108 protein-coding genes, 2 tRNA genes and 3 pseudogenes (1 of these 113 cut by a window edge) are annotated in these 114,217 nt (G+C 49.6%); 75 read left to right on the plus strand and 38 right to left on the minus strand.

From position 1 onward, the window contains the following. Window positions 1-259: pseudogene (locus CFERDRAFT_RS00005) on the minus strand (co-chaperone GroES); the annotation flags it as partial. Window positions 260-438: 179 nt separating this feature from the next. Here CFERDRAFT_RS00005 and CFERDRAFT_RS00010 point away from each other — a divergent pair. Beyond that, window positions 439-747, plus strand: coding sequence for a hypothetical protein (locus CFERDRAFT_RS00010; RefSeq protein WP_006365134.1), 309 nt, complete (start codon window positions 439-441; stop codon window positions 745-747). A gap of 13 nt (window positions 748-760) precedes the next feature. On the opposite strand, the gene uvrA is transcribed toward CFERDRAFT_RS00010, so the two are convergent. Continuing rightward, window positions 761-3,607 carry an excinuclease ABC subunit UvrA gene (gene uvrA, locus CFERDRAFT_RS00015; protein ID WP_006365135.1) on the minus strand — a complete coding sequence of 949 codons (2,847 nt, stop codon included), beginning with the start codon at window positions 3,605-3,607 and terminating at the stop codon, window positions 761-763. Between the two features lie 120 nt (window positions 3,608-3,727). Then, on the minus strand, window positions 3,728-4,141 hold the full coding sequence (locus CFERDRAFT_RS00020; protein ID WP_006365136.1) for an Rrf2 family transcriptional regulator: 414 nt from the start codon (window positions 4,139-4,141) through the stop codon (window positions 3,728-3,730). 144 nt (window positions 4,142-4,285) lie between these two features. Here CFERDRAFT_RS00020 and CFERDRAFT_RS00025 point away from each other — a divergent pair, with 144 nt between their 5' ends. Further along, window positions 4,286-5,158 carry an alpha/beta fold hydrolase gene (locus CFERDRAFT_RS00025; protein WP_006365137.1) on the plus strand — a complete coding sequence of 291 codons (873 nt, stop codon included), beginning with the start codon at window positions 4,286-4,288 and terminating at the stop codon, window positions 5,156-5,158. Window positions 5,159-5,199: 41 nt separating this feature from the next. On the opposite strand, the gene CFERDRAFT_RS00030 is transcribed toward CFERDRAFT_RS00025, so the two are convergent. Further along, entirely contained in the window at window positions 5,200-7,773 is a 2,574-nt protein-coding gene (locus tag CFERDRAFT_RS00030; RefSeq protein ID WP_006365138.1) for a putative LPS assembly protein LptD, read from the minus strand. A gap of 148 nt (window positions 7,774-7,921) precedes the next feature. Here CFERDRAFT_RS00030 and trpB point away from each other — a divergent pair, with 148 nt between their 5' ends. Beyond that, window positions 7,922-9,121 (plus strand): tryptophan synthase subunit beta, encoded by a 1,200-nt coding sequence (gene trpB, locus CFERDRAFT_RS00035; RefSeq protein ID WP_040432789.1) that lies wholly within the window; start codon window positions 7,922-7,924, stop codon window positions 9,119-9,121. A 212-nt stretch (window positions 9,122-9,333) separates the two neighbouring features. Further along, window positions 9,334-9,406, plus strand: a tRNA-Gly gene (locus tag CFERDRAFT_RS00040). A 148-nt stretch (window positions 9,407-9,554) separates the two neighbouring features. On the opposite strand, the gene CFERDRAFT_RS00045 is transcribed toward CFERDRAFT_RS00040, so the two are convergent. From CFERDRAFT_RS00045 to CFERDRAFT_RS00065, 5 genes are all read right to left on the minus strand, one after another. Next, complete coding sequence (locus CFERDRAFT_RS00045; protein WP_040432852.1) at window positions 9,555-11,579, minus strand: carboxy terminal-processing peptidase; 2,025 nt, start codon at window positions 11,577-11,579, stop codon at window positions 9,555-9,557. Window positions 11,580-12,020: 441 nt separating this feature from the next. After that, a complete protein-coding gene (locus CFERDRAFT_RS00050) occupies window positions 12,021-12,326 on the minus strand; it encodes an H-NS histone family protein (RefSeq protein WP_006365141.1) in 306 nt (101 codons plus the stop codon). A 520-nt stretch (window positions 12,327-12,846) separates the two neighbouring features. Beyond that, a complete protein-coding gene (locus CFERDRAFT_RS00055) occupies window positions 12,847-13,320 on the minus strand; it encodes a helix-turn-helix transcriptional regulator (protein WP_006365142.1) in 474 nt (157 codons plus the stop codon). A 732-nt stretch (window positions 13,321-14,052) separates the two neighbouring features. Beyond that, window positions 14,053-14,445, minus strand: a complete 393-nt coding sequence (locus tag CFERDRAFT_RS00060) for an ankyrin repeat domain-containing protein (RefSeq protein ID WP_006365143.1) — start codon at window positions 14,443-14,445, stop codon at window positions 14,053-14,055. Between the two features lie 374 nt (window positions 14,446-14,819). Continuing rightward, a complete protein-coding gene (locus CFERDRAFT_RS00065) occupies window positions 14,820-15,515 on the minus strand; it encodes an SOS response-associated peptidase (protein ID WP_006365144.1) in 696 nt (231 codons plus the stop codon). 569 nt (window positions 15,516-16,084) lie between these two features. On the opposite strand from CFERDRAFT_RS00065, the gene CFERDRAFT_RS00070 reads away from it, so the two are divergent. The 3 genes from CFERDRAFT_RS00070 (at window position 16,085) to CFERDRAFT_RS00080 (ending at window position 17,695) form a co-directional block, all read left to right on the plus strand. Further along, window positions 16,085-16,522 carry an RNA polymerase sigma factor gene (locus tag CFERDRAFT_RS00070; RefSeq protein WP_040432790.1) on the plus strand — a complete coding sequence of 146 codons (438 nt, stop codon included), beginning with the start codon at window positions 16,085-16,087 and terminating at the stop codon, window positions 16,520-16,522. 141 nt (window positions 16,523-16,663) lie between these two features. Then, on the plus strand, window positions 16,664-16,885 hold the full coding sequence (locus CFERDRAFT_RS00075) for a hypothetical protein (protein WP_040432791.1): 222 nt from the start codon (window positions 16,664-16,666) through the stop codon (window positions 16,883-16,885). 189 nt (window positions 16,886-17,074) lie between these two features. Beyond that, on the plus strand, window positions 17,075-17,695 hold the full coding sequence (locus CFERDRAFT_RS00080) for a TMEM175 family protein (RefSeq protein ID WP_006365146.1): 621 nt from the start codon (window positions 17,075-17,077) through the stop codon (window positions 17,693-17,695). Between the two features lie 28 nt (window positions 17,696-17,723). Here CFERDRAFT_RS00080 and CFERDRAFT_RS00085 read toward each other — a convergent pair whose 3' ends face one another. Further along, a complete protein-coding gene (locus CFERDRAFT_RS00085; protein ID WP_006365147.1) occupies window positions 17,724-18,422 on the minus strand; it encodes a carbonic anhydrase in 699 nt (232 codons plus the stop codon). 252 nt (window positions 18,423-18,674) lie between these two features. Between CFERDRAFT_RS00085 and CFERDRAFT_RS00090 the strand changes: the two genes are divergently transcribed. Together CFERDRAFT_RS00090 and CFERDRAFT_RS00095 are read left to right on the plus strand one after the other, a co-directional pair. Then, complete coding sequence (locus CFERDRAFT_RS00090) at window positions 18,675-18,944, plus strand: CopG family ribbon-helix-helix protein (RefSeq protein WP_040432792.1); 270 nt, start codon at window positions 18,675-18,677, stop codon at window positions 18,942-18,944. A 23-nt stretch (window positions 18,945-18,967) separates the two neighbouring features. Next, window positions 18,968-19,222, plus strand: a pseudogene (locus tag CFERDRAFT_RS00095) (type II toxin-antitoxin system RelE/ParE family toxin); the annotation flags it as partial. Window positions 19,223-19,256: 34 nt separating this feature from the next. Here the strand turns inward: CFERDRAFT_RS00095 and CFERDRAFT_RS11795 are convergent. From CFERDRAFT_RS11795 to CFERDRAFT_RS00125, 5 genes are all read right to left on the minus strand, one after another. Then, a complete protein-coding gene (locus CFERDRAFT_RS11795) occupies window positions 19,257-19,799 on the minus strand; it encodes an energy transducer TonB (protein WP_006365148.1) in 543 nt (180 codons plus the stop codon). A 1,123-nt stretch (window positions 19,800-20,922) separates the two neighbouring features. After that, on the minus strand, window positions 20,923-24,291 hold the full coding sequence (locus CFERDRAFT_RS00110; protein ID WP_040432794.1) for a DEAD/DEAH box helicase: 3,369 nt from the start codon (window positions 24,289-24,291) through the stop codon (window positions 20,923-20,925). Beyond that, window positions 24,288-25,103, minus strand: coding sequence for a HamA C-terminal domain-containing protein (locus CFERDRAFT_RS12660; protein WP_006365408.1), 816 nt, complete (start codon window positions 25,101-25,103; stop codon window positions 24,288-24,290). Before CFERDRAFT_RS12660 ends, CFERDRAFT_RS00110 begins: the two co-directional genes overlap by 4 nt. Window positions 25,104-25,306: 203 nt before the next feature. Beyond that, window positions 25,307-27,838, minus strand: a complete 2,532-nt coding sequence (locus CFERDRAFT_RS00120; RefSeq protein WP_006365149.1) for an AAA family ATPase — start codon at window positions 27,836-27,838, stop codon at window positions 25,307-25,309. Window positions 27,839-27,945: 107 nt separating this feature from the next. Beyond that, on the minus strand, window positions 27,946-28,998 hold the full coding sequence (locus tag CFERDRAFT_RS00125) for a DUF2971 domain-containing protein (RefSeq protein WP_232209713.1): 1,053 nt from the start codon (window positions 28,996-28,998) through the stop codon (window positions 27,946-27,948). Between the two features lie 720 nt (window positions 28,999-29,718). Here CFERDRAFT_RS00125 and CFERDRAFT_RS00130 point away from each other — a divergent pair. Then, window positions 29,719-29,805: transfer RNA gene (locus CFERDRAFT_RS00130), tRNA-Ser, on the plus strand. 653 nt (window positions 29,806-30,458) lie between these two features. Here the strand turns inward: CFERDRAFT_RS00130 and CFERDRAFT_RS12240 are convergent. Next, window positions 30,459-30,629: a hypothetical protein gene (locus CFERDRAFT_RS12240; protein ID WP_006365150.1), complete on the minus strand. Its 171-nt coding sequence runs from the start codon at window positions 30,627-30,629 to the stop codon at window positions 30,459-30,461. Between the two features lie 131 nt (window positions 30,630-30,760). Here CFERDRAFT_RS12240 and CFERDRAFT_RS12245 point away from each other — a divergent pair, with 131 nt between their 5' ends. The 3 genes from CFERDRAFT_RS12245 to CFERDRAFT_RS00140 all read left to right on the plus strand — a co-directional run bounded on the left by CFERDRAFT_RS12245 (window position 30,761) and on the right by CFERDRAFT_RS00140 (window position 31,747). Further along, a complete protein-coding gene (locus tag CFERDRAFT_RS12245) occupies window positions 30,761-30,922 on the plus strand; it encodes a hypothetical protein (protein ID WP_156777945.1) in 162 nt (53 codons plus the stop codon). 92 nt (window positions 30,923-31,014) lie between these two features. Beyond that, entirely contained in the window at window positions 31,015-31,479 is a 465-nt protein-coding gene (locus CFERDRAFT_RS00135; RefSeq protein ID WP_006365155.1) for a zeta toxin family protein, read from the plus strand. Between the two features lie 46 nt (window positions 31,480-31,525). Continuing rightward, complete coding sequence (locus CFERDRAFT_RS00140; protein WP_040432795.1) at window positions 31,526-31,747, plus strand: hypothetical protein; 222 nt, start codon at window positions 31,526-31,528, stop codon at window positions 31,745-31,747. 193 nt (window positions 31,748-31,940) lie between these two features. Here the strand turns inward: CFERDRAFT_RS00140 and CFERDRAFT_RS11805 are convergent, their stop codons facing one another. The 8 genes from CFERDRAFT_RS11805 to CFERDRAFT_RS00175 form a co-directional block, all read right to left on the minus strand. Then, window positions 31,941-32,219 carry a BrnA antitoxin family protein gene (locus CFERDRAFT_RS11805; RefSeq protein WP_232209727.1) on the minus strand — a complete coding sequence of 93 codons (279 nt, stop codon included), beginning with the start codon at window positions 32,217-32,219 and terminating at the stop codon, window positions 31,941-31,943. Between the two features lie 129 nt (window positions 32,220-32,348). After that, complete coding sequence (htpX, locus tag CFERDRAFT_RS00145) at window positions 32,349-33,224, minus strand: protease HtpX (RefSeq protein WP_040432796.1); 876 nt, start codon at window positions 33,222-33,224, stop codon at window positions 32,349-32,351. Between the two features lie 13 nt (window positions 33,225-33,237). Next, window positions 33,238-34,077: a M48 family metallopeptidase gene (locus CFERDRAFT_RS00150; RefSeq protein ID WP_006365157.1), complete on the minus strand. Its 840-nt coding sequence runs from the start codon at window positions 34,075-34,077 to the stop codon at window positions 33,238-33,240. Window positions 34,078-34,208: 131 nt separating this feature from the next. Further along, complete coding sequence (locus CFERDRAFT_RS00155; RefSeq protein WP_006365158.1) at window positions 34,209-34,478, minus strand: hypothetical protein; 270 nt, start codon at window positions 34,476-34,478, stop codon at window positions 34,209-34,211. Between the two features lie 112 nt (window positions 34,479-34,590). Next, a complete protein-coding gene (locus CFERDRAFT_RS00160) occupies window positions 34,591-36,246 on the minus strand; it encodes an autotransporter outer membrane beta-barrel domain-containing protein (protein ID WP_156777946.1) in 1,656 nt (551 codons plus the stop codon). A gap of 71 nt (window positions 36,247-36,317) precedes the next feature. Beyond that, window positions 36,318-37,193 (minus strand): PstS family phosphate ABC transporter substrate-binding protein, encoded by an 876-nt coding sequence (locus tag CFERDRAFT_RS00165; protein ID WP_006365160.1) that lies wholly within the window; start codon window positions 37,191-37,193, stop codon window positions 36,318-36,320. Between the two features lie 74 nt (window positions 37,194-37,267). Further along, a complete protein-coding gene (locus tag CFERDRAFT_RS00170) occupies window positions 37,268-38,128 on the minus strand; it encodes a phosphate ABC transporter substrate-binding protein (RefSeq protein WP_006365161.1) in 861 nt (286 codons plus the stop codon). Window positions 38,129-38,357: 229 nt separating this feature from the next. Continuing rightward, complete coding sequence (locus CFERDRAFT_RS00175) at window positions 38,358-39,242, minus strand: PstS family phosphate ABC transporter substrate-binding protein (protein ID WP_006365162.1); 885 nt, start codon at window positions 39,240-39,242, stop codon at window positions 38,358-38,360. Between the two features lie 246 nt (window positions 39,243-39,488). On the opposite strand from CFERDRAFT_RS00175, the gene CFERDRAFT_RS00180 reads away from it, so the two are divergent. Both CFERDRAFT_RS00180 and CFERDRAFT_RS00185 read left to right on the plus strand, forming a co-directional pair. Beyond that, entirely contained in the window at window positions 39,489-40,205 is a 717-nt protein-coding gene (locus CFERDRAFT_RS00180) for a type 1 glutamine amidotransferase (protein ID WP_006365163.1), read from the plus strand. Further along, entirely contained in the window at window positions 40,202-41,554 is a 1,353-nt protein-coding gene (locus CFERDRAFT_RS00185; protein WP_006365164.1) for a deoxyribodipyrimidine photo-lyase, read from the plus strand. Before CFERDRAFT_RS00180 ends, CFERDRAFT_RS00185 begins: the two co-directional genes overlap by 4 nt. A 37-nt stretch (window positions 41,555-41,591) precedes the next feature. Here CFERDRAFT_RS00185 and rnr read toward each other — a convergent pair whose 3' ends face one another. Together rnr and corA are read right to left on the minus strand one after the other, a co-directional pair. After that, window positions 41,592-44,015 carry a ribonuclease R gene (gene rnr, locus CFERDRAFT_RS00190; RefSeq protein WP_006365165.1) on the minus strand — a complete coding sequence of 808 codons (2,424 nt, stop codon included), beginning with the start codon at window positions 44,013-44,015 and terminating at the stop codon, window positions 41,592-41,594. 437 nt (window positions 44,016-44,452) lie between these two features. Further along, the gene (gene corA, locus CFERDRAFT_RS00195; protein WP_040432858.1) at window positions 44,453-45,577 is read right to left on the minus strand and encodes a magnesium/cobalt transporter CorA; all 1,125 of its coding nucleotides are present in this window, start codon (window positions 45,575-45,577) and stop codon (window positions 44,453-44,455) included. A 118-nt stretch (window positions 45,578-45,695) separates the two neighbouring features. Here corA and CFERDRAFT_RS00200 point away from each other — a divergent pair, with 118 nt between their 5' ends. From CFERDRAFT_RS00200 to CFERDRAFT_RS00215, 4 genes are all read left to right on the plus strand, one after another. Next, on the plus strand, window positions 45,696-46,412 hold the full coding sequence (locus CFERDRAFT_RS00200; protein WP_006365167.1) for a DUF3592 domain-containing protein: 717 nt from the start codon (window positions 45,696-45,698) through the stop codon (window positions 46,410-46,412). A 307-nt stretch (window positions 46,413-46,719) separates the two neighbouring features. After that, window positions 46,720-47,877 carry a homocitrate synthase gene (gene nifV / locus CFERDRAFT_RS00205; RefSeq protein ID WP_006365168.1) on the plus strand — a complete coding sequence of 386 codons (1,158 nt, stop codon included), beginning with the start codon at window positions 46,720-46,722 and terminating at the stop codon, window positions 47,875-47,877. Window positions 47,878-47,897: 20 nt separating this feature from the next. Then, entirely contained in the window at window positions 47,898-49,529 is a 1,632-nt protein-coding gene (locus CFERDRAFT_RS00210; protein WP_006365169.1) for a sigma-54-dependent Fis family transcriptional regulator, read from the plus strand. Window positions 49,530-49,860: 331 nt separating this feature from the next. Continuing rightward, window positions 49,861-51,903, plus strand: a complete 2,043-nt coding sequence (locus CFERDRAFT_RS00215; protein ID WP_232209714.1) for an ATP-binding protein — start codon at window positions 49,861-49,863, stop codon at window positions 51,901-51,903. 17 nt (window positions 51,904-51,920) lie between these two features. On the opposite strand, the gene CFERDRAFT_RS00220 is transcribed toward CFERDRAFT_RS00215, so the two are convergent. Further along, a complete protein-coding gene (locus CFERDRAFT_RS00220; RefSeq protein ID WP_006365171.1) occupies window positions 51,921-52,880 on the minus strand; it encodes an aldo/keto reductase in 960 nt (319 codons plus the stop codon). A gap of 39 nt (window positions 52,881-52,919) precedes the next feature. Beyond that, window positions 52,920-53,222 (minus strand): hypothetical protein, encoded by a 303-nt coding sequence (locus CFERDRAFT_RS12425; protein ID WP_232209715.1) that lies wholly within the window; start codon window positions 53,220-53,222, stop codon window positions 52,920-52,922. A gap of 753 nt (window positions 53,223-53,975) precedes the next feature. Between CFERDRAFT_RS12425 and nifH the strand changes: the two genes are divergently transcribed. The 13 genes from nifH (at window position 53,976) to modD (ending at window position 66,737) form a co-directional block, all read left to right on the plus strand. After that, the gene (nifH, locus tag CFERDRAFT_RS00230; protein WP_006365172.1) at window positions 53,976-54,800 is read left to right on the plus strand and encodes a nitrogenase iron protein; all 825 of its coding nucleotides are present in this window, start codon (window positions 53,976-53,978) and stop codon (window positions 54,798-54,800) included. Between the two features lie 20 nt (window positions 54,801-54,820). Continuing rightward, the gene (locus tag CFERDRAFT_RS00235) at window positions 54,821-55,177 is read left to right on the plus strand and encodes a P-II family nitrogen regulator (RefSeq protein ID WP_006365173.1); all 357 of its coding nucleotides are present in this window, start codon (window positions 54,821-54,823) and stop codon (window positions 55,175-55,177) included. Continuing rightward, window positions 55,177-55,554 carry a P-II family nitrogen regulator gene (locus tag CFERDRAFT_RS00240; protein ID WP_006365174.1) on the plus strand — a complete coding sequence of 126 codons (378 nt, stop codon included), beginning with the start codon at window positions 55,177-55,179 and terminating at the stop codon, window positions 55,552-55,554. The genes CFERDRAFT_RS00235 and CFERDRAFT_RS00240 overlap by 1 nt, the downstream gene beginning before the upstream one ends. 37 nt (window positions 55,555-55,591) lie before the next feature. Next, window positions 55,592-57,226: a nitrogenase molybdenum-iron protein alpha chain gene (gene nifD / locus CFERDRAFT_RS00245; protein ID WP_006365175.1), complete on the plus strand. Its 1,635-nt coding sequence runs from the start codon at window positions 55,592-55,594 to the stop codon at window positions 57,224-57,226. 25 nt (window positions 57,227-57,251) lie between these two features. Continuing rightward, entirely contained in the window at window positions 57,252-58,634 is a 1,383-nt protein-coding gene (gene nifK, locus CFERDRAFT_RS00250) for a nitrogenase molybdenum-iron protein subunit beta (protein WP_006365176.1), read from the plus strand. A gap of 122 nt (window positions 58,635-58,756) precedes the next feature. Continuing rightward, window positions 58,757-60,118, plus strand: a complete 1,362-nt coding sequence (gene nifE, locus CFERDRAFT_RS00255) for a nitrogenase iron-molybdenum cofactor biosynthesis protein NifE (RefSeq protein ID WP_006365177.1) — start codon at window positions 58,757-58,759, stop codon at window positions 60,116-60,118. After that, a complete protein-coding gene (locus tag CFERDRAFT_RS00260) occupies window positions 60,115-61,467 on the plus strand; it encodes a nitrogenase component 1 (protein ID WP_006365178.1) in 1,353 nt (450 codons plus the stop codon). The genes nifE and CFERDRAFT_RS00260 overlap by 4 nt, the downstream gene beginning before the upstream one ends. A gap of 13 nt (window positions 61,468-61,480) precedes the next feature. After that, window positions 61,481-62,755, plus strand: a complete 1,275-nt coding sequence (gene nifB / locus CFERDRAFT_RS00265) for a nitrogenase cofactor biosynthesis protein NifB (protein ID WP_006365179.1) — start codon at window positions 61,481-61,483, stop codon at window positions 62,753-62,755. A gap of 39 nt (window positions 62,756-62,794) precedes the next feature. Beyond that, a complete protein-coding gene (locus tag CFERDRAFT_RS00270) occupies window positions 62,795-63,103 on the plus strand; it encodes a (2Fe-2S) ferredoxin domain-containing protein (RefSeq protein ID WP_006365180.1) in 309 nt (102 codons plus the stop codon). 116 nt (window positions 63,104-63,219) lie between these two features. Continuing rightward, window positions 63,220-63,972: a molybdate ABC transporter substrate-binding protein gene (modA, locus tag CFERDRAFT_RS00275; protein WP_198002375.1), complete on the plus strand. Its 753-nt coding sequence runs from the start codon at window positions 63,220-63,222 to the stop codon at window positions 63,970-63,972. Between the two features lie 54 nt (window positions 63,973-64,026). After that, window positions 64,027-64,713 carry a molybdate ABC transporter permease subunit gene (gene modB, locus CFERDRAFT_RS00280; protein WP_006365182.1) on the plus strand — a complete coding sequence of 229 codons (687 nt, stop codon included), beginning with the start codon at window positions 64,027-64,029 and terminating at the stop codon, window positions 64,711-64,713. Continuing rightward, window positions 64,710-65,765 carry a molybdenum ABC transporter ATP-binding protein gene (gene modC / locus CFERDRAFT_RS00285; RefSeq protein WP_006365183.1) on the plus strand — a complete coding sequence of 352 codons (1,056 nt, stop codon included), beginning with the start codon at window positions 64,710-64,712 and terminating at the stop codon, window positions 65,763-65,765. Before modB ends, modC begins: the two co-directional genes overlap by 4 nt. A 36-nt stretch (window positions 65,766-65,801) precedes the next feature. Then, entirely contained in the window at window positions 65,802-66,737 is a 936-nt protein-coding gene (gene modD / locus CFERDRAFT_RS00290) for a ModD protein (protein WP_006365184.1), read from the plus strand. Between the two features lie 5 nt (window positions 66,738-66,742). Here modD and CFERDRAFT_RS12520 read toward each other — a convergent pair. Beyond that, a pseudogene (locus tag CFERDRAFT_RS12520) lies at window positions 66,743-66,910 on the minus strand (DUF2442 domain-containing protein); the annotation flags it as partial. Window positions 66,911-66,999: 89 nt separating this feature from the next. Next, a complete protein-coding gene (locus CFERDRAFT_RS11815) occupies window positions 67,000-67,149 on the minus strand; it encodes an urease accessory protein UreH domain-containing protein (protein ID WP_232209716.1) in 150 nt (49 codons plus the stop codon). A gap of 303 nt (window positions 67,150-67,452) precedes the next feature. On the opposite strand from CFERDRAFT_RS11815, the gene CFERDRAFT_RS00295 reads away from it, so the two are divergent. From CFERDRAFT_RS00295 to CFERDRAFT_RS00365, 14 genes are all read left to right on the plus strand, one after another. Then, window positions 67,453-68,265: a TOBE domain-containing protein gene (locus tag CFERDRAFT_RS00295; RefSeq protein WP_006365185.1), complete on the plus strand. Its 813-nt coding sequence runs from the start codon at window positions 67,453-67,455 to the stop codon at window positions 68,263-68,265. A gap of 365 nt (window positions 68,266-68,630) precedes the next feature. Beyond that, a complete protein-coding gene (locus CFERDRAFT_RS00305; RefSeq protein WP_006365186.1) occupies window positions 68,631-69,098 on the plus strand; it encodes a DUF4395 domain-containing protein in 468 nt (155 codons plus the stop codon). A 69-nt stretch (window positions 69,099-69,167) separates the two neighbouring features. Continuing rightward, window positions 69,168-70,499, plus strand: a complete 1,332-nt coding sequence (locus CFERDRAFT_RS00310; protein ID WP_006365187.1) for an O-acetylhomoserine aminocarboxypropyltransferase/cysteine synthase family protein — start codon at window positions 69,168-69,170, stop codon at window positions 70,497-70,499. A gap of 176 nt (window positions 70,500-70,675) precedes the next feature. Beyond that, window positions 70,676-70,942: an HPr family phosphocarrier protein gene (locus tag CFERDRAFT_RS00315; protein WP_040432798.1), complete on the plus strand. Its 267-nt coding sequence runs from the start codon at window positions 70,676-70,678 to the stop codon at window positions 70,940-70,942. A 2-nt stretch (window positions 70,943-70,944) separates the two neighbouring features. Further along, entirely contained in the window at window positions 70,945-71,598 is a 654-nt protein-coding gene (locus CFERDRAFT_RS00320) for a LuxR C-terminal-related transcriptional regulator (RefSeq protein WP_006365188.1), read from the plus strand. Between the two features lie 110 nt (window positions 71,599-71,708). Further along, complete coding sequence (gene cysK / locus CFERDRAFT_RS00325; RefSeq protein WP_006365189.1) at window positions 71,709-72,662, plus strand: cysteine synthase A; 954 nt, start codon at window positions 71,709-71,711, stop codon at window positions 72,660-72,662. A 154-nt stretch (window positions 72,663-72,816) separates the two neighbouring features. Further along, the gene (gene epsC / locus CFERDRAFT_RS00330; protein WP_006365190.1) at window positions 72,817-73,728 is read left to right on the plus strand and encodes a serine O-acetyltransferase EpsC; all 912 of its coding nucleotides are present in this window, start codon (window positions 72,817-72,819) and stop codon (window positions 73,726-73,728) included. A 67-nt stretch (window positions 73,729-73,795) separates the two neighbouring features. Beyond that, complete coding sequence (locus tag CFERDRAFT_RS00335) at window positions 73,796-75,253, plus strand: family 2B encapsulin nanocompartment shell protein (protein ID WP_006365191.1); 1,458 nt, start codon at window positions 73,796-73,798, stop codon at window positions 75,251-75,253. 70 nt (window positions 75,254-75,323) lie between these two features. Next, the gene (locus CFERDRAFT_RS00340; RefSeq protein WP_006365192.1) at window positions 75,324-77,573 is read left to right on the plus strand and encodes a cysteine desulfurase; all 2,250 of its coding nucleotides are present in this window, start codon (window positions 75,324-75,326) and stop codon (window positions 77,571-77,573) included. A gap of 128 nt (window positions 77,574-77,701) precedes the next feature. Further along, window positions 77,702-78,853 (plus strand): trans-sulfuration enzyme family protein, encoded by a 1,152-nt coding sequence (locus CFERDRAFT_RS00345; RefSeq protein WP_006365193.1) that lies wholly within the window; start codon window positions 77,702-77,704, stop codon window positions 78,851-78,853. 11 nt (window positions 78,854-78,864) lie between these two features. Next, on the plus strand, window positions 78,865-79,077 hold the full coding sequence (thiS, locus tag CFERDRAFT_RS00350; RefSeq protein WP_332247997.1) for a sulfur carrier protein ThiS: 213 nt from the start codon (window positions 78,865-78,867) through the stop codon (window positions 79,075-79,077). 25 nt (window positions 79,078-79,102) lie between these two features. Next, the gene (locus tag CFERDRAFT_RS00355) at window positions 79,103-79,882 is read left to right on the plus strand and encodes a thiazole synthase (RefSeq protein ID WP_040432799.1); all 780 of its coding nucleotides are present in this window, start codon (window positions 79,103-79,105) and stop codon (window positions 79,880-79,882) included. Further along, a complete protein-coding gene (gene thiH / locus CFERDRAFT_RS00360) occupies window positions 79,879-80,982 on the plus strand; it encodes a 2-iminoacetate synthase ThiH (RefSeq protein WP_050770592.1) in 1,104 nt (367 codons plus the stop codon). Before CFERDRAFT_RS00355 ends, thiH begins: the two co-directional genes overlap by 4 nt. Beyond that, a complete protein-coding gene (locus tag CFERDRAFT_RS00365) occupies window positions 80,966-81,709 on the plus strand; it encodes a HesA/MoeB/ThiF family protein (protein WP_006365195.1) in 744 nt (247 codons plus the stop codon). Before thiH ends, CFERDRAFT_RS00365 begins: the two co-directional genes overlap by 17 nt. A gap of 67 nt (window positions 81,710-81,776) precedes the next feature. Here CFERDRAFT_RS00365 and CFERDRAFT_RS00370 read toward each other — a convergent pair whose 3' ends face one another. The 7 genes from CFERDRAFT_RS00370 to hypA form a co-directional block, all read right to left on the minus strand. After that, window positions 81,777-82,031: a GlsB/YeaQ/YmgE family stress response membrane protein gene (locus CFERDRAFT_RS00370; protein ID WP_006365196.1), complete on the minus strand. Its 255-nt coding sequence runs from the start codon at window positions 82,029-82,031 to the stop codon at window positions 81,777-81,779. 193 nt (window positions 82,032-82,224) lie between these two features. Then, window positions 82,225-83,268, minus strand: a complete 1,044-nt coding sequence (gene hypE, locus CFERDRAFT_RS00375; protein WP_006365197.1) for a hydrogenase expression/formation protein HypE — start codon at window positions 83,266-83,268, stop codon at window positions 82,225-82,227. Next, a complete protein-coding gene (hypD, locus tag CFERDRAFT_RS00380; RefSeq protein ID WP_006365198.1) occupies window positions 83,265-84,359 on the minus strand; it encodes a hydrogenase formation protein HypD in 1,095 nt (364 codons plus the stop codon). The genes hypE and hypD overlap by 4 nt, the downstream gene beginning before the upstream one ends. 11 nt (window positions 84,360-84,370) lie before the next feature. After that, complete coding sequence (locus CFERDRAFT_RS00385) at window positions 84,371-84,643, minus strand: HypC/HybG/HupF family hydrogenase formation chaperone (RefSeq protein WP_006365199.1); 273 nt, start codon at window positions 84,641-84,643, stop codon at window positions 84,371-84,373. A gap of 97 nt (window positions 84,644-84,740) precedes the next feature. Then, the gene (hypF, locus tag CFERDRAFT_RS00390) at window positions 84,741-87,071 is read right to left on the minus strand and encodes a carbamoyltransferase HypF (protein WP_006365200.1); all 2,331 of its coding nucleotides are present in this window, start codon (window positions 87,069-87,071) and stop codon (window positions 84,741-84,743) included. Next, window positions 87,032-87,856 (minus strand): hydrogenase nickel incorporation protein HypB, encoded by an 825-nt coding sequence (gene hypB, locus CFERDRAFT_RS00395; protein WP_006365201.1) that lies wholly within the window; start codon window positions 87,854-87,856, stop codon window positions 87,032-87,034. The genes hypF and hypB overlap by 40 nt, the downstream gene beginning before the upstream one ends. 5 nt (window positions 87,857-87,861) lie before the next feature. After that, window positions 87,862-88,215 (minus strand): hydrogenase maturation nickel metallochaperone HypA, encoded by a 354-nt coding sequence (gene hypA / locus CFERDRAFT_RS00400; RefSeq protein WP_006365202.1) that lies wholly within the window; start codon window positions 88,213-88,215, stop codon window positions 87,862-87,864. 156 nt (window positions 88,216-88,371) lie between these two features. Here hypA and CFERDRAFT_RS00405 point away from each other — a divergent pair, with 156 nt between their 5' ends. Together CFERDRAFT_RS00405 and CFERDRAFT_RS00410 are read left to right on the plus strand one after the other, a co-directional pair. Continuing rightward, window positions 88,372-89,301, plus strand: a complete 930-nt coding sequence (locus CFERDRAFT_RS00405) for an aspartate carbamoyltransferase catalytic subunit (RefSeq protein ID WP_040432865.1) — start codon at window positions 88,372-88,374, stop codon at window positions 89,299-89,301. A 51-nt stretch (window positions 89,302-89,352) separates the two neighbouring features. Then, complete coding sequence (locus tag CFERDRAFT_RS00410; protein WP_156777947.1) at window positions 89,353-90,231, plus strand: DUF1207 domain-containing protein; 879 nt, start codon at window positions 89,353-89,355, stop codon at window positions 90,229-90,231. 247 nt (window positions 90,232-90,478) lie between these two features. Here the strand turns inward: CFERDRAFT_RS00410 and CFERDRAFT_RS00415 are convergent, their stop codons facing one another. Beyond that, a complete protein-coding gene (locus CFERDRAFT_RS00415) occupies window positions 90,479-90,985 on the minus strand; it encodes an NUDIX domain-containing protein (protein WP_006365205.1) in 507 nt (168 codons plus the stop codon). Between the two features lie 305 nt (window positions 90,986-91,290). On the opposite strand from CFERDRAFT_RS00415, the gene CFERDRAFT_RS00420 reads away from it, so the two are divergent. The 27 genes from CFERDRAFT_RS00420 to CFERDRAFT_RS00545 form a co-directional block, all read left to right on the plus strand. Further along, window positions 91,291-92,388 (plus strand): porin, encoded by a 1,098-nt coding sequence (locus CFERDRAFT_RS00420; protein WP_006365206.1) that lies wholly within the window; start codon window positions 91,291-91,293, stop codon window positions 92,386-92,388. 398 nt (window positions 92,389-92,786) lie between these two features. Further along, a complete protein-coding gene (locus CFERDRAFT_RS00425) occupies window positions 92,787-93,224 on the plus strand; it encodes a universal stress protein (RefSeq protein ID WP_006365207.1) in 438 nt (145 codons plus the stop codon). 75 nt (window positions 93,225-93,299) lie between these two features. Further along, window positions 93,300-94,874 (plus strand): MFS transporter, encoded by a 1,575-nt coding sequence (locus tag CFERDRAFT_RS00430; protein WP_006365208.1) that lies wholly within the window; start codon window positions 93,300-93,302, stop codon window positions 94,872-94,874. Between the two features lie 26 nt (window positions 94,875-94,900). Continuing rightward, a complete protein-coding gene (locus CFERDRAFT_RS00435; protein ID WP_006365209.1) occupies window positions 94,901-95,125 on the plus strand; it encodes a DUF6814 family protein in 225 nt (74 codons plus the stop codon). Between the two features lie 132 nt (window positions 95,126-95,257). Next, on the plus strand, window positions 95,258-97,141 hold the full coding sequence (gene uvrC / locus CFERDRAFT_RS00440; protein ID WP_040432800.1) for an excinuclease ABC subunit UvrC: 1,884 nt from the start codon (window positions 95,258-95,260) through the stop codon (window positions 97,139-97,141). Between the two features lie 112 nt (window positions 97,142-97,253). Beyond that, entirely contained in the window at window positions 97,254-98,654 is a 1,401-nt protein-coding gene (locus tag CFERDRAFT_RS00445; protein ID WP_006365211.1) for a tetratricopeptide repeat protein, read from the plus strand. A gap of 24 nt (window positions 98,655-98,678) precedes the next feature. After that, entirely contained in the window at window positions 98,679-99,551 is an 873-nt protein-coding gene (locus CFERDRAFT_RS00450) for a shikimate dehydrogenase (RefSeq protein ID WP_006365212.1), read from the plus strand. Window positions 99,552-99,592: 41 nt separating this feature from the next. Continuing rightward, complete coding sequence (gene lspA, locus CFERDRAFT_RS00455) at window positions 99,593-100,102, plus strand: signal peptidase II (RefSeq protein ID WP_006365213.1); 510 nt, start codon at window positions 99,593-99,595, stop codon at window positions 100,100-100,102. Continuing rightward, complete coding sequence (locus CFERDRAFT_RS00460; RefSeq protein WP_006365214.1) at window positions 100,092-100,865, plus strand: TatD family hydrolase; 774 nt, start codon at window positions 100,092-100,094, stop codon at window positions 100,863-100,865. Before lspA ends, CFERDRAFT_RS00460 begins: the two co-directional genes overlap by 11 nt. 146 nt (window positions 100,866-101,011) lie before the next feature. Then, window positions 101,012-101,692 carry a tetratricopeptide repeat protein gene (locus CFERDRAFT_RS00465; protein WP_006365215.1) on the plus strand — a complete coding sequence of 227 codons (681 nt, stop codon included), beginning with the start codon at window positions 101,012-101,014 and terminating at the stop codon, window positions 101,690-101,692. Between the two features lie 28 nt (window positions 101,693-101,720). After that, window positions 101,721-102,212, plus strand: a complete 492-nt coding sequence (locus CFERDRAFT_RS00470) for a peptidylprolyl isomerase (RefSeq protein ID WP_006365216.1) — start codon at window positions 101,721-101,723, stop codon at window positions 102,210-102,212. A gap of 12 nt (window positions 102,213-102,224) precedes the next feature. Continuing rightward, window positions 102,225-102,914, plus strand: coding sequence for a YggS family pyridoxal phosphate-dependent enzyme (locus CFERDRAFT_RS00475; RefSeq protein ID WP_006365217.1), 690 nt, complete (start codon window positions 102,225-102,227; stop codon window positions 102,912-102,914). A 218-nt stretch (window positions 102,915-103,132) separates the two neighbouring features. Further along, the gene (locus CFERDRAFT_RS00480; RefSeq protein ID WP_006365218.1) at window positions 103,133-103,954 is read left to right on the plus strand and encodes a purine-nucleoside phosphorylase; all 822 of its coding nucleotides are present in this window, start codon (window positions 103,133-103,135) and stop codon (window positions 103,952-103,954) included. Window positions 103,955-103,969: 15 nt separating this feature from the next. Beyond that, entirely contained in the window at window positions 103,970-105,034 is a 1,065-nt protein-coding gene (gene mtnA / locus CFERDRAFT_RS00485; RefSeq protein ID WP_006365219.1) for an S-methyl-5-thioribose-1-phosphate isomerase, read from the plus strand. 252 nt (window positions 105,035-105,286) lie between these two features. Further along, window positions 105,287-106,681: a cbb3-type cytochrome c oxidase subunit I gene (locus CFERDRAFT_RS00490; RefSeq protein ID WP_006365220.1), complete on the plus strand. Its 1,395-nt coding sequence runs from the start codon at window positions 105,287-105,289 to the stop codon at window positions 106,679-106,681. A gap of 30 nt (window positions 106,682-106,711) precedes the next feature. Then, the gene (locus CFERDRAFT_RS00495; protein WP_006365222.1) at window positions 106,712-107,383 is read left to right on the plus strand and encodes a cbb3-type cytochrome c oxidase subunit II; all 672 of its coding nucleotides are present in this window, start codon (window positions 106,712-106,714) and stop codon (window positions 107,381-107,383) included. Next, window positions 107,380-107,523, plus strand: coding sequence for a cbb3-type cytochrome c oxidase subunit 3 (locus CFERDRAFT_RS11820; RefSeq protein ID WP_083791461.1), 144 nt, complete (start codon window positions 107,380-107,382; stop codon window positions 107,521-107,523). The genes CFERDRAFT_RS00495 and CFERDRAFT_RS11820 overlap by 4 nt, the downstream gene beginning before the upstream one ends. A 42-nt stretch (window positions 107,524-107,565) precedes the next feature. After that, on the plus strand, window positions 107,566-108,027 hold the full coding sequence (locus tag CFERDRAFT_RS00500) for a c-type cytochrome (protein ID WP_006365223.1): 462 nt from the start codon (window positions 107,566-107,568) through the stop codon (window positions 108,025-108,027). A 60-nt stretch (window positions 108,028-108,087) separates the two neighbouring features. Continuing rightward, window positions 108,088-109,155 (plus strand): 4Fe-4S dicluster domain-containing protein, encoded by a 1,068-nt coding sequence (locus CFERDRAFT_RS00505; RefSeq protein WP_232209728.1) that lies wholly within the window; start codon window positions 108,088-108,090, stop codon window positions 109,153-109,155. Beyond that, window positions 109,152-109,592, plus strand: coding sequence for a FixH family protein (locus tag CFERDRAFT_RS00510; protein ID WP_006365225.1), 441 nt, complete (start codon window positions 109,152-109,154; stop codon window positions 109,590-109,592). The genes CFERDRAFT_RS00505 and CFERDRAFT_RS00510 overlap by 4 nt, the downstream gene beginning before the upstream one ends. Before the next feature lie 5 nt (window positions 109,593-109,597). Continuing rightward, complete coding sequence (locus tag CFERDRAFT_RS00515; RefSeq protein WP_232209717.1) at window positions 109,598-109,999, plus strand: hypothetical protein; 402 nt, start codon at window positions 109,598-109,600, stop codon at window positions 109,997-109,999. Then, a complete protein-coding gene (locus CFERDRAFT_RS00520) occupies window positions 109,986-112,415 on the plus strand; it encodes a heavy metal translocating P-type ATPase (protein ID WP_006365227.1) in 2,430 nt (809 codons plus the stop codon). The genes CFERDRAFT_RS00515 and CFERDRAFT_RS00520 overlap by 14 nt, the downstream gene beginning before the upstream one ends. A gap of 10 nt (window positions 112,416-112,425) precedes the next feature. After that, entirely contained in the window at window positions 112,426-112,638 is a 213-nt protein-coding gene (gene ccoS, locus CFERDRAFT_RS00525) for a cbb3-type cytochrome oxidase assembly protein CcoS (RefSeq protein ID WP_006365228.1), read from the plus strand. Window positions 112,639-112,783: 145 nt separating this feature from the next. Next, window positions 112,784-113,461: a sulfite exporter TauE/SafE family protein gene (locus CFERDRAFT_RS00530; RefSeq protein WP_006365229.1), complete on the plus strand. Its 678-nt coding sequence runs from the start codon at window positions 112,784-112,786 to the stop codon at window positions 113,459-113,461. Between the two features lie 138 nt (window positions 113,462-113,599). Next, window positions 113,600-113,818, plus strand: a complete 219-nt coding sequence (locus tag CFERDRAFT_RS00535) for a hypothetical protein (RefSeq protein ID WP_040432801.1) — start codon at window positions 113,600-113,602, stop codon at window positions 113,816-113,818. Next, entirely contained in the window at window positions 113,818-114,078 is a 261-nt protein-coding gene (locus CFERDRAFT_RS00540) for a Txe/YoeB family addiction module toxin (protein ID WP_198002372.1), read from the plus strand. Before CFERDRAFT_RS00535 ends, CFERDRAFT_RS00540 begins: the two co-directional genes overlap by 1 nt. A 69-nt stretch (window positions 114,079-114,147) precedes the next feature. Then, window positions 114,148-114,217, plus strand: partial view of a hypothetical protein gene (locus CFERDRAFT_RS00545; protein WP_040432803.1) — the start only. Its footprint extends 410 nt past the window's final position; 70 of the gene's 480 nt are visible here — the first part of the coding sequence; it begins with the start codon at window positions 114,148-114,150; the stop codon falls past the right edge of the window.

Consider the following 114,217-nt stretch of genomic DNA (forward strand, 5'->3'; position numbering starts at 1 on the left):
TCACGCATGATGAGGTAGTCCTCACCTCAACGTTGACTTCAGTGCCGGAATATTTACCATAAAGCACTTTCTGACCTACTTTTACCTGCATTTCAAGCAACTGGCCGCTATCTGCAACCTTGCCTGCGCCAACGGCAACCACTTCACCATACTGTGGCTTCTCTTTCCCGGTATCAGGAATGTAAAGACCACCTTTGGTTTTTTCCTCTGCCGGTGCAGGTTTAACAATAACTCGATCAGCTAAGGGTTTCAAGTTCATTGTCTTCTCTCGTTTGTGTTTTAGATTAAGAGTACGATACTATTGGTTAGAATAGAGCGTTTTTTATCTTTTAGCACTCACGGTGTTCGAGTGCTAAAAGAACAACTAATGATAAGAAAAAAACTTTCCACTCCAAACAGTTTCTTTACTTTAGAAAGTATGTTGAACACCCTTTACCGATGACCATCATGGACGAAAAAACACGAACCTCATTAAATCCGGCACACTACAGCACCATCGGCAAAGTTGCTGTCGAAAAGCTGGAGAGTATCCGCTCGAAAATGCTTGACAACACCGCCACCGAAGAGGACCGCCTGCTTGGCAGGCTGCTTGAGGAGATTACTGCACTTGCCAAAAACCGCATCTCGGTTACAGCAAACGAGAGCGATTTCAGCAAAGGGAGCGACGTGTGGGTTGAACGCACCGAGGGGCACTTTCCGCATATCAGGCTGCACGGAGGGGCGCTTGAGGATGATCCGATCGGGTGAAAAAGAGCCCTCTTTATCGCTCAAAGACGGGCTTGAGATAGAGCCCGGTCAGGGAGTGCTCCATGGCAGCAATCTCCTCCGGCGTTCCTTCAGCCACAAGAGAGCCGCCCTTGTCGCCTGCACCCGGACCAAGATCGATTATCCAGTCGGCCTGCATGATGATATCGGGATTGTGCTCAATAATGACCAGGGTATTGTTCTGTTCGAGAAGTTTTTCAAAACAGAGAATCAACTTCTTGATATCCTCAAAGTGCAGTCCGGTGGTCGGTTCATCAAAAATAAAAAGCGTGTGCGCCGTATCGGCATGAGCGATGAAACTTGCCAGTTTCAGGCGCTGTGCCTCACCGCCGGAAAGCGTGCTTGAGGACTGGCCAAGGCGGATATAGCCGAGTCCAACCTCTTCAAGAACCATAAGCTTTCTTGCAACTGCCTTCTCATCCCTGAAAAAGGTTATCGCCTCTTCAACCGTCAGGTCGAGCACTGCGGCAATCGAAAGACCATGGTACTCTACCTCCAGGGTTTCAGGTTTGTAGCGCAAACCTCCGCAATCTTCACAGAGAGCCTCAATGTCCGCAAGGAACTGCATCTCGATATGGACACTCCCCTCTCCGGCACAGGTTTCACAGCGACCGCCGGGTATGTTGAATGAAAAATAACCGGCCTTCCACCCCCTTGCTTTGGCATCTCTCGTCTGGGAAAAGAGGTTGCGGATATCGTCAAATATCTTCAGGTAGGTGACCGGATTACTCCGGCTTGACTTGCCGATGGGCGACTGGTCAACATGCTCGACCCGGTCAACCATCCATGTGCCTGAAATCGAGCGGTGCGTTCCGACCTGCTCTTTAAGGCCGACCTTCTCCTTCATGATCCCCTTGTTGAGAATATCATTGACAAGGGTTGACTTGCCTGAACCGCTCACACCGGTAATACAGGTCATCACGTTGAGCGGAAAGCGCACATCGATGTTCTTGAGATTGTTCTGCATGGCACCGGTAATCTCAATGCATGCACTGAAATCAGGTTTTCTGCGAACCTTCGGCACCGGGATGCATTTTTTGCCGTTGAAATAGTCGGCAGTAAGGGAGGTTCCCGACCGCTTCATCTCGTCAACCGTACCGTGAAAAACCACCTCGCCGCCAAGACGTCCGGCATAGGGGCCAAGGTCGATCACTTCATCAGCGGCTTCGATAATTTCACGGTCATGCTCAACAACCACTACGGTATTGCCGAGGTCACGCAGGCGCCGTAAAAGCGTAATAAGTCGCGCGGAGTCACACTGGTGAAGGCCTATGCTCGGTTCATCAAGGATATAGATCGCTCCGACAAGCGGAGAGCCGAGTGAGGTGGAGAGATTGATTCGCTGAAATTCGCCGCCGCTCAACGTGTGGGTGAGGCGGTCAAGCGTAAGGTAGTTCAGACCCACATCGAGCAGATAGCCGAGCCGCTTGATAATCTCCTCCAGAACCGCTTCAGCAACCTTGCGGTCAAAGGGAGAGATCTCGAGATTGCGGAAAAACTCTGATGCCTCGGCAATATTCATGCGCGTAACCTCGCCGATATGACGTCCGGAAACCCTGACAAGGCGGGCATCCGGATTGAGACGGCTCCCTTCACAATCAGGGCATATCGCATAACCGCGGTAACGGCTTAAAAAGACCCGGAAGTGCATCTTGTAGCCCGACTCCTTCTCTATTTCAGCAAAAAATGGGCGGATTCCCTTCAACCGTTCATCACCGAGCCCCTTCCAGATGATATCCTTGTGCGCATGGGAGAGCTTTTCATAAGGCTCGTCAAGCGGTATGCCGAGCGAAGGGGCGACCGAAAGCAGCTGGCGAAGGTGCCAGCGGTACTTTTCAGAGTTCCAGCAGGCTATGGCCCCCTCCTTCAGCGAGAGCGACTTGTCGGGCACAACAATGTTCTCGTCAATCCCCGCAATTCGGCCGAAACCCTGACAGGTAGTACAGGCGCCGATCGGGGAGTTGAAGGCAAAAAGCTGGGGTGAGGGTTCCTGGTACTCAATCCCGTTCAGTTCGAGCCGGTCACTGAAAAGGTAGCTCTTGCCTCCGACCACCTTCAATGCAGCATATCCGCCCGACTCATTGAAACAGCTCTCCGCTGCCTGTGATATCCGGCTGAAAACCTTCTCATCGTTCCTGGCAACAAACCGGTCAACCAGCACAAGAACATTGGCACGTTCACCCTTCGGCATATCGAGCAGCCGTTTGCACTCCTGCTCGTGGTTGAGATCAAGTATTTCATCACCGGCAACCACCCTGAAAAAGCCCTTCTTCAAAAGATTGGCAATTTCGTCCTGCACAGAACAGAGATGGTGGGCGGCATCCTCGTGAGAGGGAAAAAGGAACCCGACATAAAACTTCGTGCCCTCCTCAAAAAAACCGGCCTGAAGGCTCACGTCGTCCGGAGTATGCTTCAGCACCAGTTCACTGGTATCACGCGAATAGATTTTACCGATCCTTGCGTAGAGCAGGCGGAGATAGTCATAAATTTCCGATACCGTACCAACCGTTGAACGGGGATTTTTCGGTATCGGTTTCTGCTCTATGGCGATAGCCGGTGCTATGCCTTCAACACTTTCAATATCCGGGCGCGGCATGCGTTCAAGAAACTGCCGCACATAGGCCGAAAGCGACTCAACATAGCGGCGGTGACCTTCGGCATAGAGCGTATCAAAAGCGAGGCTTGATTTGCCGGAGCCGCTGACTCCCGTCAGAACGACAAACCGGTTACGGGGAATACAGACCGAGATATTGGCAAGGTTGTGCGTATTGATCCCTTTCAGGACAATATCCGGCAGACTCGTTTCAGCAACGGCTGAACTGCTGAGCCTTTGAGTTGTCATGTTCAAATCAGTGTTGTCAATTTATGTCCGGACCGGAAAACCTTCAAAAAAGAGCAGTGGCAGATCCGGAGTTAATAAAGGGAGAATGAAGCTCATCAGGAATTTTCAGGTGCAGCATGCTCAATGCGGCTCCTTCCTCAAGAGCGATGCAATGGTTGTGGAGGCCATCAGATCCTGAATTTTATTCTGCAGGCTGTTCATATAGTCACGATGATGACATGATGAACTGATTTCACAACTGGCCAGTTTCTTGCCGCACCGCATAAGATGAGGAGCTCCCTCGATGGCAATAGCGATATCGGCAACCGTGATCTCTCCGGGTTTACGGCCAAGCGAATAACCACCCTTGACCCCCTGGACAGAACGGGCAATACCGGCTCGCTTCAGGCTTTGCATCGCTTTTGAAAGAAACTCCTGGGAAACACCGATATCATCAGCCATCTCCTTGACGGTGACAACCCTGTCAACCCCCTTTGTCGACAGATAGGTAACGGCGTGAAGCCCGTATTCAAATTTTCTCGAAACCTGAAGCATCGCTGTGTGAATTCTGTTAAACTGGATAGAATTAAACCTGATACCTATAGTAACCAATATCTTTATTATTGCCTCACAACCGATATATTACTCTATAATTTTATTCATTGAGACCTCCCTTGAGCGATCCCACTAATTTACATCATGAGCAGCACCGTAAAGGACCAACATTTTCTCTGGCAATTCGCTCCCGATCAGGAAGCAAAAATCCGCTATCAGGAGTACGGGCAGGATAACCCTGAAAAAACACCGATTCTCTTTATTCACGGCTACGGCGGCATGCTTGAACACTGGAACCTCAATATTCCGGAGTTCACGCATAACCGTAAACTCTACGCCATGGACCTGGTCGGGTTCGGCAAATCACAAAAACCCAACGTTCGGTACTCTCTTGAACTCTTTGCCACACAGATTGAGGCCTTTCTCTTTCTGAAAAAGCTTGATACGATCATTATTGTCGGCCACTCCATGGGTGCTGCAAGCGGTATCTATTTTGCCCATCATCAGCCTGAAAAAGTCAAAGCGCTCATCCTTGCAAATCCATCCGGTCTTTTTGGCGATATGATGGATGGAATGGCGAGCGTCTTCTTCGGCCTTATCGGATCTCCAATGATCGGCGATGTACTCTTTTCAGCTTTTGCCAATCCCCTGGGTGTCAGTCAGAGTCTTATGCCAACCTACTACAACCAGAAGATGGTTGATGCAAAACTGATCAACCAGTTCACCCTCCCCTTGCAGGACAAAGGAGCCCAGTGGTCCTATCTCTCCCCGTCAAGACGGCCGCTTGATTTCCGGCTCGACAACCTCAGGAAACCCTGCAACTTCAAAGGTCCGGCATATCTCGTCTGGGGTGCGGATGATATGGCGCTTCCTCCCCATAAAATCATCCCTGAATTCCAGCAGCTTCTGCCGCAGGCCGGAGCATTTATCATTCCGAAAGCGGCTCACTGCATCCACCATGATGCCCATGAAGCGTTCAATGAGCGACTGAAATTGATTCTTGACTCACTGGATTAATCTCACCTGACTCCTTGAAAAACGATCGGGATGCAACGGAGTTATAACGAGGTACTGCCGGAATGTTTCAGCCTGAGATCCCTTAACTGGGGAGTTTTCAGCCCGATCTGAATCGCGTAGCTCCGGAAACTTCCGCTCGGTACCCACTGAAAACCAACCTGCCAGCAGTGAAGATCGCGATAGAGCTGGAGCATGGGGAAAATCACTTCCCGATTCCGGAGATCATAGCCGGTATTGACTGATACCTGCCATGTTTTTGAGACCGAGAACGTTGAAGAGGCCGTAACCAGTGAGGTTGTTGTTGGCTCAAGAGGATTGCTCCGGTCTGACTGGAGATAGAGCGAGAGGCGAAACTGCCAGGGCAGCGTATAATCAATGTCGCTGTACTCACCATTATTAAGAATACGATCCCGCAGCAGTGATGATGGATTCATCTGGATTGCCGTGCCTGCTGCCGGTGCTGACGCTCCAGCCGCCCTTCGTCCCTGAAGGGTGAACCCCATGTTCAGGAACCCCCTTACAAAGCGTAAAAGCCCTCTGCCTTCATCCCGGTTGAAGCGGTTGACCCTCACGCCACTCAACGGGTCATAACTGTAAAAATCATACATCCCGCCCGCACTCAACAGAAAGTCCGGTGAGAGTGCATTGCTTTGGGCTGTGAGGGTAAGCGGTTCAAGCTTGAGCGACTCTGCCGCAAAATTATAGGAGGTAGCAACATTCAGTGCGAGCAATTGAACCGTGTGACCGTCATAAAATGAGTCCGCTTCTGCCTGCCCGGAGGAGCCCGTGAATTTGCCATGAAAGAGATTATTCAGGCTGATGCCAACTCTGCTCTGCCCTTCGGGAAGACCGCTGTACCAGCGATTTTCAAATCTGTTATAGAGCGTGCCATAGGTCCAGTCATAGAGATGGCGGTGGTAGTAATCACGTCCGATACCGCTGAACGCCGGATTCCAGGTGTAGGTAAGGGTAGGGATAAAGGTATGACGAACCGCCTTGAGCCCCGGTAATCCGGTTTGTACTGATCCGTAGAGCCGTGTCGAGGCATCAACCGAAAAAACAGTGGTTGAAAAATCCCTGTCGCTGAAAGCACTGCTCAGAAAACGGGTGAAAGTCAGAGACGGATTGACATTGAAATACCGAAAAAGGGTTGATTGCATGCGCAGTGGAAAAAGAACCCGCTTTGCACTGTATATATCTTCATCAAGCCCCGGTACCGGCTCTCTTGCAAGCAGGCTGATCCCCTGTGTAAAAAGCGCTTTGTACCCCTCGGAAAACTCCCTGTAGTAACCCATCTCAACATCAGCACTCGCCGAATAACCCGAAGAAGAGGGCCCATCCTGTGACGTGGCACTCCCCGACAATGCTGCAGCGGAGCTTACCGACAGAGCAGAGTTGAATGGATAGAAACGACTCCGGTAAAATGAAGCTCCAAATGTCTCCGTGGCCTTGTGGGTAGAGAGATCCTTGATTCTGTCAAAATAAAGTGCGCCAATTGTGCTCTCGTCATTGAAGGTTTTGCCGAGGGATCCCCTGGCATTTGCCTGCCCGGTCAGTATGGTTTCAGCATTGACTGAATGCAGCTCATAGATACGCTCACCGCCCTGAAAATCCAGATTGAGATCAAGCCGTGTGGAAGGGTCCATAAGCTGGTTATGCAGAACACTCAGATTCCAGTCACGATGGACACTTCCATCGGAATTGAGGATATTGCGTTTGAACTCCCCTGCAATACCTCCGGAAAAATCATGTTGTTTCGTGTAGCGAAAGCGGTTTCCAAGCCGCCAGCTTCCGTTCAAGGCAAGATCGCCATCAATCTTCAGATCCATATACTCATCAATAGCCCAGAAATAGCCCAGATTCGACACAAAGTAACCGCGATCGCTCGCACGGCTCGGTGTTGGTGTCAGAAAACCTGATGAGCGCGCCTCCTGGAGGGGAAAAACCATATAGGGCAGTGCAAGAATGGGCACTGCGGGCAGACGCCGGGAAAAAATCTCCGGTCGCACATACAGGACAAGCGGTCTGGCAACTACTTTTTTGCCCGGAATAATGGTCAGACTGGAAGAGGAGATCCAGTAATGCGGATCTTCATCATCACAGGTTGTGTAGGTTCCGTTACTGATCTGCAGCTCACCGCTGTCAAGACGCGAAACATGCTCTCCCTGAAAAATAAGATCACTGGAAGAGGAGGTGACATTGGAGGTCTCCCCCCTCTGTCTCCTGAAATCATAGGTTATTGTTTCAGCATTGAAACTCCCCTTGCTGTCGGAAAAAACCGCAGGATCGGTCAACTGTTTCGAAGAATCCGCCACACCCGATGCGCGAAGCTGTTCGGTATTGAGATCAATCACAATGCCGGGCGCAGTTAGCCGCCTGCTCTCATGGTTGATTGCAGCTTTACCCCGAAGCTCTATAGTACGCCGGTCGAAATTGTAGATAACGGAATCTTTCGCACTAAAAAAGATGGTGCTTTCAATCCCGGATCCAGCCTTCTCGGGAAGCGAAGGCGCGGCAGCATGGAGACGACAGGGCGATAACAATGAGACGAACCCCGCAACAACTGTCGAAATGGTCTGAAGTGAAATGTTCCTGTTAATTATCCTCAATGCCATTTTGCTCCGCTACAGTATTGTGATGGCCAGTGATAAAAGTTTAAATATATTCTTTTTATTGGTGTATGATGCGTGTTTTTCCGTCAAGGGTCTTCGTCAGAAAAGTCATAACCACAATTTTTTAAATTATTTAACCTCTTCTCACCCTATGGTGGCGACTCTTTATTCCGCACCCGATAAGGCCGGACATTTCGGAAGTTTCGGCGGCAAGTTTATCCCTGAGACTCTTGTTAAAAATGCGGCCGATCTTGAACTGGAATATATAAAAGCAAAAAACGATCCGCTGTTTCACTCTGAACTGAATCTTCTCCTCCGTGATTATGTGGGGCGTCCCACACCGCTCTATCATGCCGGCCGGCTCAGCAGTAACCTCGGTGGGGCACAGATCTATCTTAAGCGGGAGGATCTCTGCCATACCGGCGCCCATAAAATCAACAACGCCCTCGGCCAGGTGCTGCTTGCCCGCCGAATGGGAAAGAAAAGGGTGATTGCCGAAACCGGTGCCGGTCAGCATGGTGTAGCTACAGCAACGGTTTGTGCGCTCTTTGATTTGAACTGCATCGTCTATATGGGTGAAGAGGATATCCGGCGCCAGGCGCCGAATGTTGCAAGAATGAAGCTTCTCGGCGCTGAGGTCAGAGCCGTCAGCAGCGGATCAAAAACGCTCAAGGATGCCACAAGCGAAGCAATCCGCGACTGGATGAATAATCCTGAAGAGACCTTCTATATTATCGGATCGGTTGTCGGCATGCATCCCTACCCGATGATCGTTCGTGATTTTCAGGCGGTGATCGGGCAGGAAACCCGCTCACAGATCATTGCCCAGGCAGGCAGACTGCCCGATGTCATCACGGCATGCGTGGGAGGCGGGAGCAATGCGGTCGGCATGTTTTACGAATTCCTCAAAGATGCCCCCCCCATCGAACTTGTCGGTGTTGAAGCGGCAGGAGAGGGGCTTCAGGGACGGCACGCCGCTTCGCTTACCCTTGGCAAAACCGGTGTACTCCATGGCGCCATGACCAAACTTCTCCAGAATGAGGACGGCCAGGTAGAGGAGGCACACTCCATCTCCGCCGGGCTTGACTATCCCGGAGTAGGACCCGAACACTGCTACCTGCAGGAACTCGGACTGGTAACATACACCTCAACCACCGACCGGGAGGCACTCACCGCACTCAAAACCCTTGCTGCAACTGAAGGCATCATCTGTGCGCTGGAATCGGCACATGCCATCCACTACGCGATAACGAGAGCGCCAAAAATGACAAAGGAGAGCATTATCGTAGTCAATCTCTCCGGCAGGGGTGACAAGGATATGGAAACGATCATCCGGGAGCTGTCACTGTAGGACACCGCTATAGAGGTATTCCGCGATCCGATTGTTTCGTTGGCCCCGACTTTGTCGGGACAGCGCTACCGATATTTCGCTCCTCTGGAGCTTGAAAATCAAATCGCTCTCGACAATGTATAGCGGTTCCCTTTTGCAAATGCATCTTTCTCAAGAAAATGCATGAAGGAGTTGCACGAAAAAAAAATATCCTTATATTTATGGCTCATTAAGCGGGAATAGCTCAGTTGGTAGAGCACAACCTTGCCAAGGTTGGGGTCGCGAGTTCGAGTCTCGTTTCCCGCTCAGCAAAACAAAAAAGCCTCTGTCAAAAGAGGCTTTTTCTGTTTCTGATCTCTCTATTGTGTTCGGTATGAGAATGTTGTGTTCCTGATAACAATGCAAGAAGGGCAAACACACAGGTTTGCCCCTACAACAATTCAAACCACAAACATCACTTCCCGTCGCGGAGCTTCGCCATATCAGAAACCACTCCGGCAGACTCAATAAGCAGCAGATCGTTATCTGATTCTTTTGAAGAGTCGAGTGCCCACTGTTTCTCGATCTTTTTTATGTTCTCCATGGCCGATTTAAACGCCGTTTCCTGCAGGGATGCACCTTTTCTTTTCCGGATCAGGTCGATAGTTTTCAGGTCCCGAAGATAGGTCTGGTAAAGAGGGTTCGCTTTAGCGCGCTCAAGCTCTTTTTGACGAAGCACTCCGATCTCCGCCTGCGAAAGTGCTGCAACAGGCTGGTAATTGGCCGGAGAAATGGTGCTGAATGGCAGACTGCTTGTATAGGTATCCTCTCCAACTGTTGCCGTGTCGATCATCGATGGCATAACCAGATCCGGCTCTACCCCCTTATGCTGGGTACTGCCTCCCGAAATCCGGTAAAACTTTGCAATCGTCAGCTTTACCTCGCCAAGATCAACCGGAGTGTCGGATAACGTAATCGGTCTTGAAATCCTGATGATGCTTTGAACGGTTCCCTTGCCGAATGTTCTCTCGCCAATGACCACGCCGCGGCCGTAATCCTGGATTGCTGCAGCAACAATTTCGGAAGCCGAAGCGCTGTACCGGTTCACCAATACAGCAAGCGGTCCGCTGAACTGTACGCGAATATCCGCATCATTGAGCACCGTCGTTGCACCCCGGGCGTTGCTGATCTGTACGACCGGGCCGCCCGGAATAAACAGACCGGTAACCTTTACCGCCTCTTCGAGTGAACCGCCCCCATTATTTCGGAGGTCAATCACAATGCCATCTACACTCGCGGCTTGCAGCTCCTGCAAAATTTTCAATACATCGGTGCTTGTGCTGTTATAATTGCCCGTATTGCGCTGCTGGCCTTCAAAGTCAAGATAGAATGAGGGAAGCGTAATGACCCCTATTTTCTTCCCGTTCTGGAGGATAATGCGTTTTTTGGCTGCCTGCTCCTTAAGATCCACCTTGTCACGAACAAGCCGGACAATGATGGCCGGGCCGCTGCCTCTCTGGCTTACGGGAAGAATTTTCAGACGAACAACTGTACCTTTTTTTCCACGAATCAATTTAACCACCTCATTGATTCGCCATGCTGTGACATCAACAATTTCGCCCGCTTTTCCCTGCCCTACACCAATAATCTTGTCCCCCTTTTTAAGCTGATTGCTTCTGAAGGCCGGCCCGCCAGGAATAACCTCATTGATAACCGTATACTCACCCTCGGTCTGCAGTTTGGCGCCAATACCCTCAAGCGAGCGACTCATGTCAATCTGGAAATTGGCATACTCATCGGGCGAAAAATAGGAGGTATGGGGATCAAACGAGGTCGTCACCGCATACATATAGGCCTGGAAGGCATCTTCCGGTTTCAGGCGATTGAGAAGGTTCAGACGGCTTGAAAAACTCTTTGCAAGGGCTCCCCGAACAGATTTTGTTGCTTCACCGGAATATTTGAGATTGAGCCACTGATATTTCAGCTCTTTTCTCCACAAGTCCAGAAGCTCGCGCCGGTCAGCCGCCCAGAGGTCATGCTTGCGGTCAATATCGATGCTGTCCGGTGCGGTGAACCTGAAATTTACCGTATCAACCGCCGTGCGCATAAACTCTACCTTCTCCTTCGCCCGTTTCAAAAAAAAGTTATAGATCTCAAACCCGGCGGTAGGCACTCCGGCAAGAAAGTCATCATCAATACGGGTACCATACCGCTTTTTGAGGTCTTCAACATCGCTCGCCAGAAAATAGCTTCGGCTTCCGTCAAGATTATCGATATAACGGTTGAATATCTGAAGGGAGAGGGAGTCATTGACCGCAACCTTTCGATAATGGTTCTGCAAAAGATATTGGGTGATATAAATACCCGCCTCACTCTGGGACGGAGTCGGCATGAGGGCAGTCACCTCTTTGGCCGGAGCTTTTTTTGCTGCCAGGGCAGAAACAAGAGGGAAAAATAACCCTGTAGCAACAAGAATTAGTATCAGATTTTTTCTGAGCATTGTCATCTCATAATCTTTCGGTTGGACAACCTGTTCCGGCAATTCATAATTTGTAAAGTCAAATATAACAATCAGCAATCCCTTTTTTTCATCAATACAGAAGGGTAGCGATCATCATCACGACACATAAACTTCTCATCAGGAAAAGCGATAAAAAAAACGCCGGGTATCAGCAGGGGGACGGCATTAGCGCAGAGTCACTCTGAAACGTGAAGAACAGCACACAACTTCCGGTCAAGTCAACCCGGTGGACTACCGTTCACCACGGCTAACGATGATGCCATACATCAACATTATCCGTGGATCCACGACAGCATAATGGACTGCTTATAATTACCGATATCGAGAACGGTGAAGGAAAAGTCGATCCCTTCATGAACACAACAAAGCTTCTTCGGAGAACGACCGGTTGCTGCTTGTTCCCGATAGAGTAACTTCGACTTATTCCGGAATACGATATAACTCAATACTCTCACCGGCAGCTTCAATAGCCTTGACCCACTGGGGTTTCGGGCCTCTGCCTACCCAGTATTCATGCTCGCTCTTCCGGTACTTTATGGGTGATGGGGTCTTCGTTGCAGACTTCACTGCCTTCCCCTTCCTTCCAAGCTCATCCAGAGAAATATTATAGGTAACCAGCTTCGCCCGGATATCATCTATTACTGATTTACGCTCAGCATTGATAATTTCGTTACGCTCTTTCTCAAGCTGGGCAATTTTTGCATTAAGTTCTGCAACTTTTGACATATCCACTCCTTATTGATTTATTGTAAATACCCTTAATATCAAATACAGGCTAATATAAATACTGAAACAGCAATCAAAAAATCAAACCGCATTTATTTCATATTTACAGGTATTATCGATGCAACTCCTCTGAAGAGATCAACAATGGAAGAATATTGATCGTTCAAATAAGAATAAAATATCCTGAAGGCTTCTCTCTCTATTGAAAACTCCATTATTTCATCGACAAATAGAGATCCGCCATCAATTCCGGATCAAGCGATTGCTGACATAATGAAAATCCGGAGAGAAAACCCCGCAAATATTCTCCCTGTTTTTCGCAACGCAGCTCAATGCGGAATGCATCTTTTTGTCTGAACTATTGTACGGTCGGCCATCCATGCTCCGATCGTCGGCAAACATCATAATCAAAACGTTGTGATGCACTGTCATGGCTTTTAGTATCTATGCATTGCAGAGGCAGGCTTGAGGATGCCATACCATATTTTTCGGCAGTACCGGAACAAGAGGGAAATAAACCTTAATCGGCAAAAACAAACGCTGAGAGGTAGCTCTTGATTGATTGATGTGTACCGAGCTTGAGCTTTTTATGCATACGGTAGCGGATACTCTCCATCCCCCTGATCGATATACCGAGAGAACGGGCAATATCGCAAGGGTCGTAGTTCATCTTTAAAAGCAGACAAACTTTCAATTCACGCTCGTTGAGCGCGGGATGTATTTTCTGAAGTCTGATGATAAAATCCGTATCCGATTCAGTCAGAGACATCTTCAGCATTTTCTCGAACTTTTCTACCTCTATAAGATTGAGACAGATATCGGTTATCATCTGCCTGGCCTCTCCATCAATCCCGAGCAGATTCAGCTGATCGAGAAAATCCCTGAGTACAGCACCTTTCCCGTCAAATAGTGATCCCAGTCTGCTCAGCTCCCTCTCCCTGGATGCTATTTCGACCTTAAGCGCTTCTATCACCCTCTCGGATGGATTACTCATCACTACACTTTTCTGACATTAGCATCGTTAATCATCTTTATTACAATCACCTATAACGGCTTTACGACCCAGTAAAAAGCAATTTATAAAGCACCTTCCATTTGCTTTATTTTTTAATGTACGCATAAATCACACCACAAACAAAAACAAAAGGAATATTCAGGACTTGACCCCGGTCAAACCGTTCAGACTGAGAGCGATTCTTCATAAAATTATTTCAACGCGGCAATTCCTTGTCAAATAACCTGTTTCATCAAAAACAGCAGAGGAAAAAAGGACCCTGCCGCATATCGAAAAAAAATGAGATACCAGTTCATTATAACCCGAGATGCTCATATTGCATTGGTAAGGTAAATAGGCATGTCGATCAATTTCGGATCTCATTATTCCGGGTAGCAACAAATAAAACGACACCCCGAACACACTCTTTTATTTTCAGAACATATACCTCCCCTATACGATATTTCATAAAAATAGCTGATCTCTATATTTTTCACCTGTAAGACTCCGTTAATTAATGGCACTCCAATTCAAGAGGAGATTGGCAATAAATCGGATTAATCCAGAAGCGCTTTAAGCAGAAAAATCGGGAAGCCTCTTTTCCGCCTATACCTTAAAAGCCCCGACGGATCGACGGGGCTTTTGCAACTCTTTACCTGGTCTCTTGATCTGACTGAAACTGCGCTTCTGGCGGTATGTGCTGATGGCCCGCCTTGATTTCGACTCAACATATTAACAGCCACCAAGCCTGCGCAACAGTTCCGCTACGTCGGTGTGACGGTTTGCCTCCGCCAGCTTCAACGGCGTCGCTCTGTTTTGATCTACCGCGTTGACCTCTGCCGCATGACCAAGCAGCAGTTCCACCACATCCTGATACCCATGCAACGCAGCAATGTGCAGCGGCGTCCTGCCGGTTCTTGTTGTCACATTCACCTTTGCCCCTTTACGAAGCAGCAGTTTCGCGATTTCGGCATGACCATTATCCACCGCACAGTGCAAAGGTGTCAAATCCACAATATCACACTTTGCATTGACATCGGCCCCCTGGGCAAGCAGCGCTCTGACCCTTGGCAGATTATCGTAACAGGTTGCATCGAAAAGCTCTCGATTAAGAGTGGTTTTCACCGTACATGCCCCTTTTGCTCATTATCTCAAAATTGAAATCAGAACTTCGTATCCTGGCATCAGCATTACAACGAGAGCAAGACAGAGAACCCGGGGTGTGATTGACCAGCACTGTTTCCTGAAAAGAGAACAGTGACAACACTATCTCTATTTAAAACTGAGTTTTACAACACTAAACACAGCCAGGTATATTCTGTTTTTTCTTGTGACTTCAGACTCATCGCACATCAGAATATAGCTATTGAAAATGCAGTTAAAACATATTTTTCAACTTTTTCACGGTTTATATACTTCACGCACAAAAAGATCTCAGGGCGCATATACAACGCCTATAAAAAGGCAGCCGAAACCCCTGACCTCCCTCTCGGGTATCGTCAACCGGGATTTGTCTCTTCAAGATGAGCTATACAGTCACGGCGAATGTATAGCGGATTGTTTACCCTTGTTGAAACCGGGTAGATATCGAGAGTACCCTCACCGGAGGGCTCCAGCAGTTTTTCAGCGCCCGGTTTTCCCGCCTGAAGCCACTGCCGCCAATTTTCCGCTTCAAGAATCACCGGCATCCGGTCATGAACAGGCGCCATTTGATGATTTGCTCTGGTGGTAATGATGGTGCAGCTTCGAACCGGCGGTGCAGCGGCATCAACCGGCTGCCAGCTCTCCCAAAGTCCGGCAAAAGCCATCGGCCTGCCATCCACGTGGTGAATGTAGTATGGCTGTTTTTTTGCGCCTCCGCTCCGTTGCCACTCATAGAAACCGCTTGCAGGAATGAGGCAGTGGCGGCGGTTAAGCATGTGACGGAAGTAGGGTTTGACCGAAAGGCTCTCCGAGCGGGCATTGATCGGCCGCACTTTCGGCATTTCACGAGCCCAGTGCGGAATCAATCCCCAGTACGCTTCGGCAAGGGTGTAGCGGCCGCTTTCCGCAAGAAGGGTGACAATATTGGATTCGGGAGCAATGTTGTAGCACGGATGAAAAGCAAACCCCTCCTCCTCCTCAAATGGAAGCTCAAGCTGGCGAAGCTGCTCAATGAAGTACTTCAGCTCAAAAAAACCGAATCGTCCGCACATGGATAGAGATGATTGACTCTTTTTGAGAAAGAAGCCCGGATATTTCAGGCTCGTTTATTTTGTATACCGTTAATCGTACAACAAATGATCAATCCAAAAAAGTCCGGAAATAACCATACATGTTCTCTTGTCGCATCGATATTGAATTCACTTCGGGCAGGCTGCAACCGCCTGGAATGTTCAGTCGATACTTAATGATAATCCCCCTGATCCTGAACTTATAGCCCTTGTGCTTCGTTTTTTAAAGTATAAACAAAAAAACAGGATGAATGATGTCTGATCCGTTAATAGGGCTCCTCTATTTATTGTCGTGAGAAGCCAGAGGACAAAGCGGATGGAGCACAGAAACCGGAGTGTACACGTAGTACATGAGGATTTCGAGCACCACCCAACGAAGTAATCGTGTTTCGGAATAAATAAATAGCGGTGCCCAACAGGCTATTTTCCGGAGATGATATGGCAGGCATGAAGCATTATGCAGGTGATGTGGATTAGGTAATGACCTTTCTTTGCAACCGTTGTTCGAGCCATTACAGGGAGGAACCGTGACCGGAGAAAAAAGAACACCGATGGATTTAATGGATGATATATACAGCCTTGCTTACTGGATGACCGGATCCGAAGCCTCTGCTACTGAACTGGTCAACATGACCTACCTGAATGTTACGCTTGATACGCCGGAGAGTGAAGTATACAAAACATTCAGAGCGTGTTATTTCGACATGTTCGGTAACGAATGCACATCCTCTGTTCCGAAACCGTCATGTAACCCTAAGGAAAAGAATGAGATGGCAGAACTGCAGCGGGTTGCCGATATACAACTTTCGGTACTGCTTTCATCCGTGTCCGGATTAAAACACAGCGCAATCTCGAAAATAATCGGCAAACCTCTTGACACCATCAGAGTGTGGTTATCAGCCGGGCGTAAATCGCTTGCCGAGAGAATGCTCTCCCAGCAAGCCACCCTGCACTCTGATGTTTCTCTCAACAGGGAATGGATACTCTGAAAGAACTTCGGAATGCCCGGAGAGCTCCTTTGCTTCTCAACAAGAGAACCGGAGTCAGCAAATAAGGTATCAGAAAAGAGTGCTCACAGGAGTATGATGGTATTCATATTGGCGAAAGCAACAATGTAACCGAGAGATGAAATGAACGCGATAAAGATAGCGGCGATCGTATTGATGGCCTCCGGGATACTGGGGCTGGTTTTTGGCAGTTTCAATTACACAAAAGAGAGCGAAGAGGTAAAGTTGGGACCGGTCGAACTCTCCATAAAGGAAAAAAAGACGGTCAACATTCCGGTTTGGGCCGGAGTGGTGGCGATTGTTGCCGGAGGAGTACTGCTGGCTTACGGCAGCAGAAAAAATTAATACGTTAGTCAATGGTTTAAAATCCGTTTCCTGAAGCGACCCCATGGGTGCTCTCACAGGAGACGGATGCCTTAACAGAAATTTTGCCGACCTGATGTCATTTGCCGCGCAAACTTTCAAATTCGATCATGTTGCATCTTCTTACGGGGATCTGGCATCTAACTTTCCATCGCCCTTAAAGAACATCCTATGCACCGTGATAATGAAACCGTCCGTCTTGAAGCATTCAGTGATGGCGTATTTGCCATCGCCATGACCCTGCTTGTCCTGCAAATCAAGGTTCCTCGCCATGAGGCTGTCGCACTCAAAGGGCTGGCGCAATCTATTGTCGCACTTTGGCCAAGTTATTTAGCCTTCTCGACCAGCTTTATCACCATACTGGTTATCTGGATACACCATCACTGGATCTTCAAGTTGATCAACCGGGATGGTCATGCCCTGTTTTACTGGAATGGCCTCCTGTTGTTTTGTGTCTCGTTTATACCGTTTCCGACAGCGTTGCTTTCAGAGTACCTTATCCACCCCGATGCAAGGGTGGCATCAACCCTGTACTCAGGAACATTTCTGGCTACCTCTATCTCCCTGTTCGCGCTATGGAGGCACGCTTCACTCCATCTGCTCTCTCCTTCAGCATCCGAGCAGAAAATAGATGAAGCTGTTCAGCTCACCAATCAATACCGGTATGCTCCTCCGCTCTATTTTCTGGTATTTATTTTATCGTTTATATCGGAATCGTGGAGTGCGGGCTTGTGCTTACTGCTCGCCTTAACATTTGCGTTCGGGGGATGGCCTGACAAAGGGAATCATTGACCAAATTACTGAGGGCACCGTACTAAAACTACTTTATCACCGTAACAATCCCCTCATCAAGGTCATAGTAAGCCGTGACAACCCTGATCTCACCCTTTTGAAGCGCTTCGGCTATAATCGGCGATTTGTTGGACAACTGACCGGCGACGATCTCCACGTTTTTATGCATGCAGCGCTCAACCAGTTCAGCTTTTGATGCTTTTGAACCCTCAGCCATGACTGCCGTAACGGCAGGGTCGATGGATGTAATGAGTGAGCCGATGTTGCCTTCAACTTTACTACCGGAGAGCCGGGCTTCATAGGCTGCTGTAACCGCACCGCATCGCTCATGACCAAGCACCATCACCAGCCTTGCACCCAGATGCTCGACCGCATACTCAACCGAGCCAAGCTCATGGGCTCCGACAATATTTCCGGCAACCCGAACCACAAACAGCTCTCCCAACCCCTTGTCAAAAAGGATCTCGGGAGAGAGGCGTGAATCCGAACAGGCAATAATAACAGCAAAAGGGTGCTGAGCGGTTGCCAGAGATTTGCGATAGTTGACTGAAGCGTGGCGAGAAAGGTTTCTGACCTCTCCTTTTTTGGCAAAGTGCCGGTTGCCTTCAAGCAGCAAATTCAGTGCTTTTTGGGGCGCAACACCCTCCGCTTCAGTGTGCCCGGCATGTGCCGTTTCTGCAGAGAGCAGAGAGAGAAGAGTAAAACAGATCGCAACCAGTTTTCGCATTGTACCGCTTGATGATCTGATTAATTTAATTGGAAATCCGCCACTCCGGAAACCTGATCCATTCCATAATATACGCCGGGAGATTCCATATTTCCCGGCGGTGTGCACTGGTGAATGAATGCTCTCTCTACCCGCGCAGGATTGCGGATTGCGTAATGCCGGCTCTCTTCTTTTCCGATCACAACCTGCCCGCTAAAGAGTGGTCGTCAAAAGTCATAATGAGTGTTACTTTGTAACAAAGGAGAGAAGATCATGACTCAGACTAAAAGTGTAAAGTTAGACGATACGACGCATAAACGCCTTGCGGATTTGGCTCGTATCCGCGACAGGTCACCGCACTGGCTCATGAGGAAGGCAATCGAAACATTCCTGGACAGCGAAGAAAAGTACGAGCGGGAAAAACGCGAGGATTTGGAACGATGGGAACGGTATCAATTATCCAGTGAAGCTGTCCCCCATGAAAAAGCCGCAGCATGGATTGAAAATCTGGCAAAAGGAGATGTGACCTCTTGCCCCAAATAAAGTAGCTTTCAGAGGCATTAGCCGATGCTGAGCGGCTTCATGCGTTCCTGAACGAAAATAATCCCGGTGCGGCAGCTCGGGCCGCACAAGCCATTCCTGACGGCGCGGGTTTGCTCAAATCAATACCGGACATTGGCCAACCAATGAACGATGACACGGGAAGACGCGAATTGGTGGTATCTTTTGGTGCCGGAGCTTTTGTTCTTCGCTACATGCGGGAGAGAAACGAAAAGGTTGTTCTTATTCGCGTCTGGCACAGCAAGGAAAGCCGGGCTTAGAGCCGGTTACCGGTCAATATGGGCACGTCCCCCTCTAATCAAATTGAAATTTTATCGGAACAGTCATCCATACCTTTATGGGACGGCCATTCAGAATAGCTGGAGAGTATGTAGATTCCATTACGGACTTGATAGCAACCTCATCAAATACATAACAGTCAGGCGGAATACGCTTCATAACTTTTACCTTTTCTGGTCGACCATCTTTTCCAATCAGAACATTTACAAACAACTTGCCAGTAATTCCTTCAATTCTTGCAATCTCGGGATAGACGGGTTTTTTCTGATCAAGAAAACCAGGCATTTTGTCAGATGGAACACATATCGGAACTTCATCATCGGTGGATGAACTAGATCCTTCTGAACCTAAACCCTTTCTTTCCAAAGATTTATTTCCGATAAAACTTGGATTGCAATCTAATGAACTCCCATTAGCATGGTAATAGTGTAAGTTATACTGTTCTGCATTTACTGTTGCAAAAAGCAACACAGAACATAAGACCGGCATCAGTATTTTTTGTGCATTGCAAACGAGGAAGAATACCTGTCTATGGAGAATGAAGGCGTATGTTGGCATCTTGATAGATGGATTGTGTTAACTGCTGAAAAATTGAATAATTCACCATTATCACATCGAATTTTAAGAAAAATACTTGTAATATGGAAGTAAAGGTAGAAGCTTTGACGTGATATAAAAGAGTTTTTTTGGATGCAAAGTTTTACATCAGGAGAGCACCAGAGCAGTGAGGTAAGATCAAGAATATCCGAACTACTGTCATGACTTGGCCCGTCAATTGAGGCTGTCTGTTTCTCAACCTGAAGCGAAAAATCCGGCTCCAGTCAATTGAACAGCATGGCATCAACCGCAATTTCAACAATATCACTCTTCCCGAACTTCCTGTGCATACCGCTCTCCGGATAGTTACTAACTGATTTAACTATACAATATAAGGGTTGTCCGTCGCTTTGGGAGGGTTAACACCGGCAGAATTTGCCGCTCAGTTTGAAGAGGATTTCCAAGAACAAGTGTTACAGTAAACGGGGCAACCTCCGACTGAACAGGTACGTTACGCATTATCCCACGCACGAGCGTGCACGCCGGAGCATAGAGTGCCAGTAACTCCGGAACATGATATACTCAACACATGACGATTGCTGATCAGGGCAAGCTCGGTGTGAATATTGAAAAAGTGAGCTGCAAGAGGAACAAAAAATACCGAAGAGCCGAACCCTCCAATGGTTCCGCCAACTTCCTAAAGAAACGCGGTCACAAAAAACAAAACCGGAACATACCAGGGCAGTGTGGCTACAGGATAAAGAAGTAAATAATGGACAGTAAACGCCTTTTACTGTCCATTATTTGAAACGCAATCAAACGGCAAGGCAAAAGAGACTGTAAAGTATTTCAATAATTGCAATTAAATCGGCAGCTTTACATAAATCATGTTATACAACAAATTATAATATAGAAGTTGTGGGCTTGTGTGGAGCTGATATTGCTTGGAAAAAAGGGATAGCCGCAAAAGATTATTTGTTCCACATCCAATTGGTGCCGTTACTCTGGCAGACGGCCAGTGGATGATTGGAACGCCCATCCTCCTGTCCTCCGCTTTCTCACGGGCCACTTCTGTCCAGATGATGCATTGCACATACTTCAGTATTTTCTGGTGTTCTCCTTGTATCGGAAACAGCTAGAAGATCTAATCACCAAAAGAGATCGTCGGTGCTTGAAGGCGAGGGTCTCGGCAGTGTAGGCACCAGAGATCTCCGGTTCGCAGGAAGATAAACCGTAGATCGTTGGCTAGGTCATAAAATGGAAGATCTTCCGTTGACTTGGCCCGGAAAACAAACCGACAATCGGTGGAACATAGGAATGCTGTATCTTGCTCAGGAAGCTTTCTTGAATGAAGGCTTGTTATCTCATGCGGGACTTGCAACTTGAAGTTTGAAAAAGACGGTATTTCCTCCTCACTTGACGTCTGATCCTTTTCCAATAAATCCAACCAGTTTGCTGTTTTAGGTGAGATTGATGATCTGAGATCTTCAACCGTTTCAGGGTTGAGCAATGCATTACGAATCCTCTTTGGGCTTGCGGTTGAATCCAGCACGAATGCTCCAAGCTCGACTGCTGAAGCTCGAGACCGAATTCCTGCCAGGAAGACCTTAGCTGCTGCTTGATTGGGGAGACCCAATTCAAGTAACAGGCTTACCAAACCAAGCGCTTCTCTCCTTTCCTCCTCAGTTTCTTGGTCGAGTTTTTGGGCAACTGCATGGAAAAGCCACGACAGCTCATAGCCATAGAATTCAGTGCAAATTTTCAGCGGATCATCCTCTAAAGATTCCCGGATCGCCAATAATGGCTGACCTCTAAGCCATTGGGGGCGGACTACATCAAGAAGCTCCTTTGAAGCAATCGAGCCGCAAATAGCAGACGCATTAACTCTCGCCCAATCCTCGAATTCTGAAACCAAAACTGCGATGGCAGTATCATTCTGATCACTAGCCAAATAGGCATCGGTACACTGGCGAAAAAACTCCAAGTCCCTAAAGGCGAGTTTGCCTACAGAGAGAGGCAATCCAGATGAAATAATCGCTTGTCGGGCAGGAGCGTCAGGAACATCTCTCAGAATCGATGTGGTTCGGGCTTTCAACAGCGAAAGAACTGACGCGCTGTCTTCGTTCTCCATTGCTTCAGCTTGGATCACCGCGAGAGAACCCTGAAATGCAGATTCAATCCAATCAATTTGATCTCCTGACGGGTCGGCACCTTTATACGCAACATGTAGCGTTAAAAGCTGATCGTCAAATAAATCCATCAACGATCGGACCCCCTCGGCGTGCCGATTCAAGGATTCATAATCACTGTTTGCAACTAGTTCGAGGAATGTTTCGAAAGTGACTCCGGTTTCTTTTGCAATGCGTTTCAAAATACGAATCACCTGCAACAAGCCGCTCTCGACTTTGTCTATTTTCAGGATGTCGAGATACTGGTTTGCCAAATTCATTTCGTGCTTAATCTGCCACACGGCTTTCGTGCCATCGATTGCGAAGAGAACCTTTCCCTCTCCATCTACATACGCTCGCCCAGCACGCCCACAAATGTTCCAAAAGTCACGTTTCGTAATGTGCCTTTTTTTTCCTATCAAGGTCTGAGACACAATCACCGACGAAACTCTGATATTTACTCCCTGCCCGAGTGTGGTTGTTGCAACGATCACTAAGGGATTCCCCGCTGCCATGAGGTTTTCGATCGCGATCCGGACTTGGGGAGGAAGTCGATTGGAATGGCAAACAATCCCAAGTCTGGCCGCCTCAAGTTCGATACAATCAGGCCCCAACTCTTCACTGCAAACTGCCTCAAATATCCGCCACTCCGTATCAGGCCACGTATGGGTCTTTTCCTCGCCTTGGAGAGCTAGTATAACAGACCGAGCCATTGATGGCACCCACTGCGCTTGACCGGCAAATATTAATACAGGCCCGATTTCAGATAGGCGCACAGCGGTGGCGGCGACAGCCTCAGTCTTCGACCTTGGGAATTCTCTAGCCTTCTTTTTACCAGGTTCAACCACCCATCGAAAATCAACAAAATCAGGATTGAAGCATCGACTTTCGCTACGCCATTCGATTTGCACTCCATTCTTTGTCCATCGGAGAACGCCAAAGCGCTCATCCGATGGTTTCCAGTCTGATTGCGCTAATGCGGACTCACTACCACCGATCCATGTCGCAAGCTCTGTGGCATTCGGAAGAACTGCAGAAAGTAATAGAATGCGCGTACTTCGATTTCGAGAAAGTAGCCGGAGGTGCTCAAGAAACAATTCATTTTTGACATTCCGTTCGCTCCCTCCAAGAAGGTGACCTTCATCAATGACGATCAGTTTGACGTTATCAAACAATTCAGGGGCCGCACGCAACATCGCCTTCGTTTTTTCAGGCGTCGCAATGAGGAGGTGTGCCTCGAGAACCATTTCGCGGTCTACCCCACTAAAACGGGAGCCTCCATAAAGGTGCGAAATGGAAAAACCAAGAGCCCCAAGGTATTTTTCAAAAGTCCGCTCCAGCTCAAATGCTAGAGATCGAAACGGCGCCAAATAAAGAACCTTAGCTGTCGAATTGGCTCTTAACTCTTTAAGTATCGCAAGTTCTGCGACCCGGGTCTTTCCTGCACTTGTTCGCAAGTTCACGACTCCACCTAAGTTGTCGCCATTTAGAGCGAGCTCAAGAGCTGCAAGTTGGGATCGCCAAAGCTCAGTTACCGGCGGTTTAACCAAAGCAAGGAGGCTTGCATAATCACCGATAGTAGACTTCCCGTCAGGGCCAAAGAACGGTGGAAGACAGACCCAAAGTGACCCCCGCCCATAGTCATTGAACATCAATCGGAGGATTCGTGCTATCCACCAAAAGCTCGGGTTGGCTCCAGCCTCACTGATGATCATCGCATCGGCTAGAATAGCATCAGCATTAGTAAGTAGCTCTGCTTCGCCTGAGATCGAATGCTCAAGAACGTGTGCAACCGATCGAGCGATAAGAAGATCAAGAGCTCTCCTGTCTGCCTCAATGAAATCCTCTTCGTATAGGGGCTGTTCCCGGAGAAGAACGTCATTAAGCCTTGGAATCAACTTGGCAAAATCCTTTCTGAGGAAGCTAGCAATGATCCCTGCGACTGGTGTGATAGTTTCCGTGGCTTTGATGAGCACGTATGCTCGTGAATAGTGACCACATGCGTAAAAAGCCATCGCCCCAATTAGGCAATGGAATCCGCTTACGCTCTCAGTTCGAGCGCTCGTGCGATGGGTGCTTTCCAGCAATTCGCCAGCCGAGTGAAGTTGTAGGATCCCCTCACCAAGCAAGTCTTGTTCCACCAGACTACAACCAGCGCTAAGCATTCGGTAGGCTACGAAAGTGACACGATCGTCGAGGCCCTCCGTGAATCCCGGAAAATGTTCAGGCAACTCGTGAACTTCTTGAAGCAACTGCTTTGCCTTTGCCTGAGAAATGAAATTTGGAATTGGCTCAACTCGCAACGCAGATGCGATGCTTCGCGAATGCTCAACTGAAAGGCTCATGGTGTGGACTCCAATCCATTGAAGCAAGAATTAACAAGACCTTCCCCATCGGAGAGGGTCATCGAGATTACCGCGATTCTTCGCAGAGATGAAATAGCGTTTTTTTCAACATGGGTAGGCGCTAAGTGGTTGCTCGCAAGAAGTCCAACATGGTCAATCCGTAATCTATTCCTCACAAATAGATCAGCGCACTCTTCGATCCGTCGCCCAAGCGCTTCATTTCTTTCCACGATTAGGCGATTTGCAACGAATTGAAGGGAAACAGGTAGCCCTCCTCGGAATGATCTTTCGAGTGATTCAATGATGTCAGTGACAGCCTTCTTCGATGACGCTCCACGAAACTTTGCCTCGCCGACGATTATACGGATAGGATGAGCATTCAAATCGAAAGCCAACACGTCATCACCCTTCATGGACTGATCAACGTTCGGGTTGTATCGCAAACGATAAACGGGTAAGTCCGCGTTGCAAGAAGCAGTTACATACTCGCAGAGGAGAACCTCTGTCCAGTTTCCCTTGCGAGTCTTTGGATTAGTTGGAAATCGAGTGAGAGGGAGTGTAAGCCCTTGCCGAGCGTAAGCTTCCCTGCGCAGCCGATCACGTTCTAAATCCTCCGGTCTGGAGTGATGAGTGCGAAGAAATTCCCTCATCGCGGCGACAAACTGGTCAACATCCGAGTCTGTCTCAGAGAGCGTGCGGGTGGGGATTCCATGCTCTGAATGACCATCTTCGTATGAAAATCGCTCGCCAATCGGATGTGGAGAAACCGGATGGGTTCCAACAACTTCTTCGAATGTGTAATGGTTAGGCATCTCGATGCGAAATTAATAATTCATGAGCGCGATTCTTTGCGGTCATTAGTTTGGGTTGATTAAATGTAGAATGTTCAATCTATAATGAGACGTTGAGATCCTTATGTCCGGCTCTTGGATTGAAGTGTTCCTTATCATTCGAAATTTTTCATTGATCATGAATTCGGACTTGAACGGTTTTGTGTTCTGAGGGAACCGGCTCGCTACTTTCTTCCTATGATAGCTGTCTCAATTGCCTTAATCTTGTTGTAGCGAGTTTGGAACATCGCCTTGTCTGTGTTGACGTAGGCGTTTCGCGGATCATCGTGTTCAGCGATGCTTAGCTTTGCAAAAAGGTCTCTCAAAGACTGGGCCTCGGCAGTCAGAAGTGCAACTACCTTCGTGAAGTCGTCGAAGGCAGATACCTGTTGGTTCTTTTGTTTAAACTGATGTCGCTGTTTGTTGAATACGTGGGTATTCACAACTGCTTCGATTAGCCGGCGCATTTTTCCGGCCATAACCTCCTTCTGAGGCTTAGTCGGTTCGCCAGCGATAGCTAAAATCGCTTCGATATCGGTCTTCAAATCGTCAACATTCTCGCTGTATTCATCCAGTGCGACGCAGCTCTCTAGAACATGCACGCTCATTTGTTGATTCAATCGCGAAGTATTCAGGGTCATCTGCATTTGAACGAAAAACTCCCAGTTGTGGGTGAGCACAATTATCTGACGATTGGAGTGTGCTTGAATCAAATCGCGCAGCCGATTGCAATAGTTCCCGATGTAATTGTAGTCGAAACTGGAGATCGGATCGTCAAAGACGATTACTTGCTGCTCGCAGGTCTCAAGTTCAGCAAAGAACAAAGCAAGGGCGTGTATTCGTAGCTCTCCCTCACTCAAAACAGACTCAATCCTCTGACCAGCCACATGGTGATCGACAGTAACAGCTCCATCACCACCTACGTCTTTCAACTCGACCCCGAATGCACTCATATCTTTTTCAGCGAGAGCAAGATACTCTTCATTCAATCGGGTTTTAAAATCCTCTACAACTAATTCCTTGTGCGCCTTCTTTGCTGTCGAAGTAACCTTGCGTAACACTGACTTGAAATCCGGCAAGGTAGCAACCCAAAAAGCAGCGATTTCCGTCCACTTGCGCGCGTCAGTCAATAGTTCAATGTTGTCCGCAATCTCCTTGGCGTAAAGAAGACCTTTGCATTCTGTGGAGAGTTGCTCCAACTGCTTTAGAAGCTCTTCACGGTCTTTTCCCGCATTTTCGATGAGCGTCTCTTTCTCCTCCAGGCACGACGAAAGATTATCGCTGAATTTTCGAATAGACAACGCTGCATCTTTGCCATCTTGGTCAATTTCCTCTCCAGCCTTGAATCGTAACTGAACCGCCTTCCCAAAGTTCTTAATGGTTTCAATTGTTTCTGAGGTCAAGACCGAGCCTTTTGCCCAATCGTCAGGCGAGGTATCAGAAATCACTTTAAAATTCTTTTCTGAAGTCTTAATAAGTTTACGGAGTTCGGTAATGGCAATATCCAGTTCGCCAGTCAAAAGCTCAGCGTAGAGCTTGAACAGTTCAAGCTCACTCTCCTGAAGGCTTTGCTTACAGAGGGGGCACTCTGCTATTTCCAGAGAATGAAGACTGCAAACTTCGTTGGCTGGTCGAATGAGAGCCATCAACTTCTCAAGAGTTGCGCCTGAAGGAATGAGCGACTTGGCGAGAAGTTCGAGCTCGTTCTCTTTGGCTTTCAGAATTGTAGCCTGCTCAACAGGATCAATCTCAATAAGCTTTTCAGATGCGCTGAGGATCGGTTGAATTTCCCCAAGGAGTGCTTTCAGTGCTGCAACTTCACCCTTTAGCAATTTGAGACCTTCTTCTGAAGTTGCTTTCTCGAGATCAGTCTTCGCGGTCAGTTTTTCTTCCAGTCCGCTCTCCGCGGAATAATTGTCAGCCAACTCAATCTCGGCATCTAGGGTCGTGATTTGTGGTTTATCCAAACCGGCGAGCACAGTACCATCGAAAGGTTTAAACTTCGTGCGGATCTGCACCAAAGCGCTCGTGAGATGGGTCGCATTTTCGCTCTGTCTTCTGTGAAGCTCCGTACGCAAGGTTTCGCAATGATTTATCGCGGTCTCAAACACTTCCAATTTGAATGGGGAAAGTTCGATGATTCGACCTGGTTGGACAGAATTCCGAATATTATGAAATGCAATTCCAGTATCGAAATACTTGAGGGTGGTTGAGCAAGCACCGTAAGCCGCGGGTGGTGACCAGGATTGTGCTGTCACATCCGAAGCGAATTTATAGGCGAATGATGGTGATGTAGTCGTGGTCACGCGAACGTCATGGAGTGGGCGACGAGGAGCATCGTTCGATGCCAGAATTTGAAGTGCTTCGCACAAGCTAGATTTCCCACTTCCGTTAGATCCAAAAATGATCGTGACTCGTTTAGGAAAAGAAGCTACCAAGGAATCGCCTAAACGTTTAAATCCATTAAACGGGCCAATAACTTCGAGACGTTCGATAGCGGCGGTAACGGCTCCAGTAAGCGCATTGGCTACTGGCGGGGCTGGTTGTCGAAGGTAGCTTACCTTTTTCGTGAATAATTGAACAAGAATTTCAAGGTCAGTAGGATCAAGGGACGTACTTCCAGTTGCAGCAAGATCACAAATCATCTCCAGCCAAGAGATTCCCTCAGAATGACCAAAGTCGCGAATGTATCCGATCGCATTAGGGTGGGTTGGCATAAGATGCGCTCCAATTAATTATTGAGTTCAATGTCGTTGTACGCGAGTTGCCCGTATCAGGTTCATGCTCTTGTTAGTTGCGGTTTTGAAGATTGTATGAATCACTTTCAAGAAAACGGATTGTTCCACTTAGATCTTTTTTTATCCCATGTATAAGAATCGATGTTGTATTCTCGAAGAACAAACTTTTTGTTGTCCATCGCCATCATGACTATTTCCGCCCCAACCTCTGCGGCAATTTCAATCAATGTATCAATGGTGTGGTTATTCATCTTGCAGCCGAGGAATATTCTCTTGATATATGGAAACGGAACCTTGTTATCATAATAGTCACAAACATCTCCATCGAGAATGATCCGCCATTCGTTTTCGTAACTCCATTTTGCTGACTTAACGATATAGGTTTTGTAAAGAATTGCATCGACCTCGCTATCGTGTTGTAAGTTGCCTTTGCTATCGAGCTTAATCCTCTTCAGTTTTGTCTTCGGAATATTCACTCGGTTCGCAGTATAGATGACCGGAAACAATCCGGCATTAAGTGCCACTCTGATTCTTTCATCCATGTAGGCAGACTGATCCGAGTAGAAATCATGATCCATTATGGACAAATTGATTGGTGCCCGGATAAGAGATGTGTCATACTCTACACAGAACCCTTGATGGTTATCAGTGTAGTGAGACCACATTTGAATAATATCGTTGAAACCTTTGTAACGATCTAAGACTGAGAAACTAGCAATCCGGATTTTGGCATTCCGCAATCGAGCCATCTTACTGGTTACTTCCTCTCTAACTTGCCTTATCACATCATAAACATGCCGGTTGAAGGCCTCGCTTTTATCGTCCATCAATTTCCAGAACAGTGTGTGGTATTTTTCAGGCTTTTTTGAAGAATAGTAATCGTATTCAGTGGTTGATGATGATAACCGCTCGAATTCATCAACAGTAAAACCATCCTTACTGTTTTCTGGCTCAACGTATCCATGTTTATTGATGTATTCCAGAAAAACATGCTTCTCGTAACTATCGGTATTGTATCCGGTATGACAGTCAAATGGATCATTAAGAGAAACAGGGTTGGAGAACCATAGTCTCCGATTCTTTATGTCGATGATGTTTTCTGAGGTAGGCTTATAGAACTTGAACAGAGACTCTGGCATATGATTATTTTTCCCATCCAGCAACTCTGTATTGCTCAAAACAATTTTCGAAAAACTGTTACTATACTCGGTCTTGCGCCGAAAAACGTTGTCAATGAAGGCTTTTTGCCATTTCGCTTTCGACTCACGATTTACGAAGTACATTATAACCTCTCTTGGCTACGTTTCATTTGACTGCTAAATTTGTTTAGACAGACCTGCCTAATTCTTTAAAAGCAGAAAGTTGATTTCTATATAAAAACCAAACAATTACCAATTAAATACAATCGGCGTATTTTTTTTAAAGGGAGATACCTCGTGTGTAAAACTCGCTTCTTCCTAATTTAGGCAGATCAGTATAACCCATCATGTCATTTTTATTAATGTAGCTAATCGAATACATTTTTCAGTATTTATACGCATTATATGGTCACAAGAAAACGATCATCCGATACAGGCAGGAGAGGTTCACAGTAAACTCTTCGTTTTCAGGTTTAATGCTGATAATGTATTTTATCGTAACTAAATACCAGAAAGAGAAGCGCTATTCCCTGTAGCATAGACGTTGCTCTATCCGCCTGAGTTACGAGGAACAGCCTGATTCTCTGCACTACCTGCACTTTTGCCAAAGCGCAAGTACCATTACAGACAAATAGCGTGTAAAACTGTGCGGAAAAAGGTGCGGATTTTTTTAAATTCACTGCCGTCAGCCACGGGCAAAGCTGAAACAGCATCAGTTCAGGAGAGGTGGCAGAGTGGTTGAATGTGACGGTCTCGAAAACCGTTGTGCGCGCAAGTGTACCGTGGGTTCGAATCCCACCCTCTCCGCAACAAAAAGAGCTTCCGTAAAACAGGGAGCTTTTTTTGTTCGTGACTGATGCATGAAAAATGGGGTGGGATGAGAACCCGCGGAGTGGTGTTCGACAAATGGGCCGCACAAGCGGAACATTTGGACGGCGACCGAAGGGTAGCCGCCCCGCGGGCGGGGTGAGAAGCAAAGCTTCGAATCAATCCCACCCTCTCCGCATAAAAAGAAAGCTTCCGTAAAACCGGGAGCTTTTTTTGTTCGTGATTGACCCATGAAAAATGGGGTGGGATGAGAACCCACGGAGTGGCGTTCGACAAATGAGCCGCGCATGCGGAACATTTGGACGGCGACCAAAGGGTAGCCGCCCCGCAACGCGGGGTGAGAAGCAAAGCTTCGAATCAATCCCACCCTCTCCGCATAAAAAGAAAGCTTCCGTAAAACCGGGGGCTTTTTTTGTTCGTGATTGAATCATGAAAAATGGGGTGGGATGAGAACCCACGGAGTGGCGTTCGACAAATGAGCCGCACAAGCGGAACATTTGGACGGCGACCGAAGGGTAGCCGCCCCACTTTCGGGGTGAGAAGCAGAGCTTCGAATCAATCCCACCCTCTCCGCATAAAAAGAAAGCTTCCGTAAAACCGGGAGCTTTTTTTGTTAGTGACTGGCAAATGTTTCAATCAAGGGGTGGAATGTTGCTGGGGTGGATGCTCTGCCGATTTTGCTGTCGCACCAAGGTTGTTTTGCCTGCCTGGCGCGGCCCTGCAACCAAAACAACTGGCGTGTCGGCCAGCGCTTCAGCAATGCGCATTTCAATCAGGCGAGGGTAGAGAGAAGACTTATTCATAAGCACTTGGAACCGTAAAATATGGAATCGATGAGCATAAAATATGGAATCTATTGACCTGAATTACGGAATGTAAATCAGAATAGTAACATGCAAAAAACCTTGGTCAGGAAAATTCAAGCAGGGAGTTCATGTTTCTCAGTACCGAACTCGATGCTATCGAAGATGCCCGGACCGCGAGGTGGTTTGCTTCGGCATGGTTTTTGGAGCGGAAGCATCCGGAGCGTCGGGGCAAGCGTGAGGTTCTTCCGGCTGACGACAGGGAGCGAGATGAGATTGGGGTGATCGCATGAGGGCGTTCTCTTGATCTCTCTATGGGAGAATGAGATAAAATCTTTACCTTTTTAAAAGGATCTACGTTTAACGTTCACAGTGACAGAGAAGATTGAAAAAAATTATCATCATTGCCGGGCCTAACGGAGCGGGCAAAACAACCTTCGCAAGGGACTTTCTTCCACGGGAAGCTCACATGCTTCGTTTTGTGAATGCTGATCTTATTGCCGCCGGGCTATCACCGTTTAATCCTGAAGTTGCAGCCTTTAAAGCAGCGAGAATAATGCTCAGGGAGATTGATGATTGTGCGTCAAATGGTGAGAGCTTTTCTTTTGAAACAACACTATCCGGCCTTACCTATCTGCAAAGGATTAAAGATTGGAGATCTGAAGGTTATATTGTTAAAATATGGTTTCTCTCATTGGACTCTGCTGATATTGCCGTGTCGCGAGTGGCAGAACGTGTCATGCAGGGTGGTCATAATATTCCTGAAGAGATTATTCGTCGCCGGTTCGCAGCGGGTCTCACCAATTTTCAAAATAAATATAAGGCTGTAGTGAACGCCTGGGCAATGTAAGATGGAACAGTCACTCCGCCAAAAATGATTGAATGGAGCTAAGATTATGAATACAACAGACATTCGATTATCCCCTGACCCTGATATGGCTGGCTCGTATGCCGCGATGCAGCGGGCGGGCAGGTCTGCTGAGGATCTGGCTATCCAGACCAATACAGCGATCATTACTAAAATTGATGGTAAGGTTGTCCGTCTTACGGCCGCTGAGATTATCAAGCGCCGTGAAGCAACTGCAAGTGAAGCCGGTGATTCAGCACCTACTCTTTAAGGCAACAGCTTCCATTTCTTCTTCGATTTGCATCCCGATTACACCCCCTTAGCTGAGCATATACTGCTTTAGGACGTTCCCTGCCTTTAGCGGCCTTATCGCGCAGTGTCCGGTTGACCGTAGAATTCGGTCACATTTCACGCGCTACGGGAATGGCGCGTTACATACGTACGAAGACACCATCCATTCGAGATTACCAACCTTCACCGGTTGACTTGAAGTAGGCGATGACCTCGGGGCTATAACGCACCGACACAAGCAGCTTCTTGTTTTCAGACCTCCCGGACGACCACGCAGGGCTCGGATTGGTACCATTCAGTTGCTTTGGCGTGTGGTTGTACGTCAGGATCACTTTTAGCTGCCGCAGTAATGGCCCTGTCCTCTTCCGCAGTGGGCATGAGGATAGTTGAACGCTTAGAGATTTTCGACATAGTGTTTTACCTCGCGACGATCGGGATGAGAAGTATATCATCAAATCAATCCCACCCTCTTCGTATAAAGAGAAAGAGGCTGTCTCAGAAGCCAAACTGAGGCAGCCTCTTTGCTTTCGGATGCTGAGTTCTGCACGTTTGAGGGAGCCGGACACAACCGGGACAAAGCCCTAAGATCCCCGGAGGGCAGCTATGCGCTCTTCGAGACTCGGGTGGGTGGCGAATAATTTTTTCAGGCCGTCGGCCGGGTTCCCTGATATGGCGAAAGCGGCTAATTGTGCGGGCATGACGGTGGCCCGCTGCGTCAACTGAAGCTTTTCAAGCGCCGCAATCATCTTCTCTCTTCCGGCCAGGGTTGCCGCTCCGGCATCAGCGCGGAACTCCCGTTTGCGTGAAAACGACATCACAACAATTGAGGCCAGGATGCCAAGCATGATTTCGGCGATGATTCTCGTTATGAAAAAAGCCGGCCCTGTGCCCCGTTTGGTGTTAAAAACCGCCTTATCGACTACATATCCGATGACGCGAGAGAGAAATATAACAAAGGTATTCAGGACACCCTGAATCAGGGTCAGCGTCACCATGTCACCATTGGTGATGTGTGAAATTTCATGCGCCAGGACACCTTCCGCCTCGTCGCGGGTCATTGCACTGATCAGACCCGAAGAGACCGCAACCAGTGAGCGGTTTTTAGTCATACCGGTAGCAAATGCATTGACTTCAGCAGAGTCGAAAATGGCAACTTCCGGCATCCCGATTCCAACCCTTTGCGCCTGTGTTCTCACCGTGTTCAGAAGCCATATTTCAGCTTCGTTGGCGGGATTTGTAATGACAACCGCGCCGGTGAATCGCTTGGCCGTCCACTTTGAGAGCGCCAGGGATATAAACGCGCCGCCAAAGCCGAAGATGAGCGAAACAACCATCAGACTGCCGAGATCAAGACCTCCCTCCTTCAGGTATGGCTGCACGCCGAGCAGGCTCAGGGTAACGGAGAGCACCAGAACTATGGCCAGGTTGGCGACAAGGAAATAGAAAACACGCTTCATAGTGAACTCCTCTCTATTTGCGGTAATAGCGCATCGCTTCAGGAATTTCCGACTGAATCTGGCGAATCCGGGATTCCGGGGCCGGGTGGGTACTGAGAAATTCGAGAGGCCGGTTTCCCGGTTGTGCGGCCATACGCCGCCAGAAAGGGACGGCTTCATTCGGATCATATCCCGCCATAGCCATAAAGATCAGGCCGATATGATCAGCCTCGGTCTCCTGCATGCGGCTGTAGGGCATAAGAAAGCCGAATGTGGTACCGATACCATATATTCCTGCCCAGAGATCCTTGGTCTTCTGTGACTGTGACGAAAGCGCCTCATTTAATGCTATACCTCCCATCTGGCTGATCAGGGCCTGACTCATCCGCTCATTGCCGTGACGGGCAATAACATGGGCGATCTCATGCGACATGACAACGGCAAGTCCTGCCTCATTTTTGGTAAAGGGAAGAATGCCGGTATAGATGACAACCTTGCCGCCGGGAAGGGCAAAGGCGTTGACATCCTTTGACTCAAAAAGCTTGAACTCCCAGAGATAGCCATTAACCTCCGCTGCCATGCCATTCGAACGTAAATAGTGCTCAACGGCGAGCTGCAAACGGGTGCCGACATTTTTGACCAGAGCCGTATTTTTCCTGTCTGCGCTCTCCTGATTCGATTTTTTGAATTTGCCGTACGTTTCGTTGCTCAAAGCGAGCATCCCAGAAGAGGAGACAATATTGAGTTGCGAACGGCCGGTAATCGGCACCGTCACACATGATGAGAGCAGCATGCAGTGCAGAAGCAGCAGAAGAGCCCATGAGCCCTTGTGCTTCAAAGCGCACACCAGAGAGGATTCAGGCTTCGTTTGCATAGAAACAGCAGTAAGTGCAAGAAGCGTTGTCAGCAATGACGACAAGCTCAATATAGCGCTTGTCCGATCAGAAAGTCAACCAGAGAACATCTGCTTTCCGCAGAGCATGGCCATGCAAAATCTGATTACGTTTATTCAGGGGGATCGATGGTATCGACCGGCAGCATTTTTGAGAGCAGTTCACCGGAAGATTTAAGCAGCTCCTGACTTTTGGGGTGCAGTGCCAGTGAAGCTGCCAGAATGCCGATACCTCCCACTCCAATTCCATGAATGGCGTGCAATGCCAGAGGAAGGGCGAATGGAATCGCCAAAGGGAGGGCGAGGGCGATGGGTGCCAGTTTTACAATTCCGGAAATATCCTCCTGTATTTCCTGTTCTTCTGCTTCCTGCTCTTCAAACATGACCAATGCCGGTTAGTTACCGTTACCACTCCACATAGCCTCATTAACCACCTTGAAACTTATCCTTTTTTATGCTCATGCACTAAAAAAAATAATACGCCATCACAAGACGTCAAAACAGATAATTCATGGCAAGCGCAAAACCTGATTGCCGGTCACCCGACTGCGCCTGACGGAAACACTCTGCGACAAAAAACAACTCTTTCGAGAGCGCCGTTTCAATGCCTGCCCTGCCCGTAAACATCTGTGCTCCACCGGTAGCCGAAGAGGTTGTAAACGAGTCACTCCTGCCGTTCATGGAGGCTCTGACCTCCTGTGCATCAAGACGTCCTGCACAGGCCCATCCGATAACAACATAGGGGGTAATGGTTTTCTGCTCATGCATCGTGATCGCTCTCTCAAAGCGCACATCCGCCCTGCAGTGGAGGGTTTCGGTATGCGCGGCCGCAACGGTCAGGTTCAGACTTTCAGCACCGGTTTCAGTAAAACTGTTTCTGGACTGGTAGAGCCACCCGAAACCAAACGAGGGGCGAATGTTCAGCATACCGGCATTAACCAGAACACCCGCTCGCAAACCGATATCCGCATTCCATCCTTTATAATCAGCGGTTGCCGTTCTTGCTATGCCGCTGAGCGGAGAGAGGAGAGGGCCATGCGGAGAGGGCAGATAGAGGGTGCCGATAGTGATATTTCGCGATGTCTCATCCGCTGTTGAACCCACACTCACCTCCCCCTGCAGAAATGCCCGGTCTATAACCACTGCCGAGTAGGCCGCTGCCCTGTAATAGTCCGTAACCGCCTGCCCGCCGTTGTCAGCCCAGTAGACGCTGCCATGCATCCATGCGAGGGAGATACCTGAAAGGGTACGATCGGAACTCTTTTGGTCGAAACCGAGAATCATCGCATTGATATCGCCGTCATATCCCGAGTCGGGCGAGTGCTGAAAACTCCTTGCGGCTTTTATCCAGAAACCCGGCATTGATGAACGAACGGCAAACCGGTCGATACGGTCGTCAATGGCTTGATTGTGCAGCTCCACTGCATAGTATGCCGAGGAGGCAAGGTTATCAAACCGTTGTGCCGTAAGCGTACCAAGTGCACTGTTGAACAGGTCGCGACTCGCGGGATTACAGAGCACGTCGAGCGTATTGTACACCGATTCCATATCGGAGTATGCCGCCGGAGTATCCCCGGCAAGGTAGGTGGCAACCGCGCGACTATTGTCGGTATCGGCCATGTCCGGCCAGTAGAGTACAGCTTCCGGCACCGGTTGCGCATTAAAAAAAATGGTATAGGGTCCACCGTTGGCCTGTGATTGCTGACCGCCGCCGTCTCCCCACCCCTCAATCGGACCGGCAAGACCCGTATAGAATGATTCACCGGTGACGGATAAACCAAGTGTCATCATGGATGGCGTGTTCGGCAGGGCAAAAAAGTTGCGGATCTTTTGAGCACTCAGGCCGCGAACCGAGCTGATGCGCATCACCCAGCTTCCCTCCTGACCGGAAGCGTTTGATGAAGCCGAAGGATTATAAAAACGGATAAAAAACTGGGGCGTCGTCGTTGTAATGCTGGTTACGCTTGTCGTCAGCGCCCATGGCCCTCTGCCGGCAGCGTAACCGGCATTAAGCAGAGCGGGATCGACAAGAAAGGGGGTGTTTTGTGTGCCGACCGGCTGCGTAAGGGTACGCCAGTCAGCAGCTCCGGCACGCAGAGGAACTCCTGCAATCGTCAACAGGAGAAACAGATACAAAACAGAGCGAGTCACATGGGTCTCTGTTTATCAGAAATTCGGGAGGCCTCGCGACATGCCCCAAGACTGAGCAGCCTCACACACACTCAATCAACCGGGATAAACCCGTTTTCAGTGAGCCTCTCCCTGCCATCGACTGTTGATGAATACTCAACAAATCGCTTGAGCACACCAAAAGGTTTTTCATTCGTGTACATGTAGAGTTTTCTGCAAAGGGGGTAGGTACCGTTTTTTATGGTGTTGGGCGTGTGATCGATACCATTGACCAGAAGCGGTTTGACTGATTGATCAATCCAGCTGTGCCCGATATATCCTATCGCATTCGGTGTCACATTGACACGGGTTCTGATTTCGCGATTGTTGAAGAGCGTTATCACTTTCATGGATACCGGCGTTTTACCCATAACGATGTCGTTGAAGGTCTCCACCGTACCGCTCCCCTGCTCCCGCTGAAGCAGCACAATCGGTCGATTCGGCCCTCCAAGCTGACTCCATTTGGTATAGGTACCTGCATAAATTTTGCGAAGTTGATCAATTGTCAAACTTTTCAGAGTATTACCCGGATGAACGACCATGACGATCGCACCCAGGGCAACCGTGTGCGGAACCGGATTTACCCCCAGAGCCCTCGCCTCGGCCAGCTCTTTATCGTTCATCAACCTTGTCGTGCTGGCAATGTCACAATTTTTGTAGAGCAGCGTGTATATGCCCCGTTCTGTATCACTCTCATTGACTCTGACAATAACTCCATCACTCCTGAGAAAATCAAAGGCAAAAAGGTTGGCGATAAGACCGGGTGAAGGGGCTCCGTCTATAACAATGGAGTTACCGGAAAGAAGACCGGTTGGAGAGCCCGGAGTTCCGGCTTGAAAAATCTCGGCTTTGAGCGTTCCGGCAGCAGCAATGGTGAAGAGGAGAGCACTCAATAAGATGCTCCTGATAACACTGAGAGTTTTTTTCATGAAACAACCTGTTTTATTAAAAAAACAAACTGCACTCTGCCTTTCAATTAAACAAAAATCCTGATCACCTCCACTCAATCAGCGGAGACATAACCGTTTTCAATGACCGCTCTTTGGCCTTCGTAGGTTTTTGAGTACTCAACAAATCGCTGAAGAACACCGAAAGGCTTTCCGTTTGTGTACATATAAAGAGGCCTGCTAAGTGGATAGGATCCATCTTTTATGGTCACAGGCGTGTGATCTATCCCGTTAACCAGAAGCGGTCTGACAGAACTATCAATCCAGCCGTGCCCGATATATCCAATCGCATTCGGAGTTTCATTGATCCTGCTTCTGATTTCGCGATTGTTGAAGAGCGTTATCACCTTCATAGACAAAGGGGTTTTCCCCATAACGATGTCGCCGAAGGTCTCCTCAGTACCGCTCCCTTGCTCCCGCTGAAGCAGCACAATCGGGTGATCCTTTCCCCCAACCTCCTTCCAGTTGGTATAGGCTCCTGAATAGATTTTTCGAATCTGATCGATACTCAACTCTTTTATGGAGTTACCGGGATGAACCACCATAACGATCGCACCGAGAGCAACCGTGTGCGGCACCGGATTCACACCCTGACTTCTGGCCTCGGCCAGTTCCTGATCGTGCAAGAGCCTGGTCGTCGTGGCAACATCACAATTTTTGTAGATCAGTCCGTAGAGCCCCCGTTCAGAGTCACTCTCATTGACTCTTACCACGATGCCATCCGATTTGAGGAAATCAAGCGCAAAAAGATTGGCAATAAGGCCGGCTGAAGAAGCCCCGTCTGCAATAATTTTATTGTCGGATACCAGTCCGGAGGTAATCGCTTTGTTGCGGGCGTCAACACCTCCTGCCGTGAAGATGCTGAAAAGAGCAGCACCGATGCCTATCCTTTTAATAAAACTGATAGTTCTTGTCATCAACGCAAGATTTTATTAATAAAGAGCATGGAGTGTGAAGAGCAATTGTAAAAGAGAGAACACACAATTCGCTCTCTTAATTCAATTACAAGAATTTCTTGTTGCGATTACAACTATCGGGGGAGAGGATTACTTGTTGATAACGGAGGGGTTACAGCGGTAAGAAGCCCGCGGGCACGGGCTTCTTTGTTACAACGTATGGGATAAGTTGTTCAGAGATCCATCCCGTTTACCGGTTTTCTGCGATAAAACCGTTTTCGCTGAGCGATCTCTGACCCTCAGGAGTTAATGAGTAATCCACAAACCGTTTCAGTACGCCGGTCGGATGACCATTTGTATACATGTAGAGAAGCCGGTGAAGCGGATAGCTCTCATCCTTGATGGTTTTCGGCGAGTGATCCACGCCATTAACGGGAAGCGTTTTGACCGAGTTATCAATCCACCCACGCCCGATCATGCCAATGGCGTTGGGTGTGGATGCAATGCGTCCGATGATTTCGCGATTGTTGAAGAGGGTTATCGCTCTCATTGAAATCGGACTCTTTCCCATAACAATGTCACGAAAGGTCTCCTGTGTACCGCTTGCATTCTCGCGCTGCAGCAGCACAATCGGCCGATTCGGGCCGCCAAGCTGGCTCCAGTTGGTATAGGTACCAGCATAGATATTGCGAATCTGGTCAAGGGTCAAGCCGGATAGGGAGTTAGCAGGGTGTACTACCATAATGATGGCATCGTGGGCAACGATGTGCTGAACCGGTTTTACACCCTCCCGTTTGGCCTCTGCCAGCTCATGGGCGTGTATCGGTCTGGTGGTCGAGGCAATATCGCAGTTTTTATAGATCAGGCTGTAGATGCCCCGCTCGGAGTCGCTCTCATTGACCTTCACCACAATACCATCGGTTTTCAGGAACTCCAGGGCGAAAATGTTGGCGATAAGACCGGTTGAGGGCGAACCATCAACGATGATTTTATTGTCGGCAATAAGTCCCGTTTGCAGCGTACGTGCAGTAAGAACGGCATCGGCTCCATGAGCTGCAACCGTACCGGTAGAGAGCAGACTGAAAAAAGCTGCGCTCTTAAAGACCTTCTTGACAATACTTATAGTTCTTTTCATGAAGGGATGACTTCATTAAATACATCAACGTGGAATCTGTAGCGAAAATTAAAAAAGCACAACACACTGTGCTGAATCTTCATATCAAGAAAAAAATTATCTGAAAATATAAAAGAATCTTAAGTCATTTGAATCAAGAGTTTCATCAGCTTTTGTTGTACTTTTTTTAATATTCGAAAAAAGATATTGAATAAAAAAACCTGTATTGATGCCGAATTGAACCAGTTAAAGTAACTGACATCCCCTATGAAAAAGCCTCTCCTGATCGTCAAAAACATCACCCACGAGGCTCCCGGACTGATTGGAACGGTTCTCACTGACAAGCATATCACATCGCATGTCGTGGATCTTGCTGCGGGTGACAGCTTCCCGGATCCACGAAACTATAACGCCGTTGTGGTACTTGGTGGCCCTCAAAGCGCCAATGACCTGTCCCCCTCGATGCTGATGCAGCTCGGCCGGATCGAAGTGGCGCTTCAGGAAGAGATCCCCTACCTCGGCATCTGCCTCGGCATGCAGACTCTGGTAAAAGCAGGAGGCGGAAAGGTGCTGAAATGCCCCGTTCAGGAGATCGGGTTTACAGACCATGAAGGCGAAGAGTACCGCATGCAGCTCACTCTGGAAGGAAAAGAAGACCCTCTTTTTTGTGGACTTTCAGAGAGCATCAGGGTCTTTCAGCTTCACGGAGAGACCGTTGAGCTTGCTGCGGGGATGAAGCTGCTTGCCTCAGGCAAACAGTGCCCGATACAGGCTGTCAGGGTTGGAGAGTGCGCTTATGGATTGCAATGCCATGCTGAAATGACACTGATCATGTTTTTGTCATGGCTTGATATTGATGCTGATCTGAAAAGAGAGAATCGCACGGCCCTGATCGAAGAGTTTGAATCATTCCGGCATGAGTACACCGCAACAGGGATGCAGCTTATCAACAATTTTCTCCGTATTTCCGGCCTTGCCTCATGATTGATCCCCGCCGCATAACACTCCTCAACAACTGCCGGGATGCGAGCGGCCCGGTCATCTACTGGATGTCACGTGACCAGCGGGTCCGGCATAACTGGGCACTCCTGTTTGCCCGAAAAAAGGCAGAACAGTTGCAGCAGCCGTTGAAGGTGGTTTTCACCCTTGCACCATCCTTTCTCAATGCCCCGCTCCGCCACTACGACTTCATGCTTAAAGGACTTCATGAGGTTGAAAGAGCGCTCCGGAGGCTGAACATCCCCTTTTATCTCGTGCAGGGTGAACCGGAAATCGAACTTCCCCGCTTCGCCCGTGAGATGAAGGCCGGAGCTGTGGTGACCGACTTTTCGCCACTGAAAATCAGCAGAGAGTGGAAACGCAGGGTTGGCGCTCATCTCCCGCTGCCGCTCTATGAAGTCGATGCACATAACATTGTTCCCTGCCGGATCGCATCCGCCAAACAGGAGTATGCCGCAAGAACGTTCCGGCCGAAAATCAAGAGCCTGCTTGGCGAGTTGCTCACCGGATTTCCACAGCTTGAACCGCTTGAGGCAACAACTGAATCACATCCTGTTGATTGGTCAAGCATCTCTTGCAGCCTGAAAGCCGATCATCGGGTGGCACCTGTCGAGTGGCTGAAACCGGGAGAGGAGGCTGCGGCAAACTGCCTGGACACCTTTCTTGAAAAGAGACTCAGCTCCTATGCAGAACTGCGCAACGATCCGAACAGCGGCGTGCTCTCCAATCTCTCTCCCTACCTCCATTTCGGTCAGATCAGTGCGCAATACATTGCGCTGCGGGTATCAGAAAGCCGGATGCCGGATGAGAGCAGGAGCGCTTTTCTTGAAGAGTTGATCGTTCGCAGGGAGCTCTCGGATAACTACTGCTTCTATAATGACCGCTACGACTCCTTTGATGGCAGCCCGACCTGGGCAAAAGAGTCGCTCATGAACCACAGGAATGATCACCGGGAATACCTCTATACTGCCGACGAGTTTGCCACGGCCAAAACGCATGACCGGTTATGGAATGCCGCCCAGCTTGAGCTGGTTACAACCGGAAAAATACATGGCTACATGCGCATGTACTGGGCAAAGAAGATTCTTGAATGGAGTGAAAGTGCGGAGCAGGCCTTTGAAACAGCCATGGCACTCAATGACCGCTACGCTCTTGACGGCAGGGATCCCAACGGCTACGCAGGAGTTGCATGGTCAATCGGCGGAGTGCATGACCGCCCATGGTTTGAACGGCCGGTTTACGGTAAAATCCGCTATATGAACGCATCCGGATGTGCACGGAAGTTCGATGTCGCACGATACATCGCACGCTTTGAAGAAAAAAAGAGTATGTAGGGGCGACCCTGAGTGGTCGCCCTTACATGTGCAGGAGTTACTGTTGAGCCGGTTTGCTGTCAGATTTCGTCTCGGATTTGCTGTCATCTATGGCAAGATCGATGGTACGGCGCTGAATATCGACGCTGTGCACCATAACCTTGACGCGCTGACCGATCTGGAGGCGCTTCTTGCGGCGCTTGCCGACAAGTGAGTAGGTCGCCTCATCATATTCGTAGTAGTCGTCGGTGAGGTTGCGCATGTGCACCATTCCCTCGATGGCAAAATCAACCATTCTGACATAGATGCCGTAGTCGGTTGCTCCTGAAATAACACCGGGATAGACCTTGCCGACATGACTTGCCATATACTCAACCTGCTTGAGCTTGATGGACTCACGCTCGGCTTCGACGGCACTTTTCTCCCGCTCGTTGGATATCTGGCAGACGGTCTGAATCTTGTCTGTCAGCTCCGCAAGGCGCGCGCTTGTGATTTTGCGGCGTTTCTTTCTGAGACCCTCATACTCAAAGAGCAGACGATGTACAATAAGATCCGGATAGCGCCTGATGGGTGAAGTAAAGTGGGTATAGTGCTCGAACCCGAGACCGAAATGGCCAAGATTGTCGCCGGTATAGACCGCTTTGGACATGGAGCGCAGCACAAGCTCGCTTACAAGAAACTCGACATTGGTTCCCTTGACCTGCTGCAGGAGCTGACGGAGAGCCTTGGCGGTAACAATCGGTCCCTCCTTGCCCCGGTTGAGCTTGAGATCAAAGCCGAACCGTTTGACGAAGTTGGAGAGAATGATCACCTTCTCCTGCTGGGGTGAGCCGTGAACACGGTAGATAACCGGCTGTGCCTCTTTTTTGTTCTCCTTGAAGGTTCGGGTCAGATACTCTGCCACCTTGCGGTTGGCAAGCAGCATGAACTCCTCAATAAGCCGGTGGCTGCCGAGCCGCTCTTTTCTCATAACCTCAAGCGGTTCACCCTTGCTGCCGAGCTTGAAACGAACCTCTTCGGTTTCAAAGTCCAGACCACCATGCTTGAAGCGCTTTTCACGAAGCAGCACGCTGATACGATCCAGCAACTGCAGTTCGTCACAATAATCACCCTTGCCCTTCTTCAGAATCTCCTCAACATCTTCATAGGCATAGCGGCGCTTGCTGTGGATGACCGTTTTCTGAAACTCGTGCTTGCGGACTTCCCCCTCTGCGGTCATGGTAAAAAAGACGGAAAAGGCCATCCGGTCAACACCGGGATTGAGGCTGCATATCTCTTCGGAAAGGCGTGACGGCAGCATGGGAATGACCCGGTCCACCAGATAGACCGAGGTCGCCCGTTTGAGTGCCTCACGGTCAAGAGGAGAGTTCTCGGGCACATAATGCGAGACATCGGCAATATGCACACCTATGCGATAGAGACCATCTTCAAGCGTCTCGACAGAGAGCGCATCGTCGAAATCTTTTGCATCAACAGGATCGATAGTAAAGACAACTTTGTCGCGGATATCAAGGCGCCCTTCAAGATCCTTTTCGGTAATGCCTTCACGGATGGATGAGGCAAAATCAACAATCTGTTTGTCAAAGGTCTCATCAATGCCCTTGCTTCGGGCAATGGCGCTCACCTCAACCGATGAATCGCCCGCCTCGCCAAGAACCTCAAGCACCTTTGCCTGTATGACCCCTTCACCGGTGAAATCAAGGTCACCGACCAGGACTTTCTGACCTGCCTTTGCTTTTGCAGAGAGACGGATCGGCACAACGATTTCAGGAAGCAGCTTTCTCTCATCGGCCTTGAGGGTGAACCTGCGGCCTGACTTTATGAGTGTACCGACAATGGTTGTAATGCGACGGCTGATCACCTTCTGAACAAGACCTTCGCAGCGCTGATGCGGTGTTGATTTCGAAGAGTAGGTATCAGGAACCTTGGTAACCAGTACCTCGACTTCATCACCATGAATGGAAAAATTCAGATCGCCGGCCTTGATGAAAACATCATCATCAAATCCCTCGACATCAATGAATCCGTAACCGTTTGGATGGGTAATAAGACGACCGGTATAACTCTTGTCCACCTTGTACTGCTCCTTTCCGGGCACGGGAAAAGGCTTTATATGAACAAGATGGTCTTCATAGGTTGCCGCGTCCACACCCGACATACCATAACAGCGGTTGGAATCCTTGTCAACCGTACCCTCTTCCTGAAGCTTGTGGAGTACATACCAGAAACCGGGAAGCTGCTTTGACTCCGTGTATCCAAGGACTTTGGCCAGGTCAACCGACCGAAACCGCTCTCCTTCATGGTCGGTAAAAAAGGTGATGATTTCAGCCGCAAGTGAACTTTCACCCCGTCTGAAAAGAAATTCGTTGATCAGGATGTGATCATTTGCCCTTACCCGCTCGCCGGTATGCGATGAAGTCTGCCGCGACTTCTTGCCCGCGGCGGGGCTCTTTGCTTTTCGGTTAAACCGCTGTCTTGCCACTACATTCAATCGTTTATGTTAGGATTCTCCGGCAACCATGCCTGTGAGGCACAATTCCAGCTCCGTTCAGTCAAAGGCTCATCATGTTCCTGAAAGTTAATAACATCAGGAACTTCAGCAAAAAATCAGCACTTTGACAGGTGTGATGGCTTGAAATCCGGATGCAGCAATTTGCCGGGGGAAAAACCGGCTCACTGAGGAGAATGATGAAACTGCATGATGCGAGAATTCCCTGTTTCAGGAGAGTTCAGACGGTGTGCAGATTAGAAACTGAAACTTCAGTTTTTTAACATAATGAATAAGCAACGATAAAACACCCTTTCCTCCCGCTGATTTTCCGTATTACCGCTCCGAATAGCGTTTTCTTATCGATTACTGCCATCAGGGCCGCTCTCGCTTATTACGTTCAAAGCCCGATTGCTGCGTTTAAAGCTGCCCTAAAACCACTTTCTTGTCCGAAAGTAAACCATCATTCCGGCAACAATCATCCCCATGAATCCAAGCAGGACATAGAATCCCCACTGCCATTCGAGTCCCGGCATAGAACGAAAATTCATTCCATAGACTCCGGCAATAAAAGAGAGCGGCATAAATACCGTAGCGATGGTGGTCAGCACCTTCATGATTTCGTTCATCCGGTTATTGACAATGGCAAGCCATGTATCGTACATGCCGATAACGATATCACGATAGGTTTCAATGGTTTCATTGATAAAAATGACATTGTCGTAGACATCCCTGAAAAAAGGCCAGGTAGCTTCATCATCAATGACCGTATAGTGTTCCCTGCTGATACTGTTGATGATCTCCCTCATCGGTCTTACCGATTTTCTTAAAAGAATAAGCTCCTTTTTCAGTAAATAGATGGACTCAAACGTGTCACGCCCTGATGTTTCAAACAGCTCCTGGTCGAGAAGTTCAATCCGGCTTTCAAGCTGCTCAAGTATCACAAAATAACTGTCGACGATAGCATCAATCAGACCATAGGCAAGGTAGTCCGCTCCCCGCTTTCTGACTGATGTCCCGGGGCTTGTTATCCTTGCCCTGAGAGCATCAAACATGTCTCCCGGTCTCTCCTGGAACGTCAGGACAAAATTGCTGCCGATCACCAGACTCATCTGCTCTTCAGTGATCTCGCCTGTTTGAGCATCACAATCAAGTGCTCTGAACACAAGAAACAGGTAGTGTTCAAAGTCCTCTATTTTGGAGCGCTGCTCGGTATGCAGAATATCTTCGAGGGTAAGCGGATGGATATCGAAAAGCTTGCCAAGCGCTTCAATGACCGATACATCATGCAGACCGTCAATATTCACCCAGAGAACCTTCTGCTTATCCTTCAAGGCTGTGCATTCAGCAATGCTCTTGAGCGGCATGTGAAATTCGTGATCTGCATCGTAACCAAAAACCGTTATGGCCGGAAAGTCGGTTTTCTGCTCTCCGATGTGCTGGAGTGTACCGGCAGGCTGCCCTATGGTTTTTGAAATGTTCCGCATCACCTTTTTTATCGGCTTCACTGCCTGGTGAGCTGCCCGGACTTTGCGCAAACTTTTTTTACCTTTCATAATAAACCAGTTTCCATGACGAGAGTGCCGGTATTGGCCCGGCTCTGCCGGAGGCAGAAGAGTAAGACCGTACGATACCATTTATGGAAATATACATGCCATACACCCGGAGAATACCATGAAAGTTCTTACAATCATCAAATATCTCTTCACGGCGTTTGGCATTGCCATGCTCCTGGGCACCTTCTGGATCAGCGAAAATACCCGCACATTCCTCTCAAAAGCCGTTACAACAGAGGGCACTGTTGTGCGCCTCATCGAATCCTGGTCCGGCAGTTCAAACATTTCACATGATTCAAAAATATACCGGCCTGTCATTCGTTTTACCGATGGAAATGGTTCACCGCAGGTGTTCATCTCATCATCAGGCAGCAATCCTCCGGCCTATTCGGAAGGCGAAAAAGTCGAGCTGATCTACCTGCCTGACGACCCTCAAAAAGCACAAATCAATGATCTCTTCTCACTCTGGGCAGGCTCCATCATCCTTGGAGGGCTGGGGGGCGTCTTCCTGCTTGCCGGTGCAGGCATCTTCCTCGTCCCCATACTCAAAGGACGCAAAAACGACTCCCTCAGAGAGCAGGGCACCCCTGTTGAGACAGAGTTTCAGACGGTTTCAATGAATACCGCCGTTTCAGTCAACGGAAACTGTCCGTTTCAGGTTGTAACGCAGTGGAAAAATCCCGCGACGTCAGAGATCCATGTTTTCAAAAGTGACAATCTCTGGTACGATCCGACACAATACATACAGAACAGGCGGATACGGGTATTCATCGACCGGAACAACCCGAAGAGATACTATGTCGACCTCTCCTTCCTGCCCAAACTCGCCGAATAAATCATCTCGCCCGAGCTGAAAAGTCATACGATCTGCACATGCAATTTCCGGTCGGTATGACTCATACCGGGCATTTATCTCCAGCCGCTCCCTGCTCCAACAATCACTCCCCTCACCTGAAATAATCACCCCAAAAAGGCTATTTGGCAAAAATAAACACACAAATCAACATTATTGTCTGATTTATTACTATATTTTATCATATAGACCTGATTTATTTAGTGTAAAAAGGTAGATTGCCTAAATAAACACAATTACCACACCTTACTTTTTCCGACGTGACCTGTTGACTGAATAAAGGACTCTTATGCATACATCCGGCTCCATACCATTAAAATCCGGCATCAGACCCTGGATTATCGATACAACCCTGAGGGATGGGGAACAGGCTCCGGGTGTAGTATTCAGCAGTGCGGAAAAAATGGAAATTGCCCTGGAGCTGGCAGATACCGGCGTCAACGAACTTGAGGTAGGGTACCCTGCCATCAGTGAAGAGGAGCGCCAAAGCATCAGAAAGATAGTGGCCCGGCAGCTTCCGCTTCGTCTTTCATCATGGGCAAGGGCAAAATGGCAGGATATTGAGGATGCATGCCGTTGCGGTACTGAAGGTGTACATATCAGTTTTCCGGTATCAGCGCTCTACCTTCAGCTCATGGAAAAGGATTATGCCTGGGTACAGCAGCAGTTGCATGAACTCGTTCCGAGAGCAAAAAAATATTTCAACTATGTTACTGTTGGCGCTCAGGATGCAACAAGGGCGGAGCCGGAACTGCTGAAACAGTTTGTTCTTGATGCTGATGCATGCGGCGCAGACCGGATACGGATTGCCGATACGGTCGGCATTGCCAATCCGGTATCGGTTATGGCACTTGTCGGTCTCCTGAAATCAGCCAGTCCGGCGGCACTTGAATTTCATGCACACAATGATCTCGGCATGGCTACAGCCAATGCATTTACCGCTCTTGAAGCCGGATGCAGTGCCGTCAGTGTTTCGGTCACCGGACTCGGGGAGCGGGCGGGAAATGCTGCACTTGAAGAGCTGAGTGTAGCGCTTGAACTCTCCGGAAAGTATGATACCCGTATCGATATGACAAAGCTTTCGCGACTCTGCGCAACCGTCAGCAAAGCATCAGGAAGAGTGATTCAGGATCAGAAACCGGTTGTCGGAAAGTCCGCGTTTCAGCATGAATCGGGCATTCACTGCGCTGCTCTTCTGAAGCATCCACTCTCCTACCAGCCTTTTCTCCCGGATCAGGTTGGCAGGGAACATCACGAGCTGGTGATCGGAAAACACTCGGGAAGCGCTGCCCTGCAGCACTATTTTTCAGGTAAAGGGCTTGTAATAACAAGAAACGAAGCCAATCATCTGCTTCCGATTGTCCGGACAACAGCAAATGAAAAGAAAAGAGCTCTGAAAGCACATGAGCTTGAGAGGATTTACAGCACGTTAGCGGTAAAACAGTAAATATTCAGACCAGAGAGACTATGCTTATAGCCCAGGAACAGGATCACGGCAGTATCAGCCTGCTTGCCGAAGTGAGCAGAACCATCACCAATGAGAATGATATCAACAAGGTGCTGCGGCTTGTTCTCTTCATCATGTCCGAGCACATGGATATGCTCCGCGGGATGATTACCATTCTTAACCGTGATACGGGCGAAATTGTGATCAATGAATCATTCGGACTGACAACAGAAGAGAAAGAGCGAGGCCGCTACCGCATTGGCGAAGGCATCATCGGACAGGTTGTCAAAACCGGAAAAACCGTCATTGTACCAAGTATCAATAATGAGCCGCTCTTTCTTGATCGTACCCGCTCCCGGACAAAAGCAAAAAAAGAGAGCCTCTGCTTTATCTGTATTCCGATAAAAGCAGGCACGGAAATCATAGGAACCCTGAGCGCGGATCGACAGATTGAACAGGAACTGTCTCGCGAAAAATCAAAAAAATCAAAAGCCGGCGAAGAACGCATGGATATGCTGCAGCACTATGTTGACCAGCTCTCCATTATTGCATCCATGATCTCGCAGGCGGTCCGGCTGAAGCAGCTTGCTCATGAAGAGAACACAAAAACCACAGCAGTAGTCACCGGCAACGGAAAGCTTCCGCTCCCGAAACGGAAAAAGGATGAGATCGAAGAGGAGAGTATTTCGGAAGCCGAACGTCCGGCAAATATCATCGGCAACACCAAACCGATCATTGCGCTATTCAAAATGATCGAGAAGATTGCAAAAACCAACGCAACAACCATTGTGCTTGGAGAGAGCGGTGTTGGTAAAGAGCTTGTAGCAAGTGCCATTCACTTCAAGAGCCGGCGGTCGGAAAAACCGTTTATCAAATTCAACTGTGCCGCTCTGCCGGAGAGCATTGTTGAAAGCGAGCTTTTCGGACATGAGAAAGGCGCGTTCACCGGAGCATCGGCTACCCGTCACGGCAGGTTCGAGCTCGCGCATACCGGAACAATCTTTCTTGATGAGGTGGGAGAGCTGAGCCTTCCGATTCAGGCAAAACTTTTGCGAATTATACAGGAGAAGGAGTTTGAGCGGGTAGGCGGATCAAAAACCATCAAGGTTGATGTCCGGGTGATAGCCGCAACCAACCGCAATCTTGAAGAGCTGATCCGCAAGGGGCTCTTTCGCGAAGATCTTTACTACCGGCTGAATATCTTCCCGATTACCGTTCCCCCGCTCAGGGAGCGCAAAACCGATATTCTGCTGCTTGCCGATTATTTTGTGGAGAAATACAATACGGCCAACCATAAAGGGGTAAGGAGAATTTCGACAACTTCGATCGACATGCTCATGCGCTATCATTGGCCGGGAAACGTCCGGGAACTTGAGAACTGCATTGAACGGGCAGTGATCCTGAGCGAAGACAATGTCATTCATGGCTACCATCTTCCCCCGACGCTCCAGACTGCCGAATCCAGCGGAACACCCTATACAGGCTCCCTCCAGCAGAAGCTTGACGCGATTGAAAAAGAGATGATCATGGAGGCGCTCAAACGTACCAAGGGAAATATGTCACGTGCGGCCATGCAACTCGGGCTTTCAGACCGGATTATGGGGCTGCGTATAAAAAAATTCGAAATCGACTACCGGAAATTCCGGATGTAGCGCTTCCCCCTCATATTCTCCTGAAATACCTCCTGAACGAGTTGGTATCGTGGAATGTATTGCATAATTGCTCTTTGTGCTATAAATTTCACAGGTAGTGTACAACGATCACCAACGACAGGGCAATCCCGTCTCTATTCTATCGAAGCGACTTGTCGGCAGACAGCAACGGTATCAAAAGAATTTCCGGCAGAACCGGTTTGGAATCCGGTGATATGTAGGGAATTTCAACGACCACCCGCTATATTCTCAATAGCAGAAACCCTGAAGCTTTCGCCCCGCCATAAGAGCGGTTTGCGAGTACTGCATCAGCATAAGCAGTATTGAAAAGGTGTTGGAACGTAATAAAGAGACCATGAACCCCATTCCGAAAAACAGCACATCCGGTAATCAACTCACCCTTGAGATGGTTGATTTCAGACCCGAATGGCAATTTGAGGAGCATCAAACGGGTGTGTTCTACAAAAACGGGGTCATCCCCGGTCAACTCTTTCTCACGCTGCTTGGTGGAGATATTCAGCCTGAAAGTGCCAAAAAAGCACTTGCTGTGCTTGAAAACCTGTTTAAAAGCGGCGTGATCAGCAACAGTAACTATATCAGAATCGCCGATTACTCAGCCGTTTCACGAGCGCCGATCAGCACAAGAATGATCTATGCCAATGAACTGAACCGGTTAAACAGTGAATATCATTGCAGACCGGTTATCACCTATATCTGCGGAGCTTCCCTTCTTCTTAAAACAATGCTGCGCCTTTTTGCATCCTATGTAAAACAGCAGTTCATTTTTGTGCCGACACTTGCGGATGCCTTTACGCTGATAAACGCCAGAAAGGAGAAGAGCGGTTCAGAAAAATCGCATCAGGTAGGTATTACAACAGAGGATATTGAGCACTTTGCAGCCATGTGCGGTCATATCCTCTTTGACGAGTTCTATACTGTTGATGAAAAACAGAATATCGTCTCTCCTGACCATCCTCTTCATGAACTTTATACCATTATCTCCCTGCTGAACAATGATCTCAGGGAACTAAAAAAGACAGAAAAGGAACAGAAAGAGAAAATCAATGAATCCCTTGAAAATGCACGCATACTGAACAAAAAACTCTCCGAGAAGAAGAAGAGTCTGGAGGACAAGGAACAGATCCAGCGCATACTGATTGAAAGCCTGAAAAAATCCAGAGTAGAAGCTGAAATTGCAAACCGGGCAAAAAGTGAGTTCCTGGCCAATATGTCTCATGAAATCAGAACGCCACTGCATGCCGTAGTCGGAATGACAGAGCTGCTGCTCGATACCCCGCTCAACTCCACCCAGCGGCACTATACGGACACCATACAGGCCAGTACAAAACAGCTCCATCAATTGATCAATGATATTCTCGATTTCACCAAAATCGAATCGGGACAGCTTGACAAGGTAAAATCGCCGTTTAATCTTCGTGCCCTTTTTACTGAACTCTCCTCCATTTTGACGGGCAACGCAGAAAAAGCCGGCCTGCAGTTGAGCTTTATCATTCCCGAATCAGTTGCAGGAGATCTGATCGGTTACCCGATCTATCTGAAGCAGGCGCTCATCAATCTGATACAGAATGCCATCAAGTTCACCTACAAGGGGGGTATTGTTGTCCAGGTTGCAACCGAATCCGAAACTCCCGGTGAGATCACACTCCGCATATCGGTCAAGGACACAGGGATCGGAATCCCTGATGAGAAAAAAGAGCTGGTGTTCCAGCGGTTTACCCAATTGGACTCTTCGGCAACAAGAAAAGCGGGTGGAGCGGGACTCGGCCTGGCCATTTCCACACAACTTGTCGAGTTTATGGGAGGCAAGCTGAATCTCAACAGCCGGAAAAATGAAGGCTCCGAGTTCTGGTTTGTTATCTCTTTTCTGAAACCAGTCGAAAACAATACAATTCAGGAGAGTAAATCCGGCAAAACTCAGCACTCCGCACCTGTTTTGCCAAACCGGAACACCTCGACAGCAAACACCCGTATTCTGCTGGTTGAAGACAATATCATCAACCAGCAGGTTGCCGTTGCCATGCTGGACAAGCTCGCTATTCATGCAGATATTGCAGCAAATGGTATAGAAGCAATTGATGCCCTGAAAACAAAGCCTTATGCACTGGTGATCATGGACCTGCAGATGCCTCTGATGGGGGGAATTGATGCTGCCAAAAAGATAAGAAACGCCGGCACAGGAGTTATCAATGCCGATATTCCGATTATTGCCATGACCGCAAATGCAACGCAGGAGGACAAAATGAACTGTCAGAATGCGGGTATGAATGACTTTATCACGAAGCCTTTTGTCATCAAAAACCTTCGTGACATGCTGGAGAAGTGGATCCCGAGTGTTCAGGATATCGCGGAATAGATTTATAAACGAGCCCTTTACTTTGGCATTCCGGCAATATGCAGATCAATAATGCCGATCTCCTGCTGACTCAGCCTGAACTCCCCCGCGCCGATTATCCCCTCAACCTGGGAGGCATTGCGACCTCCGACTATCGCACCGGTAACCGCCGGGTTTCGCAGGGTCCACGCGATGGCCACCTCTCCCGGCGAAAGTTTATGGGGAGCACCGATACGCTTGAGCAGTTCAACCAGTTCGAGATTGGCCGATAGACTTGGCTCCTGAAACTCCTTGTTCTGGCGACGCCAGTCATCCGCTGAAAAGTTTGCTGCGCGTTCACGGGTCATTGCACCGGTCAGCATACCGGAAAGCATCGGTGAATAGACAATAACTCCGATGTTATGCTCCAGGCAAAACGGAAGAAGTTCAACTTCAGCGGCGGGTCGAAGCATTGAGTATGGTGGCTGAACTGAAGCTACCGGTGCAATAGCCATAACCCTCTGCAATTGAGCAACTGAAAAGTTGGAAACACCGATATGGCGAACCAGACCCTCCTCCCTGAGGCGGGCCATCTCCTGCCAACCCGCTTCCAAATCAGACTCCGGATTCGGCCAGTGGAGCTGGTAAAGGTCAATGGAGTCAACCTGCAACCGTTTCAGGCTCGCTTCACACTCACGCCGTATTGAATCCGGTTTGAGACTATTGGTAATCTGATGCTGCTCATTCCATACAAAAGAGCATTTGGTGAAAATATACGGTTTGTGCTTCATACCGGCGACAGCCCTGGCAACAAGTTCCTCTGAATGTCCAAGTCCGTAAACCGCAGCCGTATCAATCCAGTTGACTCCCAGCTCAACCGCATGCTGAATTGCCTCCACGGCATCGCCGTCATCCTGCGCACCCCAGCCATAAGCCCAGCCTCCGCCCCCTATAGCCCAGCTTCCGAAACCGATGGGAGTAATGCGCATATCCGTATTGCCAAGCTCTCTTTTATGCATAATATCATGTATTAAATTTAACACCTTAACTATCCCCGGTCACTTCCCGCAGCAGGAGCTATCCGACCCATCAGGACCCTGATGGCATCCGCACTCACAATTTTTAACATGCAGTGTACCAATGTCAAGTCGGGCAATTCTGGCTTTACCGATAACGAGTCTGCCGATAGCCAGTGCTCCGACAGCAAGTGCACCCACAGAAAGCGCTCCCAAAGCAAAGAGGCCGAAAGTGGTCACAGGTGAGGAGGTGCAAGCGACCGGCTTGAGGGGTTCGGCAGTTTGCGATTGCGAAATGGAACCGGAATCACTGCTGCAAAATTTTGCGCCTCTCTCTCCTTTCATGCCGGGATCGAGATGACGATGCAAAAAAGATTTCATGAGCAACGATAAATTTAATTGCATAACCGCCAGGTAAAAGAGCACACTATTATCATAACGCCTTTGAAAAGAAAATCCGCTCCCCTTTTTTATAAAAAAATAATTTTCCCGCCATCCACCCATACTCCTCACGGTTTCAGGGCCGTGATGAACGTACCGGCAATACCTATCCGGAATGCCTATCGTCATAGCGGCAATACAGAATCTTCTCAAGATGCAATAACCTACATTTATGTATTTTTTTATCTGAAATCAAGCATACGGACTCCGCAACACGCTCACGGCCTGACTCCTCTTTCATCATCACGCTCTGATTGCCGGTTGAGATAAAAATGTTCCTGTCTCATTAAAAATCAGGACAGTGTAGCCACTGCCATTTCCGGAAAGCACAGGAAAACTACACTTCCCACTGCATTTCATACAATTTTGCAGGTTTTCGGATTTTCATACAAAATTGTAGGTATTTCCAACCCAGAAAAAGAGCTGCTAACTTATAATTTACAATGCTTTAAAAGAAAATCACCTTCACAGAAAACCCCGAAACCCTCTCCCTGTGCGGAGTTATGAGCAACCCTGTTCCCGCGCTTCAACCATTCCGGTAAAAACACGAAGTCTGGCACGCATATTGCTAACTAATATCATAACTATTCAGGCTAATGGTTAATTACACCTGAATATCTTTCGAAGAAGGCAGCTATAACCTTAAATGTTACAAAAATGAGAAAAGTCGCTATTTACGGAAAAGGTGGCATCGGCAAGTCAACCACAACACAGAACACGGTTGCCGGTCTGGCTGAAATGGGAAAAAATGTCATGGTTATCGGTTGTGATCCGAAAGCTGACTCAACCCGTCTGCTCCTCGGCGGACTTCAGCAGAAAACAGTGCTCGATACGCTTCGCGAGGAGGGTGAAGAGGTCGAACTTGAAGATATCATCAAAGAGGGATACAGAAATACCCGCTGCACCGAATCCGGTGGTCCTGAGCCAGGCGTTGGCTGTGCCGGTCGCGGTATTATCACCTCGGTTAACCTGCTTGAGCAGCTTGGCGCTTTCGATGATGAATGGAATCTCGACTATGTTTTCTACGATGTTCTCGGTGACGTTGTCTGCGGTGGATTTGCCATGCCGATCCGTGACGGAAAAGCTGAAGAGATCTACATCGTCTGTTCCGGTGAGATGATGGCCATGTATGCAGCCAACAACATCTGTAAAGGTATCCTGAAATATGCCGATACCGGTGGAGTACGTCTTGGCGGCCTTATCTGCAACAGCCGTAATGTTGACAACGAACGTCAGATGATTGAAGAGCTTGCAAAAAAGATCGGTACACAGATGATTCACTTTGTACCCCGTAACAACTTTGTGCAGCGCGCAGAGATCAACCGCAAGACGGTTATTGAATACGATCCGACCCATGAGCAGGCTGATGAGTACCGTGCTCTTGCGCAGAAGATTCATGACAACAAGATGTTCGTTATCCCCAAGCCGCTTGAAATCGAAGAGCTTGAAGCGCTTCTCATTGAATTTGGTATCGCTAACTAATAAACACGGAGTACACACACATGTTAATGATCAGAACAATCGTAAGGCCGGAAAAGGTACATCAGGTCATGCAGGGGCTGCTTGAAGCAGGCTTCCCGGCTGTTACAAAAATCTCGGTTGTCGGACGTGGAAAGCAGCGCGGACTTCGTGTCGGTGATGTTGTCTATGATGAAATCCCCAAAGAGATGCTGATTGTGGTGGTTCCGGATAATGACAAGGATTTCGTGATCCGGGCCATCATCGAGAATGCAAAGTCAAGCGGTGAAGGAAAATTCGGTGACGGCAAAATCTTTATTTCAAGTGTCGAAGAGGTCTACACCATCAGCAGCGGTGAAAAAGAGACCGAACCGTTGCTCGCAACAGAAAAGGAGGCCTGATGAAAGAGATTATTTCAGTAATCCGGATCAACAAGGTAAATGAAACCAAAAAGGCGCTTATCGATGCAGGCATCCCGGCATTCACCGCAACCGGAAGGGTTATGGGACGGGGAAAAGGCCAGGTTCATTTCGACATTCTCAAGGGAGCCGAAGCAGGACATCCGGAGGCAATCGCTCAGCTTGGCGGTGCACCGAGGCTGGTGGCAAAAAGAATTGTGACCATCGTCGTTCCTGATGAGTTGTGCAGCATGGCAATTGAGACCATCATCAAGACTAACCAGACCGGCAATCCCGGTGACGGAAAAATCTTTGTGACGCCGATTGTCGAAACAATAAGAGTCAGAACCGGTGAAGCAGGCGATGAAGCGCTGAATTAATGCAGAACATTTAACAGGTGTAAAAGGAGAGAGTTACATGGAGGCGAACACACATTTTCCGGATCCTTCCCAGGTTAGGGAGGAGCTGATACAAAGATATCCGACCAAGGTCGCAAAAAAGCGGGCAAAGTCGATTATTGTTAACGATCCTCAAATAATTCCGGAAGTACAGGCCAACGTCCGTACCGTTCCGGGAATCATCACACAGCGCGGCTGTTCCTATGCCGGTTGTAAAGGTGTGGTACTCGGACCTACCCGTGATATCGTCAACATCGTTCACGGCCCGATCGGGTGCAGTTTTTATGCATGGATGACCCGCCGTAACCAGACGAGGCCAGAGTCATTGGAGGATGCCAACTTCATTCCCTACTGTTTTTCAACTGACATGCAGGAGGAGAATATCGTTTTCGGTGGTGAAAAAAAGCTGAAACAGGCTATCCAGGAGGCTTACGACCTCTTTCACCCGAAATCCATCGCTATTTTTTCAACCTGTCCGGTTGGTCTGATCGGTGATGACGTTCATGCAGCTTCGAGAGAGATGAAGGAAAAACTCGGCGACTGTAACGTTTTCGGTTTCAGTTGTGAAGGGTACAGGGGCGTCAGCCAGTCTGCCGGCCACCACATAGCCAACAATGGTGTTTTCAAGCACATGGTTGGACGCGACAACACCCCGAGTGAAGGCAAGTTCAAGCTGAACCTTCTGGGCGAATACAACATTGGCGGTGATGCTTTTGAGATTGAACGCATTTTCGAAAAAGCCGGCCTGACCCTGATCTCGTCGTTCAGCGGCAACTCGACGGTGAAGCAGCTTGAAAACTCTCACATGGCTGATCTTAACGTCATCCAGTGTCACCGCTCTATCAACTATATGGGCGACATGATGGAGACCAAGTATGGAATCCCGTGGATGAAGGTCAGTTTTGTCGGTGCCGAATCATCAGCAAAGTCATTGAGGAAAATTGCCGAGTACTTTGGTGATGAAGAGCTCAAGGCAAAGGTTGAAGCGGTAATTGCCGAAGAGATGCCGAAGGTAAAGGCGATCATCGATGAGATTCTGCCAAGAACAAAGGGAAAGACAGCCATGCTCTTTGTCGGCGGCTCAAGAGCACACCACTACCAGGATCTCTTTACCGAACTTGGCATGACAACCGTTGCTGCGGGTTATGAGTTTGCTCACCGTGATGACTATGAAGGCCGCGAGGTGCTGCCAAACATCAAGATCGATGCCGACAGCAAGAATATCGAGGAGCTGAAGGTGGTAGCTGATCCGGAGCTCTACAACCCGAGAAAAACCGAAGCGGAACTTGAAGCGCTCAAGGAGAAGGGTCTTGAGATCAATGGCTACGAAGGCATGATGAAGCAGATGACCAAAAAGTCACTGGTTGTTGATGACCTGAGCCACTATGAGTCTGAAAAGCTGATCGAGATCTACAAACCCGATATCTTCTGCGCAGGTATCAAGGAGAAGTATGTGGTACAGAAGATGGGTGTTCCTTTGAAGCAGCTTCACAGCTACGACTACGGCGGACCATATACAGGCTTTGAGGGTGCAGTGAACTTCTATAAAGATATCGATCGCATGGTAAACAACCCGGTATGGAAGCTGATCAAGGCTCCATGGGAAAAAGCCGGAAACGGTGCAGCGCTCGAAGCCACTTACGTTACACAGTAATCAGGAAAACGGAGATTATTCCATTATGCTACTAAGACATACTACAAAAGAGGTTAAAGAGCGTGAAGGGTTGACCATCAACCCGGCAAAAACCTGCCAGCCGATCGGTGCGATGTATGCCGCTCTCGGTGTTCACGGCTGTCTGCCTCACAGCCACGGCTCTCAGGGGTGCTGCTCCTATCATCGCAGCACCCTCACCCGCCACTATAAGGAGCCTGTAATGGCGGCTACCAGTTCTTTTACCGAAGGTGCATCGGTGTTCGGAGGCCAGGCAAACCTGCTGGCTGCCATCGAAACCATCTTTTCGGTCTATGATCCCGATATCATTGCCGTGCACTCGACATGTTTGAGTGAAACCATCGGTGATGACTTGCAGCAGATCACAAGAAAAGCAAGGGATGACGGGAAAATTCCGGAAGGAAAGCATGTCATTTTTGCCAGCACCCCAAGCTTTATCGGTTCACATGTTACCGGTTATGCAAACATGGTGGCCGGCATAGCCGATCAGTTTGCAGTTTCAACCGGCAGCAAGAAAAACCAGATCAACATTATTGCCGGGTGGATGGAACCTTCGGACATGCGTGAAATCAAGCGTCTGTCAAAAGAGCTCGGTGTAAACATTGTGCTCTTCCCTGACACCTCTGACGTGCTTGATGCACCGCAGACCGGAACACATGTTTTCTATCCGAAAGGCGGAACAACTGTTGCCGAACTTCAGAGCACCGGCGACAGCCTCTCTTCGCTTGCCCTCGGAAGTATCAGTGCTGAACCGGCAGCCATTGCACTGGAAAAGAAGTGCAAGGTGCCGTTTGAAACACTTGACATGCCGATAGGCCTGAGAGCAACAGACCGCTTCATCATGGCGCTCAGCAAGGCCGGAAATGTAACGGTACCCGATGAGATCACTGCTGACCGGGGACGTCTTGTCGATGTCATTGCTGATATGGAGCAGTACCTCTACGGGAAAAGAGTTGCGCTCTTCGGCGACCCTGACCAGATCATTCCGCTGACCGAGTTCCTGCTCGACCTGAACATGAAGCCGGTTCACATTGTCAGCGGTACACCAGGGCAGCGTTTTGAAAAACAGATGCGCCAGATTCTTGATGAGCGCTCACCGGAGACAAAGTTCAAGAATGGCATTGGTGCAGATATGTTCCTCCTGCATCAGTGGATGAAGAATGAACCGGTTGACCTGCTGATCGGCAACACCTACGGCAAATACATGGCCCGTGACGAAGATGTTCCGTTCATCCGCTTCGGTTTCCCGATTCTCGACCGTATCGGCCACAGCTACTTCCCGAGTGTCGGGTACAGCGGCGGCCTGAGGCTGGTTGAGAAGATCCTGACCGCCATTCTGGATCGCCAGGACAGGGATGCACTGGAAGAGAAGTTTGAACTGGTGATGTAATCTTCAGCTCCGTGGGAGCGGGAGATAGGTAGCGCAGGGTTTCAACCCTGGGTTTATGGGATGCAAACCCCGATTCGTCGGGGATGCTCCCTGTAGTAACATTTTTATCAGGAGTAGCGGCTATGGAACATATTGGTATTCTTGAGGGAAGAGAGAAGCAGGTCTTTGAAAAAAAGATAGGTGCGGAGCTCTCCGACATAGCCTGCGAGACCTCCAGCCTCTCAGGTTCGGTTAGCCAGCGTGCCTGCGTCTTCTGTGGATCAAGGGTTGTGCTCTACCCTGTGGCCGATGCCATTCATATTGTTCACGGGCCGATAGGTTGCGCGGCATATACCTGGGATATCCGGGGCGCCGTATCATCAGGACCTGAACTGCACCGGTTAAGTTTTTCTACCGACCTGCAGGAGATGGACGTCATCTATGGCGGTGAAAAAAAGCTCTATTTATCACTTATTGAATTGATTGAGCAGTATAAACCGAAAGCTGCCTTTATTTATTCGACCTGCATTGTCGGCCTTATCGGTGACGATATCGACGCCGTATGCAAAAAAGTTGCCGCAGAAACAGGAATTCCGGTACTGCCGGTTCATTCCGAAGGGTTCAAGGGCACCAAGAAAGATGGCTACAAAGCCGCATGCTTTGCGCTGATGAAGCTGATCGGCACAGGATCGACCGAAGGGATCAGCAAATTGAGCATCAACATTCTCGGCGAATTCAACCTTGCCGGAGAGGCATGGATCATCAGAAAGTACTATGAAAGAATGGGTATCGAGGTTGTCTCCACCCTGACCGGTGACGGGCGAATCGATGCGGTAAAACGCGCACACGGAGCTTCACTCAATGTGGTACAGTGTTCGGGTTCAATGACTTCGCTTGCCAAGGATATGGAGGAGAAATATGGCATCCCCTATATCAGGGTATCCTATTTCGGTATTGAGGATATGTCAAAATCGCTCTACGATGTTGCTCTCCACTTTCCGGATCATCCGGAGATCATGGAAGCAGCAAAGCAGGTCGTCAGCGAGGAGGTAAAAAAGCTTTACCCTGAACTGCAGAAATTCAAAAAAGCACTGACCGGCAAAAAAGCAGCTATCTATGTCGGTGGCGCATTTAAAACATTCTCTCTTATCAAAGCCCTGCGTTCAATCGGCATGTCGGTCGTACTTGCCGGATCCCAGACAGGCAATAAAGATGATTACAAACGACTCAAGGAGATGTGCGATGAGGGGACGGTGATTGTGGACGACTCCAACCCTGTTGAGCTCTCGAAATTCATCCTTGAAAAAGAGGCCGACCTGCTTATCGGAGGGGTCAAGGAGCGCCCGATCGCCTTCAAGCTCGGCATCGGATTCTGCGATCATAACCATGAGAGAAAAATCCCTCTCGCCGGATTTGTCGGTATGTACAATTTTGCACTGGAGGTCTACCAGTCGGTCATGAGTCCGGTATGGCAGTTCGCTCCACGAAAAGGAGGTAACCGTTGAAACACGCAAAAACAGCAACACAGAATGCCTGCAAGCTCTGCAACCCGCTCGGGGCATGCCTTGCCTTCCGCGGCATAGAGAACTGCGTGCCGTTCCTCCATGGCTCCCAGGGGTGCGCGACCTACATTCGCCGTTACCTGATCAGCCACTACAAGGAGCCGATTGATATCGCTTCGTCCAACTTCCATGAAGAGAGCGCGGTATTCGGCGGCAGCCATAACCTGCAGGTCGGACTGAAAAACGTCACCGCGCAGTACAAACCGGAAGTAATCGGCATCGCGACCACCTGCCTGAGCGAGACCATAGGAGATGATGTCCCCATGATCCTGCGGGAGTATACAAAGACATACAGAAACGGCACTCCCATGCCGATCATGATTCATGCGTCAACTCCAAGCTATCAGGGCAGTCATATCGACGGCTTCCATGCCGCCGTAAGGGCTACGGTTGTGACATTGGCAGAGAAGGGTGAGCGTCAGAACCTTGTCAATATGTTCCCGAACATGGTTTCACCGGCAGATCTGCGCTACCTCAAAGAGATCTTCACTGATTTCAGACTCCCCTGTATGCTCCTGCCTGACTATTCACAGACGATGGATGGCGGACCGTGGGGCGAGTACCACCGTATTCCGCCGGGAGGCACTCCGGCAAGCGCCATAGCAAATGCCGGAAAAGCAACAGCAAGCATTGAGTTCACCTCAACACTTGCCGCATCGAAATCGGCAGCCGGTTATCTCGAAGAGGCTTTTGGTGTGCCGCGTCACCAGCTCTCTCTGCCGATCGGCATCAAGGAGAGCGACAAATTTTTCGATCTGCTCGAAACCCTGACAGAGCAGCCCCGGCCGGAAAAATATGAGGATGAACGGCGCCGTCTGGTTGATGCCTATGCCGATGGTCACAAATATGTCTTTGAGAAAAAGGTGATCCTCTACGGAGAGGAGGATCTTGTTGTCGCCATGACCGCATTTCTTCGCGAAATCGGCATGATGCCGGTTCTCTGCGCCTCGGGAGGAAAAAGCGGGCAGCTCAAACAGCGGCTCATTGAGCTGATTCCGGACCTGGAGGAACAGGGAATCAAGGTGCGTGAAGGGGTCGACTTTATGGATATAGAGGATGAGGCCAAAATACTGAAACCGGATTTCCTGATCGGCAACAGTAAAGGCTATACCATGTCACGAAAAAACAATATCCCGCTGCTCAGAATCGGCTTCCCGATTCATGACCGGTTTGGCGGACAGAGAGCGCATCATATCGGGTACAGAGGAACCCAGGAGCTCTTCGACCGGATTGTCAACACCGTTATCGAACAGCGGCAGAATGCTTCATCAATCGGCTATACTTATATGTAAAAGGGAGGAAACCATGACACTGAAAATCGCAAACCACCCCTGTTTCAACGATGCCTCCCGCCACAAGTTCGGGCGTATCCACCTCCCTATTGCACCGAAATGCAATATCCAGTGCAACTACTGCAATCGTAAATTCGACTGCATGAATGAAAACCGCCCTGGTGTTACGAGTAAAATCCTCTCGCCGCAGCAGGCAATGCACTATCTCGATCAGGCAATGATCCTCTCTCCGAACATCGCCGTCGTCGGTATTGCCGGCCCCGGAGATCCCTTCGCCAATCCGAACGAGACCATGGAAACCCTTCGTCTCGTAAGGGCAAAATATCCCGAGATGCTGCTCTGTGTGGCAACCAACGGCCTTGACCTGCTGCCTTACATTGATGAACTTGCCGAACTTCAGGTCAGCCATGTAACCATCACCATCAATGCAATCGATCCTGAAATCGGTTCGGAAATCTATGCATGGGTTCGGTACAACAAGAAGATGTACCGCGACATTGACGCAGCAAGAGTGCTTATCGGCAACCAGCTTGAAGCCCTTAAACGGTTGAAGGAGGCCGGTGTCACCGCAAAAGTGAACTCGATCATCATTCCGGGGATCAACGATACCCACGTGATCGAAGTCGCCCGTAAAGTGGCTGAACTGGGTGCTGATATTCTGAACTGCATGCCCTACTACAGCACCACCGAAACCGTTTTTGAAAACATTCCGGAGCCATCGGTGGATATGGTCGCTGAAATCCAGAAAGCCACAAGCGAATATCTGCCGCAGATGAAACACTGCTCCCGCTGCCGCGCCGACGCAGTCGGTATAATCGGTGAAATCAACAGCGAAGAGATGATGCAGAAACTGGCTGAAGCCGCAGCACTCCCAAAAAATCCGACTGATGTTCGTCCCTTTGTCGCCGTCAGCTCTCTGGAAGGTGTTCTGATCAACCAGCACCTCGGTGAAGCCGAACGCTTTCTCATATACGGAATGGATTATGACAAAAATGAGTGCGTGCTGGTCGATTCAAGAACAGCTCCCCCAACCGGCGGAGGCCAGCAGCGCTGGGAGGAATTGGCCGGTATTCTCAAAGACTGCCGGGCCCTGCTCGTCAATGGAGCGGGAGGCTCACCGACCAAAGTGCTGAATGAGCATGGCATAGAGGTTATGGTGCTGGAAGGGATCATCGAGGAGGCCGTCTACGGCGTCTTCTGCGGCCAGGATCTGAAACACCTCATGAAAAGCAGCCAGATTCACGCATGCGGTTCAAGCTGCAGCGGAACCGGCGGAGGTTGCGGGTAATAACAAACGATCTAAAAAAACAACAAAACAAAAACCATCATGGACAAACCGAAACATCACATTCTTGTCTGCGCAAGTTTTCGTGCACAGGGCACACCACAGGGAATCTGCCACAAAAAAGAGTCGCTCAGCCTTATCCCCTATATCGAAAGCGAGCTCGCTGACCGAGGCATGAGCGACGTTGCCGTCTCGGCAACCGGATGCCTCAACCTCTGCGAAAAAGGGCCGGTCCTTGTTGTCTATCCTGAAAACTTCTGGTACGGTGAAATTGACAGCGAAGGTAAAATCGACGACATTCTTGATGCACTTGAAGAGGGTGAATCCTGCGAAGATCACCTGATCAACTAAGTTTTCCGATCTGCACTGCCTGTTGTATCAGACAACGGCAGTGCGGATTTTTTTTCAATCTCCGTTATTTCATATAATACATAACGAAAACGAAAGAAGTCACCATGAACATGACAATGATTCAAGCCATGAAAAAGGTCACCATCCTCTGCTTTGCTTTGCTGACGATGACCACCCTGACGGCAAAAGCCGGAGAGCTGAACCTCTCGGTTGCCGCAAGCCTTAAAGAGGTAATCAATGAATTGACTGTCAGTTATAGCGCAAAACATCCCGGCACTCTGTTTCTGAAAAATTTCGGACCATCCGGAACACTGGCCGGGCAGATTGAAAATGGCGGCCCTGCCGACCTGTTTATTGCTGCAAATAGAGAGTGGATGGATTATCTGAACAACAAAAAACTGGTCGATGCATCAACTATCAAGACCTTTGCCTACAACTCGCTTGTCTTTACCGGCACGACCAATAAAGGGGTGAAATCAATAAAGGATCTCCCGAAACTCGACAAAATCGGGATCGGCAGCCCGAAAAGCGTTCCGGCCGGTGAGTATGCTACGGCTGCCATAACCAAAGCAGGCGTAATCTCTCAACTCACCAACAAGCTCGTCATGGCCAAGGATGTTCGCGAATGCCTTATGTACGCAGAACTCGGAGAGGTCGACGGCTCTTTCGTCTACAAAACCGATGCACTGCTGGCAAAAAAATCGAAACTGCTCTTTACCGTTCCGCAGGCTCTCTATCCCCGTGTTGTTTATCCGATGGCACTGACCAATAAAGCCGCACAGAACCGTGAAGCAAAAGCTTTCATTGCTTATCTTCAGGGCAAGGAAGCCAGATCGGTTCTCACCAAATACGGATTTATCCTTAAATAAGAACAATCACCAGGCACTGAACACAGGAACTATTGAAGTTGTACTATTGAGAAGATGCAGTTGACTCCGGAAGATATAACAGCAATCGTACTGTCGCTGAAAGTTGCGCTTTCAGCGACAGTACTCTCTTTGCCTTTCGGCTTTGCTGTCGCATGGCTGCTGGTCTTCAAAACATTACGGGGAAAGGTGGTTCTGGAAGTTCTTGTCAACCTCCCGCTCACCCTGCCTCCGGTTGTTATCGGCTATTTTCTTCTGCTTCTGCTCGGCAACAAGGGCTGGGCAGGCAAACTGCTCAGAGAAACCGGTTTTGAGGTGATTTTCACCTGGAAGGCCGCCGTTATCGCCTCGGCAGTTGTCGGCTTTCCCCTCCTTGTCCGATCGATTCGCCTTGGCATGGAGTCAATTGACCGCCAGCTTGTCGAAGCCTCCCGGAGTCTTGGCGCATCCTGGTATGACTCTCTCTTTACCATTATTCTGCCTCTTTCTCTCAGAGGCATTTTCGCCGGAGCCTCCCTGATGTTTGCCCGGAGTCTTGGTGAATTCGGTGCCACCATCATTGTTGCGGGAAATATTCCGGGGCGAACGCAAACCATTCCCCTGGCAATCTATGATTACGCCAGTTCACCTTCAGGCAGTGCGATGGCTCTGTCGCTTTGCCTTGTATCAGTCATTATTTCGGTTGCCGTACTCCTGCTGCATGAAATGCTGGGAAAACAGCTCCAGCGGAGTACCGATCAATGAGACTTCGAATTGATGCAGATAAAAAACTGGGCAGCTTTTCCCTTGAAGCGCATGCCGATGTTTCAGGAGAGCGAATCGGAATTTTCGGCAGCTCCGGAAGCGGAAAGTCCACTGTAGTCAATCTTGTTGCAGGCTTGCTGAAACCGGATAAGGGCGAAATTTTCCTTGACGATGAGAGCCTCTTCAGCAGCAGCAAAAAAATCGACCTATCCCCGGAAAAGCGGCGGATTGCCATTGTTTTTCAGCACTCCATGCTCTTCCCTCACCTGAGCGTCAAGGCAAACCTGTTATATGGCTATAAACGATGTGCTATCGAAAACAGACACATCAAGCCGGAATCCCTTATCGATCTCCTTAAGCTTAAACCACTGCTGAACCGGGGAGTCAAACATCTCTCCGGCGGAGAAAAACAGCGGGTCGCACTCGGCAGGGCAGTTCTGGCCAACCCCCGCCTTCTGCTCATGGATGAGCCGCTTTCAGCTCTTGATGACCGGCTGCGCTTTCAGATCATCCCCTACCTGAAAAGCGTAAGTGAAGAGTTCAGGATACCCTACCTCTTTATTTCGCACTCGCTGACAGAGATGCAACTGATGACCGAGCAGGTTCTTGTAGTAAGCGCGGGCAGAATTACGGAAACAACGACTCCTGAGCGACTTGCACGAAACAGGATGGCAGAGAGCCCGAAAGGCTACCTCAATCTGCTGCGTCTTGCCAATCCGGTTCTTCAGAACGGCCTCTATCTATATCGCTGGGGCACCAACAGCCTCTGCATCTCGGATGGAAAACCCGATGAAGAGTCACTGTTCGAACTCTCTTCGCGAGAGATCATCCTGTTTAAAAACCACCCGGAAGCGATCAGTGCCCGCAATCTTCTGGAGTGCAGGGTTACGGAGATGTTCAATTCCGACGGAAGAGTCGGTATTGTTCTCTCTGCCAATGGTGAAAAACTGGTTGCGGAAATTGTCCGTGCTGCCGCTGATGAGCTCGATATCACTCCCGGCTCTACCCTTTTTGCCGCAATAAAGGCCTCCTCGTTCAGCCGGCTGTTATAAATCCGGCTATTTTTCTGATGCATTTGACAAAACAACATGATGACATTCCAACTACCTGAGTCTGATATTGAGCGCTTCCTCGAAGAGGATCTGCCCTATGGTGATCTGACAACATCACTGCTCGGCATTGGCGGTTTAAATGGAGAGATAATCTTTACAAGCCGCGAAAAGACCGTCGTCTGCTGCACCGAAGAGGCCTCCAGGGTACTTGCGCAATGCGGCGCTTCAGTTAACTTCAGTATGAAAAGCGGCAGTTCGGTTCCTGAAGGAGCGATTGTTCTCTCTGCAAGCGGGAGTGCAGAAGCGCTTCACGCCGGATGGAAAGTCGCCCTCAACATCCTGGAATATGCTTCAGGTATCGCGACGAGAACACGGGAAATAGTTACTCTTGTGCATGAGGTCAATCCCGGCATAGTGGTTGTGACAACCCGGAAATCTTTTCCCGGAACCAAAAAAATTTCACTGAAGGCCATCATGGCCGGAGGAGCACTGCCCCACCGCCTTGGCCTTTCAGAGTCCATCCTTGTCTTTCGCCAGCACACCGAATTTCTTGGGGGGGTTGACCGGTTTCTCGGCTCGATTGCAGCACTGAAAGCCAGAGTACCGGAACATAAAATCATTGTTGAGGCTGAAAATCCGGAAGAGGCGCTGAAAGCCGCTATTGCAGGGGCTAATGTGGTCCAGACAGATAAAATTTCACCGGCTGAGCTGGCGCTGCTGGTTCCCGAAATTCGAAAACAGGCTCCATCAGTAAAAATTTCCGCCGCAGGCGGCATCACTAAAAATAATGCTGCCGATTATGCCAAAAGCGGGGTAGATATTATTGTTCTTTCATCGGTTTACTTCGGCAAGCCCTCTGACATCGGTGTTGCGATATATCCCGTCTTCCTTTCGCCTGAAGGCGCACTGACAATTCCGAGCAGTGCATCAATGGAGATATCTTCATCCAGTAGTGGCCAGTGTATTCCGTAGCCGGAAGGGGAGACTTCAAAAGTTTGCTTTTCCGTTTCATTGGCCTGATGCAAGGCCGGAGAGATTTTTTGCAGATCAAATCTCCTTATTTCGCCATCAATACTGATCTCGAAAAAGTCCTCATCAAACTCTATGTTGCCAATATCATGATGTTTGGCAGGATTGAATGTCATCTTGTCATGTTGTTGTTTTTACGTCAATATACTATTAAAAAATTATTGCATGATTTTGGGGTACGCATGGGGCCGTATGCAATACGCCCCTACAGTGCTGCAACAATAAACCATACGCCTGTGGCAATCATGATGAGGCTGGCGATGCGGTAGAAGCGTTTGCGGGTGGTTTGGCTGATGGTGTTTACCACCTTTCCGACCAGAATCAGGGCGGGGGCGGTGCCGAAGAGGAGCGTCATGAGGGCCCCATGAACATACCTGCATAAGGATTCTCCGTTTCAATGGCAGATTTTGTTCATCAAGGAGGTAGTCAGCGATAAAGCAAGTGGCGATGATGGTGATTTTTTTGCTTTCGACGATGGCGACTTTTATTTGTGGTCTGTTGTGAGGAGTCGTTCTCCGAAGAGGCATTGGTTGCGCTGTAATCGAATACGTGTAGAGTGAAATCGTAATGGCAGATTACACGGAAAACTTATATTCCGGTTCAAGTGTGTGCGCCAGACACCAGATACGTAACCGTTTATAACCAATGCGGGAGGAGGATGGTGAAATGCAATAAAGACGCGGTCGGCCTTGAAGGCTCCATCTGGTTTCAGAAAGCCGAGAACAAATATCTTGGCGGAGAGAGAATTGCCCTGCTTGAAAAAATCGATGAGCTCGGCTCCATCAACAGTGCAGCAAAGGCCGTCGGGATCAGCTATAAAACCGCATGGCATCTGGTCAATATGGTGAACAATCTCGCTGAAAAGCCTCTTGTTGACCGTGTAACAGGAGGAAAAGGCGGTGGCGGCACCGTTCTGACCAGGGAGGGAAAAAAAGTTATCGAACAGTTCCGGATTGTTCAGGAAGAGCACCGGAAGTATCTCCAAAATCTTGAAAGCCGTCTCGGCGACGCAAGTAATCTTTATCAATTTTTACAAAGAATATCCATGAAAATCAGTGCACGCAACGTCTTTTCGGGTACTATTGACAACATTACAAGAGGCGCGGTAAACGCGGAAGTCACGCTTCTGATCGGCGAAGAGACCCGCATCACAGCCATCATCACCAACGGAGCAGTTGACAACCTCGGTCTGAAAAATGGCATGAACGCCTATGCCATCGTCAAATCAAGCTCCATCATTATCGCACAGGAGCTGCACGATGCAAAACTGAGTGCCCGCAACATCATGCCAGGCATCATCAGCAAGCTTATCGAAGGTCCGGTCAGCACGGAGGTTGATGTCGAAATCGGTGGCGGCAACGTCATATCGGCAATTATCACCCATGGCAGTTCGGAAAAACTTGCACTCAAAGAGGGCGATCATGCCTGTGCACTCTTCAAGGCATCAAGTGTGATACTTGGTGTTAACTGAACTGAAAACAGTGTAATAGAACAAGCATTCAATCCTGACTTCCTCTGTTTTTTCTGATAGAGGAAGTCAAGAAAAAAACAGAGTTTATTTGGAAAGTTTCCGAAAAATGGTTAACAATCGTTAATACGTAATCAACAAGACGTCGAATCATGAAAGCAATGACCTCCAACATAATCTGTACAAGCTGTTGCTGTTGCGGAATGCAGAGCAACTCTGATACAGGAATATACCGGAGGAGATTGTAGCCCCACATGGATTCATGAAATGCGTACACTCTTTTAAAAGCCGGTCCTGAATTGTCAGTACCGGCTTTTTTTATTGTCAAACAGATTTTTTTACACCAAAAAAACGAACCACAACCAGCCATGTCCCATTCACTGAAATCAACAGATTCAACCGTGTGCACCGGAATACCACTTCCGGTTGTCAAACTGAACCGGGTCGTCCTGCTTACCGGTATTGTTGCTGCCATTCTCACGCAGCAGCCGGTTATTACGACCCTGCTCTTTGTGATCATTCTCGGATCCGTTGTGTTTGGCCGAAAAGGGAGCCTCATCTTCTTTGTCGGATCGCGAATTTTTGCAGAACAAAACAAACGTGCGGCCACTGAAGACCCGAAGCTCATGCGTTTCAATAACTCCATAGCAGCAATATTGCTCGGAGGTGCCCAGTTCGCATTCCTGCTTGGCGCCCCCCTTACCGGGTGGATTCTCTCAGGATTTGTCGCCGTTGCCGCAGCCATTGCCCTCGGAGGGTTCTGCTTCGGTTGCTTCTTGTTCTACCAGTTCAATTTGCAGCGCTTTAAATTTTTCGGTCCAAAACAGCAACAATAACTTTTGCGATCGTCCTGTTTCTAAAAAAGTGTAATAGCATCATCATTAATCAATCAAGGAGAATTTTCAATGAGTTCAGCAAACTACCGTTTTGAAACACTCGCCCTGCATGCAGGCCAGAGTGTTGATGCAACCCAGTCGAGAGGAGTTCCGGTCTACCGTACCAGCTCCTATCTCTTCAAGAACACCGAACATGCCGCAAACCTCTTTGCCCTGAAAGAGCTGGGCAATATCTACACCCGGCTGATGAACCCGACAACCGATGTGCTGGAACAACGGGTCACACAACTTGAAGGCGGCGCCGCATCCGTAGCACTCGCATCAGGCACAGCCGCGATTTTCAATACCATCATCACCATTGCCGAAGCCGGAGATGAGATCGTTTCGGCAAACAATCTCTACGGAGGCACCTACACCCAGTTCGATGCCATTCTCCCAAAACTTGGAATTACCGTTAAATTTGTTGATCCGAAAGACCCTGCCAATTTCGAACGTGCGATAACTGAAAAAACAAGAGCACTCTATATTGAAACCATCGGTAATCCCGTCCTTGATTACAGCGATGTAAAGGCAATTGCCGAAGTGGCTCACCGAAACGGCCTGCCGCTGATTGTCGATGCAACCTTCACCACCCCCTATCTGCTCAAAACCATTGATCTGGGAGCTGACATTGTGATAAACTCCCTCACCAAATGGCTTGGGGGCCACGGAACGGGAATCGGCGGTATTGTTACCGATGCCGGGCGTTTCAACTGGAAGGGAGGAAAGCACCCGCTCTTTACCGAACCGGACAAGAACTATCACGGACTTCGCTGGGGCATTGACCTTCCGGAACCACTGGCTCCGATAGCATTTGCCCTGAGAGTGCGTACGGTTCCGCTCAGAAATCTGGGTGCAAGCATCTCTCCGGATAATTCATGGATCTTTCTTCAGGGTATCGAAACCCTCCCCGTCCGGATGGTCCGTCACAGTGAAAATGCACTCAAGATTGCAGAGTACCTTGCAGCACATCCGGAAGTGACCTGGGTCCGCTATCCCGGACTGAAAAACGATCCATCCTACCCCCTCGCATCACGAGATCTGAAAAACGGATTCGGTGGTGTCGTGGTATTCGGCGTTAAAGGGGGATACGATGCCGCCGTAAAAATCATCGACTCCATCAAGCTCTTCTCTCACCTCGCCAATGTCGGTGATGCCAAAAGCCTTATCCTCCATCCGGCAAGCACATCCCACAGTCAGTTGACGGAAAAGCAGCAGCTTGAGAGCGGTCTCTCACCCGACCTGATCCGCCTCTCCATCGGCCTTGAACATCCCGATGATCTGATTGAGGCTCTTGATGAAGTGCTGCATACGGAGGAGTCGCACAAGCAGGGGTGGTTGTCCAAGCTGATCAAAAAATAAATCCCGGACAGCTCTATAAATCTATTACGCAATTCGATGGTATAGTTGGGCGGTGCTCAAAATCCTCATGTACTACGTGTACATTCCGGTTTCTCCGCTCCGTCCGCCTCACCCTCGAACCGCTCACGACAATTTATAGAGCTGCCAACTGTTTTATATCCATTAACAACACAACCATGGTGAACAAGCATCTCACAGTAAAGACTCCTCACGGCCTCCATTTCCGTGCTGCTGCAAAAATCCTGAGGATTTCCAGAGAACAGCAGTGCTCCATTTTGCTTGAGAAAAAAAATGGTGAAACAGCCAGTGCTGAATCTTTACTTGAGATGCTCACCCTTTGCGCAATTTCAGGAACAAAGCTCAAGGTAACAGCTGAAGGCCGGAACGGATGCAGAGCTCTTGCAATGATAGAAGAGGTTTTTGAAAACGGGGCAGGTATCTGACCATGAACAATCATAAAAGAAATATCACTCTTGTAGTTGCTGATACCCAGTTTTTAACGAACGAAGCACTCAAGTCAATTCTCTCTCCGCTTTACCAGGTGGTACACCTTGTTTCAACCAAGGCCGGGCTCCTGCAGTATCTGCACCAGGAGACCATATCTCTTGTCATTACGGATTACACACTTTTCGATTTTGATTCAATCGACGATCTCGGCGAGATAAGAAAGCAGTACCCTGATATGGGAATAATCATATTGACCAACGCAATAACACACATCAAGATCAAGGAGCTGAACGACAGCGGAATTAAAAATATTGTACTGAAAACGGATGATGGCGATGAGCTTTTTCATGCTATTGAAGCGGCATTAAAAGGGAAAAAATACTATTCCGGTGACGTGCTTGATATTCTTTTGAAAAAGGATGGGCCGATGGAAGATGCGAGCCTCCTGACAACATCAGAAATTGAAATCGTCCGTCTGATTGCCGCAGGCTTGTCAACAAAAGAGATTGCAGTCAAAAAACATATCAGCTTCCATACGGTCATGACACACAGAAAAAACATTTTCCGGAAACTGAGCGTTTCAAGCAGCCCGGAGCTCATGATGTACGCGATCAAAGCCGGATTGATAGACAATATTGAATACCACATCTGACATACCTATACCCTATTTGCGGTATAAAAGATGCCCTTTACAGGGGATTTACATTACGGGGCATATTCTTCATCTTGAACTATTCACAAACGCTTAAACAATCAACAACCATGGGACGTATTGCAAAAAAACTGACTGACCTTATCGGTAACACCCCGCTGCTTGAACTTGGCAATTTCGGCCTTGAACATGAAGCTCTGGGCTCGGTCATCGCCAAACTTGAATACTTCAATCCGGGCGGCAGTGTCAAGGACCGTATCGGTTTTTCCATGATCGAGGACGCCGAGAAAAAGGGCCTGCTCAACAGGGATACCGTCATCATTGAACCGACCAGCGGTAACACCGGTATTGCCCTTGCATTCATTGCCGCGGCCAAAGGGTACCGCCTGATTCTCACCATGCCTGAAACCATGAGTATTGAACGCCGCAACCTGCTCAAGGCTCTTGGAGCCGAACTGGTTCTTACTCCAGGACCGGAAGGGATGCCCGGCGCCATCAGAAAGGCTGAAGAACTTCACTCGGAATATACCAACTCCTTTCTCCCCCAGCAGTTCAAGAACCCGGCCAACCCTGATATCCACCGCAGAACCACAGCCGAGGAGATCTGGAAGGATACCGACGGCAAGGTCGATTTCTTTGTCAGCGGCGTAGGTACCGGCGGCACTATCACCGGTGTCGGTGAAGTGCTGAAGCAGCGGAACCCGGGTGTGAAAATTGTTGCCGTTGAGCCCTTCGACTCCCCGGTTATCTCCGGAGGAAAGCCCGGACCGCACAAAATACAGGGAATCGGCGCAGGATTCATCCCTGACATCCTCAATACCGGTATTATTGACGAGATCATCCAGGTAAAGAACGAGGATGCCCTGCGTACAGGACGGGTTCTGGCCCGCACCGAAGGACTCATTGTCGGCATCTCATCGGGAGCTGCGGCGTACGCTGCACTGCAACTCGCCCAGCGTGAGGAGAACAAGGGTAAAAATATTGTCGTTATCCTTCCTGATACCGGCGAACGCTACCTCTCAACCCTTCTCTACCAGTTTGAGCCCGAGCAGGTCAATATCTGAGCATGAATCTGTTGCTGCTCTCTCAGGGGCATGAACAGAAAAGGATTTGCGGCAGGAGATCGGAATGCTTCCTGCCGTCCGGTCCCTATGACATCAATTTTTCAAATACAATGAACTATCCGGAAAGGCATCCGGCTCCGGGAGATGGGTAATCATGGAAACAAAAAGCAGCAGTATCATTGAAAACACCATACAGCTTTTAGCCGTTTCCGGTGGTGGTGCATGTGACTTTCTGCCTGATCATGAGCGGCTGCATCCATCGATTGAAAAGCTCAAGGCAATTGTTGAATTGCTCCGTTCTATTCTCTTTCCCGGATATTTCGGCGAGCCGATTCAGCGACAGAACTCTCTTCCCCACATCCTTGGTGTTCGTGTGGAAAAGCTCTACCTGCTGCTTGCAGAGCAGATCCGAAGTGTTCAGCAGTTCAATCATGAGAACAATCACACTACTGCTTCCGGTGAAAATTCCGAAGGCGTTGCAGAGCAGTTTATCGGGATTCTGCCGGAAATACGGAGGAAATTGTGCACTGATGTCAAAGCGATCTTTGATGGTGATCCTGCCGCTAAAAACTATGGTGAAATCATCTTCTGCTATCCCTCTATCCGGGCTATGATCAATTACCGCGCAGCACATACACTGCTCTCGCTCGGTGTACCGCTTATTCCGAGAATCATCTCCGAGATGTCTCATTCGGAAACCGGTATAGACATTCATCCGGGTGCCCATATCGGCGAATATTTCTGCATTGATCACGGAACCGGTGTGGTTATCGGGGAGACCTGCATTATCGGCAACCATGTACGGCTCTACCAGGGGGTAACACTGGGGGCAAAAAAATTCACGCTCGACAACGACGGAAATCCTGCAAAGAATGTTCCCCGTCATCCGATTATCGAGGACAATGTCGTCATTTACTCCAATGCCAACGTCCTTGGAAGAATAACCATCGGCAAAAACTCCATTATCGGAGGCAACGTCTGGCAGACAAAAAGTCTACCGCCAAACTCAAGGGTACTGCAGCAGAAAGCCGTTGAAAGCAGCTTTACGGACGGCGGCGGCATTTAAAATGAGCATAACCCGGTATCAAACAGTCAGACTCACCCTCTTACACTCTTAAACCTGCATACAACTCATGTCAAACGCACAACGGGAATCGAACAGTCATTTACAGCGCAGTGTAACCACTACTGTAGCAAGAAATCTGGCGAACACGACCAAAACCGTTCCTCAGATGATGTCAATCACCCCGAGGTGGCTGTTGAAGCTGCTCCCGTGGGTGCATGTCTCATCGGGGACCTACAGGGTAAACCGCACCAAAATAGAGCTGCAGAAACCGGAACGGATCGGTATCAACTTTCAGGAAGGAATCGCCTCGTTCAAACCTGAAGCCCTTAAAAGCATTCCCCTCTTTGCATCCTTTGAAGATGATATCATCAGCCAGATCGCCAAAAAGTTTGTGCTTGAAGAGGCCGAGCTTGGCAGTACCCTCATTCTGGAAGGTGAAGACCGCCATAAACTCTTCATCATCGCGCATGGCCAGGTAGAGATACTGAGCAAGGGTCTCCATGGCGAGGAGCTTCGCATTGCACTGCTATCTGAAGGCGAGTACTTCGGTGCCGAGGATCTGGTATCCGATAAACCCTCTTCGGTTACCATCCGGACCATCACTCCCGGATCGTTTTTCTCGCTTTCAAGTGTCGATATCGAGAAGCTCTTCCGCCAGTCCCCTTCCCTGAAGGAGTCCTTCCAGAAGACCGTTGCCGAATACCTGAAAATCCGCTCCACCGTCAACACGCATGGTGAAAAGCATATCGACCTTGTCGCCGGCTTTGCTGAAGATGTCGAGATTCCGGAAACCTATGTCGATTACACAAACAAACCCCGCGAATACTCGCTGCAGGCAATCCAGACTGTAGTCCGCGTACATACAAGGGTTTCCGACCTCTACAATGAGCCCTACAACCAGATAGAGCAACAGATGCGCCTGACGATCGAGGGTATCAAGGAGCGTCAGGAGTGGGAGTTTATCAATAATCGTGAGTTCGGTCTTCTCTACTCCGTTGATCCCGGACAGCGTATCAGCACCCGCTATGGCACACCGACACCTGATGACCTTGACGATCTCCTGACAAAGGTGTGGAAAAAACCGGCTTTCTTTATCGCGCATCCAAAAGCCATCGCGGCTTTCGAGCGGGAGTGCACCTGGCGCGGTGTTCCTCCTGCCACTATCAACCTGTTTGGAACCCCGGTTCTGACCTGGCGGGGTGTTCCGCTTATTCCGAGCGACAAACTTGAAATCAACAAAAACAACAAGTCGGGTCACGGCACCACAAATATCATTCTGCTTCGTGTCGGTGAAAATGAGCAGGGTGTGGTGGGTCTGCATCAGGCCGGTATTCCCGGAGAGATCAGCCCGAGCCTCTCGGCAAGACTGATGGGTCTCGACAAGCTTGGGGTCGCATCCTATCTCCTGACCCTTTACTCCTCACTGGCTGTGCTGACCGATGATGCACTTGCCGTACTTGAAAATGTCGAAGTCGGCTACTATCACGATTACGAGCATCGCAAAACAGCTGCCAAAACCAAGTAAAGGGAACCGAAAAACCACCATACCGGTCAGGAACTGAACATCCTGACCGGTATGGATTACCAAAGGAGTTATGCCGAGAGAATACGAACAACCATACATTCCGGGAATCGAGAGTGAAGCGATCAACCCGACACTCATTGCAGAGATCGCCAGCAGGCTGTTCAATGATCTTCCCGAGGCCGGCAGCGTTCCGAAATATGAAACCGATGTCGCTACGGCCCCTGCTTCACTTGCAGAAAGCCTCAGTAATAAATCAGGGGTGGCTTCTGACGAGGGGGCAGTGCACCTCCCCGACAATTCGCAGCTGAAGGAGCTGCCGGCATACCCGGAAATCCCGTATTTTCAGGGTGATGCCCTCCCCTCACCGGAGCATGATCTCTATTTTCTCTCCCCTGCTCCGGCAAAAAAAGAGGAACCGCTTGGACACCATGCCAACAAGCTGACCGACCAGCAGAACTACTCGGAGAACAGCAACGGCTCATACGGACTCGATCAGTTTATCCGCCGTACCCTTCCTCCAAAACCGGAGAGTGCTGATGGCTTTGCTGAGGCCAGCCCGGAGAGCATTGCCCCGTTTTTCACCACGCTGAACAGCGGTCTTCCGGGTGAGGATGATTTTTCCTTCAATCTGCTTCTTGCAGCAGCACAGGATCCGGAGTCAGCTGCATCATCCCGTCCAGAAATCAACCAGCAGGCTGTTACCCCCGAAGCTTTTTCTGGCCACCTGCCACAGCAGCAATTTCCCGGAGTACCGGAAACTGCCGGAGACCCGGCAGAAGGTCAATGCTACGCCGAAAAGCTCTACCGGAACTTCGAATTTGAACAGGGAACTCCTGATCTCTCTTCGGTATTTCAGTCGCTTCGCCGTGCCAATGGAGTTACTTCTCCTGCTCTTCCCGGCATCCCGGAAGCAGGGATACCGGCAAATCTCAAACCTGAGTCCGCTTCCCGACCTGAACTGCCAGGAAAAGCGCCAGCCCCGATAGTGCCGAATAACACTGCTGCTCTGCCCGGCACGACGAATCTGCCATTCAGCATCCCTGATACCTCACTTGTTGATCCTTACTATTTTTTACGTGAGCCCAAGCAACCCCTGCATACACCTGAAGGGTTTGACGTTGCCACCATCCGCAAGGATTTTCCGGTGCTGCACCAGAACATTCATGGCAAACCGCTTGTCTGGTTTGACAATGCCGCCACAACCCAGAAGCCGCTGAGCGTTATCAACGCGGTTGCGCAGTTCTATGCTACCGACAACTCCAATATCCACAGGGGTGCTCACACGCTTGCCGCAAGAGCAACCGATGCCTATGAGGGTGCACGTGAAAAGATCCGCCAGTTTATTGGTGCCGCTTCAACATCCGAGATCATCTATGTCCGTGGCACCACCGAAGGGATCAATCTGGTGGCGCAGACCTGGGGTCGCAAGTTCCTCCAGCCGGGGGACGAAATTGTGCTCTCCATCCTCGAACACCATGCCAATATTGTCCCATGGCAGATGGTTGCTCACGAGCGTGGCGCCCGAATCAAGGTTGTTCCGGTCAACGACCGGGGTGAGATCATTATGGAGGAGTACACAAAACTGCTCGGCCCGCGTACAAAGTTTGTTTCGCTGACACAGGCGTCAAACGGTCTTGGAACCATTCTGCCCGTCAGGGAGATGATTCAGTTGGCCAAACGCTTTGATGCAAAAGTGCTGATTGATGGCGCACAGTCGGTGGCACATATTCCTGTCAACGTTCAGGATCTTGATGCTGATTTCTTTGTCTTTTCAGGGCACAAGATATTTGCTCCGACCGGCATAGGCGTTGTCTACGGTAAACGGGAGCTGCTGGAACTGATGCCTCCATGGCAGGGCGGCGGCAACATGATTCAGGATGTGCGGTTTGAAGAGACCGTCTATAATGAACCTCCGGCCAAGTTTGAAGCCGGGACACCTTCAATCGGTGATGCGGTCGGTCTCGGTGCGGCACTCGACTACGTTCGCAAAATAGGCCTTGACAACATCGCAAGATATGAGCATGAGCTGACCGAATACGGTACCGAGCGCCTGATCGGGATTCCCGGACTGCGACTGATTGGTACAGCACAAAACAAGGTCGGTGTTCTCTCCTTTGTACTGAACAATCTCCCCAATGAGGAGGTCGGTAAACTGCTTGACCAGGAGGGCATTGCCGTACGCACCGGCCACCACTGCACGCAGCCCTCACTGCGACGCTTCGGCGTTGAAGGCACCATACGGCCGTCACTGGCATTCTACAACACCAGGGAGGAGATTGACCGCTTAGCGGAGGTGATCAATCATATCCAGCGCCGATAAGAGGAACATCAGAAAAGTGAGAAAAAGTGTTTCGGTAAAAAAGGAAAAGAACGGTTATCTTTGTTCCCGGCAGTTCCGGAAAAACCGGATCCCGGAGATAAAGAAATAATCGCCCAGGAAAAAGCAACATGCAGTTTGAAACCATAGCCATTCATGACGGTCAGGCTCCCGACCCCCATACCGGATCGGTAACCGTTCCTGTCTACCAGACATCAACCTTCGAGCGGGAAGACCTTGAGCATCACCGTGATTTTTTCTACTCAAGAATAGGCAATCCGACAAGAAAAGCGCTTGAGTCAACCCTTGCACTGCTTGAAAACGGCCGATTCGGGCTTGCGTTTGCTTCGGGAGTTGCTGCGACCATGGCGGCACTTCAGGTGCTCAAACCCGGCGACCATGTTGTGGCAAGCAACGATATCTATGGCGGCTCCTACCGCATCTTTGAGCAGCTCCTTCGTCCATGGGGGGTAACGACAACCTATGCGGAGAACGAAACCACCGAAAGCTATGCTGCCTGCATAACACCGGAAACAAAGCTGATCTGGCTGGAAACTCCCTCCAACCCGCTGCTTCAGCTTTCCGATATCACCGCTCTTTCAGAGCTCGGAAAAAGGCAGGGATTTCTTGTTGCCGTTGACAACACCTTTGCAAGCCCCTACTTTCAGCGCCCCCTTGACCTCGGGGCGGATATTGTTGTGCACAGCACCACCAAATATCTGGGCGGTCACAGCGACGTGATCGGAGGTGCGGTCATAACCTCGAACCCTGCTCTGCATACCATCATAAAAAATTATCAGGCTGCAGCCGGAGCGATACCTGCTCCCTGGGACTGCTGGCTTATCCTTCGCGGACTGAAAACCCTGAAAATCCGCATGAAGGAGCACGAGGCAAATGCCCTCCATCTTGCCGGGGTTCTTGAGCAACACCCGGCTGTGGAGCGGGTCTTTTACCCCGGTCTTCCCTCCCACCCGCAGCATGAACTTGCGAAGCAACAGATGAGCGGATTCGGGGGTATGCTGACCATTGCACTCAAAGGAGGACTTCCGGCGGTCAAAACACTGACCGCAAACCTGAAGCTCTTTATCCTTGCCGACTCTCTCGGCGGAGTGGAGTCGCTCATCGCCTCACCGCCGAAAATGACACTCGGCGCCCTTTCCCCGGAGGAGAGGCGGCGCAGAAGATGTACCGACAATCTTGTACGGCTCTCTGTCGGTCTTGAAAATGCGGCTGATCTTGAAGCTGACCTCCTGAACGCCCTTGATATCCCCATATCAATTTGACGATGAAAGAAATGGCACAAATGATTACTATTGAGCTGAATGGAAAGGAAGAGCAGCTCCCTTCAGGTTCTGATGTAAACGGGCTGCTCTCAATCATCGGATCCGACGGAAAAAACGTGGCAGTTTTAGTAAACGACCGGAGCGTCCGCCCCGAAAACCGCTCGACGCACCTCTTGCAGGAAGGTGACCGGGTTGAGATACTGATTTTTGCCGGCGGCGGCTAACCTGCCTCAGACAGACACAACAGTTATGGACTTATTGCAGTTAGGCTCTTACAGCTTTACCTCCCGCCTGATTCTCGGAACAGGAAAATTCAGCAACGCCAAAGTTATGCTTGAAGCCGTCCGGGCTTCCGGCACCCAGCTTGTCACGGTAGCACTGCGGCGTTTCAACCGCGAACAGCTTGAGGACGATCTTTTCGGCCCTCTGAAAGAGCTTTCGGGAATAACCCTGATGCCGAATACATCGGGAGCATCGACCGCAGCCGAAGCTGTCCGTGCAGCGCATATTGCACGGGAACTATCCGGAAGCCCCTTCATCAAGGTTGAAATTCACCCGAACCCCCAGCACCTGATGCCTGACCCGATAGAAACATACGAGGCAGCCCGTATTCTGGCCAAGGATGGATTTCTGGTCATGCCCTATATATCAGCAGACCCGGTTCTGGCCAAACGCCTGGAGGATGTCGGCTGTGCTTCAGTCATGCCGCTCGGCTCGGCAATCGGCAGCGGACAGGGACTTGCTACCGCAGAGATGCTCAATATCATCATCCGCGAAAGCGGTATTCCGGTCATCGTTGATGCCGGACTCCGCTCACCTTCGGAAGCGGCTGCAGCGATGGAGATGGGATGCGCCGCCGTGCTGGTCAACAGTGCTGTGGCCGTAGCATCGAATCCTCCTCAGATGGCGGAGGCTTTTGCCGGTGCGGTTGTTGCCGGAAGAAAGGGATTCAATGCCGGACTGATGCAGAAAAGCGGATCCGCCATTGCAACAAGCCCGCTCACCTCTTTTCTCGGAGCAAAAGCATGAGTAGTGCACCGGAATGGCTGAGTAACGAACAGGAGTCGGCTTCCCTTGCAGCTATGCTTTCGCCCTCTTCACCACTCTCACTTGAATCACTGGCAGCGGAGTCAAAAGCGATCACCCTGCGCCGTTTCGGACGCACCATTTCGCTCTATGCACCGCTCTACCTCTCAAACCACTGCTCAAGTGGCTGTATCTACTGCGGCTTTGCCTCCGACCGAACAACCCTCCGCCGACGGCTTGAGCCGGATGAGATCGAACGGGAGTTGCTCGCCATGAAAAAACTCGGCATCAGCGATATACTCCTCCTGACCGGTGAACGGACCAAAGCCGCCGATTTTGATTATCTGCGCCGGGCGGTCGAAATTGCAGCAAGAAGCACACAGCGGGTCTCGGTCGAAGCCTTTCCCATGAGCGTTGCTGAATACCGCACCCTTGCAGAGTGCGGATGTACCGGTATCACCATCTACCAGGAGACCTACAACCGTGAGCGCTATGAAGAGCTTCACCGCTGGGGGCCGAAAAAGGATTTTCTTGACCGGCTTGAAACCCCTGCAAGAGCGCTGGAAGGGGGAATAAAAACCGTTGGTCTCGGTGTCCTTCTCGGGCTGTCGGAACCGGTGGAAGACGCGCTGATGCTCTACCGGCACGTGCGCCATCTCAGCCGGGCATACTGGCGAGCAGGCATCTCGGTCTCATTCCCCCGCATGAGGCCGCAAACAGGAGGCTATGAGCCCCCTTTTCCGGTTGATGACCATTTTCTTGCCCGCATGATCTTTACCTTCCGTATTGCGCTGCCCGATGTTGAACTGGTGCTTTCAACGAGGGAGAGCGCAGCCTACCGTGACGGCATGGCCGGACTCGGCATAACCCGCATGAGCATTGCAAGCCGAACCACAGTTGGCGGTTATGATGAAAACAACACCGATAAGGGCCAGTTCGATGTGTTTGACGATCGCACGGCAGAAGAGTTCTGCGCCGCACTCCGGGCAAGAGAGATTGAACCGGTATTTAAAAACTGGGAACCGGTTTTCAACGGGCCTTCAGGTACGCAAAGCCGCACATTAACACAGGAGGGGAACTGCACGCATGCCACTGAACGATAACCAGCGCCAGCGCTACCTGCGCCACCTCTCACTTCAGGAGATTGGCGAAGCAGGGCAGGAAAAACTGTTACAGGCAAAAGTACTCGTGGTCGGAGCCGGAGGTCTTGGCTCACCGGCGGCATTTTATCTCGCAGCAGCCGGTATCGGCTCGCTCGGAATTATGGATGGCGACACGGTGGAGTTGAGCAACCTGCAGCGCCAGATCCTGCATACGACAGCTTCACTCGGAGAAGAGAAAGTGAACTCGGCAGCCGAACGGATTAACGCTCTTGACCCTGACATCCGCCTCTCACTCTACCCCTTCCGGTTGACCGAAGAGAACGCCCCGGAACTCCTTGCCGGTTTCGACTTTGTGCTTGACGCAACGGACAATTTCGAATCAAAGTTCCTGATCGCAAAGGCCTGCCACCAAGCGGCAAAGCCCTACTCCCATGCCGGAATCCGGCAGTTCTATGGCCAGATGATGACGGTTCATCCCGGAAAAACCGCCTGCTACCACTGCGTTTTTCATGAAGAGGGAGTTCCTGCGGCCTCCACACCATCCGGCCCCATCGGAGCACTCCCCGGCGTCATCGGCTCCATGCAGGCTATCGAAGCAATAAAATATATCCTCTCCATCGGAAAACCTCTCGTCAACACACTCCTGACATACGACTCACTCTCGACAGAGATCCGCAAAGTACCACTGAGCCGCGACCCCCACTGCCCGCTCTGCGGAACTGCGTAGACTGTTCATATAGCTCTCGTAAAACCAGACGCAAAACCTCACAAAAACGGAAAACAAGAGATAAAAATCATGCCCGCCTGATAAGTCTGATCAGTAACAGCAGCACCACAGCTCCTATCGTTGCTGACACTATTATACCAGCTAAACCGCCGCCCAGACTTACTCCAAGCACTCTGAAAAGGTACCCTCCTAAAATTGCTCCGATAATACCAACAACAATATCACCAAGAAGGCCAAAGCCATACCCTTTCACAATAAGACCAGCCAACCAGCCGGCCAATGCTCCGATCAAAATAAAAATCAACAATGCTGTAGTGCTCATAACCTCCTCCCCTTTATTATCTGTCGTTATGATCCAAATCATGACAAATAATACGAACAACGGTTTAACAGCTTAAATTCCCAAAACGAAGGGGGAGATGATCGACTTCATGCCCGCAATAAGATAGTGAGCTCTGTGCAGGTAAAGCTCCGGAAGAGCGCCATGTCGGCAGGAGTCCCGACAGGATCGGGAGTCAGCAGATGCGTGGAAGCTGTTCGCCGAGGGGAAGATCGACAATGCGGCGGCTGCCGAATGCGGTTCGCATGACTACCATGCCGTGGTGGTCGTCAACAACCGTGCCGATAATGACGGCATCCCGACCCTCTTCGGTAGCGCGCATCACCTCAAGAACCCTGTCGGCATCTTTTGAGGCAACTGCCAGCACCAGTTTACCTTCGTTTGCAACATGGAGAGGATCAATCCCGAGCAGTTCACAGGCTCCCCGCACATCGGGTTTTACCGGAATGGCGGTCTCGTTGATCTCAATGCCGACTGATGAGGCTGCGGCAAGTTCGTTAAGCGTGGCGGCCACACCGCCTCTTGTCGGGTCACGCATGGCATGAACCCCGGGCACAGCATCAAGAACCTCAGCAATCATACTGTTAAGAGAAGCACTGTCACTCTTGATTGTCGACTGAAATGAGAGATTTTGACGGGAGGTCATGATCGCCATGCCATGATCCCCGACCGATCCTGAAAGAATGAGGCTGTCCCCCGGCTTCAGGTTGCGGCAGGAGAGATCCACACCCTCCCTGATGGCGCCAACCCCCGCTGTATTGATAAAGATCCTGTCACACTGCCCTTTGCCGACAACCTTGGTATCGCCGGTGACAATCATCACTCCGGCTTTCAGGGCTGCTGCAGCCATACTCATGACAATGGTTTCAAGATCGGCAAGCGGAAACCCCTCCTCAAGCACAAAGCCCGCGCTGAGGTAGAGGGGCCGGGCACCGCCTACGGCCAGATCGTTGACCGTACCATTGACCGCAAGCTCGCCGATATTGCCACCGGGAAAAAAAACCGGACTCACCACATAGGTATCGGTTGAAAAGGCTGTTCGACCGGGGGGGAGATCAAGCTTTGCCTGATCGTCAAGCAGATCAAGAAAATGGTTGTGCAGATGCGGCATGAATACCCGCTGCATAAGTACCTGAGACAGCCTTCCACCCGCTCCATGCGCCATCTGGACGGTTTCATGCTGTGTAATGGGAGCCGGACAGACCGGTGCAATTGTCATGGAGTGAAGTTCCTGTGATAGTTATAATATGCGGCACACGCTCCTTCGGAAGAGACCATGGTCGCTCCGAGAGGATGTTCAGGGGTACACTCTTTTGCAAATGCCGGACACCCGTCAGGCTTGAGCGCACCCTGAAGAACCCGACCGCTCATGCAGAGCGGTGATTCCGATGCACAGATATGGGAAACATTGAACTTTTTTTCAGCATCAAAGCGAGCGTAGGCATCTCTCAATCCAAAACCGCTCGCCGGAATCATGCCGATACCGCGCCACTGCCGGTCGATCACCTCAAACACGTTACGGATAATCTCTGTGGCCGCCCGGTTCCCCTCACGGCTCACCACCCGGGCGTAGCGGTTGACCACCTCCGCCCTGCCAACTTCAAGCTGTTCGACCGTTGCAAGAATTCCGGCAAGAAGATCAACCGGTTCAAAACCGGTAGGAACAATCGGCACATGAAACTCTTGCGCTACAGGCTCATACTCTTCATATCCCATCACAGCGCAGACATGACCGGCGGCAAGGAAGCCCTGAACCCGGTTTCCGGGAGAGGAGAGAATAGCCCGCATGGCCGGTGGAACCATGACCTGACTCACCAGAACACTGAAGTTCTCAACACCTTCTCTTGCGGCCTGCCAGACCGCCATGGCATTGGCCGGTGCCGTGGTTTCAAAGCCTACCGCAAAAAAGACCACCTCTTTTTGTGGATTGTCGCGGGCTATCTGCAGGGCATCCAGCGGTGAAAAAACAATGCGCACATCCCCTCCTTCACTGCGCACCATAAAGAGATCCCTTGAGCTGCCGGGAACACGGAGCATATCGCCGAAACTGGTAAAAATCACCTCTTTTTCAGCGGCAATGGCAAGCGCCCGCTCAATGGATTCAAGCGGAGTAACACAGACAGGACATCCCGGCCCGTGTACCAGCTCTATGGCGTCAGGCAGCAGTTGATCAATGCCGTTGCGGATAATCGAATGGGTCTGGCCGCCGCAGATCTCCATGATGGTCCATGGCCGTGTGGTAACTCTGTGGATCGCGGCCAGAAGATTACGGGCAAGCTGCGGGTCACGGTATTCGTCAATATATTTCATAACAACCTGCGTCAAACATCCCCGGATGAAGGCGAATCTTCAAGAGGTTCAAACGCCCCTTTCTCAACCAGCTCCGCCCAGAGTTTCAGGCTTTCTGCAGCTTCATCCTCATCGATGATTTTCAGGGCAAACCCTGCATGGACAATGGTATAATTACCAACCTGAATTTCCGGCACATACTCAAGACATGCTCTTGTTCTGGCACCGTTCACATCGATCGTGCCCATTTTAAGGCCGTTTTCAGAGCTGATTTCAAGAAGTTTTCCGGGAATAGCGAGGCACATTGCTGCTGTTGGTTTGGTTTAATTGGGGAAAGATAATAATAAAACAAGGACAATAAGGACTACAGGGACAGCAAGGACAAAGAATAAGAGAGAAGAACTAATGAACTCCTCGATAGTTTCCTTTGAGGTATTCGCGGCCGATCATGGCCTGACCGAGAGAGAGGCCTCCGTCATTTGAGGGAACAAGAGAGTGTGCAAGCACCCGGTACCCTCCGGCTTCAAGCTCCCGGATCAATGTTTCAAAAAGAAGCGCATTCTGGAAAACTCCGCCGCTCAGGGCGACGGTTTTTATTCCGGTTGCCATTGAAGCCCTGGCGATAATCTCCTGAAAACAGTCAAGAAGAGTCCGGTGGAAGCGGCGGCTGATTTCAGCAACACTCACGCCATGGAGTACTGCTGCCGCCGCATCGCGGACAATCGGTGAAACAAGCATGATCCAGCGTCCGTTTTCCTCCTGAAGCCCGTAACTGAATGCGCTGTCGCCTGCGCTGCCCCCTGCTGCATGCGTCAGTGCAACTGCGGCCTCTCCCTCATAGCTGATCTCTCCCTTCAAGCCACAAAGAGCCGCAATGGCGTCGAACAGTCTTCCACAACTCGATGTTTCGTAAATACCAACCTGCTTTTCGAGTAGTTCTACTACCGGTTCAATGCTTCTCCCCTTCATAAACGGCAGTTCAGGCATCTCCGAAAAGCTTCTGAACAGGTAGCCGACCGCAGCCCGCCATGGCTGCATGATGGCCGCTTCCCCACCGGGCAGGGGCATGGGTTCCAGGGAAGCAAACCGTTCAGCTCCGCCGCAGTCGCCAACAAGCAGCTCTCCGCCCCAGATCCTGCCGTCAAAGCCGTAACCTGTTCCGTCAAGGATAAGCCCGATTGCCGGTCCCTCCTCTCTCTGTTCGGCAAGGCAGGATGCAAGGTGTGCATGATGATGCTGAACACCAAGCCGGGGGAGTTCCTGCCGGGCTGCCCAGAGCGTTGTCATGTAGTCAGGATGCAGGTCATGCACCACAAGTTCGGGTGATACCTGAAAAAGATGCTGAAGATGGCGGGCAACATGTTCGAAATGACGATAGGACTCAAAGTTTTTCATGTCGCCGATATGCTGGCTCAGAATAGCATGGGAGTCCTTCAGAAGAGCGATGGTGTTTTTCAGCTCACCTCCGGTTCCAAGAACAGAGGGGCCACTCTCCCGAAGGTAGACCGGTGCGGGAACATATCCTCTGCTTCGCCGTAACTGTCGGAGCTTGCCCGAAAGGTGAATGGTTACCGAGTCATCACACTTCAGATAGATCGGCCGGTTATGCAGAAGAAAGGCATCGGCAATACCCTGGAGTCTCTTGACCGCATCATCATTTTCACTTGTAATAGGCTCCTCACTGAAATTCGCGCTGGTCATCACGAGAACCTCCGGACTCCCGTCGAACAGAAGCGCATGCAGGGGTGAATACGCAAGCATAACGCCAAGCCGGTCACTCTCTGGAGCCACAGAGGGTGCAAGAGCAGTGCCATCCCGCTTTTTAAGGAGTACAATCGGCGCTTCCGCTGCGTTAAGCGCAGCAAGTTCACCGTCACTCAGCTCGCAATATCTGCCAGTAATCACAGCGTCACGCATCATCACGGCAAAAGGTTTGGCCTCGCGACCCTTTCTCGCTCTGAGCCGCCGGACCGCATCCTCGTTGGATGCATCAACAGCCAGATGAAATCCCCCCACTCCCTTCAGGGCAATAATACCACCGCTACGGAGAATTGTGGAGGTTTCCGCCAGAACATCATCAGCGACAGAAGTTCTGCCCGATGCATCAACTAACTGGAGTGCCGGCCCGCAAACCGGACAGGCTGTCGGTTCCGCATGAAAACGGCGGTCAAGTGGATCCCGGTACTCACACTCACACTCCCCGCACATCGCAAAGGTGTGCATGGAGGTGAACGGACGATCATAGGGAAGCCTGCTTACTATGGTATAGCGGGGGCCGCAGTTGGTGCAGTTGATGAACGGGTATCGAAACCGGCGGTTTGCCGGATCGAAGAGCTCTTTCCGGCACTCTTCGCAGAGAGCAATGTCCGGCGGGATGAGTGTTTCTACCTCACTTCCGGCACTGGAATATCCGATAACAAAATTCTCTTCAGGGAGAGAATCAATGAGCTTCTCCTCCACTGTTTCTATCCTTGCAAGCGGAGGAGCATCCTGGCGAACCGCATGGCTGAAGAGGTCAAGAAGGGGTGATGCACCCTGCACCTCAATCAATACTCCCGATGGCGTGTTCCTGATAAACCCTTTCAGCCCTGACGAGACTGCAAGGCGGTAGACAAACGGCCGAAACCCTACCCCCTGCACGATACCACTGATACTGATACGCCTCCTCTCTTCAACGGCGACAGTCGCGCTATTCAGCGCTGTTTCAGTTTGCTTTCGATCCACTGCTGCCATACTTCAAGCCCTTCGCCGGTTTTAGCTGACACTTCCATCCATTCGAGATGGTGATTAACACGAAGAGCATTCTCCCTGCACTTCCGGACATCAAAATCAACATAGGGAAGAAGATCAATTTTGTTAAGAATGCAGAGATCCGCTTCATGAAACATATTCGGGTACTTCAACGGCTTGTCGTCACCCTCGGTAACACTGATAACAACCACTTTCAGTGCTTCTCCGAGATCAAACATAGCCGGACAGACAAGATTGCCGACATTCTCGATACAAAGCAGAGAGTTGTTCTGCAACTCAAGCTCCTTCACTGCACGGTTGATCATCATCGCATCAAGATGACATCCGGAACCGGTATTGACCTGAATGACCGGGACTCCAAGTGCATGAATCCGATCAGCATCATTGGTGGTCTGCTGGTCACCCTCTATAACGGCAACCGGAGAGTGCGGAAGAATCAAGGGAATGATTTTTTCCAGCAGAGTGGTTTTTCCTGAACCGGGAGAGCTCAGAAAATTAAGCGCAAAGATGTTTCGTGCCTCAAAAAATCCACGGTTTCTTTCAGCCAGAAGATTGTTCTTCAGGAGAACATCCTGCTCAAGCAGAACCTTCCTGTTGCTGCCCTCTTCATGGTGATGGTGATGCGTGTGGTCATGACTGTGAGCCTCATCATGGCTATGGATAGCGCTTTCGTGATCGCTCTCGACGATATGTAGATGGTAACCGGTCTCACCGGGCTTACGGAGCACCACCCCGCCCTCGGTTGAACAGCCGCAGGTATCGCACATAGGTATTAATCTCCCTCTTCCTCTATTGAAATTGTCTGAATCCTGAACTCCTCCCCCGACACAATCCCGATCTTCAGAGAACGGCAGTCGGGACACTCCGCATAATAAAAAGAAACCGGAAACTTCCGGCCACACTCCAGGCACTCACCGATACCTTCAGGTTCCTCTATCTGAAGCAGTGCTGACTCCGCCATACTCCCTTTTGCCGCTGCCGAAAAACAGAATCGCAACGATTCAGGCTGAATACCTGCCAGTTTCCCGACAACCAGATCTATACCGGTAATCCTTTCGGCTCCCTCTTCGCGAGCTTTCGCCTCCACTGCCTCAATAATTGAAAGCGCAATACTCATCTCGTGCATAACGGCATTCAGCAAAGGTTCGTTCAAAATAAACAGATAAAACTGCCCGGATAAAAATTCCGGAACACCTCATCAGGTAAGGTAGTTCTTGATCATCAATTTTTTTGTAACTTCGCGGAAAGAATCTTTTTGAACAGCTACATTTATAAGTCGGATTTGAAGCACCTAACTGGACTATGCAACGTTCCGGCCTCTGAAATCACCGGACTTCTCGACATGGCTGCCGGGTTCAAGAAAGAGTTGATAACCGGCTCACCCTCATTTGACGCCACACTCAAAAACAAACGCATTGCCCTGGTTTTTTTTGAAAACTCAACCCGAACCCGATTCTCCTTTGAAATAGCCGCACGCCATCTTGGCGCAGGAACACTCAATTTCAGCGCCTCTTCAAGCAGTGTCACCAAGGGAGAGACACTGAGCGATACCATCAGAAACCTTGAGGCGATGCAGGTGGATGCCTTTGTACTGCGCCACCCCTCTTCGGGAGCTGCGGATCTCATCACAGGAATCACGGCAGGAAACGTCATCAACGCCGGAGACGGCGCACATGAACATCCTACCCAGGCTCTGCTCGACATGTTTACGCTCCGGGAGTATTTTGGAACAATTGCCGGGCTTAAGGTTATTATTATCGGCGATGTTCTGCACAGCCGTGTTGCACGATCCAACATCTTCGGACTTCTGACTGCCGGAGCAGAAGTAGGACTCTGCAGCCCGGTGACCCTGCTGCCTACCGATCCCGACAGACTTGGAGTAACCCTGTTCACCGATCTTGACGAAGCCATTGGATGGGCAGACACCGCTATCGTGCTTCGCCTTCAGCTTGAGCGCGCAACCGGAGGCTATCTGCCCTCTCTTGAAGAGTATTCCGTCCACTACGGTTTGAGCGATGAAAGGCTCGAAAGGATTCAGAAACATCTTCTTGTACTTCATCCCGGACCGATAAACCGCGAAATAGAGATATCCAACCATGTTGCTGACCGCATACAGCCCCCCGGATATTCAAAAAGCATGCTGCTTGAGCAGGTAACAAACGGCGTTGCCGTGCGCATGGCGGTGCTGAACACCCTGATAGCCGAATCATAAAACATCATCTTCATGACCGGATACCATACGATAATGCAACAACTCCCCACCATGAAAAACAACTACTGGCGCTACTACACGGCATTCTTCACGCTTGCACTCCTGATCCTGATCTCTGTAAAAAATGGAGAAGCAGAACCACTGCTTAACCCGACTTTTCAGACAATCTTCACCCCGCTTCAGGCCGATCCGATGGAGCCGAGAATAGCTGTAATGCCTTCGTTAAGTGACCGAACGCTCCAGCTCGACATCGGCTCCTCAGCAGATCTCTATCAGAGTAAAAACAGGGATTTTGCCGTCGGGGTTGATTTCGGTACCTACTCCCGCCTGCGACGGAGCGAAAGCTTCAAATTCCCGGTTGATGCAATCGACTACATTTTCGGTATCAACACAAGCTGGAAAAAGCCAATCACCAGCGACCGGCTTCCTTTTGATGAATTCAGTGCAAGAGCCAGATTCAGCCATATCTCCGCCCATTTTGAAGATGGCCATTACGATTCTGCTGCCGGTCAGTGGATTCAGGGTGACTGCCCCTTTCCTATCCCCTTCACCTACAGCCGGGAATTTATCAATCTCGTTTTCGCATTGAGCTCGCCGAATAACCGTATCTATGCCGGTTACCAGTTAGTCTATCACACCATTCCCGGCGGCATCAGCCCGCACTCTTTCCAGGCCGGCGCTGAACTCAACACTCCGGGCAATACCTATGTGGCGGCTGATCTGAAATTACTGCCGATCTGGCATGATAACCTGAATGAAACCAAAGGATACAGAGGCACATGGAACCTCCAGGCGGGAGTGCGACTCAAGGCGGCTGGTCTTGAAAACGTTCGGGTCGCTTATAACTATTTTTCCGGAATGAGCCGCCATGGCATGTATTTCTACCGCCCGGAGAGCTTCAGTACGGCAGGAATTATCATCGATTTCTGAAGGGCTCCTCTATCAATTTATTCCGCGATTCGATTGCTTCGTTGGGCGGTGCTCGAAATCCTCAAGTACTCCTGTGTACATTCCGGTTTCTGCGCTCCGTCCGCCTCGCACTCAAACCGCTCACGACAATTTATAGAGGTGCCCTGAAGAAGAAGATAGTGGACGAGAACTCTTCTCTCTTGTCCACTACGTCCACTCAGTCCATAATTTCTTCGTCCATTCCGTCCACTGCTTTTCACTTCTTCTTTTATTCCGGTGAAGCAAAAAACTCGGGTACAGCATTTTCAAGCCCCGCATCCGACTTAGTGCGAATGTAATCAGAAAGAAATGGGGGGTAGAGATCATAACGGTCAATATCATGCAAAGGAATCCAGCTCACCGTTATAATCACCTGTTTGTCATCAGGATATTCCGGATCCTTTCCGGTTATCATCCGGCCTCCCGTCACCTCACAAAAAAACCCGAGTGATACCGAGTGATGTAGGGTACCCTGCGCCGAAACTCCAGGATGGGGGTAGAGCAGCTCCTTTATAAACAGCAGGTTACCCACACTGCACTCAAGACCGGTCTCTTCCATCATCTCCCTCTGAACAGCCGCTTCAAGCGTCTCTCCCCGCTCAACAACTCCTCCGGGCAGAATCCAGTAACTGGGAGGAAGCTTCGGATCATCCGGAGCAAAGCTTTTGTGTTCAACAAGCAATACCTCGCCATCCTTTATACATAAAGCACTGACCCTGAGCCTTACCTGTGACATGCGCTAATTACTGCATAGTTATAAAAAGCAAAAAAAAAATTCCGTCTATTTTTTACGCTTATTCTATTTAATAAATAAATGAGATATGAAAGGATCTGCAGCAGAATTGTCAAAATATAAAATATTAACAATAGGTACTTCTGTCACAATCAACATTTGACCCTGATAGATATTTTTATTATTATTGAAAATATTGTTACCAAAAAGTTCTTTTTTGATTTCTTCTGCAGAACTATATTGAATAATTATTGTAGGATTTTTTCTGTAAAAAAGCACACACACACACAAACCTAACGGAGAATGTTATGAAAAAAATGCTATCACTTGCTGCAATGTTTGCAGTACTGTCATACGCATCACCCGCATCTGCTGAACTGAAAATCAGCGGCGATGCTGCAGTTCGTGAAAGGGGCCAGTGGAACAATTCAACCACCGACAAAGATCTTAAAACCCAGTACCGGGTTCGTTTGAATACAGCTGCTGACCTTGGCAGCGGCTATTTCTTCAAGGCTATGATACAGAACGAAGGTGTTGCCGGTGGATGGCAGACTGTAGCAGCCAATAACAGTGAAAGAAATCCGCTTGAAGTTTCAAATTTCTATTTCGGTCGCATGCTTGAGGATTGCCACTATATGCTTGGCCGCATTCCTCTGAACAGCGTCAATAACCCGATTTATGACATCACCCTCTATCCTGTTCCGACTGCATTTACCTCAGCAGGAATCTATGCAGTTGATATCCCGGTCGCAACCTGGAACTATGATCGCGTATTTGGAGTCAACTACGGCACCAAGGTCGGCGGTGGCGAACTGAATGCAACCATTGTTATTTTTGATAACAACTCAGTCACTGAAAACACAACGGCTACCGGTGACGGTCTTTTCAATGACGGCTATGCTCTGAACCTTGCATACAAAACAACTCTCGGTGATGTCACATTCGAACCGCAGGCAATCATCTCGCTGACTGATGTGAGAGGCGTTACCTATCAGAAGGTTTCACCGAACACAGCCGGTGCCAACGTTACGATTCCTGCCGGCAAGTCCAAAATCGGCCTCAGCGGCTTCTACACCATCTGCCGTGACACTAAAGGCGAGAGCAACCTTGTTGCAACCAATGTTGACTATGACGGCTATCTCCTCAGGGCAAAGGGTGAATCAGGTCCTGTAAAGGCATGGGTTGACTACAACAGAACCAAGGACAAATCACCTGCTGCAGATGTAACCTACAACAACGTCTTTGTATGGGCACAGTACAACGTCAAGCTGCATGAATCAGCAGCAGGAACCCTGAGCCTGACTCCAACCATACGCTACCGTGCAAGCGGAAAAGATGTTGTAGGAGCTGCCACAGTGAATAACAACCAGCTTCGCACAGAGCTCTATGCGACGGTAACCTTCTAAGCAGTACTTTTCGACCAAAAAGCCGCAGGCAACTGCGGCTTTTTTTTGCTTGCCCGAACGGCTTATTAATATGACAAAGCCGCACTACATAACAATTGTTGTGTTGTTTTTTTTTAAAGATATTATTAAGTTCGTATTACAAAAAATGTGTGCCGTATGAAACAAATCTCACACATTTTACTTCACCCTGATTTTATTTAACAGATAAAGAGATTTCCCTCATCTCTCTTTTGTTCTGTTGCGCTACGTATACTCTCATTTTTTGCATAGAGAGTTCAGTCTCTCATAATTGAATACCCTGGCGTTTTTTCGGTACAACTCGATTTTCTGGAAAATATTTTTCAACTGTTCTTGTTATATAATTTTCATTCCAACAACCAAACAACAATAGCGGAGCTATGATTACAATTAAAAAAATCATCTGCCCGGTTGATTTCTCTGAGCTGTCTCGCAAGTCGTTGCAATACGCCAACGAGTTTGCAAAACTGTCAGGCGGAGAGGTCTTTCTGGTCGGCGTCATCGAAAACGATCCAACCATCAATTATTCACATGGACTGGATGCTGAACGAGCCGAAGCTGAAAAAAAACTTGCCCTGCTTATTGATGAAGAACAGATGGCAGGTATTGTGTCCGACTATGTCATTTATGAAGGATTTGCTGAAGAGTGCATCATTGACTATGCCAAACGCAAGGAAGCCGATGTCATTGTGATGGGATCACATGGGCGCCGCGGACTGAAGCGTATGATTCTCGGAAGCGTTGCTGAACATGTCGTTCGCCGTGCACCATGCCCGGTGCTTATCGTCAAGGAGAACGAACACGAATTCATCAAGTAATCGTCACAGCGTGCCGCTGGCATCCTGAGAAACAGCTTGTAACTATTTTTTTTTTAACATTCAAAGAAAACCTTTATGGCACAAAATGTCACAAACGTTTCCCATACCGAAGAGGTGTCCAGCACCCGGCGGGTTATTGCCGCGTCTTCGGTCGGAACGCTCATCGAGTGGTATGACTTTTATATCTTCGGTACTCTGGCAAAAATCATTTCCGAACAGTTCTTCCCCAAAGACAACCCGACAGCCGCGCTGCTGGCCACACTGGCGACATTTGCCGCCGGTTTTGTCATCAGACCTTTCGGTGCACTTTTCTTCGGTCGCCTCGGTGACCTTATCGGCAGGAAATACACTTTCCTTGTTACTCTTGTTATCATGGGTGGTTCAACCTTTGCCATCGGTCTTGTTCCCGGTTATAAAACAATCGGATTTTTTGCTCCGGCAATAGTCTTTATTCTTCGGCTTCTGCAGGGTCTTGCTCTTGGAGGTGAGTACGGCGGTGCGGCAACCTATGTAGCCGAACACTCACCCGAAGGAAAACGGGGCTTCTGGACCAGTTTTATCCAGACAACAGCTACCCTTGGTCTCTTCCTTGCACTCGGTGTCATTCTTACCGTCCGCCAGATGCTCGGTGTTGAAACCTTTACCGACTGGGGATGGCGTATTCCGTTTATTCTTTCCGCACTCCTTGTTGGCGTTTCGATCTTTATCCGCATGAGAATGTCGGAATCACCGCTCTTTGCCAAGATGAAAAAAGAGGGCAAAACCTCAGCAAATCCTCTGGCCGAGAGCTTCAAGCAGAAAGACAACCTGAAGATGGTTCTTATCGCACTGCTCGGCGCAACCGCCGGTCAGGGTGTTGTCTGGTACACCGGTCAGTTCTATGCACTCTCCTTCCTGCAGAATGCCTGTAACATTGAGTTTGTACAAAGCAACATAATCATCTCTATAGCACTGCTTATCGGAACGCCATTCTTCATTGTATTCGGTGCTCTTTCCGACAAGATCGGACGCAAGTACATCATGATGGCCGGTATGCTGATCGCTGTTATAGCCTACAGACCGATCTATACCATCATGTACAACGATGCCAATCTCAAGACCAAAGAGGTGATCGAAGACAAAACGGTCAACAAGATGAAGTATGAGGTCAAAGGTACCGACTCGCTGATCACCTCCGTCACCACCAAACTTTATACCGACGGAACCAGCTACAAAGAGACCGTCAAGAAAAAGTTTCCGGTTGATCCTGCCGTTAAAGCTGCAATGCCGAAAGACAAGCTGAAACCTGAAACAAAGAAGGAAGTAACCCTTCCCCAGAACCTTTACTACAAGATGATCGGTCTGGTTCTTATCCAGGTTATTTTTGTGACCATGGTTTACGGCCCGATTGCTGCATTCCTGGTTGAGATTTTCCCGACCCGTATCCGCTATACCTCGATGTCCCTGCCCTATCATATCGGCAACGGCGTCTTCGGCGGTCTGGTTCCGCTTATCTCGACCCGTCTTGTTGAAGCAACCCGTCCCGCTGCGGATCTTCCTCCAGCCGACCCGCTTGCCGGTCTCTGGTACCCGATCCTGATTGCCGGCGTCAGCTTTGTCATCGGTTCGCTATACATATCAAACAAGACAAACAACCTTGACGTAGAGTAATCAAGAACATTTAAAATCAATCTATTATGTCAGCAATAAAAAGAATTTTCGGACTGCTCTGGACGGTCATGGGAGTGGGAATTATCCCGCTTGTGATCATGCAGGCGATGAAAGAGATCGCAGCAAAACCCAGTGAAGAGAACTGGATATTCTGGTCTATCGTGATTGTCGTGCTTATGCCGATTATCGCTTTCAGCCTGATTACCTTCGGGATCTTTGCTCTGAAAGGCGAATATGATGTTATTGCGTAGCATTCACCAGTAACTGCATGTTCTTTTTTTAAAGGGAAAGCCGCATCTTTCGTGCGGCTTTCCCTTTTTTTATTTATTGTTTTTTTACCCCGGGCATCGGGAATGAACATCACTTTCCAACCGTATTTGATCATGGCTAATCATGATGAGCATGATGAACATAAAGGCAGAGCAAAAATTCTGAAGGAGAAGCTCTCTTCCCTCCCCTCCTCACCGGGTGTCTACCAGTTCATCAATGACAAAGGGAGGGTCATCTATGTAGGAAAGGCAAAAAACCTCCGGAACAGGGTACGCTCCTATTTCAGAAATCCTCAGCAACTGTTCGGCAAAACTCTTGTCCTTGTATCGCATATTGACAATTTTGAGGTCATCATAACCTCTTCGGAAGTCGAAGCGCTTATTCTTGAGAACAATCTCATCAAGGAGCTGAAACCGCGCTACAATGTTAATCTGAAAGATGATAAAACCTATCCCTACCTTGTCATCACCAATGAACCTTTTCCAAGAATCTTTCTGACCCGTCAGGTCAGAAGGGATGGATCAACCTGGTTCGGCCCCTACACCGAGGCAGGACAACTGCGAACCATTCTTGACCTGCTCGGCTCTATCTTTCCCATCCGGAGCTGCAAGCATCGATTGAGTCCGGAAAATATTGCCGCACATAAATTCAAGGTCTGTCTGGACTACCATATCCATAAATGCAAAGGCCCATGCGAAGGGCTTCAGTCTGAAGAGGAGTACCTCCTCATGATAGGGGAGATCATCAGGCTGCTTAAAGGAAGGACTTCCGCAATGATCAGAACACTCACTGAACGCATGCAGTACTTTGCAGCAGAACTGAAGTTTGAGCAGGCGGCAGAACTGAAAGCACAGCTTGACAGCTTGAAACGATATGCTGAACGGCAGAAAGTAGTATCCGGTGACGCACTCGACCGGGATGTTTTTGCCGTTGCATCCGGAGAGGATGATGCCTGCGGGGTGGTGTTTAAAATCCGGGAAGGAAAACTGCTTGGCTCACAGCGTATCTACATGAATAATACAAGTGGAGAGAGCGAGGAGGTGCTGCAGTCGAGAGTGCTTGAAAAATACTACCTGGAGACCCTTGAGCTGATTCCTGATGAGATTCTGCTCCGCAAACCACTCACTGATGAGGAGGAGAGTGCTCTGCGGGCACTCCTGACAGAAAAACAGAAAGAGGAGAAACAGGAGAAAAAGCAGATCCGGTTCCTGGTGCCGCAGATCGGCGAGAAAGCTCATCTTATGGAGATGTGCCACCAGAATGCGCGACACCATCTTGAGGAGTACCTGATCCAGAAACAGAAGAGAGGGGAGGCAGCCAGAGAACACTACGGCCTCATCGCTTTAAAGGAGCTGCTCCATCTCTCTGTTATCCCTCAGCGGATCGAGTGTTTTGATAACTCTCACCTTCAGGGCACGGATTATGTCAGTTCGATGGTCTGCTTTGAAAAGGGAAAACCCAAAAAATCCGATTACAGAAAATTCAAACTGAAAAGTTTTCAAGGTTCGGATGACTATGCCGCTATGGAAGAGGTTATCCATCGCCGGTATGGCGGATCTCTTGCAAGAGAGCTCGCACTGCCTGATCTGATTATTGTTGACGGGGGAAAAGGCCAGGTCAATACCGCCTTTACAGCACTCAATGCACTCGGAATATCCTGCCCTGTAATCGGGCTGGCAAAGCGCATTGAAGAAATTTTCACCCCTCATGCCCCGGACCCCTTCAATCTGCCAAAAACCTCTCCGGCACTTAAACTGCTGCAGCAGCTTCGCGATGAAGCTCACCGGTTTGCCGTCACCTATCACAGAAAACTCAGGACTGAACGGACACTGCAAACGGAACTCACAACAATAGAAGGAATTGGCGAAAAAACCGCATTCAAGCTGCTGAAACAGTTCGGTTCGGCTGATGCGGTGTCAAGGGCAACCATCGAGGAACTACAGGCTGCGACCGGAGCAAAAAGTGCCCAAGCCGTCTATCTCTTTTACCATCCCTGAATGCTATAGATCTTCCCCATACCCTCTTCTCATGTATATTTTCTTAAGAAAATTCTGTTATATTTGCTTATGATGATTATGATGGACGATAGAGCAACTCTTATGATTACTTATGAACCTGCCTGATTTCTTTGACGATAACCACCGCCATAGCCAATCGGATCCGTCAGGAAAGGAAGTGCCCGACCTTGATGGTCTTGATGCGATGTTTGACTCAGAAGAGCTGGTTGACCGGCTCAATCAGTACAATGAGGACGGCTTCGTGATTGAGGCTCTCGCGGTAGCTCGTCGTCTTGAAGAGATTACTCCCTATAATACCGAGACCTGGTTCCACCTTGGCAACTGCCTGACTCTCAATGGCTCTTTTGAAGAGGCGCTTGAAGCTTTTCAGAAAGCGGTTGTTCTCAGCCCTTCAGACAGCGAAATGGCTCTTAATCTTGCCCTTGCCTGGTTCAATACCGGACATCTTGATGAGGCGCTTGAAGAGCTTGAAAAAATGATTATCGACTCCTCCATTGAAAAGGAGTACCATTACTACCGCGGAATAGTCCTTCAGCGCCTTGAACGCTTTGTTGAAGCTGAAGAGGACTTTGAACGGGCTCTTGAGCTTGACGCCGAATTTTCAGACGCATGGTATGAACTTGCCTACTGCAAGGATATTCTCGGCAAACTTGAAGAGAGTACCTCATGCTACCGCAAAACCCTTGATCAGGATCCGTATAATATCAATGCCTGGTACAACAATGGTCTTGTACTGAGCAAAATGAAGCGTTACGACGAAGCGCTTGACTCCTACGATATGAGTCTGGCCATCTCCGAAGATTTCAGTTCCGCATGGTACAACCGGGCAAATGTTCTTGCCATTACCGGTCGTATCGAGGAGGCTGCCGAAAGCTACATCAAAACCCTTGAACAGGAGCCGGATGATATCAATGCGCTCTATAATCTCGGCATAGCCTATGAAGAGCTTGAGGATTACAGCGAAGCTGTTCATTGCTACCGCCGCTGTATTGAGATAAACAGTGAGTTTACCGATGCATGGTTTGCTCTTGCTTGCTGCCATGAAGCTCTTGAAGAGTATGAAGAGGCCATTTCGGCCATTGACCAGGCACTGACGGCCCTGCCGGAGAGCATTGAGTTTCTTCTTCTGAAGGCTGAAATCGAGTATAATCTCAATGATCTGGAAAACTCCATATCTACCTATCGGGAGATCATCATGATTGATCCCGAAAGCCCCCAGATATGGGTTGATTTTGCCATGGTACTCCGCGAAGCGGGTGATGTCAATGCCTCCATTGATGCATTGCAGCAATCACTGAAACTTCAGCCCTTTTCAGCCGAAGCCCATTTTGAAATTGCTGCCGCCTATTTTGCAATGGGCGACAAACTCAGCACGCTCAAAGCGCTGAGCAAGGCATTCAAGATCGATCCGGATAAAAAACTGCTCTTCCAGAGCACCTTTCCGGAACTTTACCAGCAGGATTCCGTCAGGCGGATGCTCGGCATTTCATGATCACATACAGACCGGAACACCTGCATGACGAAAACAAGAAAAATCCTTGGCCTTATCGGCCGTGCAGTTGATTATTCCTGGTCTCCGCTTATTCATAACACCGCCTCTGAACTGCTCGATCTTCCCTACTGCTACACCATTTTCAACATTGCTGATCCTGAAATGATCGGCGATGCGCTCCGGGGCGCAAAAGCTCTTGGTATAGCCGGGTTCAACGTAACCATCCCCTACAAGAAAACGGTTGTCCCCTTTCTTGATGAGCTTTCAAGGGAAGCGGCAACAATCGGTGCGGTCAATACCATCATTATTCGTGACGGCAAAATGACCGGCCATAATACCGATATTGAAGGATTCGCAACACCGCTTAAACCTTATGCAAGCCTGATAGAGGGAAATCCGGTTTCTGTTTTCGGCTGTGGTGGCGCTGCACTTGCAGCCATTGAGGCATTCAGGCTGTTTTTCTCTCCGCGTAAGATCATGGTATATGCGAGAGATCCTGAAAAGGCAACAGCGATGCTTGACGGGTATGAATACAAGGAACTGGTGACAATCTGCCATCAGCGTCTCGTAGAAGAGCAATTGCGGAGCTGTGCCGTTATGGTCAATGCCACGCCGATCGGCACAAAGGGTGGCAATAATGACCAAACAGAGAGTATTGTTCCCCTCGACCGGGAGTTGATTCACAAGGGTCAGATTGTCTATGACATGGTGTACAACCCTCTTGATACCCCTCTGCTCCTGGAGGCAAAACGCAAGGGTGCCACAACCATATCAGGCATTGAGATGCTGATCGGTCAGGCCGCACTCTCCTTTGCGCTCTGGACCGGCAAGGCGATGCCTGTAGAAGCCGTAAAAAAAGTGATCATGCAGGAGATCAAACAGAAAGAGAACGACTGAACTGACCACCTGACTAACTAACACGCTTATTCCTCCTGAAAATGAAACTGTTTCTCTCCCTTATTCTCCTTGTCATCACTGCTGATCAACTGACAAAAAAACTTGCAGTCTCGCTGCTTCGGGACAGTGGTCAAACCTTCACCATCATCCCGAACCTCTTCTCCCTGACCTATGCTGAAAACAGAGGGGTTGCCTTCGGTGTTGAATTTGCTCCACCGGCGGTCCTCCTGCTTCTGACCGGCCTGATAACCGCTACTGTCGTTTTCTATGTTATTCGCTCCAAAAACAGAAGTCCGCTCTTTCTTCTCTCTTTCGGCCTCATCGTCGGAGGAGGAATCGGCAATATGATTGATCGGGTAAGCATCGGTCATGTCGTTGATTTCATCTATTTCGACCTCTATCACGGCAATATTTTCGGAACCTGGGTATCCCTTTGGCCCATATTCAATGTTGCGGACTCCGCCATCACCACAGGTGCCTGCATCCTGATCCTGTTTTATAACCGGGTCTTTCCTGACGCAACAGCAAGAGAGCAGAACAATGCTGGTTGATACTCATGCTCATCTCTCTTTTCCTGATTTCGATAATGACCGGAAAGAGATCATTGAACGACTTTGCCGTGAAGGTGTTCGACTGCTGATTGATCCCGGTATTGATGTTCCGACAAGCCGGAAAGCTATTGAACTTGCCTCCGGATATGATTTTATCTATGCCAACGTCGGACTCCACCCTCATGAAGCCTCGAGTCCTGTAGATAGCGAGATCTTTGCGGAACTTGCATCACTTGCCCGCTCACCGAAAGTTGCAGGCATCGGCGAGATCGGACTGGACTATCACTACCCTGATCATAACAAAGCCGCCCAGCAGGATGCGTTCCGCCAGATGCTCGGAGTTGCCCGAACACTTGACCTTCCTGTTGTTATCCACTGCCGGGATGCCTGGGAGGATATGCTGCGCATCCTTTCCGAAGAGAAACACTCATCACTTCGCGGCATGATGCACTGTTTTTCTGGTGACACAACTATTGCCAGAGAGTGCATCAGAATGGGATTCAAGCTCTCCATTCCCGGAACAGTAACCTACAAGCGGTCGCTGCTTCCTGACGTTATCAGGGAGGTTTCACTGGATGATCTTCTCACTGAAACCGACGCTCCCTACCTTGCGCCTCTCCCCTTCCGTGGAAAACGAAACGAGCCCGCCTATGTCCGGTTCGTCACCGCCGCCATAGCCGAAATCCGCGGGATCACGCTGCATGAGACCGCGAAACGGATAGCAGAGAATAGTATTGAATTGTTTAGATTACCGGCACTTTGAGCGGTGCGGAAACAATCACAACTGCCATAAACCCGGACCTCATTACATTGTTTTGAAATTCATGCAAACTTGCTTAGGTTTGTGGCCGGAACAGCGGGTTCGAAATCACCCGAACACAACCGAAGCAGCAACCAGAAAAACCAGTTATGAACGATATAAAAACAACTACACAGGCTCCTCAAACGGTTAAACCGGCAGCAGAAGAGAATCTTCTCTACATTGCCATAAAATATAAAAACGCCCTCATCGGCGTTGTTCTCCTCCTGCTCTGTCTCGGTGCCGGCACCTATTTCTGGATGCAGCAGCGACAGGCAAACGAACAGCAGGCATCACTCCAGTTGTCGAGGGTGGCGCCGTTTCTTGACAGCGGCAAATTCAGCGCAGCAATTAATGGAGAAGGAAAAATTCCGGGACTGAAAAAAATTGCAGCCGAATACGCTGGAACACCGAGTGGCAATATGGCCGCCCTGCTGCTTGCCAATGCCTGGTACTTATCCGGCGACTATACAAGTGCCCTGAATACCTTCAAAACAGTATCTATTGCCAACAAAGACCTTGCGGCGGCCGCACTTGCCGGTGCCGGGGCCTGCTATATCAACAGAAATCAGTTTGTTCAGGCGGCAGAGAGCTACCAGGAGGCATCAAAAAAGGCTGAAAATGAAGTGCTCAAGGCACAATATCTTGTCAAGTCTGCAGAAAGTCTCCAGCAGACAAACCAGATTAAAAAAGCAGCCGAACTCTATACAAAAATCATAGCCGATTATCCCGGTTCAACAGCAGCAGCTGTTGCACAACGATCACTCTGGCAGGTTTCAGGAAAACTTTAATCAACACATCTTTTAACTACCCGTTCCTATGCCCGAAAAATTCACTATCAAGACGAGCCTTGGCGATATCACCATCGCCCTCTATGACGACACCCCCCTTCACCGCGACAACTTCTCCAGACTTGTCAGCGAAAACTACTACGATGGCATCCGCTTTCACCGCGTTATCGATGGGTTCATGATCCAGACCGGAGATCCTCTCTCGCGCCATGAGGAGAAGCGTGCACTGCATGGGACCGGCGGTCCGTCACAGCAGATACCTGCTGAAATCCGCCATCCGAACAAAAAAGGGACACTTGCTGCAGCTCGCAATAACAATCCCCAGAAAGCCTCTTCCGGCAGCCAGTTCTATATCAACCATAAGGATAACGGCTTTCTTGACGGAGAGTACACCGTATTCGGCATTGTAGAAGAGGGTATTGATGTAGTGGATAAAATTGCCGTTGTTAAAACCGACCCCAATGATAACCCGCTTGTCCCGGTCATCATTGAGACCATTGTTCCGGCTGTACAGTCATAAGCGGAACCACTCATGCAAAGCATTGCAGCAAATCTTGAGGCCATACGTGAACAGATAAAGGCTGCCTGCATCAAAGCAGGCAGGCAGCCGGATTCTGTTCGTCTGATCGCTGTGACTAAAACCAAACCGGCAGCGCAGGTAAAAGAGGCTCTTGATGCCGGTCAGCTTGAGTTCGGAGAGAGCTATGTCCAGGAGTTTCTGGAAAAATCCGGGGATCCCATTCTTGAAAACAGTCCGATTGTCTGGCACTTTATCGGCCATCTGCAATCGAACAAGGTACGCTCAATCATCGATAAAGTAACGCTCGTTCACGGTATCGATAAACTCTCAACGGCTGAAGAGCTTTCAAAACGGGCACAGCAACACAACCTGCAGATCGACTACCTCCTTGAAGTCAACACCTCCGGTGAATCGTCAAAGTACGGCATGCCGCCGGATAAGCTGCTTTCAACGGCAGAATCCCTCTTTAAACTCCCGAACATCACGCTCCGGGGCCTGATGACCATCGCTTCTCCCGATATCGAATCAGCCCGAAGGGAGTTTCGCACTCTTCGCCTGCTGCTTGAATCGTTAAAAAAAATCGCCCCTCATCCACAAAAGCTGACTGAACTCTCCATGGGCATGAGCGGAGATTTTGAAGCGGCAATTAATGAAGGTGCCACCATGATTCGTGTTGGGTCCTCCATCTTCGGCTGGCGCTGAATCAGGAATACACAGCAGAAGCTCTCCCGCATTTTTATCTGACATCTGAAGAGATTATATTACGAGTCAAATTTTACAGGCAGTTAACGCCTGCCGCCAGATGCCTCAAGGGGAAGGAAAAGAGTCTCCCGGTTTCGGCTCTTTGCCGTTTTCTGACAGAGGAATCAGATCGGTCTTTAATTATCTCTTAGTCAATTAACCAGTAAACCTGACCTACCATGATCTCACAGAAGGTAAAAATCGAGGAAGCAGTTGCCTTTATCAGAAAAAAAACCCAGGATAACTACCCTGTCGGTATTGTTCTTGGAACAGGACTTGGCGCACTGGCAAAGGAGATCAAGGTAGAGTTTTCGCTGGACTATGGCACCATTCCGAATTTCCCGATCTCAACGGTTGAAACCCACCATGGAAAACTGATTTTTGGAACCCTTGCCGGGAAAAAAGTAGTAGCCATGCAGGGCCGCTTCCATTTTTATGAAGGCTACACCATGCAGCAGATTGCCTTCCCGATCAGAGTCATGAAACACCTTGGTGTTAAAACGCTTGGCATCACCAACGCCTGCGGCGGATTGAACCCCTCCTACAAAAAAGGCGATATCATGCTGATCGACGATCACATCAACCTGCTTGGCGGCAATCCCCTCATCGGACCCAACGATCCGGAACTCGGTTCACGCTTCCCCGACATGTGCGCACCATACTCCATGAGGCTGCTTGATCTGGCCGAAAAAGTTGCTCTTGACCTTAAACTCAAGGTTCAGCGCGGTGTCTATATCGCTCTTTCCGGACCATGTCTTGAAACCCGCGCTGAATACCGCATGCTGAGAAACCTCGGCGCAGATGTGGTCGGCATGTCCACGGTGCCGGAAGTTATTGCTGCTGTCCACCAGGGAACAGAGGTGTTCGGAATGTCTATCATCACCGACGAGTGTTTCCCTGATAACCTCAAATCAGTCAGCATTGAAGAGATTATCGAGGTTTCAAACCAGGCTGAACCGAAAATGACCGCGATCTTCAAGTCCGTTGTTGAAAATCTTTAACCCTTTTTGATAATCATGATAGACGCCATCTCGTTCAGTAACGACACCCTTCACTACCTCGACCAGCGGTATTTGCTGCTCAGGGAGGAGTATGTTTCTACCAAAAGCCATCAGGAGGCTATTGAAGCCATTAAGACCCTTGCGGTTCGGGGCGCACCCCTGATTGGTGTTGCGGCAGCCTATACGATCATTCTCGGCATCAACAGCTTCAAGGGTAGCAAGGAGGAGTTCCCTCTCTTCTTCAAAACGCTAATCGCGGATGTTGAAGCCTCAAGGCCGACTGCGGTCAACCTCTTTTTTGCCTCTGCCCGTCTGAAACAGGTCTATGACGATAATTTCGCGACCGATACGATTGACGTGCTCTTTGCAAAAATGAATGAAGCTGCAAAGAAAATCCATCTTGACGAGATTGCCAACTGCGATCTGATGTCGCGCCACGGTGTTGACCAGATCAAAATTGACCTTGCCGATATCCTGAAAAAACGAAAACTCAACGTACTGACCCACTGCAACACCGGCACCCTTGCCTGTTGCGGCACCGGTTCTGCGCTTGGAGTTATCAGACTTGCTTGGCAGGAGGGGCTTATCGAGCGTGTCATCACCTCCGAAAGCCGTCCACTTCTTCAGGGACTTCGTTTGACTGCATGGGAGCTTCAGCACGACGGCATACCGTTTGTCTCTATTTCCGACTCCTCCTCGGCATTCCTGATGCAGAGAGGCATGATTGATTTCGGCATTGTCGGTGCGGACCGGATTGCTGCCAACGGCGACACTGCCAACAAGATCGGAACCTGCGCCCATGCAATCAGCGCCTACCATCACAACCTGCCGTTCTACATTGCCGCGCCGGTATCAACCATAGACATTACCATTCCTGACGGGACACACATCCCGATCGAAGAACGGAATGCCGATGAGCTGAGAACCATTTTCGGTACACAGGTAGCTATGCCCGACACACCTGTACTCAACTACGCCTTTGATGTCACTCCGGGCAAGTTCCTCCGCGGCATCATCACTGACAAAAAGGCTGTTGTCGGCAACTATGTCGAAGAGCTTAAAACGCTGTTTGGACAGTAACATTTCCTCACACGAGCAGATCCCATCAATAAAAAATCCGGATAACACCAATCCGGATTTTTTATTTCTCCCATGATTAAATCACTATTTCTCCTTACATTTACAGTATAAAGTGAACTTTCAAAAACTGTTCACCCCGTTCCCTCTCTATACTTTTTCACCAAGAGCACCTCTCTTGTTTGCTCTACCTTTCGACTGTGTCACACAGTGCGAAATAATGAACAGAGGCGCAAAAAAGAACTGGAGTAAGGCATGAATGAAGCAGTAGTGTACAATTACAAAACTGTTCGCGGTTTTGCCTGGTCAGCGGTATTCTGGCTGGTCATCGGCCTTCTGGTCGGACTGTGGATAGCATTTGAAATGTTTAATCCGGCGCTGAATATCACACCCTGGCTCAGTTTCGGACGTCTCCGTGTAGTCCATACCAACGGTTTGGGGCTTGGATTTGCTCTCGCCGGAGTGTTCTCTGCATCATACTATATGCTCCAGAGACTGACCAGATCGCCTCTTGCCTTTCCCCGTCTGGCACAGGCACACCTCTACTTTTTCAATGCCATCATAGCTCTTGGAGCCCTGAGCCTCTTTGCAGGAATGAATACCACAAAAGAGTATGCCGAGCTGGAGTGGCCAATTGATATCGGTGTGGTGATTTTCTGGGTCATGTTTGCCGTCAACGTCTTTGGAACACTCATCAAGCGCCGCGAAAAGCAGATGTACATCTCTCTCTGGTACATCATCGCCATGACGGTTGCCATTGCGATCCTCTACATAGTCAATAATCTTGAAATACCCGTCACCCTCTTCAAATCCTACACCGTCTATTCCGGAGCAAACGATGCCAATGTGGAGTGGTGGTACGGCCACAACATTGTAGGCTTCGTCTTTACTGTTCCGATACTGGCAATGTTCTACTATTTCCTTCCCAAGGCAACGGGTCTGCCAATCTACAGCCACCGCCTCTCCATTGTCTCGTTCTGGGCACTGAATTTTGCCTATCTCTGGACCGGAGCACATCATCTCATGCTCACACCCCTGCCGGAATGGATCCAGACCGTCGCGATGGCCTTCAGCATCTTCATGATTGCACCATCATGGGGTTCAGTTGTCAACGGCTATTACACCCTGCAGGGCAACTGGGATCAGATGCGCTCCAACTACCTGGTCAAATTCTTCATCGCAGGCATAACCTTTTACGGTCTCCAGACCCTCCAGGGACCTCTGCAGGGACTCAGAACCATCAATGCCTTCTTCCACTATACCGACTGGGTCGTAGGGCATGTGCACATGGGAACCATGGGATGGGTCACCATGATAGTCTCTGCATCTTTCTACTATATGATTCCGAACATCACCAACACGGTGATCTACAGCATCAAACTTGCAAACATACAGTTCTGGCTTATGATGGTTGGTCAGGTTATCTGGACTTCCGCCATGTGGATCGCAGGAATCCAGCAGGGAGCAATGTGGAAGGCCACCAACCCTGACGGATCACTGATGTACAACTTTCTTGATACTGTTGCATCGCTCTATCCCTACTACCAACTGCGATTTGCCGCCGGACTCATATTCTTTATCGGTATCCTGATCTTCGTCTGGAATCTGGTCATGACCGTACGCCAGGAACCACGTCAGGCTGAAGCATAACCGACAAATAAACAAACAGGAGCTGTAATCATGGGGATCACTTCAAAACCGGTTGTTTTCGCACTGCTTGCAACCGTTGTCATCCTGATCGGCACAACCGTAACCGTCTTTATTCCGCTCTTCATGCCCTCTACGCAGCCGGTGAGTGCCTATATCCAGCCCTACACGGCTGTTGAACAGGAGGGACGCGACATCTATATGCGTGAGGGGTGCAACAACTGCCACACCCAGACCGTACGGCCACTCCGGACAGAGGTGATGCGCTACGGCGAATACTCAAAACCGGAGGAGTTCGCCTATGACCGGCCATTCCTCTGGGGCTCCCGCCGCACTGGACCTGACCTGAACAGGGTTGGAGGCAAATATCCCGATTCATGGCACTACACCCACTTCCGGAGTCCGCAGGCCATGTTTGAAAAATCAAATATGCCTCCCTATGCCTGGCTTGCAAATAACCGGCTTGACACGGCTAACTCATTTAAAAAAACATCGGTTCTCGGTTATGGCTACTCTGAAAACGAGGTTCAGCAACAGATCGACCAGTACCGCTCAACGGTGACCAATGATAACTATCCATCAAAAGTGAGTCGCGACAAGGCGACTCCTCCAGAACTGCAGAAGGAGCTTACGGAGATGGATGCCCTCGTTGCCTACATCCAGAAGCTTGGACGGGATGTAAAAAACATGGAGGCCAATAAATGAATTTTTCCGGAGTAGCATACCTCATCTTCACCATCGCTCTGGCGACTGTTCTTGCCGGAATAATTTTTTACTACTACAATCCAAAGCGAAAAGAGAAGGTCGAAAAGCCTAAGCAGAACATGCTTGATGACGACCAGTGAAACCTCGAAACAGCTCAAACAGATCTTTAAAAGGAGACCTCAATGCATGATTCCGGTGAGCCCCAGGATGGCCATAACAAAATCCCCAAAGGTTGGCTGCTGTTTTTTTTCGGAGGAGTTATCTTTCTCGTCGGCTACACGGTATCCTATACCCCGGCCATCTCGGGATGGTCATTCTACAAGGAGTATGAACAGGAGATGGCTGCTGCATCCAAAACGGTAACAACGGATACGGTCAAGGATTATGCCGGGGACAACGATGCCATTGAGGATGGAAAGGAGATTTTTGCCTCCACCTGTGCTCCATGCCACAATGCCGATGCAACCGGAGGAATCGGCCCCAATCTTACCGCAGCAAAACTCAAATACGGCTCTGCCCGGACTGATCTCTACGAAACAATTACCAAAGGGAGACCAAACGGGATGCCCTCTTTTCTTCCCCAAATCGGAGCCGAAAAGATCAGCAAGGTTATAGCATATCTGGAAACCCTGAGAAAACCATAACCTCTGCAAACTCGGGAGCCTCTCATTTTGTGGAAAACAAAGAGAAACGTTGTGGCAATCATGCAGGCCGTCTTCCTGACCGGCCTGCCGTTTCTTGAGATAAACGGCCAGAGCGCCTTCCGCTTTGACATTGCAACCCTCAAGCTTCATGTTTTCGGATCGGTAATATGGATGCGGGAGTTCTATCTTATTCTTGCCGCCACCCTCTTTGTCCTTCTGTTCACAGGCTTTGTAACCATTATTTTCGGCCGGATCTGGTGCGGCTGGCTCTGCCCCCAGACCGTCCTGCTTGATTTGAGTGAAACAATCTCGGGAGCAAAAACACACCGGAAAACCATTCAGAAACTGGCGCTTGTTCCACTCACTGCCCTCGTCTCAATTACCTTGATCTGGTACTTTGTTCCACCTGCAGAGACATTCAGAACGCTCTTTACAGAGCCGACAATCACCGCATTTTTCCTGGTACTCTGGCTGCTGATCTACCTTGAACTGGCCTTTCTCGGCAGAGGGTTCTGCACCTCAATCTGTCCCTACGCCATGCTGCAGAATGTGCTTTTCGACAGGGAGACCCTTGTCATTGAGTATGATGTTTCGCGTGATGCGACCTGCATGAAATGTGATGCGTGCGTTCATGTTTGCCCTGTCGGCATCGACATCAAAAAAGGGTTGAGTCAGGCCTGCATTGCATGCGCCGAGTGTATTGACGCCTGCCTGCGTATGACAGAAAAAAAGCATATTCCTCCCTTCCCGAACTATAAAGGACGCATCGTTCGTCCGAAAACATTCTGGCTCGGTGGCGTAACAGTCGTCACTGCCATTGCTCTTGGCATGCTTCTTCTGAGCCGTCCGCCGGTTGATTTTCTTCTCATCCGTGACAATGCATCACTGCCACCGGGTCTGAACCGTTACTCCTTCACTATCCATAACAACGGAGGGGAAAAACTGACGCTTGATCTTACATCCCCTGACACCGGAGTAACCCTTATTGGAGAGCAAACCCTTAATGTGGAGCCATTTTCAGCACTTCATGGAACTATTCTGGTTAAATCGACCGGAACCCTGGAGCGGCTTCATCTGAAAATTTCCGGCAATGGGATCATCATTAACAGGGAGGCCGGTTTTCTATGAAGCTCTTTTTCTACATCATCTATCCTCTCTTTTTCTTTGCCATGGGGTGCGGCGTCTATGTGGCGTTCAGGGATGCCGAGGGATTGGTGGATAACAACTATTATGAGAACAGCAAAGGCTATTTTCAGGCAAAGGCGGCAGAAGAGCGACTTGGTATTGCAATCCAGCCGCCAGCAGCACTGAAGAGGGGAGAAAACGAGATAAGAATTGCCATCACCTCAAAGGGAAAACCACTTGAGCAGGCAAATCTGACGCTCTTCATCGGCAACCTCTCTTCAACCGGTTATGACTCCACCATAACCATGCGGGAAGAGGCTCCGGGAATCTACAGGGCGACTGCTGAAATTCCATTCAAAGGGGTCTGGTTTGCACGAATTGACCTGAAACAACAACAACAACTCATCACCAGCAAAAAATGGTTTTCCGACATACAATAAAAGGTATGGCAACTCTGGCGCTCTTTGTATCGCTGCTGAGCACAGGAAATACACTCCGGGCAAAAGAGCTGGAGTGCAACATCAACAATGGCCCCTGCACGCTCGTTTCGGGAGGGCGAACCGTCACCATCGACATTGAGCCGAAACCGGTAAGCCCGATGCAGGAGCTCTCGTTCAGTGTAACCATTGCTCCATGCGATGCACTCCCCGAAAAGCTGCTGCTTGATCTCAGCATGCCGGGGATGATGATGGGCAAAAACCAGGTCACTCTTGCAAGAACAGCCGGTTGTACCTACAGGGGAAAAGGGGTTATCGTCCGATGCATGAGCGGTCGAACACTCTGGCAGGCAACACTGCTTTCTGCGACGCTTGACAATCCGGCATTTATCTTCAATGTCAGCAAGTGACTCCTCCTCTGCCGAAAAGGTGCTGTGCGATCACTGCCTTCAACAGACCACATTACAATCGGCAATAACCGCGCTGATCGACGGTCGGAAGAGATATTTCTGCTGCAAGGGATGTCTTGGCGTCTACGAGCTTGTTAACAGCAACTCGCTTGATGCATTTTACCGGCAGCGTTGCGACTGGCAGCCGGGCCCTCCGGAAACCGGAGTAAAACTCCAGACCGCCCACTTCACCGATACCGTCACCATTGAGGGCGATGAATACCGCATTGAGCTTCTGCTTTCAGGCATACGATGCGCTTCATGCGTATGGTTGATCGAGAAGTTTCTGGCAAAAGTTGATGGGGTGCTTTCAGCAAGAGTCAACTATGCAACCCACAAGGCAGTCATCGTCTGGAGTGGCCGGAAAACATCGCTCGACACCATCCTGAATGCCATCCGCGATATCGGCTATCTGCCACATCCCGCTCATATAAATGCAGGCAGCACGGTTTTTGCAGAGGAGAAGCAGGATCTGCTGCTCCGCTTCGGAACTGCCGGTTTTTTTTCCATGCAGCTCATGCTTTTTTCTGCCGCGCTCTATGCCGGTTTTTTCCAGGGTATGGAGTCCCGTTACAGAGTCGCGTTTCAGCTTGTCTCCTGGGCTCTTGCCACACCGGTACTCTTCTATTCAGGCTTTCCGTTTCTTTCAAGCGCATGGCGCTCGCTCAAGCGGATGACGCTCAACATGGATGTTCTTGTTGCACTCGGAGCACTCTCGGCCTATCTCTACAGCATTGCCATGATACCCCTCGGAGGAGAGGTCTTTTTTGACAGTGCCGCCATGATCATCACGTTCATCCTGCTTGGCCGTTTTCTGGAAGCCGGTTCACGCCTCAAGGCGGGCAACGCCATGGCCCGGCTTGCCGAACTCCAGCCGCAGGAGGCTCTTCTGGTAACCGAATTCGGCCAAACCACTCTTGTACCGCTTACTGCTATCAATCCAGGCGACCGGATAGAGGTAATCCCCGGCGACCGGATACCGCTTGACGGCATGGTGATTGAGGGCGAAGCCGAAGTAAACGAATCAATGCTTACCGGGGAGTCCCGCCCCGTTCTGAAAGAGCCGGGATGCGAAATCTTTGCCGGGAGCTTTTCCATGAACGGACGTCTCCTGTTCAGAGTCACCGGCGATGCATCCACCACCCTGCTTTGCCGAATCATCAAAACCGTTGAAGATGCACAGGCCCGCAAAGCGCCAATACAGAACATTGCCGACAAGACCGCAGGCTTTTTCGTACCGGTAACCATATTGCTTGCGCTTTCCACCTTTCTCTACTGGAAACTCTCCAGCGGCAGCACCGTTACAGCCCTGCTGAACGCTGTCTCCGTACTCGTTATAGCATGCCCCTGTGCCCTCGGTCTGGCCACACCCCTCGCCATTCTTGTTGCCACTACCGCAGCAGGCAGAAAAGGGATCCTCATCAAGGGAGGCGACATTTTTGAAACCCTCTCCGGAACAACCACCGTTGTACTTGATAAAACCGGCACCATTACAAGAGGAAAACCCTCCATAACCGATCTTCATGACTTTGCACGCTCACCCGCTTTTCTGCAGCACGCAGCATCGCTTGAAGCCGCTTCGGAACACCCGACAGCTCAGGCAATTGTCGGCGCATGGAAGGGTGGTGAACTGCTGAAGGTTGATCACTTCAGGGCAATACCGGGCAGAGGAGTTTCAGGCATGATCGCCGGCGAATCCTGGCTTGCAGGATCAGAACCCTTTATGAAACAGGAGGCCGTTGCAATCACTCCTGAAGAACATTCAGTTGCTGCTCAACTTGAAACCGAAGGAAAAACTGTGGTACTGGTTGCTTGCAATGGCGGGCTTGCCGGAGTGATCGGCCTGATTGACGACCTGCGTGACGATGCCCTGCCTCTCATTGAAGGGCTACGCAAAAAAGGTCTCTCGATTCAGATTCTGACCGGAGATAACCGGGGAGTCGCCGACTATATCGCCGCCAGATGCGGTATAACCGATGTTCAGGCAGCTCTTGGCCCGCTCGAAAAAGCTGCGGTTATCAGGGAGCTGAAAGCAAAGGGCGAGTGTGTCATGATGGTTGGAGATGGAATCAATGATGCACCAGCGCTCACCGAAGCCGATACCGGAGTCACTGTCGGCCAGGCATCGGGAATCGCAATCGAAAGTGCAGGTGTGGCAATTCTTAAGGATGACCTCAGGCTCATCAATACCCTGCTTGACAGCTCATCAAAATGTTTTTCCGTCATCCGGCAGAACCTTTTCTGGGCCTTTGCGTATAATCTGACAGCCCTGCCGCTTGCCGTCACAGGTGTGCTGCACCCCATCATCTCCGCACTGCTCATGGCGACAAGCTCGCTGGTAGTGGTGAGCAACTCTCTTCGATTGAAAAAAACTTGACAGCACAACCATGTTCACCACATTTTTTCTCATCGGTATCGGTCTGTTTGTCGGCGTGGCAGCATGGTTCCTCTTTATCTGGGCAGTAAAAAGCGGCCAGTTTGACGACCCCGAAGCACCCAAATACCGGATGCTTGACGATGATGATGTAGCGGCAAAAACAGCCGAAACTGCAAAGAAGGAAGAAAAAAAACAAACCGGGCATCACGATAAATTGTCGTGAGCGGTTTGAGGATTTTTGAACCACGAAACTAACGAAATCACACGAAATTATGTAGGGGCAATCCCTTGTGGTTGCCCTGATCTCTTTTCCGAGCACCGGCCAACGAAGCAATCGAATCGCGGAACAAATTAATAGAGATGCCCCTATGACTATAGCTCCACTGTTGGCCATACTGCTCTCCGGACTGGCCGGAGGATTCGGCCACTGCATCAGCATGTGCGGCCCGGTAGTCGGTGCCCTCTCGGTTGGTGAAACCCGAAAGGGTCTGCTCCACCTGCTGCTCTACAACCTCGGACGGATAACCACCTACTCCATCCTCGGTGGAGTTGTCGGCCTCTCCGGTTCGTTTCTGCTGCTTGCTGCATCAATAGAAACGTTGCAGAGGGTAATCATGATCATTGCCGGGCTCTCCATTATCCTCATGGGGCTCTCGACAGCAGAGTGGCTGCCACTGCCCGCTAACAGCAGAAATTGCACCCCCGGTGGCAGCGTGATACAAAAAATCATGTCGCTCTTCAGGGTTCCCCGCTCAATCGGCAGCTACTACCCGATGGGCATCGTCCTCGGTTTCCTTCCCTGCGGCCTCACCTACACCGCCCTGCTCGCCTCCGCCAGAGCCGCCATGGATGCGGAGAACCCCTTTGCCGGAATGCTCATGGGAGCCCTCATGATGCTCCTCTTCGGCATCGGTACCGCCCCTGCCCTGATTCTGGTCGGAAAGGCGGTCAACACCATCAGCCAAACCACCCGCAAACGCTTCTACCGCATTGCCAGCCTGATTATGATTGCCACAGGAGTATGGTTTATTGTATCGGCACTGTAGGGGCGTATCGCATACGTCAAACTGTGTGATTGTTTACGCAATCGCGATAACAGGTAATATTGTCCTGTTGTTTTACGCGATTTGAAATTTGCGTATTATTCATCCGGATAGTCTGGCAATAATTCCTGGGAGAATACGATGAAAACCGTAACACTGAAAATTGATGATAGCGTCAACGAAAAATTTATCCAGTTACTTGAGCATTTTACATCAAGTGAAATAAAAATACTCGAACAATCCGAGTATGTAAGTGATGATGAATATCTCAGAAGCATCAATGGCATGGTTCAAAGCCTCCACGAAGCTAAAAACGAACCCCCGGAAAATGGAGTGACACTTGATAAGCTGGAGTGGTGATGTACACCATACTGTTTATGAACCAAGCTCAAAGGGACGCAAAGAAGCTGGGTGCGTGTGGGTTGAAACAGAAAACTCTGCAATTAATCAATATCATCCGGGATGATCCCTATAAATATCCTCCTGAATTTGAATATTTAAAAGGTGACATGAAGGGATTGATCAGTAGAAGAATTAACAAACAACATCGCCTTGTGTATGAAGTTATTGAAGAGACCAAGACAATCAAGGTCTATCGCATGTGGACTCATTATGAATAACAAGCTATAGCTGCAGCTATAGCAATCGCTTCTCCCTGCTTGAGGAAAGGAAAAATACCATAAGGAATAATGCCAACGTTCTTCCGAAAAATCAAGTTAGCAATCGGTGGTTTACTGGATCGTAAATTCCTTTACCAAA

The organism is Chlorobium ferrooxidans DSM 13031 (assembly GCF_000168715.1).
In the GTDB taxonomy this organism is placed as follows: domain Bacteria; phylum Bacteroidota; class Chlorobiia; order Chlorobiales; family Chlorobiaceae; genus Chlorobium; species Chlorobium ferrooxidans.

What these genes read in the sequence shown, in the direction of transcription:
- CFERDRAFT_RS00420 (WP_006365206.1), top strand. Translation starts at nt 91,291, where the DNA reads ATGAAAAAAATGCTATCACTTGCTGCAATGTTTGCAGTACTGTCATAC.
- CFERDRAFT_RS00240 (WP_006365174.1), top strand. Translation starts at nt 55,177, where the DNA reads ATGAAAGAGATTATTTCAGTAATCCGGATCAACAAGGTAAATGAAACC.
- CFERDRAFT_RS00165 (WP_006365160.1), bottom strand. Translation starts at nt 37,193, where the DNA reads ATGAAAAAAACTCTCAGTGTTATCAGGAGCATCTTATTGAGTGCTCTC.
- CFERDRAFT_RS00500 (WP_006365223.1), top strand. Translation starts at nt 107,566, where the DNA reads ATGCATGATTCCGGTGAGCCCCAGGATGGCCATAACAAAATCCCCAAA.
- hypF (WP_006365200.1), bottom strand. Translation starts at nt 87,071, where the DNA reads ATGGCAGCAGTGGATCGAAAGCAAACTGAAACAGCGCTGAATAGCGCG.
- CFERDRAFT_RS00385 (WP_006365199.1), bottom strand. Translation starts at nt 84,643, where the DNA reads ATGTGCCTCGCTATTCCCGGAAAACTTCTTGAAATCAGCTCTGAAAAC.
- CFERDRAFT_RS11820 (WP_083791461.1), top strand. Translation starts at nt 107,380, where the DNA reads ATGAATTTTTCCGGAGTAGCATACCTCATCTTCACCATCGCTCTGGCG.
- CFERDRAFT_RS11815 (WP_232209716.1), bottom strand. Translation starts at nt 67,149, where the DNA reads ATGACGCTCCTCTTCGGCACCGCCCCCGCCCTGATTCTGGTCGGAAAG.
- CFERDRAFT_RS00085 (WP_006365147.1), bottom strand. Translation starts at nt 18,422, where the DNA reads ATGCGAAAACTGGTTGCGATCTGTTTTACTCTTCTCTCTCTGCTCTCT.
- CFERDRAFT_RS00090 (WP_040432792.1), top strand. Translation starts at nt 18,675, where the DNA reads ATGACTCAGACTAAAAGTGTAAAGTTAGACGATACGACGCATAAACGC.
- CFERDRAFT_RS00155 (WP_006365158.1), bottom strand. Translation starts at nt 34,478, where the DNA reads ATGTTTGAAGAGCAGGAAGCAGAAGAACAGGAAATACAGGAGGATATT.
- CFERDRAFT_RS00475 (WP_006365217.1), top strand. Translation starts at nt 102,225, where the DNA reads ATGCAAAGCATTGCAGCAAATCTTGAGGCCATACGTGAACAGATAAAG.
- CFERDRAFT_RS12425 (WP_232209715.1), bottom strand. Translation starts at nt 53,222, where the DNA reads ATGAAAGGAGAGAGAGGCGCAAAATTTTGCAGCAGTGATTCCGGTTCC.
- CFERDRAFT_RS00070 (WP_040432790.1), top strand. Translation starts at nt 16,085, where the DNA reads ATGGATTTAATGGATGATATATACAGCCTTGCTTACTGGATGACCGGA.
- trpB (WP_040432789.1), top strand. Translation starts at nt 7,922, where the DNA reads ATGGTGGCGACTCTTTATTCCGCACCCGATAAGGCCGGACATTTCGGA.
- CFERDRAFT_RS00460 (WP_006365214.1), top strand. Translation starts at nt 100,092, where the DNA reads ATGCTGGTTGATACTCATGCTCATCTCTCTTTTCCTGATTTCGATAAT.
- CFERDRAFT_RS00125 (WP_232209713.1), bottom strand. Translation starts at nt 28,998, where the DNA reads ATGCCAGAGTCTCTGTTCAAGTTCTATAAGCCTACCTCAGAAAACATC.
- CFERDRAFT_RS12245 (WP_156777945.1), top strand. Translation starts at nt 30,761, where the DNA reads ATGTTTCTCAGTACCGAACTCGATGCTATCGAAGATGCCCGGACCGCG.
- CFERDRAFT_RS00505 (WP_232209728.1), top strand. Translation starts at nt 108,088, where the DNA reads ATGCAGGCCGTCTTCCTGACCGGCCTGCCGTTTCTTGAGATAAACGGC.
- CFERDRAFT_RS00340 (WP_006365192.1), top strand. Translation starts at nt 75,324, where the DNA reads ATGCCGAGAGAATACGAACAACCATACATTCCGGGAATCGAGAGTGAA.
- nifB (WP_006365179.1), top strand. Translation starts at nt 61,481, where the DNA reads ATGACACTGAAAATCGCAAACCACCCCTGTTTCAACGATGCCTCCCGC.
- CFERDRAFT_RS00315 (WP_040432798.1), top strand. Translation starts at nt 70,676, where the DNA reads ATGGTGAACAAGCATCTCACAGTAAAGACTCCTCACGGCCTCCATTTC.
- nifK (WP_006365176.1), top strand. Translation starts at nt 57,252, where the DNA reads ATGCTACTAAGACATACTACAAAAGAGGTTAAAGAGCGTGAAGGGTTG.
- CFERDRAFT_RS00415 (WP_006365205.1), bottom strand. Translation starts at nt 90,985, where the DNA reads ATGTCACAGGTAAGGCTCAGGGTCAGTGCTTTATGTATAAAGGATGGC.
- CFERDRAFT_RS00010 (WP_006365134.1), top strand. Translation starts at nt 439, where the DNA reads ATGACCATCATGGACGAAAAAACACGAACCTCATTAAATCCGGCACAC.
- CFERDRAFT_RS00540 (WP_198002372.1), top strand. Translation starts at nt 113,818, where the DNA reads ATGTACACCATACTGTTTATGAACCAAGCTCAAAGGGACGCAAAGAAG.
- htpX (WP_040432796.1), bottom strand. Translation starts at nt 33,224, where the DNA reads ATGAAGCGTGTTTTCTATTTCCTTGTCGCCAACCTGGCCATAGTTCTG.
- CFERDRAFT_RS00480 (WP_006365218.1), top strand. Translation starts at nt 103,133, where the DNA reads ATGATCTCACAGAAGGTAAAAATCGAGGAAGCAGTTGCCTTTATCAGA.
- CFERDRAFT_RS00235 (WP_006365173.1), top strand. Translation starts at nt 54,821, where the DNA reads ATGTTAATGATCAGAACAATCGTAAGGCCGGAAAAGGTACATCAGGTC.
- CFERDRAFT_RS00030 (WP_006365138.1), bottom strand. Translation starts at nt 7,773, where the DNA reads ATGGCATTGAGGATAATTAACAGGAACATTTCACTTCAGACCATTTCG.
- lspA (WP_006365213.1), top strand. Translation starts at nt 99,593, where the DNA reads ATGAAACTGTTTCTCTCCCTTATTCTCCTTGTCATCACTGCTGATCAA.
- CFERDRAFT_RS00175 (WP_006365162.1), bottom strand. Translation starts at nt 39,242, where the DNA reads ATGAAAAGAACTATAAGTATTGTCAAGAAGGTCTTTAAGAGCGCAGCT.
- nifV (WP_006365168.1), top strand. Translation starts at nt 46,720, where the DNA reads ATGCATACATCCGGCTCCATACCATTAAAATCCGGCATCAGACCCTGG.
- CFERDRAFT_RS12240 (WP_006365150.1), bottom strand. Translation starts at nt 30,629, where the DNA reads ATGAATAAGTCTTCTCTCTACCCTCGCCTGATTGAAATGCGCATTGCT.
- CFERDRAFT_RS00520 (WP_006365227.1), top strand. Translation starts at nt 109,986, where the DNA reads ATGTCAGCAAGTGACTCCTCCTCTGCCGAAAAGGTGCTGTGCGATCAC.
- CFERDRAFT_RS11805 (WP_232209727.1), bottom strand. Translation starts at nt 32,219, where the DNA reads ATGATATACTTCTCATCCCGATCGTCGCGAGGTAAAACACTATGTCGA.
- CFERDRAFT_RS00270 (WP_006365180.1), top strand. Translation starts at nt 62,795, where the DNA reads ATGGACAAACCGAAACATCACATTCTTGTCTGCGCAAGTTTTCGTGCA.
- CFERDRAFT_RS00450 (WP_006365212.1), top strand. Translation starts at nt 98,679, where the DNA reads ATGACGAAAACAAGAAAAATCCTTGGCCTTATCGGCCGTGCAGTTGAT.
- CFERDRAFT_RS00445 (WP_006365211.1), top strand. Translation starts at nt 97,254, where the DNA reads ATGAACCTGCCTGATTTCTTTGACGATAACCACCGCCATAGCCAATCG.
- hypE (WP_006365197.1), bottom strand. Translation starts at nt 83,268, where the DNA reads ATGACAATTGCACCGGTCTGTCCGGCTCCCATTACACAGCATGAAACC.
- uvrC (WP_040432800.1), top strand. Translation starts at nt 95,258, where the DNA reads ATGGCTAATCATGATGAGCATGATGAACATAAAGGCAGAGCAAAAATT.
- nifE (WP_006365177.1), top strand. Translation starts at nt 58,757, where the DNA reads ATGGAACATATTGGTATTCTTGAGGGAAGAGAGAAGCAGGTCTTTGAA.
- uvrA (WP_006365135.1), bottom strand. Translation starts at nt 3,607, where the DNA reads ATGACAACTCAAAGGCTCAGCAGTTCAGCCGTTGCTGAAACGAGTCTG.
- CFERDRAFT_RS00220 (WP_006365171.1), bottom strand. Translation starts at nt 52,880, where the DNA reads ATGCATAAAAGAGAGCTTGGCAATACGGATATGCGCATTACTCCCATC.
- CFERDRAFT_RS00200 (WP_006365167.1), top strand. Translation starts at nt 45,696, where the DNA reads ATGAAAGTTCTTACAATCATCAAATATCTCTTCACGGCGTTTGGCATT.
- CFERDRAFT_RS00045 (WP_040432852.1), bottom strand. Translation starts at nt 11,579, where the DNA reads ATGCTCAGAAAAAATCTGATACTAATTCTTGTTGCTACAGGGTTATTT.
- corA (WP_040432858.1), bottom strand. Translation starts at nt 45,577, where the DNA reads ATGAAAGGTAAAAAAAGTTTGCGCAAAGTCCGGGCAGCTCACCAGGCA.
- nifD (WP_006365175.1), top strand. Translation starts at nt 55,592, where the DNA reads ATGGAGGCGAACACACATTTTCCGGATCCTTCCCAGGTTAGGGAGGAG.
- hypD (WP_006365198.1), bottom strand. Translation starts at nt 84,359, where the DNA reads ATGAAATATATTGACGAATACCGTGACCCGCAGCTTGCCCGTAATCTT.
- CFERDRAFT_RS00435 (WP_006365209.1), top strand. Translation starts at nt 94,901, where the DNA reads ATGTCAGCAATAAAAAGAATTTTCGGACTGCTCTGGACGGTCATGGGA.
- CFERDRAFT_RS00050 (WP_006365141.1), bottom strand. Translation starts at nt 12,326, where the DNA reads ATGTCAAAAGTTGCAGAACTTAATGCAAAAATTGCCCAGCTTGAGAAA.
- CFERDRAFT_RS00535 (WP_040432801.1), top strand. Translation starts at nt 113,600, where the DNA reads ATGAAAACCGTAACACTGAAAATTGATGATAGCGTCAACGAAAAATTT.
- CFERDRAFT_RS00345 (WP_006365193.1), top strand. Translation starts at nt 77,702, where the DNA reads ATGCAGTTTGAAACCATAGCCATTCATGACGGTCAGGCTCCCGACCCC.
- ccoS (WP_006365228.1), top strand. Translation starts at nt 112,426, where the DNA reads ATGTTCACCACATTTTTTCTCATCGGTATCGGTCTGTTTGTCGGCGTG.
- mtnA (WP_006365219.1), top strand. Translation starts at nt 103,970, where the DNA reads ATGATAGACGCCATCTCGTTCAGTAACGACACCCTTCACTACCTCGAC.
- CFERDRAFT_RS00150 (WP_006365157.1), bottom strand. Translation starts at nt 34,077, where the DNA reads ATGCAAACGAAGCCTGAATCCTCTCTGGTGTGCGCTTTGAAGCACAAG.
- nifH (WP_006365172.1), top strand. Translation starts at nt 53,976, where the DNA reads ATGAGAAAAGTCGCTATTTACGGAAAAGGTGGCATCGGCAAGTCAACC.
- thiH (WP_050770592.1), top strand. Translation starts at nt 79,879, where the DNA reads ATGAGTAGTGCACCGGAATGGCTGAGTAACGAACAGGAGTCGGCTTCC.
- CFERDRAFT_RS00185 (WP_006365164.1), top strand. Translation starts at nt 40,202, where the DNA reads ATGATTGATCCCCGCCGCATAACACTCCTCAACAACTGCCGGGATGCG.
- modA (WP_198002375.1), top strand. Translation starts at nt 63,220, where the DNA reads ATGATTCAAGCCATGAAAAAGGTCACCATCCTCTGCTTTGCTTTGCTG.
- CFERDRAFT_RS00490 (WP_006365220.1), top strand. Translation starts at nt 105,287, where the DNA reads ATGAATGAAGCAGTAGTGTACAATTACAAAACTGTTCGCGGTTTTGCC.
- CFERDRAFT_RS00305 (WP_006365186.1), top strand. Translation starts at nt 68,631, where the DNA reads ATGTCCCATTCACTGAAATCAACAGATTCAACCGTGTGCACCGGAATA.
- CFERDRAFT_RS00075 (WP_040432791.1), top strand. Translation starts at nt 16,664, where the DNA reads ATGAACGCGATAAAGATAGCGGCGATCGTATTGATGGCCTCCGGGATA.
- CFERDRAFT_RS00365 (WP_006365195.1), top strand. Translation starts at nt 80,966, where the DNA reads ATGCCACTGAACGATAACCAGCGCCAGCGCTACCTGCGCCACCTCTCA.
- cysK (WP_006365189.1), top strand. Translation starts at nt 71,709, where the DNA reads ATGGGACGTATTGCAAAAAAACTGACTGACCTTATCGGTAACACCCCG.
- epsC (WP_006365190.1), top strand. Translation starts at nt 72,817, where the DNA reads ATGGAAACAAAAAGCAGCAGTATCATTGAAAACACCATACAGCTTTTA.
- CFERDRAFT_RS00425 (WP_006365207.1), top strand. Translation starts at nt 92,787, where the DNA reads ATGATTACAATTAAAAAAATCATCTGCCCGGTTGATTTCTCTGAGCTG.
- CFERDRAFT_RS00180 (WP_006365163.1), top strand. Translation starts at nt 39,489, where the DNA reads ATGAAAAAGCCTCTCCTGATCGTCAAAAACATCACCCACGAGGCTCCC.
- CFERDRAFT_RS00140 (WP_040432795.1), top strand. Translation starts at nt 31,526, where the DNA reads ATGAATACAACAGACATTCGATTATCCCCTGACCCTGATATGGCTGGC.
- CFERDRAFT_RS00080 (WP_006365146.1), top strand. Translation starts at nt 17,075, where the DNA reads ATGCACCGTGATAATGAAACCGTCCGTCTTGAAGCATTCAGTGATGGC.
- CFERDRAFT_RS00495 (WP_006365222.1), top strand. Translation starts at nt 106,712, where the DNA reads ATGGGGATCACTTCAAAACCGGTTGTTTTCGCACTGCTTGCAACCGTT.
- hypA (WP_006365202.1), bottom strand. Translation starts at nt 88,215, where the DNA reads ATGCACGAGATGAGTATTGCGCTTTCAATTATTGAGGCAGTGGAGGCG.
- CFERDRAFT_RS00110 (WP_040432794.1), bottom strand. Translation starts at nt 24,291, where the DNA reads ATGAGCCTTTCAGTTGAGCATTCGCGAAGCATCGCATCTGCGTTGCGA.
- CFERDRAFT_RS00065 (WP_006365144.1), bottom strand. Translation starts at nt 15,515, where the DNA reads ATGTGCGGACGATTCGGTTTTTTTGAGCTGAAGTACTTCATTGAGCAG.
- CFERDRAFT_RS00465 (WP_006365215.1), top strand. Translation starts at nt 101,012, where the DNA reads ATGAACGATATAAAAACAACTACACAGGCTCCTCAAACGGTTAAACCG.
- CFERDRAFT_RS00530 (WP_006365229.1), top strand. Translation starts at nt 112,784, where the DNA reads ATGACTATAGCTCCACTGTTGGCCATACTGCTCTCCGGACTGGCCGGA.
- CFERDRAFT_RS12660 (WP_006365408.1), bottom strand. Translation starts at nt 25,103, where the DNA reads ATGCCTAACCATTACACATTCGAAGAAGTTGTTGGAACCCATCCGGTT.
- CFERDRAFT_RS00320 (WP_006365188.1), top strand. Translation starts at nt 70,945, where the DNA reads ATGAACAATCATAAAAGAAATATCACTCTTGTAGTTGCTGATACCCAG.
- modC (WP_006365183.1), top strand. Translation starts at nt 64,710, where the DNA reads ATGAGACTTCGAATTGATGCAGATAAAAAACTGGGCAGCTTTTCCCTT.
- CFERDRAFT_RS00210 (WP_006365169.1), top strand. Translation starts at nt 47,898, where the DNA reads ATGCTTATAGCCCAGGAACAGGATCACGGCAGTATCAGCCTGCTTGCC.
- CFERDRAFT_RS00170 (WP_006365161.1), bottom strand. Translation starts at nt 38,128, where the DNA reads ATGACAAGAACTATCAGTTTTATTAAAAGGATAGGCATCGGTGCTGCT.
- CFERDRAFT_RS00510 (WP_006365225.1), top strand. Translation starts at nt 109,152, where the DNA reads ATGAAGCTCTTTTTCTACATCATCTATCCTCTCTTTTTCTTTGCCATG.
- CFERDRAFT_RS00410 (WP_156777947.1), top strand. Translation starts at nt 89,353, where the DNA reads ATGAAAAACAACTACTGGCGCTACTACACGGCATTCTTCACGCTTGCA.
- CFERDRAFT_RS00025 (WP_006365137.1), top strand. Translation starts at nt 4,286, where the DNA reads ATGAGCAGCACCGTAAAGGACCAACATTTTCTCTGGCAATTCGCTCCC.
- CFERDRAFT_RS00470 (WP_006365216.1), top strand. Translation starts at nt 101,721, where the DNA reads ATGCCCGAAAAATTCACTATCAAGACGAGCCTTGGCGATATCACCATC.
- CFERDRAFT_RS00295 (WP_006365185.1), top strand. Translation starts at nt 67,453, where the DNA reads ATGGTGAAATGCAATAAAGACGCGGTCGGCCTTGAAGGCTCCATCTGG.
- CFERDRAFT_RS00430 (WP_006365208.1), top strand. Translation starts at nt 93,300, where the DNA reads ATGGCACAAAATGTCACAAACGTTTCCCATACCGAAGAGGTGTCCAGC.
- CFERDRAFT_RS00310 (WP_006365187.1), top strand. Translation starts at nt 69,168, where the DNA reads ATGAGTTCAGCAAACTACCGTTTTGAAACACTCGCCCTGCATGCAGGC.
- CFERDRAFT_RS00515 (WP_232209717.1), top strand. Translation starts at nt 109,598, where the DNA reads ATGGCAACTCTGGCGCTCTTTGTATCGCTGCTGAGCACAGGAAATACA.
- CFERDRAFT_RS11795 (WP_006365148.1), bottom strand. Translation starts at nt 19,799, where the DNA reads ATGCCAACATACGCCTTCATTCTCCATAGACAGGTATTCTTCCTCGTT.
- modB (WP_006365182.1), top strand. Translation starts at nt 64,027, where the DNA reads ATGCAGTTGACTCCGGAAGATATAACAGCAATCGTACTGTCGCTGAAA.
- CFERDRAFT_RS00120 (WP_006365149.1), bottom strand. Translation starts at nt 27,838, where the DNA reads ATGCCAACCCACCCTAATGCGATCGGATACATTCGCGACTTTGGTCAT.
- CFERDRAFT_RS00370 (WP_006365196.1), bottom strand. Translation starts at nt 82,031, where the DNA reads ATGAGCACTACAGCATTGTTGATTTTTATTTTGATCGGAGCATTGGCC.
- CFERDRAFT_RS00335 (WP_006365191.1), top strand. Translation starts at nt 73,796, where the DNA reads ATGTCAAACGCACAACGGGAATCGAACAGTCATTTACAGCGCAGTGTA.
- CFERDRAFT_RS00355 (WP_040432799.1), top strand. Translation starts at nt 79,103, where the DNA reads ATGGACTTATTGCAGTTAGGCTCTTACAGCTTTACCTCCCGCCTGATT.
- thiS (WP_332247997.1), top strand. Translation starts at nt 78,865, where the DNA reads ATGGCACAAATGATTACTATTGAGCTGAATGGAAAGGAAGAGCAGCTC.
- CFERDRAFT_RS00055 (WP_006365142.1), bottom strand. Translation starts at nt 13,320, where the DNA reads ATGAGTAATCCATCCGAGAGGGTGATAGAAGCGCTTAAGGTCGAAATA.
- modD (WP_006365184.1), top strand. Translation starts at nt 65,802, where the DNA reads ATGATGACATTCCAACTACCTGAGTCTGATATTGAGCGCTTCCTCGAA.
- CFERDRAFT_RS00020 (WP_006365136.1), bottom strand. Translation starts at nt 4,141, where the DNA reads ATGCTTCAGGTTTCGAGAAAATTTGAATACGGGCTTCACGCCGTTACC.
- hypB (WP_006365201.1), bottom strand. Translation starts at nt 87,856, where the DNA reads ATGTGCGATACCTGCGGCTGTTCAACCGAGGGCGGGGTGGTGCTCCGT.